General features: G+C 71.7%; 75 protein-coding genes and 12 pseudogenes. 45 read left to right on the forward strand and 42 right to left on the reverse strand.

Annotated features, from left to right (window positions below; translation table 11 throughout):
- Positions 1-355 precede the first annotated feature (355 nt).
- The 3 genes from QC029_RS11525 to QC029_RS11535 all read left to right on the forward strand — a co-directional run bounded on the left by QC029_RS11525 (position 356) and on the right by QC029_RS11535 (position 2,884).
- Positions 356-1,750, forward strand: coding sequence for an endo-1,4-beta-xylanase (locus QC029_RS11525; protein ID WP_279555490.1), 1,395 nt, complete (start codon positions 356-358; stop codon positions 1,748-1,750).
- 271 nt (positions 1,751-2,021) lie between these two features.
- The gene (locus tag QC029_RS11530; RefSeq protein WP_279555491.1) at positions 2,022-2,444 is read left to right on the forward strand and encodes a DUF4259 domain-containing protein; all 423 of its coding nucleotides are present in this window, start codon (positions 2,022-2,024) and stop codon (positions 2,442-2,444) included.
- 137 nt (positions 2,445-2,581) lie between these two features.
- Positions 2,582-2,884: a hypothetical protein gene (locus QC029_RS11535; RefSeq protein WP_279555492.1), complete on the forward strand. Its 303-nt coding sequence runs from the start codon at positions 2,582-2,584 to the stop codon at positions 2,882-2,884.
- Between the two features lie 61 nt (positions 2,885-2,945).
- Here QC029_RS11535 and QC029_RS11540 read toward each other — a convergent pair.
- Positions 2,946-3,209, reverse strand: a pseudogene (locus QC029_RS11540) (ATP-binding protein); the annotation flags it as partial.
- 120 nt (positions 3,210-3,329) lie between these two features.
- Here QC029_RS11540 and QC029_RS11545 point away from each other — a divergent pair.
- From QC029_RS11545 to QC029_RS11575, 7 genes are all read left to right on the forward strand, one after another.
- On the forward strand, positions 3,330-3,947 hold the full coding sequence (locus QC029_RS11545) for a dihydrofolate reductase family protein (protein WP_279555493.1): 618 nt from the start codon (positions 3,330-3,332) through the stop codon (positions 3,945-3,947).
- A gap of 4 nt (positions 3,948-3,951) precedes the next feature.
- Positions 3,952-4,794 (forward strand): alpha/beta fold hydrolase, encoded by an 843-nt coding sequence (locus tag QC029_RS11550; protein WP_279555494.1) that lies wholly within the window; start codon positions 3,952-3,954, stop codon positions 4,792-4,794.
- Between the two features lie 1,932 nt (positions 4,795-6,726).
- Positions 6,727-7,905: an acyl-CoA dehydrogenase family protein gene (locus QC029_RS11555; RefSeq protein ID WP_279555495.1), complete on the forward strand. Its 1,179-nt coding sequence runs from the start codon at positions 6,727-6,729 to the stop codon at positions 7,903-7,905.
- On the forward strand, positions 7,905-8,228 hold the full coding sequence (locus QC029_RS11560) for an acyl carrier protein (protein ID WP_279555496.1): 324 nt from the start codon (positions 7,905-7,907) through the stop codon (positions 8,226-8,228). The genes QC029_RS11555 and QC029_RS11560 overlap by 1 nt, the downstream gene beginning before the upstream one ends.
- Positions 8,229-8,234: 6 nt before the next feature.
- Positions 8,235-8,996: an alpha/beta fold hydrolase gene (locus tag QC029_RS11565; protein ID WP_279555497.1), complete on the forward strand. Its 762-nt coding sequence runs from the start codon at positions 8,235-8,237 to the stop codon at positions 8,994-8,996.
- Positions 8,997-9,011: 15 nt separating this feature from the next.
- Positions 9,012-9,809, forward strand: a complete 798-nt coding sequence (locus tag QC029_RS11570) for a bifunctional 2-polyprenyl-6-hydroxyphenol methylase/3-demethylubiquinol 3-O-methyltransferase UbiG (protein WP_279555498.1) — start codon at positions 9,012-9,014, stop codon at positions 9,807-9,809.
- Between the two features lie 121 nt (positions 9,810-9,930).
- A complete protein-coding gene (locus QC029_RS11575) occupies positions 9,931-11,529 on the forward strand; it encodes an amino acid adenylation domain-containing protein (protein ID WP_279555562.1) in 1,599 nt (532 codons plus the stop codon).
- Positions 11,530-11,567: 38 nt separating this feature from the next.
- Here QC029_RS11575 and QC029_RS31185 read toward each other — a convergent pair.
- From QC029_RS31185 to QC029_RS11590, 4 genes and pseudogenes are all read right to left on the reverse strand, one after another.
- Positions 11,568-12,344, reverse strand: a pseudogene (locus QC029_RS31185) (hypothetical protein); the annotation flags it as partial.
- Positions 12,345-12,426: 82 nt separating this feature from the next.
- Entirely contained in the window at positions 12,427-13,053 is a 627-nt protein-coding gene (locus QC029_RS11580) for a hypothetical protein (protein WP_279555499.1), read from the reverse strand.
- Positions 13,054-13,475: 422 nt separating this feature from the next.
- Entirely contained in the window at positions 13,476-13,910 is a 435-nt protein-coding gene (locus tag QC029_RS11585; protein WP_279555500.1) for a chromate resistance protein ChrB domain-containing protein, read from the reverse strand.
- Positions 13,907-14,401: a Chromate resistance protein ChrB gene (locus QC029_RS11590; protein WP_279555501.1), complete on the reverse strand. Its 495-nt coding sequence runs from the start codon at positions 14,399-14,401 to the stop codon at positions 13,907-13,909. Before QC029_RS11590 ends, QC029_RS11585 begins: the two co-directional genes overlap by 4 nt.
- Positions 14,402-14,609: 208 nt before the next feature.
- Between QC029_RS11590 and chrA the strand changes: the two genes are divergently transcribed.
- Complete coding sequence (chrA, locus tag QC029_RS11595; protein WP_279555502.1) at positions 14,610-16,019, forward strand: chromate efflux transporter; 1,410 nt, start codon at positions 14,610-14,612, stop codon at positions 16,017-16,019.
- Between the two features lie 59 nt (positions 16,020-16,078).
- Here the strand turns inward: chrA and QC029_RS31190 are convergent.
- A pseudogene (locus QC029_RS31190) lies at positions 16,079-17,239 on the reverse strand (DUF4158 domain-containing protein); the annotation flags it as partial.
- Between the two features lie 272 nt (positions 17,240-17,511).
- Between QC029_RS31190 and QC029_RS11610 the strand changes: the two are divergent.
- The 3 genes from QC029_RS11610 to QC029_RS11620 all read left to right on the forward strand — a co-directional run bounded on the left by QC029_RS11610 (position 17,512) and on the right by QC029_RS11620 (position 19,236).
- The gene (locus QC029_RS11610) at positions 17,512-17,997 is read left to right on the forward strand and encodes a transposase (protein WP_279555504.1); all 486 of its coding nucleotides are present in this window, start codon (positions 17,512-17,514) and stop codon (positions 17,995-17,997) included.
- On the forward strand, positions 17,994-18,197 hold the full coding sequence (locus QC029_RS11615) for a hypothetical protein (protein ID WP_279555505.1): 204 nt from the start codon (positions 17,994-17,996) through the stop codon (positions 18,195-18,197). The genes QC029_RS11610 and QC029_RS11615 overlap by 4 nt, the downstream gene beginning before the upstream one ends.
- Positions 18,198-18,312: 115 nt before the next feature.
- Positions 18,313-19,236 (forward strand): APH(6)-I family aminoglycoside O-phosphotransferase, encoded by a 924-nt coding sequence (locus QC029_RS11620; RefSeq protein WP_279555506.1) that lies wholly within the window; start codon positions 18,313-18,315, stop codon positions 19,234-19,236.
- A gap of 1,102 nt (positions 19,237-20,338) precedes the next feature.
- Here QC029_RS11620 and tatA read toward each other — a convergent pair.
- The 3 genes from tatA to QC029_RS11635 all read right to left on the reverse strand — a co-directional run bounded on the left by tatA (position 20,339) and on the right by QC029_RS11635 (position 22,692).
- A complete protein-coding gene (gene tatA, locus QC029_RS11625) occupies positions 20,339-20,581 on the reverse strand; it encodes a Sec-independent protein translocase subunit TatA (RefSeq protein ID WP_279555507.1) in 243 nt (80 codons plus the stop codon).
- Between the two features lie 55 nt (positions 20,582-20,636).
- Positions 20,637-21,215 (reverse strand): TerD family protein, encoded by a 579-nt coding sequence (locus tag QC029_RS11630; protein ID WP_279555508.1) that lies wholly within the window; start codon positions 21,213-21,215, stop codon positions 20,637-20,639.
- A gap of 901 nt (positions 21,216-22,116) precedes the next feature.
- Complete coding sequence (locus tag QC029_RS11635; RefSeq protein WP_279555509.1) at positions 22,117-22,692, reverse strand: TerD family protein; 576 nt, start codon at positions 22,690-22,692, stop codon at positions 22,117-22,119.
- A gap of 170 nt (positions 22,693-22,862) precedes the next feature.
- On the opposite strand from QC029_RS11635, the gene QC029_RS11640 reads away from it, so the two are divergent.
- A complete protein-coding gene (locus QC029_RS11640) occupies positions 22,863-23,267 on the forward strand; it encodes a BlaI/MecI/CopY family transcriptional regulator (protein WP_279555510.1) in 405 nt (134 codons plus the stop codon).
- A gap of 52 nt (positions 23,268-23,319) precedes the next feature.
- Positions 23,320-23,553, forward strand: a pseudogene (locus QC029_RS11645) (M56 family peptidase); the annotation flags it as partial.
- A gap of 68 nt (positions 23,554-23,621) precedes the next feature.
- Here the strand turns inward: QC029_RS11645 and QC029_RS11650 are convergent.
- From QC029_RS11650 to QC029_RS11665, 4 genes are all read right to left on the reverse strand, one after another.
- Positions 23,622-23,882 (reverse strand): GlsB/YeaQ/YmgE family stress response membrane protein, encoded by a 261-nt coding sequence (locus QC029_RS11650; protein WP_279555511.1) that lies wholly within the window; start codon positions 23,880-23,882, stop codon positions 23,622-23,624.
- Positions 23,883-23,963: 81 nt separating this feature from the next.
- Complete coding sequence (locus QC029_RS11655) at positions 23,964-24,419, reverse strand: tellurite resistance TerB family protein (RefSeq protein WP_279555512.1); 456 nt, start codon at positions 24,417-24,419, stop codon at positions 23,964-23,966.
- Between the two features lie 90 nt (positions 24,420-24,509).
- On the reverse strand, positions 24,510-25,529 hold the full coding sequence (locus tag QC029_RS11660) for a sporulation protein (RefSeq protein ID WP_279555513.1): 1,020 nt from the start codon (positions 25,527-25,529) through the stop codon (positions 24,510-24,512).
- Between the two features lie 83 nt (positions 25,530-25,612).
- Positions 25,613-25,834, reverse strand: a complete 222-nt coding sequence (locus QC029_RS11665) for a hypothetical protein (protein WP_279555514.1) — start codon at positions 25,832-25,834, stop codon at positions 25,613-25,615.
- A gap of 1,443 nt (positions 25,835-27,277) precedes the next feature.
- Between QC029_RS11665 and QC029_RS11670 the strand changes: the two genes are divergently transcribed.
- The 3 genes from QC029_RS11670 (at position 27,278) to QC029_RS11680 (ending at position 31,175) form a co-directional block, all read left to right on the forward strand.
- Entirely contained in the window at positions 27,278-27,424 is a 147-nt protein-coding gene (locus QC029_RS11670; RefSeq protein ID WP_279555515.1) for a hypothetical protein, read from the forward strand.
- Between the two features lie 1,394 nt (positions 27,425-28,818).
- Positions 28,819-30,165: a hemolysin family protein gene (locus QC029_RS11675; protein ID WP_279555516.1), complete on the forward strand. Its 1,347-nt coding sequence runs from the start codon at positions 28,819-28,821 to the stop codon at positions 30,163-30,165.
- A complete protein-coding gene (locus QC029_RS11680) occupies positions 30,162-31,175 on the forward strand; it encodes a hemolysin family protein (protein ID WP_279555517.1) in 1,014 nt (337 codons plus the stop codon). The genes QC029_RS11675 and QC029_RS11680 overlap by 4 nt, the downstream gene beginning before the upstream one ends.
- Positions 31,176-31,936: 761 nt before the next feature.
- On the opposite strand, the gene QC029_RS11685 is transcribed toward QC029_RS11680, so the two are convergent.
- Positions 31,937-32,152 (reverse strand): hypothetical protein, encoded by a 216-nt coding sequence (locus QC029_RS11685; RefSeq protein ID WP_279555518.1) that lies wholly within the window; start codon positions 32,150-32,152, stop codon positions 31,937-31,939.
- Between the two features lie 204 nt (positions 32,153-32,356).
- Here QC029_RS11685 and QC029_RS11690 point away from each other — a divergent pair, with 204 nt between their 5' ends.
- A complete protein-coding gene (locus QC029_RS11690; protein WP_279555564.1) occupies positions 32,357-32,779 on the forward strand; it encodes an Hsp20/alpha crystallin family protein in 423 nt (140 codons plus the stop codon).
- 272 nt (positions 32,780-33,051) lie between these two features.
- Here QC029_RS11690 and QC029_RS11695 read toward each other — a convergent pair whose 3' ends face one another.
- Complete coding sequence (locus tag QC029_RS11695; RefSeq protein ID WP_279555519.1) at positions 33,052-33,390, reverse strand: hypothetical protein; 339 nt, start codon at positions 33,388-33,390, stop codon at positions 33,052-33,054.
- A gap of 272 nt (positions 33,391-33,662) precedes the next feature.
- Here QC029_RS11695 and QC029_RS11700 point away from each other — a divergent pair, with 272 nt between their 5' ends.
- Complete coding sequence (locus QC029_RS11700; protein ID WP_279555520.1) at positions 33,663-34,142, forward strand: pyridoxamine 5'-phosphate oxidase family protein; 480 nt, start codon at positions 33,663-33,665, stop codon at positions 34,140-34,142.
- 781 nt (positions 34,143-34,923) lie between these two features.
- Here QC029_RS11700 and QC029_RS11705 read toward each other — a convergent pair.
- On the reverse strand, positions 34,924-35,472 hold the full coding sequence (locus QC029_RS11705) for an RICIN domain-containing protein (protein WP_279555521.1): 549 nt from the start codon (positions 35,470-35,472) through the stop codon (positions 34,924-34,926).
- A gap of 518 nt (positions 35,473-35,990) precedes the next feature.
- Between QC029_RS11705 and QC029_RS31090 the strand changes: the two are divergent.
- From QC029_RS31090 to QC029_RS11730, 5 genes and pseudogenes are all read left to right on the forward strand, one after another.
- A pseudogene (locus QC029_RS31090) lies at positions 35,991-36,259 on the forward strand (transposase family protein); the annotation flags it as partial.
- A 428-nt stretch (positions 36,260-36,687) separates the two neighbouring features.
- Entirely contained in the window at positions 36,688-37,053 is a 366-nt protein-coding gene (locus QC029_RS11715; RefSeq protein WP_279555523.1) for a hypothetical protein, read from the forward strand.
- A gap of 214 nt (positions 37,054-37,267) precedes the next feature.
- Positions 37,268-38,008 carry a class I SAM-dependent methyltransferase gene (locus tag QC029_RS11720; RefSeq protein ID WP_279555524.1) on the forward strand — a complete coding sequence of 247 codons (741 nt, stop codon included), beginning with the start codon at positions 37,268-37,270 and terminating at the stop codon, positions 38,006-38,008.
- Between the two features lie 55 nt (positions 38,009-38,063).
- Entirely contained in the window at positions 38,064-38,966 is a 903-nt protein-coding gene (locus QC029_RS11725; RefSeq protein WP_279555525.1) for an aminoglycoside phosphotransferase family protein, read from the forward strand.
- 101 nt (positions 38,967-39,067) lie between these two features.
- A pseudogene (locus QC029_RS11730) lies at positions 39,068-39,235 on the forward strand (LuxR C-terminal-related transcriptional regulator); the annotation flags it as partial.
- A 277-nt stretch (positions 39,236-39,512) separates the two neighbouring features.
- On the opposite strand, the gene QC029_RS11735 reads toward QC029_RS11730, so the two are convergent.
- From QC029_RS11735 to QC029_RS11755, 5 genes are all read right to left on the reverse strand, one after another.
- Positions 39,513-41,822: a beta-L-arabinofuranosidase domain-containing protein gene (locus QC029_RS11735; RefSeq protein WP_279555526.1), complete on the reverse strand. Its 2,310-nt coding sequence runs from the start codon at positions 41,820-41,822 to the stop codon at positions 39,513-39,515.
- Between the two features lie 430 nt (positions 41,823-42,252).
- Positions 42,253-42,408: a hypothetical protein gene (locus QC029_RS11740; protein ID WP_279555527.1), complete on the reverse strand. Its 156-nt coding sequence runs from the start codon at positions 42,406-42,408 to the stop codon at positions 42,253-42,255.
- 800 nt (positions 42,409-43,208) lie between these two features.
- Positions 43,209-43,508 (reverse strand): hypothetical protein, encoded by a 300-nt coding sequence (locus QC029_RS11745; RefSeq protein WP_279555528.1) that lies wholly within the window; start codon positions 43,506-43,508, stop codon positions 43,209-43,211.
- Positions 43,509-43,815: 307 nt separating this feature from the next.
- Entirely contained in the window at positions 43,816-44,211 is a 396-nt protein-coding gene (locus QC029_RS11750; protein WP_279555529.1) for a nuclear transport factor 2 family protein, read from the reverse strand.
- A 430-nt stretch (positions 44,212-44,641) separates the two neighbouring features.
- Positions 44,642-45,277: a VanZ family protein gene (locus tag QC029_RS11755; RefSeq protein ID WP_279555530.1), complete on the reverse strand. Its 636-nt coding sequence runs from the start codon at positions 45,275-45,277 to the stop codon at positions 44,642-44,644.
- 157 nt (positions 45,278-45,434) lie between these two features.
- Between QC029_RS11755 and QC029_RS11760 the strand changes: the two genes are divergently transcribed.
- Positions 45,435-46,616 carry a sensor histidine kinase gene (locus tag QC029_RS11760; RefSeq protein ID WP_279555531.1) on the forward strand — a complete coding sequence of 394 codons (1,182 nt, stop codon included), beginning with the start codon at positions 45,435-45,437 and terminating at the stop codon, positions 46,614-46,616.
- On the forward strand, positions 46,613-47,263 hold the full coding sequence (locus tag QC029_RS11765; protein ID WP_279555532.1) for a response regulator transcription factor: 651 nt from the start codon (positions 46,613-46,615) through the stop codon (positions 47,261-47,263). The genes QC029_RS11760 and QC029_RS11765 overlap by 4 nt, the downstream gene beginning before the upstream one ends.
- Before the next feature lie 786 nt (positions 47,264-48,049).
- On the opposite strand, the gene QC029_RS11770 is transcribed toward QC029_RS11765, so the two are convergent.
- Positions 48,050-48,793, reverse strand: a complete 744-nt coding sequence (locus QC029_RS11770; RefSeq protein ID WP_279555533.1) for an SDR family oxidoreductase — start codon at positions 48,791-48,793, stop codon at positions 48,050-48,052.
- An 88-nt stretch (positions 48,794-48,881) separates the two neighbouring features.
- Here QC029_RS11770 and QC029_RS11775 point away from each other — a divergent pair, with 88 nt between their 5' ends.
- Complete coding sequence (locus QC029_RS11775; protein WP_279555534.1) at positions 48,882-49,355, forward strand: Rrf2 family transcriptional regulator; 474 nt, start codon at positions 48,882-48,884, stop codon at positions 49,353-49,355.
- Between the two features lie 863 nt (positions 49,356-50,218).
- Here QC029_RS11775 and QC029_RS11780 read toward each other — a convergent pair.
- From QC029_RS11780 to QC029_RS11795, 3 genes are all read right to left on the reverse strand, one after another.
- Positions 50,219-52,351 (reverse strand): choice-of-anchor L domain-containing protein, encoded by a 2,133-nt coding sequence (locus QC029_RS11780; RefSeq protein WP_279555535.1) that lies wholly within the window; start codon positions 52,349-52,351, stop codon positions 50,219-50,221.
- A gap of 1,500 nt (positions 52,352-53,851) precedes the next feature.
- Positions 53,852-54,328, reverse strand: a complete 477-nt coding sequence (locus tag QC029_RS11790; RefSeq protein WP_279555536.1) for a hypothetical protein — start codon at positions 54,326-54,328, stop codon at positions 53,852-53,854.
- A 206-nt stretch (positions 54,329-54,534) separates the two neighbouring features.
- The gene (locus QC029_RS11795; RefSeq protein ID WP_279555537.1) at positions 54,535-55,215 is read right to left on the reverse strand and encodes an NAD(P)H oxidoreductase; all 681 of its coding nucleotides are present in this window, start codon (positions 55,213-55,215) and stop codon (positions 54,535-54,537) included.
- Between the two features lie 104 nt (positions 55,216-55,319).
- Here QC029_RS11795 and QC029_RS11800 point away from each other — a divergent pair, with 104 nt between their 5' ends.
- Both QC029_RS11800 and QC029_RS11805 read left to right on the forward strand, forming a co-directional pair.
- The gene (locus tag QC029_RS11800; protein ID WP_336621580.1) at positions 55,320-56,258 is read left to right on the forward strand and encodes an AraC family transcriptional regulator; all 939 of its coding nucleotides are present in this window, start codon (positions 55,320-55,322) and stop codon (positions 56,256-56,258) included.
- A gap of 223 nt (positions 56,259-56,481) precedes the next feature.
- Complete coding sequence (locus QC029_RS11805; protein WP_279555539.1) at positions 56,482-57,471, forward strand: RICIN domain-containing protein; 990 nt, start codon at positions 56,482-56,484, stop codon at positions 57,469-57,471.
- Positions 57,472-57,559: 88 nt separating this feature from the next.
- Here QC029_RS11805 and QC029_RS11810 read toward each other — a convergent pair whose 3' ends face one another.
- Both QC029_RS11810 and QC029_RS11815 read right to left on the reverse strand, forming a co-directional pair.
- The gene (locus QC029_RS11810) at positions 57,560-58,705 is read right to left on the reverse strand and encodes a LuxR C-terminal-related transcriptional regulator (protein ID WP_279555540.1); all 1,146 of its coding nucleotides are present in this window, start codon (positions 58,703-58,705) and stop codon (positions 57,560-57,562) included.
- 195 nt (positions 58,706-58,900) lie between these two features.
- Positions 58,901-59,536 carry a helix-turn-helix domain-containing protein gene (locus QC029_RS11815; protein WP_279555541.1) on the reverse strand — a complete coding sequence of 212 codons (636 nt, stop codon included), beginning with the start codon at positions 59,534-59,536 and terminating at the stop codon, positions 58,901-58,903.
- Between the two features lie 96 nt (positions 59,537-59,632).
- Between QC029_RS11815 and QC029_RS11820 the strand changes: the two genes are divergently transcribed.
- Positions 59,633-61,087 (forward strand): MFS transporter, encoded by a 1,455-nt coding sequence (locus QC029_RS11820; protein ID WP_279555542.1) that lies wholly within the window; start codon positions 59,633-59,635, stop codon positions 61,085-61,087.
- A 506-nt stretch (positions 61,088-61,593) separates the two neighbouring features.
- Here the strand turns inward: QC029_RS11820 and QC029_RS11825 are convergent.
- Both QC029_RS11825 and QC029_RS11830 read right to left on the reverse strand, forming a co-directional pair.
- Positions 61,594-63,213, reverse strand: coding sequence for a DHA2 family efflux MFS transporter permease subunit (locus QC029_RS11825; protein WP_279555543.1), 1,620 nt, complete (start codon positions 63,211-63,213; stop codon positions 61,594-61,596).
- A gap of 136 nt (positions 63,214-63,349) precedes the next feature.
- The gene (locus QC029_RS11830) at positions 63,350-64,354 is read right to left on the reverse strand and encodes an NAD(P)/FAD-dependent oxidoreductase (RefSeq protein WP_279555544.1); all 1,005 of its coding nucleotides are present in this window, start codon (positions 64,352-64,354) and stop codon (positions 63,350-63,352) included.
- 90 nt (positions 64,355-64,444) lie between these two features.
- Here QC029_RS11830 and QC029_RS11835 point away from each other — a divergent pair, with 90 nt between their 5' ends.
- The 3 genes and pseudogenes from QC029_RS11835 to QC029_RS11845 all read left to right on the forward strand — a co-directional run.
- Complete coding sequence (locus tag QC029_RS11835) at positions 64,445-65,059, forward strand: XRE family transcriptional regulator (RefSeq protein ID WP_279555545.1); 615 nt, start codon at positions 64,445-64,447, stop codon at positions 65,057-65,059.
- 131 nt (positions 65,060-65,190) lie between these two features.
- On the forward strand, positions 65,191-66,054 hold the full coding sequence (locus QC029_RS11840) for a trans-aconitate 2-methyltransferase (RefSeq protein ID WP_279555546.1): 864 nt from the start codon (positions 65,191-65,193) through the stop codon (positions 66,052-66,054).
- Between the two features lie 217 nt (positions 66,055-66,271).
- Positions 66,272-66,439 (forward strand): annotated as a pseudogene (locus tag QC029_RS11845) (IS481 family transposase); the annotation flags it as partial.
- 136 nt (positions 66,440-66,575) lie between these two features.
- Here QC029_RS11845 and QC029_RS11850 read toward each other — a convergent pair.
- From QC029_RS11850 to QC029_RS11865, 4 genes and pseudogenes are all read right to left on the reverse strand, one after another.
- Complete coding sequence (locus QC029_RS11850) at positions 66,576-67,031, reverse strand: hypothetical protein (protein ID WP_279555547.1); 456 nt, start codon at positions 67,029-67,031, stop codon at positions 66,576-66,578.
- A 475-nt stretch (positions 67,032-67,506) separates the two neighbouring features.
- Positions 67,507-67,611: pseudogene (locus QC029_RS11855) on the reverse strand (IS5/IS1182 family transposase); the annotation flags it as partial.
- Positions 67,612-67,750: 139 nt separating this feature from the next.
- Positions 67,751-69,886: an ATP-binding domain-containing protein gene (locus tag QC029_RS11860; protein WP_279555548.1), complete on the reverse strand. Its 2,136-nt coding sequence runs from the start codon at positions 69,884-69,886 to the stop codon at positions 67,751-67,753.
- Positions 69,887-69,918: 32 nt separating this feature from the next.
- Complete coding sequence (locus tag QC029_RS11865; RefSeq protein ID WP_279555549.1) at positions 69,919-70,569, reverse strand: TetR/AcrR family transcriptional regulator; 651 nt, start codon at positions 70,567-70,569, stop codon at positions 69,919-69,921.
- A gap of 275 nt (positions 70,570-70,844) precedes the next feature.
- Between QC029_RS11865 and QC029_RS11870 the strand changes: the two genes are divergently transcribed.
- The 3 genes from QC029_RS11870 to QC029_RS11880 all read left to right on the forward strand — a co-directional run bounded on the left by QC029_RS11870 (position 70,845) and on the right by QC029_RS11880 (position 72,375).
- The gene (locus QC029_RS11870; protein ID WP_279555550.1) at positions 70,845-71,228 is read left to right on the forward strand and encodes a hypothetical protein; all 384 of its coding nucleotides are present in this window, start codon (positions 70,845-70,847) and stop codon (positions 71,226-71,228) included.
- 497 nt (positions 71,229-71,725) lie between these two features.
- Positions 71,726-71,965 carry a hypothetical protein gene (locus QC029_RS11875; RefSeq protein ID WP_279555565.1) on the forward strand — a complete coding sequence of 80 codons (240 nt, stop codon included), beginning with the start codon at positions 71,726-71,728 and terminating at the stop codon, positions 71,963-71,965.
- Positions 71,875-72,375: a hypothetical protein gene (locus QC029_RS11880; protein ID WP_279555566.1), complete on the forward strand. Its 501-nt coding sequence runs from the start codon at positions 71,875-71,877 to the stop codon at positions 72,373-72,375. The genes QC029_RS11875 and QC029_RS11880 overlap by 91 nt, the downstream gene beginning before the upstream one ends.
- 384 nt (positions 72,376-72,759) lie before the next feature.
- On the opposite strand, the gene QC029_RS11885 is transcribed toward QC029_RS11880, so the two are convergent.
- Positions 72,760-76,554, reverse strand: coding sequence for a CHAT domain-containing protein (locus QC029_RS11885; RefSeq protein WP_279555551.1), 3,795 nt, complete (start codon positions 76,552-76,554; stop codon positions 72,760-72,762).
- 136 nt (positions 76,555-76,690) lie between these two features.
- Here QC029_RS11885 and QC029_RS11890 point away from each other — a divergent pair, with 136 nt between their 5' ends.
- Together QC029_RS11890 and QC029_RS11895 are read left to right on the forward strand one after the other, a co-directional pair.
- On the forward strand, positions 76,691-77,095 hold the full coding sequence (locus QC029_RS11890) for a hypothetical protein (RefSeq protein ID WP_279555552.1): 405 nt from the start codon (positions 76,691-76,693) through the stop codon (positions 77,093-77,095).
- A complete protein-coding gene (locus QC029_RS11895; RefSeq protein WP_279555553.1) occupies positions 77,092-78,009 on the forward strand; it encodes a hypothetical protein in 918 nt (305 codons plus the stop codon). The genes QC029_RS11890 and QC029_RS11895 overlap by 4 nt, the downstream gene beginning before the upstream one ends.
- On the opposite strand, the gene QC029_RS11900 is transcribed toward QC029_RS11895, so the two are convergent.
- The 3 genes and pseudogenes from QC029_RS11900 to QC029_RS11905 all read right to left on the reverse strand — a co-directional run bounded on the left by QC029_RS11900 (position 77,992) and on the right by QC029_RS11905 (position 80,226).
- Positions 77,992-79,149: a tetratricopeptide repeat protein gene (locus QC029_RS11900; protein WP_279555554.1), complete on the reverse strand. Its 1,158-nt coding sequence runs from the start codon at positions 79,147-79,149 to the stop codon at positions 77,992-77,994. The two genes, QC029_RS11895 and QC029_RS11900, sit on opposite strands and share 18 nt — an antisense overlap.
- Positions 79,150-79,439: 290 nt before the next feature.
- Positions 79,440-79,547 (reverse strand): annotated as a pseudogene (locus tag QC029_RS31095) (IS5/IS1182 family transposase); the annotation flags it as partial.
- 166 nt (positions 79,548-79,713) lie between these two features.
- Positions 79,714-80,226 (reverse strand): tetratricopeptide repeat protein, encoded by a 513-nt coding sequence (locus QC029_RS11905; protein ID WP_279555555.1) that lies wholly within the window; start codon positions 80,224-80,226, stop codon positions 79,714-79,716.
- A 560-nt stretch (positions 80,227-80,786) separates the two neighbouring features.
- Here QC029_RS11905 and QC029_RS11910 point away from each other — a divergent pair.
- The 3 genes and pseudogenes from QC029_RS11910 to QC029_RS11920 form a co-directional block, all read left to right on the forward strand.
- Positions 80,787-80,966: pseudogene (locus QC029_RS11910) on the forward strand (hypothetical protein); the annotation flags it as partial.
- A gap of 2 nt (positions 80,967-80,968) precedes the next feature.
- The gene (locus QC029_RS11915) at positions 80,969-82,381 is read left to right on the forward strand and encodes an MFS transporter (protein ID WP_279555556.1); all 1,413 of its coding nucleotides are present in this window, start codon (positions 80,969-80,971) and stop codon (positions 82,379-82,381) included.
- Positions 82,378-83,601, forward strand: coding sequence for an FAD-dependent monooxygenase (locus tag QC029_RS11920; protein WP_279555557.1), 1,224 nt, complete (start codon positions 82,378-82,380; stop codon positions 83,599-83,601). The genes QC029_RS11915 and QC029_RS11920 overlap by 4 nt, the downstream gene beginning before the upstream one ends.
- A gap of 127 nt (positions 83,602-83,728) precedes the next feature.
- On the opposite strand, the gene QC029_RS11925 is transcribed toward QC029_RS11920, so the two are convergent.
- The 3 genes and pseudogenes from QC029_RS11925 to QC029_RS11935 form a co-directional block, all read right to left on the reverse strand.
- Positions 83,729-84,421 carry a response regulator transcription factor gene (locus tag QC029_RS11925; protein WP_279555558.1) on the reverse strand — a complete coding sequence of 231 codons (693 nt, stop codon included), beginning with the start codon at positions 84,419-84,421 and terminating at the stop codon, positions 83,729-83,731.
- On the reverse strand, positions 84,418-85,761 hold the full coding sequence (locus QC029_RS11930; RefSeq protein WP_279555559.1) for a sensor histidine kinase: 1,344 nt from the start codon (positions 85,759-85,761) through the stop codon (positions 84,418-84,420). Before QC029_RS11930 ends, QC029_RS11925 begins: the two co-directional genes overlap by 4 nt.
- Before the next feature lie 7 nt (positions 85,762-85,768).
- Positions 85,769-86,103: pseudogene (locus tag QC029_RS11935) on the reverse strand (MMPL family transporter); the annotation flags it as partial.
- A gap of 65 nt (positions 86,104-86,168) precedes the next feature.
- Here QC029_RS11935 and QC029_RS11940 point away from each other — a divergent pair.
- Positions 86,169-86,977, forward strand: a pseudogene (locus QC029_RS11940) (IS5 family transposase).
- A gap of 9 nt (positions 86,978-86,986) precedes the next feature.
- Here QC029_RS11940 and QC029_RS11945 read toward each other — a convergent pair.
- Positions 86,987-87,757, reverse strand: a complete 771-nt coding sequence (locus QC029_RS11945) for a calcium-binding protein (RefSeq protein WP_279555560.1) — start codon at positions 87,755-87,757, stop codon at positions 86,987-86,989.
- Positions 87,758-88,861: 1,104 nt separating this feature from the next.
- Here QC029_RS11945 and QC029_RS11955 point away from each other — a divergent pair.
- Positions 88,862-89,467 (forward strand): lytic polysaccharide monooxygenase, encoded by a 606-nt coding sequence (locus QC029_RS11955; RefSeq protein ID WP_279555567.1) that lies wholly within the window; start codon positions 88,862-88,864, stop codon positions 89,465-89,467.
- Between the two features lie 299 nt (positions 89,468-89,766).
- Here QC029_RS11955 and QC029_RS11960 read toward each other — a convergent pair whose 3' ends face one another.
- On the reverse strand, positions 89,767-90,108 hold the full coding sequence (locus QC029_RS11960; RefSeq protein WP_279555561.1) for a hypothetical protein: 342 nt from the start codon (positions 90,106-90,108) through the stop codon (positions 89,767-89,769).
- Positions 90,109-91,074: the final 966 nt, after the last annotated feature.

A 91,074-nucleotide genomic window follows, 5' to 3' on the forward strand; every position in this document is an offset into this window, starting at 1 on the left:
CCCGGGGGGGGGGGGGGGGGGGGGGGCACCAGCCCGGCTCGGTCCGGCTGCCTCGGCCGCAGCGGCTCGCCGCAGCCGCCCGGCGCCCTCCGCGCCGGGCGGCGCGGCCTGTCCGGACCGGGCCGGTGTCCCGACCGCTGCGCTGCTCCATCCAGCTTCTCCGCGACCCGTACCACGCGCGCCCGCGGCGGCCGGGATGCCGGGGGAGGAGCCGGATGGAGCCCACCCGGGCCTCGGCCTCAGCAGGTGACACGTCCCGTCCGCGGAGAGGAACCGGGAGGGGGCCGGATCGGTCCGCTGTCCCGCCGCCACGGCAACACACGAAACCCGGACGTTTCCGAATCGGAGGAGAACCATGTTCCGCCACCGCCCGATCCGAGGACGCCGCACGACCGGCCTCCTCGCCACAGCGTTGGTGACCCTGTCGGTCGGCTTGACCGCGGTCGCGCCCGCTCACCCGGCCTACGCCGACACCGCCACCCTGGGCGAACTGGCCGGGGCCGAGGGCCGTTACTTCGGCTCCGCCACGGACAACCCCGAGCTGTCCGACACCCAGTACACGCAGATCCTGGGCAGCGAGTTCAGCCAGATCACCGTCGGCAACACCATGAAGTGGCAGTACACCGAGCCCTCCCAGGGCCGGTTCGACTACACCGCCGCCGAGGAGATAGTCGACCTGGCCGAGTCCAACGGCCAGTCGGTGCGCGGACACACCCTGGTGTGGCACAACCAACTGCCGAGCTGGGTCAACGACGTGCCGGCCGGCCAACTCCTCGGGGTCATGCGCAACCACGTCACCCATGAAGTCGACCACTTCAAGGGCCGGCTGATCCACTGGGACGTGGTCAACGAGGCGTTCGAGGAGGACGGCAGCCGCCGGCAGTCGGTCTTCCAGCAGAAGATCGGCGACAGTTACATCGCCGAGGCCTTCAAGGCCGCCCGCGCCGCCGACCCGGACGCCGAGCTCTACTACAACGACTACAACATCGAAGGCATCGGCCCCAAGAGCGATGCCGTCTACGAGATGGTGAAGTCCTTCAAGGCCCAGGGCATCCCCATCGACGGCGTCGGCATGCAGGCCCACCTGATCGCCGGCCAGGTCCCGGCAAGCCTCCAGCAGAACATCCGGCGCTTCGCCGACCTGGGCGTCGACGTCGCCCTCACCGAACTCGACATCCGCATGACCCTGCCGCGCACCGCCGCCAAGGACGCCCAGCAGGCGACCGACTACGGCACCGTGGTCGAGGCGTGCCTGGCGGTCTCCCGGTGCGTCGGCATCACCCTCTGGGACTACACCGACAAGTACTCCTGGGTCCCCTCCGTCTTCCCCGGCCAGGGCGCCGCCCTGCCATGGGACGAGAACTTCGCCAAGAAGCCCGCCTACCATGCCATCGCCGCCGCGCTCAACGGCGGCAGCCCCGCCCCCGGCGGCAGCTGCACCGCTGTCCACCGCGTCACCAGCCGGTGGCAGGGGGGCTTCACCGCCGAGATCACCGTCAGGAACAATCACACCGCGCCGATCGCCGGCTGGACCGTCACCTGGACGCTGCCCAGCGGCCAGTCCATCAGCCACGTGTGGAACGGAAACCTCACCGTCGACGGGCGGGGCGTCACCGTCCGCAACGCCAGCTACAACGGCACTCTCAGCAGCAACGGCAGCACCACCTTCGGCCTCCAGGGCGGAGGCACGGCCGACACCCCGGCGGACCTGACCTGTACCCCTGGTCGGCCATCCAGGACTTCGGCGTAGTGGGCTGACGTCCGTCTGCCGACGGCTCGCCGTGTCGGGAGGAGCCGGTGAGGCGGGCGGACCCCCACGGCCGGACCCGTACTCCGGTCCTCGGCTCACCGCGGACGCGTCCGCGCCCACCCGCGCCCCAAACGGACGTCACCCCGCCCGGCGGCGGCCCGGCCCCCTCGCCCCGCTCGGCCGCCGGATGGATCCTCCGCCGCCCCGAGACCGATGTCGGTGGTCACTGGAATACTGCCTCCGCCCGGGACAGCGATACCAGGAGCCGTGCATGGGAACGTGGGGGACCGGTCCGTTCGACAGCGACCTCGCCGCGGACTTCGTCGGTGAACTCGAAGGACTCGCCCCTCAGCAGGTCGTCGACGTGCTCGAGCGGGCCTTCCGGCGGGTCACGGGCTCCGCAGCGCGCGTGGACGGCGGAGACGGCACCGAAGCGGTGGCCGCAGCCGCGCTCGTGGCCAGTACCATCCCGGGCAGCCGGATCGCGATCGATCCTGAGGACGGCCCGAGGGAACCGCTGCCCGAGCTGCCCGCATCGCTCCGCACGTCGGCCGGGCGGGCACTGCATCGGGTGCTCCAGGACGCCTCGCAGTCGGCGGCGGGCCGGGTGGACGAGGCCGACGCCGAACAGTGGCGCCAGGAAGTGCAACGGATCATGCGGGACCTCGGAACAAGCGCCGGCCACCGACGGTGACCGCATCACGGAAAGTGAGCGGGAATCCGGGAATCGACGGCACCCTGACCCTCGCAGCGCCTCCCGCCCGTTCGGCCGTCCGGCAGTCGCCGGCTTCGAGGTGATCGGGGGAGGGCCGGTCCGGGGGGAGGGACGGCGTGACGGCGATCGGAGGGCTGCGTCCGGAGAGGGCGGCTCGGCTCGAGGCGCTCGTCGAGGAGTGCCGGCCGCTGTCGGCGGATGACGACGGGATGGCTGCGGTGCAGCGTCTGCTGAGCGAGCGCCGAATCGAGTTGCTTGATGCGGTGGTTGTCACGCGCGAGCTGCTTGGGGCGGGCCCCACGGCGCTTGGTGCGGCGAAGACGATCGTACTGGCGAGCCCGGGCAGGGGGCGTGAGCTGAGGGTGCACGATCAGTTCATGGCCGATCCGGAGCACGAGGGCGGTCCCGACGAGCAGTGAGGCCGCTTCGCCGACCGGGGCGGCGGGCCCGGGGGCGGGATCCGCGGAGGTCAACCGGCCTGGCGGGCTCCTTGGCCCGGGTCCGGGCGGAGGCGAGGCGGCAGGAGTCGGTGCCGGTCTCGGCGATCGTGCCGTTGAAGACCAGACGGTCGATGACGGCCGCGCGGAGACGGGGGTCGGTGAACGTCCCGGTCCAGCCGGGGAAGGACTCGTTGGAGGCGACGGCCACGCTGTTCCTCTCCTCGCGCTCGGTCCGGGTCCGGAAGAGGAGTTCGGCGCCGCGGCGGTCCGGTTCCGTGCGGCCGAGCTCATCGACGCGGAGCAGGCCGTCGAGCCCGCCTCCCGTCCGTGACCGCACGCGACCGGCCTCGGCGATCCCGGAGCGCCGGGCCCCCGCTTGACGCGCGGGCGATGAGTTCGGACGGGAGATCGGGTCTGCCTTGGTATGACTCGTATCATCGCTGACATCTCGGCCTCCCTGGACGGTTTCGTCACCGGACCCGACCCCGGCCCGGACAACGGACTGGGGACCGGTGGCGAAGCCCTCCACACCTGGGCGTTCTCCGACGACCCCGACGACCGCCGGATCCTGCGCGAGGCGACCGCCCGCTCGGGCGCCGTCGTTCTCGGCCGCCGGCTGTTCGACGTGGTCGACGGGCCGAAGGGCTGGGACGACACGTCCGGCTACGGCGCCGGCGAGGTCGGCAAGCCCGCGCTCGTGGTGGTGACGAGCTCACCGCCGGAGTCGGTGCGGCTCACCGGCCTCGACTGGACGTTTGTCACCACCGGTCTGCCCGACGCCGTCGACGCCGCGCGCGAGCGCGCGCAGGCGGCGTCGTCGGACCGCGGCGAGGACCTCGACGTCGTCCTCATGGGCGGCGGCGCCACGATCGCCTCGGCGCTGGACGCCGGGCTGGTGGATGCGCTGACGCTGCACCTGGCGCCCGTCGTGCTGGGCGCGGGGACGCCGCTGTTCACCGGCGGAACGCGGCACACGCTGGCGCAGCGGAGCGTGACCGCGACATCGAACGCGACGCACCTGACCTACGACGTCCTCCGGTGATCCGATGACCACCGTCAACGTTCACGGGATCAGCTTGGGCGTCGAGTCGTTCGGTGACGACGACGCCCCACTCGTCCTGCTCGCGGGCGGGACCACGATGCTCTCCTGGCCCGACGCGCTCTGCGAGCGCCTTGCCGCCGGCGGACGCCGCGCGGTGCGCTACGACCTGCGCGACAGCGGGGAGTCGACGACGGCGGACCCGGAGGCGCCCGCCTACACCCTGCGCGACCTCGCCGCCGACGCGGCCGCCCTCGCCGACGCGCTCGGCGGCGGGCCCGCGCACCTGGCGGGGATCGGTGTCGGCGGGATGGTCGCCCAGGTGGCCGCACTCGACCACCCGAGCGCGTTCTCGGCGCTCACCTTGGTCGGCACCCGCGCTGTCGCGCCCGGGCCGACCGACGATGACCTCCCCGACCACGACCGGGCGGCGATGAGCCGGCTGTTCGCCCTTCCGATGCCCGACTGGGCCGACCGCGAGGCGGTGGCGGGGTTCGCCGCCGACAGCGCGGCGATCCTCGGCGACGACCCCGTCGCCGCGCGTGCGATCGCCGCGCGCGTCTGGGACCGCACGCCCGGCACCGCGCCCCCGGTCCAGATGTCCAACCAGATGGGCATGGTGTTCTCCAGGCTCGACTGCGGACCCCGCTGGCGCGAGCGCCTGCCCGGGATCGAGGTCCCCACGCTCGTCGTCCACGGTCGCCACGACCGGTTCTTCCCCGTCGGCAACGGGGAGGCGATCGCACGCGAGGTTCCCGGGGCGCGGCTGCTCGTCCTCGAGGCGGCCGCCACCGCGCTCCCCGACGCGGCGGTCGGCGAGGTCGCCGAGGCGATGCTCGCGCTCGGGTAGGGGACCGCGCGGGGTGCGGCGTCCGGCGTCCACCCGGTCCCTTCGGCTGGTCGGCCCGACGCGGAGCGGGTGGAGCCGACCGGGGAGCAGCCTCCACCGGGGAGACCCGGCCCGCGGCCGGTTCAGGCGTGCACTGGCGGAGGGGGTCCGGGAGACGCCCGGGGGCTCGGCGATCCCGGCCCCTCCGCGCCGCCGCAGCAGGCGACGCCGTCGTCCTCATGCCGGCCTGACCGGACTCCGGCTCTGCCCGGACTGCTTCACCGGCACCCCGTCCCGCCCCACTCCCGCCTCGGCGCGGGAGTGGGGATGCCGCCGGACACGGTGCGGGGACAGCGGGCGCCCACACCTTCGGAGCAGCCCCGGCCCTCTTTCAGCGGCGCTGTGCTCCTTTCAGCCGTTCGATCCGGGTACCGAAAGTGGCGGCCTGACGGCCGAGGCCGCGCCGGTCGGGCGCCGGAGGTGGTCGGAACGGGAAGTCGCCGAGGAGGATTTCGGCCGGCTCGCCCGGAGGCAGGGGACGGGACGGGAGGCGGCAGCCGTGGTCGTGGACGAGGGTCGGGCACTGAGGGTGGAGCGCTCGCCGCATCGCCGACTACGCGGCCCCTACCGGACTGTTCGGTTTGGCAGGCGGGTCTGCCCCGAGGCTGACCGCGCCGCTGTCGAACGCGGCCGTCGGCGTCCTGATCACGTCCGGGCCCAGACCGCGTGGGGACACCTCCAGCACGGCGGAGCCGGAGGTGGAGGCGCTGAGCGGCGCAACCTGTCGTGCGGGCCTCACCGTCACCCGCGCGCGCTGAAGCTTCTGGTCCCGTGCGGCGGTGGCCAGGGCTCGGAGCTCGGCGTTGCCCACAGTGAGCTGCCGACGCACCCTGGCGGCGGTTCAGTCGGCGACGTACACGCAGCGTGGACGGCGAACAGCGGCATCCGTTCGCCAGGGCGAGCGCGCGTCCTGGGTGCCTATCATGCTGGACCCCGACCAGCAGACACGGTCGTCATGAGAGGGCTGCGTCGTTGACCGTGCCCCGAATCTCCAGACAGCCGTCGCCTCCCTGCTCGTACAGGACGAGACCGAGCGCACCGGGGCACCGGCCGCCCACTGACATGCGGTCCGTTTGGCATGGCCAGACGCTGAAGCGTGAGCCCATGGCACCCACGAAGGGGCCGTACCGGCCCGCTCGAAGAGCGCTCCTCGCAGCCGGCGCACCAGCCATGGCATTCCCGTGCATCTGCCGTCGCTTTCACGGCAGCCCTCCATAACGGCCCTGTTCCGCATCTGTCCGCCCCACCTGAGGGCTTCCTCGGCAGTGACGTCGAGGGCCACGGACCCGGTTTCGGCGATGTGCTGCTGGTTGACGCACACGCTCCCGGCGACGGCACAGCGCGGCAACTCGGTTCGTCGGCAACCGTACGACCGCCTGGACGGACGAGGGCCGTAGGCATGCTGCCGCTCGCGGTCCGGGACTGCAAGACGGTCGGCTCTGTCTTGCATTCGGTGACGGCGGATCGTGAGCATGGGGTAGCTCTGCCTCGCGAAGGGTGCGGTCGGTGCTCTGACCTCGATGCTCCGAAGTGGATGGCGATGCATCGGAGTCGCTGAGTCCGTCGCGCCGAACTCCCGTGGACAGACACCGAGCCGATCGGTCGGCCTCCGGAGAGCGACCGCCGTGGCGCGCGGAACTGTGAGTTCATGATCGATGTCCTGCCTGTCGCCGCCGTTACTGCCCGTCACTACCGGATGTGAGACAGAGCCGACCGTCTTGCAGTTCCGGCGGGCTTGGGAGGGTGGGCTTCGGAGGCCGGGCAGCGGGGTAGCGAGACAGTGCACAGCCAACCGCCGACCTGCACGTCGTTGATCGACTGGCCGAGTGCGGCGCGGTGTTCGCGTGCGGCGGAGTCCCACCACGTCACGTCGAGCGAGGGGAGGCAACACACATGGACTTCGGTTGGTCACGTGAAGAGCGCCTGCTCGCCGAGGAGCTTGTCGAGGAGATCGCATCGTGGCAGCTGTCACCGGGCGAGCGCGGCAGGTCCTTCACCGCCGCTGAGTGGTCGCTGTGCGGGAAGGCGGGATTGCTGGGCTGGGCCATGCCGACCGAGTACGGCGGCCGGGGTATGGGCGCGCTGAGCACAGCGAACGCCTTCGAGACCATGGGGTTCGCCTGTTCCGATACGGGTCTGGCGTTCAGCGCCGCAGCGCACCTGTTGGCCTGCGGCATGCCCATCGCGGAGTTCGGCAGCCCCGAGATGAAGGAGACCTGTCTGCCGCGGCTCAGCTCGGGGCAGTGGGTCGGAGCCAATGGCGTCACCGAGGAACAGGCGGGATCCGATGTGTTCTCGCTCAGTACCACCGCCGAACGCTGCGATGACGGATATGTGCTCAATGGGCGCAAATCGTTCGTGAGCAACGGTCCTGCCGCCGACGTGTTCGTCATCTATGCCCGCACGGATCCTTCATTGGGAGCTTTGGGTATCTCGGCGTTCGTCGTCCCCAAAGGCACGCACGGCCTGATCGTCGGGCCGCCCCAGGAAAAGGTCGGGCTGCACAGCTGCCCCGCCGGGTACGTCGATCTGGTCGAGTGCCGGGTGGGCCGGGAGAACCTCCTCGGGCCGGAGGGCGCTGGCATGTCGATATTCAAGCGAACCATGCAATGGGAACGCTCCTGTCTCACCGCGATCTACCTCGGGACCGCCAAGCGCCTTCTCTCGCTCACTTCCGACCACTGTGCCGCCCGGAAGCAGTTCGACAGGCCGCTCGCCCAGCACCAAGCCGTCGCCCACACGCTCGCCCGGCTGCACGTGCGGCTGGAAGCCGGCAGGCTTCTCGTCTACCGAGCCTGTTGGCTCCTGGACCAGGGCGACAAGTCGCTGACGCCGGCGTCGATGGCGAAAGTGTCGGTGAGCCAGCTGGCACTGGACGTGAGCACGACGGCCACACACCTCTTCGGAAGCCTCGGAATCTGGGGGAACAGCCCGCTCGGCCACAGCGTCGTCGACGCCCTTCCGGCCTCGCTCTTCTCAGGCAGCACCGAGATGCAGTACGACATCATTTCCTCCGAACTGGGGATCACGCAGGCCGAACCCATCCGCATCGACCACGATCGGGCTTTCTGATGACCGACACGAGCCGGCCGGAAGGCGATGGGGCGAGCTCCTGTGACCGTGAGATCCGTCTGCTCATACGGGAATATATCGCGACCCTGGTGACGGCCGCGGATGGAGAGCTGGAAATCACGGACAGCTCCCCGATTCTGGAATGGGGACTACTGAACTCTCTCACCGTGACCCGTCTGATTGCCTTCCTCGAACGGACCTTCCACATCAAGGTGAGCGCGGCGGACGTCAATGGTGGAAACTTCCGGACAGTTCACCACATCGCTGATCTCGTGCGACGCTGCCGAGATGCGGATGCGGCGCCGGACGACACCAGGTTGTGAGAAATCATGGAAAATCTGACCTTGGAAAACGGTCCCGTCGAATACTTCCGGGTGCCGGGCGGTTCATCCCTCAGCCCGATGGTCATGCTCCACGAGGGGCTGGGAAGCGCTGTTTCGTGGGGCGCGTTCCCGCGAAGGCTCGCCCGGCTCACCGGCCGGGATGTGGTGTCCTACTCCCGATACGGCTACGGCGGCTCGGGCCCGTGTGCCGTACCGCGGAGCAAGGCGTTCCTTCACGACGAGGCGATGCGGGTTCTGCCGGAACTGATCGACCGGCTCCGGCTAGTTCGACCTGTCCTGGTCGGCCACTGCGATGGGGCCTCGATCGGCATCATCCACGCCGGCAGCGGGCGGGCGGACCTGTCCGGGCTCATCCTGCTGGCACCGCATTCCTTCATCGATTCAGCCACCCGCACCAGGCTGATGGCGCTGCGGCAGAGCTTCGCCGACGGTGAGCTGGCTTCGCGACTCGCGCTCTACCACCCCGATCCGGCCGGAGTCTTCCGCCCCTGGAGCGACATCTGGACCTCGGAGGCGTTCCAGGATTTCGACATCTCCGCGTATGCCGAGCGCATCGACTGTCCCGTCCTCGTCATGCAGGGTGTGGAGGACCAGGCCGGCACAATGGCGCAACTGGACCTCCTGCAAGCCAGGGTTCCATCGCCTGTGACGCGTATAGATCTGGAGGCTTGCGGCCATGACCCCCACCTGGAAATGCCGGATGCCGTGGAAGGGTACATCGCGAAGTTCCTGCTGGGGATGCAGTGAAAAAGGTGTGATCTCATGAATGCGGCACGCACGCCTTCCCCCGGCGGGAATGGTTACGCCGACTACTTCCCCGGCGGTGACCAATCGGAGGCATGCCGACTACGGGCGCTCTCGGCCGGATACGACCCGGCCAGCCGAGCTGTCCTGCAACCCCTCGTCCTGCAGGCGCGTAGGATCCTCGACCTGGGAAGCGGGCCGGGGCATCTCGTCAGATGGATCGCCGACGTCACCTCAGGCAAGGGGAGCGTCCACGCTGTAGATCTCGACATATCTGCCATCACACCCGGCGCGGGCCTCACTGCACAGCAAGCGGACATCACCGCGCCGGATTTCGATCCAGGGCGATTCGACATCGTCCACGCGCGATTCACTCTCGGACACATCCCGGCTCGCGAGGACGTGCTGCGCCGCATGTACTCCTGGACACGGCCCGGCGGATGGATCGTCGTCAGCGATTTCGCCGAGTTGGGAACGCCCGCCCCCACTTCCGCCTATGAGCAAGTCCTCGTCGGACTGTGCCGCACCATGGCACATATCGCCGGTTCGGACATGAACTTCGGCAGGCGTCACGCCGCGTCGCTCGCCTCGCTGGGACTCAGGAACATCGGACTCAGGGCGGACACACCAGCATTCCGCGCCAAGACACCGCTGGCCGACTTCTGGTCCGCCACCATCTCCAAGGTGCAACCGCAGATCCAGGAACACGCCGCTGTCTCCGCAGCCACCATCAAGGACGCGCTCAGCGAGCTGAATGACCCCGACCGGCTGGAACTATCGCTCCCCATGATCACCTCATGGGGGCAGAGACAGTGACGCCTGGACCGTTCGCGATGAGCGGCTGCATGAGCGGAGGCCCGACATCACTTCGGAAAGCAACGACCGCATCCTCCCGGACGACGCCGGGGGCGGCCCGCCTCAGACCCTGCACGGTGCCCTGTCAGCGGCAGCCCGGCGGCACGGGGACCGACCCGCCATCATCGACGGAGACCGCGTCGTTTCGTACGCGGAACTCGACATCTGGTCCAGCCGCATCGCGAACCTGCTGTGCGAGCAGGGCGTCATCCCCGGCGACCGCGTGGCGCTGTTCCTGGACAAGTCCGCCGCGGCCGTCGCGGGAATCTACGGAATCCTCAAGACCGGTGCCTCCTACGTGCCCTTGGACGTGCGTGCGCCCCTGTCACGGCTATGCGGTGTCGCCGCCGATTGTGAAATCGCAGCGCTGCTGAGCACCGCCGATCGACACAGGACCTGGCGGGATCTGGTCACCGCGCACTCCGGTGTCCGCGCGATCGTCGCTCTCGATGGCGAATCCCCGACTGACACCCTTGGCGCGGTCCGATGTCTCGACGCCCTTGACCTGGCGGCCCGGCCTGACACCCCGCCACCGGTGTTCGCGAACTCCGATGCCCTCTCATACATCCTCTACACCTCGGGCTCGACCGGCCGACCCAAGGGAGTCATGCACACTCACCGCAGTGCGCTGGCCTTCGTCGACTGGGCCGTTCGGGCGTTCGAGATCACCGAGCGGGACCGGCTTTCGAGCCACGCCCCACTGCACTTCGACTTGTCGGTCTTCGACCTGTACGCCGCAGTCCGCACCGCGGCCGCCGTCGTCCTGATCGCGCCCTGGGCGACGGCCTTTCCTGTCGAGGTCGCCCGCATCATCGCCACCGCAGAGATCACGGTGTGGTACTCGGTCCCCACGGCGTTGCATCAGATCGTCCGCAACGGGAACATCGATCAGGGTGCCTTTCCGCGCCTACGCACCGTGCTGTTCGCGGGAGAGGTCTTCCCGACACCGCGGCTTCGCCAGGTGATGAACCTGATGCCGAACACCCGTTTTGCCAACCTCTACGGTCCCACCGAGACCAACGTCTGCACGTGGTACGCCGTTCCCGAACTGCCGCAGGACAAGACCGAACCGATCCCGATCGGTCGCCCCATCGACGGAGTCACCGCGGACGTGATCGGTCCCGACGGCCACCCGGTCGGCTGCGGCGAGCCCGGCGAACTGCTGGTCTCCGGGCCCACAGTGATGCGCGGGTACTGGGGGGATCGTGACCGGACGGAGCGATCGCTCATCCACGCCGTCCACCACGCGGCGGAACTCGCCTACCGCACCGGCGACATCGTGCGAACGACACCGGAAGGCGACTTCGAATTCCTGGGTCGGCGCGACCAGCAGGTCAAGAGCCGCGGCTACCGCATCGAACTCGGCGAGATCGAGGCAGCCCTCTGCACCGCGGAATCCGTCGTCGAATGCGCCGTACTCGCCGTCCCGGACGAAGAGATCACCAATCGCCTCGTCGCCTTCGTCGTCGCAGTTGGCCCACGCGACCCGGCGGCGCTGCGTCAGCACTGCTCCGACCAGTTGCCGCAGTACATGATTCCCGATTTCGAGTTCATCGACAGACTACCGCGTGGTAGCACCGGAAAGATCGACCGACAGATGCTCGCCGACGAGCTGTCGAGCCGGACGGACGCCCCGGCTGCTCCTGTCACGCCGACCAGCCAGTCCCCATCGCCCAGTTGAGGGCCGGGCCGTACGTTCGGTGCCTCCGGGGTGCCCCGGTGGCGGGCGACGGCGAACACCGCCGCGGCCTCCACGTCGGCGGTCAGGACGCCGAGGTCGCCGTAGCGGGTGACCTCGGCGGCGGTCTCCCGGTAGGGCGCATCCCTGGTCCAACCGGTCCCGCACCGCACGGCCATGCCCGGGGCGCGCAGAGTGCGGGCAAGGTGCTCGGTCAGGGACCGGGATGGCCTGGCACGGGTTCCGGGAGGCAGACAATGGTGGGAGACGCCTTCCTCGCGCAGCGCGCTGTCGCACACCACCACTTCGCCGGCGTGAAGGTCCGCGCGGAGCGAGGCGGCAGTGCCCACCGTGATGACGCGACGCGCCCCGAGCGCGACGAGCTGTTCTATCACCGGAGCGGGTGCGGGGGCACCGAGGTCGAAGTTCCGGTAGACGCCGAGCGTTCGGCCCTCGTGCTCCGGGACGCGGAGGTCCCCACGGACCCAGTCGAGCCTCCGGGTCCGGTAGCGGGAGGCGAGGTGTTCCATTGTGTGCCGCCGGCAGACCAGAACGATGCCGTTCGGGTCTGCCGGCGTCGTGGCCGGTTCGCGCTGCCGGACGTATGCGGCGTGCTCTCCCGGATCGGTCACCGTCGCCAGCGCGTGCCGGCCCGGGTGCAGCGGGAAGGCGCCGTTCACGCCCGGTCTCCCGCGCGGCGAGCGCCGCCGCGAGCTCCTGCTCGGCGCCGGGATGGACGTGGTTGACGATGGCCACGGCAGCACGAGGTCGTCCATGTGCCGAAGGTGCCGGTCGCAGTCCAGGCCGCGCTTGTCCATCAGGTGCTTTTCACGGTACGCCCGCGCCGGGTGGGCGTTGAGAGTCGCGCGCCGACCAGTGCGCCGGGTGCGCGCCCTGGGGCTATGGGCAGGTCTCTTCGTACTTGACGGTCCTGAGAGTGACGGGTTCGCCGTCGAACGCGGCGCCGGCGGCCGGGGTCTGGGTGCAGACCTTCCAGTTCGCGCCGTTGAGGACGATGCGGTCCTGCCCGGACGCGTCGGTGGTCTGAATCGACGCGTTGGACGGGAGGGTGTCGAAGGCGGCCCGCACGGACTTCCCGACGAGGTTCGGCATCTTCCCGTCGTCGGCGGGCTTGGCCGACTCGGCGCCGGCGTCGCTGGCGGGGCAGTCCTCTTCCAGCTTCACGGTGCCGAAGTCGATCTTTCCGGTGACGGGGTGCTCGCCCGGGGCGGGCGTCTGGAAGCAGACCTTCCATCCGCGGTCGGAGATCTGCATGCGGCCACGGCCGGTGGCGTCGTGGGAGGTGAGGTTGTAGAACCCGGCTTCCTGCGCGGTGTCCTGAGCGGTCTGCAGGCCCTTCCCGGCGAGGTCGGGCAGCTCGGCGGTCTTCGGGGCCTCGCCGGTGGGCGGGGTGGTGGGCACGCTCACGGACGGGGTGGGGGCGCCCGTGTCGGTCCTGGTCGGCTCGCAGGCGGTCAGCGGCAGAAGGACAGCGGCGGCAGCGGCAGCGGCGGTACGGGCACGCATGAAGGGTGGCTCCTGGTGTGACTTGCTGGCGGACACGGGCAGCCTGCCGCACGGGCAGCACCCGGCGTCGCTGTGTGACGGGATCGTGACAGGAGCTTGGGGATGGGTGCGCCCCGCCCGGGCTGCTGCCGGGCGGATTCCCCGGCGGCGATGCCGCGGGATATCTCTTCGTGCTCGCTGCCGGTCAAATGCCGTTCTGATCGCTGCTGCGGGGCGGGGTGAGGCGGACCCACCGCTCTGGTACAGGAACCGGCGAGTGTTTTGCATCGGCGCCCTGAGCGCCCGCCCGATCAAGCTGAACGACTGCCCCCGCGCCGGCGTCTCCAGATCTCATCCTGCTGAGCTGGAGAGAACCCGTTGGGGTTGGGGGCGGGCTGTCCGGCGAGGGAAGACTGTGGGCGCCCCGCCGCCTTGTCCGGTTCTCAGGCGGGTTCGCGGCCCAGGGAGGTGGCGCGCCGGTAGTACTCGTAGAGGCCGTCGAAGATGTGGTTGGCGACGGTCATGGTGTGGGTGTCGTCGCCGGTCATGGACAGGCCACGCAGGACGACGTCGAGGCCGGGGGCTTCGGGGGCGTCGAAGCGTTCGTCGTCGATGTCGGCTTCGTGGACGATGTCCGCGATGCGTCGCAGAGCGGGGTCGTCGGTCAGGTGGTGGACGCGCAGGATGCTCTCGAAGCTGCAGTCGCCGTGGTGGTGTCCGAGTGCGGCGCCGCGCATGTCGAAGGGGGTGGCGTCGGCGGGGACGTGGGTGGGGTCGGTGACGAACACGAACTCGGCGTCGGGGTCGACGAAGCGGCGGATCAGCCAGGCGCAGGCGGCGCGGTCGATGTGGATGCCAGTGCGGGTGGCCCACTTCATGGGGTGCTCCCTTTCGTGGTGTTGGCGGGGTGCAGGGCGTTGACGGCTTGTTCCGCCGCCTGCCGGTCGGGTGGGGGGAAGTAGTCGCGGCGCTGGATACGTCGCAGTTCGGCGCGCAGCCTGGTCAGCGCGCGCCGCCGTTCGGCGTCGTCCCCCTCGCGGGCGGCTTCGGCCTCGGTGTGCACCTGCTGGTACTCGGCGGCGCGGGCCTGTGCCATGGCGTCGATGAGCTGCTGTTCGTCGCCGGCGGTGGACGGGTGGGCGATCCACACGGTGGCGGTGCCCCCGGAGTCGGTGACCTCCTCGGCGATCCATTCCAGCTGCTCACGGGTGCGGGCGTCGGCGGGAAGCGCGATGAGGCCGTCGCTGATCTGCGCGACGCCCAGGCGCTTGAGCTTGCGCCACACGGTGATACGCGGGGTGGAAGGTTCCCGGGGCAGGCGGTAGGAGAGCAGCACCCACTGCCGCTGCTCGGTGTCCGGGCCGCTCACGCGAGGAGGCCAGGGGCTTTGGGCGCGTCCGGCGGCTGCAATGAGCTGTTCATGCCCATCCCTCGAGATTCACCTTCCTTCGACCCGAAGTCCAATGTAACCATGGTTACATGGTAGTGGGCGGGGTGGGTGACGCGGTCGCGTACGCCCAGGCCGTCCGGACCCCGGCCGTCTCGTGCGGCTTGATCAGGACGGAAAGGGAGTGCCGGTGACCGCCACCGACCAGCCACCCAGCCCCCGGGCCCGAGCCGACCGCGGCGGCGTCGGTGGGGACGTGATCTCGCTGCGGCAGGCGACCCGCGCCTGGTTCGCCATCTCCTGGCAGACCTTCGGCGGCCCCGCCGGTCAGATAGCCGTGATGCAGCGGGCCCTGGTCGAGGACAAACGCTGGATTGGCCAGCAGCGGTTCAACCATGCCCTGAGCTACTGCATGCTCCTGCCCGGCCCGGAAGCCCAGCAGCTCGCGATCTACACCGGCTGGCTCCTCAACGGCACCCGCGGCGGGCTGATCGCCGGCACCCTGTTCGTCCTGCCCGGCGTCCTCGCCCTGCTCGCCCTGTCCGCCCTCTACGTCGCCTTCGGCTCGACCGCCGCCGTCACCGGCGTGTTCGCCGGCCTGGCCCCCGCGGTGGTCGCCATCGTCGCCCAGGCCGTTACCCGGGTCGCCCAGCGCTCCCTGACCCACCCGCTACTCATCGCTCTGGCGGCGGCATCATTCGCGGCCCTGGCCCTGTTCTCGGTGCCGTTCCCCGCGATCATCGCTGCCGCTGCCCTCGCCGGCTGGCTCATTGGCCGGTACAAGCCCGACGCCCTCAAACCCGCAGGCGGACACGAGGCCGACAGCGGACCCGCTCCGCTGATCCCTGACGACGCGCTCCACCACGAGCAGCCCAGCCGCCGCCGCACCTGGCGCTTCCTCGCGATCGGCCTGCTCCTGTGGGCTGTCCCCGTGGCCGTAGTCGCCCTCCTGACAGGCGTCGGGAGCGTGTTCACCACGCAGGGTGCGTTCTTCTCCGGCACTGCGCTGGTCACCTTCGGCGGCGCCTATGCAGTCCTGGCCTACGTCGCCCAGCAGGCCGTGCAGACCTACGGCTGGCTCACTCCGAAGGAGATGGTCAGTGGCCTGGCCCTGGCCGAGACCACCCCGGGGCCGCTGATCATGGTGGTGCAGTTCGTCGCGTTCCTCGGCGCCTACCGCGACCCCGGCACCCTCGACCCCTGGGCCGCGGCCCTGCTCGGCGCCCTGCTCACCACCTGGGTCACCTTCGTGCCCTGCTTCCTGTTCATCTTCCTCGGCGCCCCCTACATCGAGCGCCTGCGCGGCAACCGCCGCATCTCCGCCGCTCTGACCGGCATCACCGCGGCGGTCGTCGGCGTCATCGCCAACCTCGCCCTTTACTTCGCCGAACACGCCCTCTTCACAGACGTGGACGAGAAGGCTTTCGGGCCGGTGACCCTCGCCCTGCCGGACCTGGCCACGCTGCGCCCCGCCGCCCTCGCGATCACCGTGATCGCGGCGCTGCTGATTTTCAAAATCCGGTGGAGCGTCCTGCGCACCCTCGGTATCTGCGCCGTCCTCGGATTGAGCGCCGTCCTGGCCGGGCTCCCCGGTATCTGAGCCGCCGACCGGGGAAGCGCGGTCTCGGCTCTCGCGAGGCAGGGGGTCCGCTGCCGTCCCTTCCGCCGCGCCGGTGCCGGCAGGCCGCGGACCCCGGCCAGGACCCGCTTGCCGGCGCTCGCCGCGTCCAGCGCCTTCGACTCGCCCAGCAGCGACAGGACCGGACGCACCGTCGCGTACCGGTTCGCGAGCGCGGCTTGTATCGCGACCTCGGTCGAGCCCTCGTCCTCGGGCACCAGCAAGACCACCGTGGCCGCGGCCGTCATCACGGCCGCGCGCGGGGCGACTTCCTCGAGCGCAGCCCACAGCGCGGCCACGTCCGGGTCCGCGCCCTGCTCCTCGACCAGCTCCAGCTCCTCGACCAGCACCTCCGCCGCCCGTGCGAGTGTGCGCGACGCCTTCTCCGACTGCGGCAGCGTCGGCAGCCGCTCCTTCTCCGTCTTCCGCTTCGCCGTGCCCAGGAAGCCGCCATCCGGTTCGGCGGGACCTGCGACATCTCCAGCCGCCCCAGCCGGAACGAACCGATCTCGTCCACCCGCTCCAGCGCGCGGGCGAACGCCGTACCCGTCGTCCGCGCCGGCGGCCGGTGCAGCCGCTCCAGCTCCGAGAACCGCGAGTCCTCCGGTGCCTTCAGCCGTCTTCAGCCTCGCCATCAGGTCCCCGGCAGCGCGGGGTCCGCTCGCCGCGCGGCCCCGCGACCGTGGCGTGCAGCCGCTTCTCCGCGACCTTCCGCGCCTGCGACACCGGCCGGGCCGGCGCCGACACCCCGGGCAGCAGCATCCGGTGACGGCACAGCCAGCCCACCGCCTGGGTGAACAGCGCCGCCGGCCCCTCGGCGTGCGTCCAAGCCCGGCCGTGCAGGGGCGTGCGGAACCGTCGCGACCACTCCGCGTCCTCGTACTCGTGGTGCTCGTACGCCGTCTTCGGCCGTCCGATGTACCGCTTGACCGCCGACGCATCTTCGATGCCGAGCTGCGCGCCAGGTGCTCGACTACCGGCCACGGCACCGCGAGCGGGTCCTCCAGGAACAGGCCGACGTACCGGACCGCGCACATCTGGAGCGCGAGGCCGAGCCGGTGGTGCGAGGAGCGGCGCAGCGCGATCAGGTCGCGGTCGACACCGTCCGGGAAGAAGAATCGCTCCAGCTCGGGCCTCGTCGGTTCCTCGCCGAGCGTCCCGTACACCTCGGCCTGCTCATCGGTCAGAAACTCCACCGGCACGAGACGGACCGCGGCCAGCCCCGGAGCGGGTCCGGGGGCATTTCACCGAACCCCAGCGGAGCCCCCGACCGGTGTGCTGGTCGACCGTGATCGTTCTCGGCGCCGACCGCTGTACCGGTGTTCCCCGAGGCCGATGTAGAAGCGGATGGGGTCGATGACCCTGGCCACTGCCGGTGCCACAACCACCTCAACAGGACCAGCTCCATCGCGTCGGCCGGATGCCGGGCTGCGGAGATGTCCTTCGCCGGTGTCAGGGGAGGTTCGGCGATGCCGTGGTGGTGTCGTCCGGGGTGATGGTCAGCCCGTACCGGTCAACGCTCGGCCGGCCGGCCGCTTCCCATGACCGGTGGGCGGCCCCCACCTCGTTCCACGGTCGGCGCTTCGGCCAGTTGCACCGCCGCCTGCTCGCCGAGCTGCACGCGGCCGACGAGCCGGACTGGTCCAGGACTTGCGTGGATGCGTCCCACATCCGCGCGAAAAAGGGGAGCGAGGCCACCGGCCCGTCGCCGGTCGACCGCGGAAAGACGGGCAGTGAGCACCATCTGGTCTGCGACGGTAAGGGCACCCCGTTCGAGACCATCACCACCGCGGCCAACGTCAACGACGTCACCCAGACCCTGGCCCCGGTCGACGGCATCCCGCCCGTCGCCGGCAAGCGGGGCCGACCTCGCCGTCGGCCGCCGCCCTGCTCGGCGACAAGGGGTACGACAGCAACCCCAACCGCCGTGAGCTGCGCAAGCGTCGCATCCTGCCGGTGATTTCCCGCAAGGGTGCCTTGAGCATCAAGGGCCTGGGCAAACTCCGCTACGTCGTCGAGCAGCCCTCCTCACTGCACCACTTCAAACGCCTTGCCGTCCGCTGGGGAAGACGTCTCGACCTGCATGAGGCCCTCGTCTCCCTCGCCGGTGGCCTCCTCTGCCGGAGACGCCTCAAGAAAGCCAACCGTGATCATGCGTGAGCGACAGCGGGAGATGGCTGGCGAGGGCCGACGGCGGTATGGCCGTCCGCTGTGCTCCGGTAGGTTGCGGCGGGAAACGCGACTCCCGTTGAAGGACAGTTGAAGGGCACACGATTTGAGCACGCTGGAAGCGGTCGAGGTGCCACAGTCCCTGTCGGTGTCGTACGCCGGCCGCTTCGGCGAGGCAGGAAGAACCTGGATCGCCGGACTGCCCGCCCTCGCCGCTGAATTCCTGGACCGCTGGGAGCTGAGACGGGACGGCGCGGTCGGAGCCGGGGAAGCCTCGCTGGTGCTGCCGGTGCTGCGTAAGCACGGCACGCGCGCGGTCCTCAAACTGCAGATGCCCAGAGAGGAGACCACCGCCGCACTCATCGGACTGCGTACCTGGAACGGCGACGGGATGGTGCGGCTGCTCGACCACGATCCCGAAAGCAGCACCATGCTGCTGGAGCGGCTGGACGCTGCCCGCACGCTGTCCTCGATCGAGGACGACGACGTTGCGATGGGCATCCTTGCCGAGCTTCAGGCCCGGCTGGTCCGCGTCCCCGCACCGCAGGGACTGCGCAGCCTCAGCGACATCGCCACTGAGATGCTGGAGAAGGTTCCCAAGGCGGTCGCGGCTCTGGCCGATCCGGCAGACCGGCAACTCCTGCGCGGCTGGGCGTCGGCGGTGGCCGAGCTGGTCGGCGAGCCCGGAGACCGGATGCTGCACTGGGATCTGCACTACGACAACGTTCTCGCCGCGCAGCGTGAGCCATGGCTCGCCATCGATCCCGAGCCGCTGGCCGGGGACCCCGGCTTCGACCTCTGGCCCGCCCTGGACAGCAGGTGGGACGACGTCGTCGCGAAGAACGACGCCCTGCGCGTAGTGCGGCGCCGCTTCGACCTGCTCACCGAGGTCCTCGGCCTGGACCGCGCACGCGCGACCGGTTGGACGCTCGGGCGGTTGCTGCAGAACGCGCTATGGGACATCGACGACGGCGAGACCTCTCTGGCCCCGTCCTCCGTCGTGATCGCGAAGTCGCTGCTCAACCGGTGACCCTGCCCCCGTTGGAAGATGATGATCCGCTGCCGGGTATTCATCCCTGCCGAACGGCCGGATCCTCACACCTGCCAGACGCGACCGGAAAAGCTCAGCAAGATCGTGTTAAGGGTCCCAAGAGGGCATTCTCGGCGCGGGGCGGGTCCTCACCGAAATGGCTCAAGGGCCATGTGGTCTTGCTGGCCGCAGTGGGCATGTATCGGCGAAATCCTGGCGGCTCGTGGGCCTTCTGTCGCCGCGTGTTCCGCCGCTTTCCGCTCGGTAAGAATCGGCTGTTCCGGTTCGTGCTCCTCGAAGGGCTCGGGATGAGGCGTGCTGTCCAAGAGACGAAGCTCGTCACTGTCTGGGATCAGCGTGACGGCGAGATGGCCGTCAGTGCGAGGGTCGCGGTATTCGTGCCTTTCGGAGGTGGAACCGGGACTGGGAAGGGCTGGCGTCTTTGAGTCGGTCCATTGCTCATCACCGAGTGCTGCTTGCCATGCCTCACCGGTTTTGCGCAGGTTGCGTCGAAGACGACGTGCCGCTCCAGTCGCTACCGGCACCTCAGCGCGCCAGGGGTTTCCCTTCGAAGGGGCATGGCGAAGACAGTGGTCCTCGATCGCGGCGCCAAGCTGCCGCGGTGCGCCCGGTAGGACGTCGATGATCTTCTCCAGGCGGCGTTCGGTCCCCGCCTTCGCTCCGCGGCTCGCTGTGTCGACCTCGCCCGTCCGTGACAGGACGGTCACCGGAAGCCCCGGCATCCGTACGTAGGCCAATGACCATGCTGCGGCCAGGCCCGCCAGTGCGGTCGCAGCCGGCGCCGTACCGATCATCCGGCGCTGTACCTGCGATCCTGCTCCTCTTGCCGTGCCGAGACCCTCTCAGGCTCGTGACCGAGGACTGCGAGTCTGCCCGGAGGGCAACCGGAGAACCCGGCTGACGGACCGGGAACCAGATGGCGGACATGGCCCATCCGGTGATCCGGAAGGGTTTCCGCGTGTACCGCGGCCGACTCTCTTCGAGAGTTTTCCGTGCGTTATGAAGTGACTGTCCCGGCTGCGGCTCGAAGCGGTCCACCGGCATCCTTGTCTGCGGAACCACAGGCTTCCAACAGAGCCGTTCAGTGCGAAATCCTGCCTGTGGGGCCGTTGCCGATTCCGTCGGAGGAAGTAGCGCCGTCTGCGGAATTGATGATGCGGGGGCCTGACGCGCTTGGAGGGTGATCGGACTTCATCGCTTTGACTTCACTTTTGAGGATGCGGGCCGACTTGCCCGCGGAACGAGCTAGCTCGGGAAGTTTCTTAGCACCGAATATGACGATAACGACGATGATGAGGATGGCTGTCTCGCCGATTCCGAGCATCGTGACCCTTTCCGGGGGATTTGTGCGAGGCAGGAGCCGTTCACGGTCCCGCCTGTTACAGGTGGGGGGTGATCGACGGCATCAGGTCCTGGAAGGTGCGGCCGTTGGCCGCGGTGCCCAGGGCGGTCATCTGCCAGCCGCTGCCCTGGCGGTGGACCTTGGCCATGATCTGCGCGGTGTACTGGCCGCCGCCGGTGAGGGTGTAGCGCGCCAGTTCCTGGCCGTTGGTCTCGTCCACCAGCCGGCAGAAGGCGTTCTGCACCTCGGCGAAGGTCTGGCCGGTGAAGGAGTTCACCGTGAAGACGATCTGGTCGATGTGGACCGGGACCCGCTGGAGGTCCACCAGGATCGCCTCGTCGTCACCGCCCTGCCCGGCGCCGCCGACGAGGTTGTCGCCGGTGTGCCGCACGGAGCCGTCGTCGCTCACCAGGTGGCGGAAGAAGACGACGTCCACGGGCTGCTGTCCGGCGAAGAGCACGGCCGAGGCGTCCAGGTCGATCTCCTGGGTGCGCCGGCCGAACAGACCGCGGCGGGGAGCCGCCTGCCAGCCGAGTCCCATCCGCACCGCGGTCAGGGCGCCCCCGTCGGACTTCTGCAGGTTGATCGCCTGTCCCTTGGACAAGTTGACCGTCACGTGTCGCCTCTTCTCGGTGGGTGTGGCACGGATGGGTTGTGCACTCGGTGCGGGGTGGCGCGGGCCGCCGACCCCCGGGCCGGTGTGGCCGGGACCGGTGGGGCCCGGGTCGGGGCGCGCCGTCGGTGAAAGCTCCGCCGGTTCCGGAACGGGGGCGGGGTGCGGCTGCCGGAGCCGGTCGTGGAGGAGGGGGTGGATACCGCGTGTCAGGAGGGCCCTGCCGCCGGGATCCGCGAAGCCGCCATGGTTCGGCTTCTGGGCCCGGGCGGTTTCCGACGATGAGGAGCGGTGGTGGGCGGCGGTGGACAGAAGGCAGGCGACGCCGACCACTATCGAGACCAGGGCGACGACCACGGCGGTGCGTCCTGCCCCCATCAGCGCGTCCGCGAGGGCTTCGCGGGGGCTGCCGAGGCTTGCGCCGTAGCCGAGAGCGAGGAGGAGCGCGGCCGCGATCGAGGAGAGGGCCGGTGTGAGGACGACCACTGCCGTCAGGAAATCGTGTCCGCCGGTCGGCGTTGTGCTCCCGGTGGGCGCCTTCCGGGATTCCGCCCCGACGGTTCCGCACCCTTCGAGGTGCGCCTGGTACTCGACGGCGGCTGCCGCCGCGCTGGTGTGCCTCTCCTCCATGGCCTGGTCACGCAGGTGGCGTGTGGTGAGACCTCCTGTGGCCTGGTGTACCGCGCGACGGATGCCCGCGCTGCGCAGGACCTGGTGCACGAGTTGCTCGAACGCGGGTTCGCTCTCTGTCCGTAGGTGCGCCGGCGGGATCATGGACGGTTCCTCGGCGGAGTGGTCCGGCGCTGTGGTACGGCTTCCGGGCCGGAGCTCACGGCGCCTCTCGCGGGGTGTGTTCGGCGGCTTGTTGCCCGGACAGGGCCTGTTTCCGGAATCCGACGCGACCTCAGACGCTCACCCCGAAGTCCTGCGCGATGCCGCGCAGGCCGGAGGCGTAGCCCTGGCCGATGGCGCGGAACTTCCACTCCGCGCCGTGGCGGTACAGCTCGCCGAAGACCATGGCGGTCTCGGTGGAGGCGTCCTCGCTCAGGTCGTAGCGGGCCAGCTCGGTGCCGCCTGCCTGGTTGACCACGCGGATGTAGGCGTTGCGGACCTGGCCGAAGCTCTGCCCACGGGTCTCGGCGTCGTGGATGGAGACGGGGAAGACGATCCTGTGGATGTCGGCGGGAACGGCGGCGAGGTTCACCTTGACGATCTCGTCGTCGCCCTCGCCCTCGCCGGTGAGGTTGTCGCCGGTGTGCTCCACCGAGCCGTCGGGGCTGGTGAGGTTGTTGTAGAAGACGAAGTGCCGGTCGGAGGCGACCTTCCCCGAGGAGTCGCAGAGCAGGGCGCTGGCGTCCAGGTCATAGTCGGCGCCAGTGGTGGTGCGCACGTCCCAGCCCAGGCCGACGAGGACCGCCTTCAGGCCCGGTGCCTCCTTGCTGAGTGAGACGTTGCCGCCCTTGGACAGGGACACTCCCACGCTTTCCTCCTGTTTGCCGCATCGGTTCGCCGGGCTGTCCGCCGACGGCTGCCATTGTAAATCTACAATAGTGTAGAAGAAGCGTGAGTGTCGATCGGGTTGCCGTCCGCTTACGATGTACGGCCGGCCCGGGCGATGCGACGGGGCCGGGGCTGGAGGGAGACGGCAGGGTGGAGCAGGAGGAGACCGGGCAGCCGCGGCGGCCCCGTGCGCGCCGCCGCGGTCAGGGGGAGCTGGAGGTGCAGGTGCTCTCGGCGTTGTGTGAGGCGCCGGGGCCGGTGGACACCGCCTGGGTGCGTGAGCGTCTCGGTGGCGATCTGGCGTACACCACGGTGATCACCATTTTGACTCGGTTGCTGGCCAAGGGTGCGGTGGTGCGGGAGAGGGTGGGGCGTTCCTTCGTGTGGTCGCCGACGGCGGACGAGGCGGGGCTGGCGGCGCTGCGCATGCGGCGGGTCCTGGACGGGGAGAGTGACCGTCAGGCGGTGCTGGCGAGTTTCGTGACCTCGTTGCCGCCGGGGGACGAGCGGCTGCTGCGGGAGTTGCTGGAGCGGGCCGAGGAGCCGGAGGACTGACGCGGTCCTCGCGGCCTGTGCGCGGACGTTGTGGACGCGCCGCCGGGCGGAGCGGGCGCTGTTCGCGCACGAGCGGGCGCATCTGGCCGGCCGGCACCACCGGTTCCTGCTGACGGTGCAGTTGGCGGCGCGGGCGAATCCCTTCCTGCGGCCGTTGCGGACCGCGGTGTCCTGCACGGCAGGGCTGGCGGCCTGGACGGCCGCGGCGGGGACCACCGTCTCGGCGCTGTCCTCGGCGAACTCGGCCGTCACCCTGTTCCTCGTCCCGAAGGCGGCCACCCCGCTGTGGAAGCGTCGCGGGCGCCCGGGGTGGTCACTGCTCGCTTCGGGCAGTCGCCCCGGGGGCAGGCGGGTTCAGCGGCCCTTGAGACGCTCGACGGCTGCGACGCCGCCGGCGGCCAGGGCGATCTGGATGGCGAGTTCGATCCAGTCGACGCCGCTGGTCTCCGCCACCCCGAGCCCCGCGGCGATGGCGGTGCCGACCAGGGCGGCGAGGATGCCGACTCCGATGGTCAGCAGGACACCCGTGTGCTGACGGCCCGGCAGGGCCAGTCGCCCCAGGACGCCGATGACGATGCCGATCGCGATTGCGCTGATGAGGCCGGAGATCTCCATGCCGTTCCTTCCGTGGTGCGGTTCGCTGTGCGTGTGCCTGCTCCCGGCGTGCCCGATGTGCGCGGGGCGGCGGCAGGCTGCTTACAGGTCGAACTCGTGGGGCGGCAGATCGAGGGCGTAACAGGCTTCGCGGACCACGGTCCGCTCGGTGGCGTCGAAGTCGCCGTCGGCGCCGCCGATGACGATGCCGATCTGGATCACCGCGCGGGCCTCGGCGGGCTTCTTCCTGGCCTTGGCGACCTCCTGCATCACGCTCACCCTGCCCAGTTCGAAGTCGGCGGTCAGCGTGTTCAGGTGGGCGTCGAAGCGGCGCTGGAGGTCCTCCGCGGGAAAGTTCCGCAGGACCTCGTTGTTGGTGATCAGATGGGTGACGCGCCGGCGCTCGGCCGGGTCGATCGTGCCGTCCGCCGCCGCGACGAGCGCGCACATCGCCATGGAGGCGTCTCGGAAGGCGCCGCTTTTGAGGTCGTTCCTCTTCGCCTCCAGCTGGGCCTGCATCGTCTGGGCGGATTCCTTGATGCGATCCCACAGGGCCACGGCAACTCCATACGTCGTTCGGGTCCGGGCCGCGCGGATGCGACCCGGACCCAGAGTATCTTCTACACATATGTAGAAGCAAAGGGTGTCCTACGCGTCCTCGTCGCCCTCGTCCTCGAAGGCGTCGCCGATCTCGTCGACGACCTCGGCGGCCACGAGTCCGCCGGCCACGCCGACGGCCAGCCCGGCCGCGCCCGCGGCGACGGCCGTTCCCATGCCGGGGCCGGAGCGGTGGCCGTCGTGGTGCTCGCTGTGGTGGTGGCCGTAGTCGTCCTTGCGGGCGTACCCCTCGCCGTAGGGGCCGGGCTGCCCGTAGGGGGCCGGGGCGGCGAGGTGGCCGCGGTGGGCGGCCAGTTGGCGGATCCAGGCATCGACGACGGCGCTCCAGTCGCGGTGCGCCGCGCCCTCGTGGCTGACGGCATGGCGGTTGAGGGCGTCGTGGCCGCCGGAGAAGAAGCCGCCGGGCTTGTCGGCCTCCAGCACCACCTCCATCCCGCCGGGGCCGGCCAGGAAGGTCACCTCCAGTTCCCGCATGGCGTGCGCGTACTGCGGGGCGGGGGTGAGCTCGATCTCCTGGTAGAAGGGGAGGGTCTGGCCGGTGCCGCCGATGTGCCCGTACTCCAGGTCGGCCGACTTGAAGCCGAAGCCGAGCTGCCCGAGTGCCTCCAAGATCGCCTCCTGCACCGGCAGCGGGCCGATCGTCAGGGGGTCCAGGTCGCCCTTGTCCCTCGCGCCGGCCACCGCCAGTTCGGTGCGTACCCCCAGGACGATGCCCAGGGGCTGGCCGTGCAGCTCGGTGACGGGCGTCTCCCACGGCAGCGCCACGGTGAACGGAACCGCGCGCTGTTCGCCTTCGGTCAGGCGGAAGCCGCCGGCGACGGTGAAGCGCTCGAAGGCGACAGCTCCCTCCGACTCGCCTCCTTCGTGCTCGGCTTCGACGCGGGCGACCAGTTCCAGGGTGATGTGGTCGATGTCGAAGTCGGCGCTGCCTCCTTGGAGGTGGACCTGACCGGTAAGGCTGCCGCCGGGCAGGAAGGGGCCGGGATCGAGGACCGTGTCGACCGTGGGCCCGCCCATGCCGAGCGAGCCGAGCAGCCGTTTGAACACCATGGTGGCGTTCTCCTTCGCGTGTGCGTGTGCATGAGTACGCGGCGGACGAGGATCCCCTCGCCCGGTGCCGCGCGGTTGTGGAGTTACTTCGCCGCGGTGTCCAGCGCGGCCAGGGCCTGGGCCCAGCGGACGTACTTCAGGCCGGCCAGGTCGGCCACGGTCTTCACGCCGAACGCCTGGTCCAGCAGCTCGCCGTCGCGGTCGGAGACGCCCTTCAGGGCGGAGACGGGTGCGCTCATGATCTCCGGCAGGGCCTTGTCCGCCCATGCCTTGTCCAGCACCTTGTCCAGGTCGATCGAAGCCACGTGTGCCCTCCCAGGCTGACGATGCGCGGATGGGGTGGCAGGGCCGGCCGCTCCGCGGCGCGCAGTGGCCGAGTCCGCGTCCGGTTGCTCGCTCCGGCTGCTCGACCGCTCTTCGCGGACGGAGTGTCGCCCGTCACGCCGTATCTCTCGGGCGAGACGTGTACGCCTGCCAGTGGCCGGGAATATCCGTGGCCACTCCCTCGTCTTCTCTACAAGACTGTAGAAGTATAGGGGGTGCGGAACCCCGCTCGGTACACATTCGCGCAGCCGGTCGGGGGAAGTCCGAAAACAGTCCTTCGAGGGCCCCTCGCCCTTGCGGGCAAGGGGCCCTGCGCCGTCTTCGCGGCGGCGCGGGGAGACCTTCGACAGGTGCACCGGGCTCACCGGAGCCTCCGGGGAGACGCAAGGAGTGCCCCCGCCGTGGGTGAACCTCCTCATGCCGGCCGTGCCGCGCTCCTGCCCGGATCGAGTGAGGGAGGGGTGGCATGGCGGCCGAGGCCCTGCTGCCTCCGCGTGCCCTGGCGTGCGCGCTCTTCGATGCAGCCGAGTTCTCCCTGGCCATCGTCGCGCGGGAGGTCGGAGCGGGCGGGGCCCGGTAGGGGAGCGCGGTGTGGTCTCGCCGACACGCTCCCGCAGCGCCGGCGCAGGGAGTGCGCCATGGCCGTGGTCATCGGCGAGTACGGCGGCGCCGCCGCGAGGGTCGTCGTCGAGGTCGGCTGTGAGTGAGATCTTCTGGAGACCCTGGCCTGATCCCCGCCCCCGCCGCCGATGACGGCCGCGCTTCTCGGAAGAGGCCGACGCCGTCGTCCGCCTCGACCGGCCGGAACGCACCGTCACTCGTTTGGGCTGCGGCTGCTTCCGTATGCCGGCCATCGGCTCGGGACGCTGTGCCGGGCTGTCTGCGCCTCAAGGAGGGTGCCCTCGGCGTCGTCGACCGCCACAAGCTCTTCTCCCGTGCCACCTCGCACGCGGTGACCCGCGTTGGGGCCGTGGTGTGTCCCCTTTGGCAGTGCCCTGGCCATGATGCGCGAACAGCACCCACCTGGCCGCTGTCACCGGCGAGCGGGATGTCGCCCTCGGTTTCGTCGCCGTGGGGGATGCCCTGCCGAACTCGTCGGCTCCACGCCCTGGCGGGTGCACAGGTCAGAAGCGCCTGTGCAGGCCAGAGTCTGTTCCGCCCGGCGCGACGCGATGGCGTAGGCCGGCCGTCAAAGCACAAGCCCCGAGTGTGAAGGGGGCGCGGTGCCGGAGCCAGGGGAGCGCGGCGTTGTGCGGCCGGCTCCGCCGCACAGCTCGGCAGCCGATCGGCCGGCACGGCACGCTCGACCATGAGGAAGCCCGTTTGAGGAAGGGCTTCCCGGGCCACTGGAGAGAGCAGGGCGCTCCGTGCGCCTCGCGCCGCCGGTGCCGGCGTGTCAGGAATGTCTTCACCCGGGAGATCCGATGAAATGGCTTGTGTGGTTGCTGCTGATCGCCGTTGTGCTGGCAGTCCTGGGGTTGGTGGTCAAGGCGCTGAAGTGGATGCTGATCATCGCTGCTGTGGTCTTCGTTGCGGGCCTGGTCACCGGATGGGTGAAACAGCGTAAATGACAGACCGCAGACGCGGGCTTGACAGGACGCTGCTTACGCGCTTGGGATACCGGATCTGAAGCCGAGGTGCAGGTCGCGTGAATTTTCCTGCCTCGGCATTTTTCTGCAGTCATTACGAATTCGCGGCGATTCACTGACCGCTTCCTTGCGGCGCGCTGACTCGGTTCCGGCCCCCAGGGGCGCGCCCGCCGGCGGAGCCGGAGTCGCCTCCCGCGCGCCGACGGCCAGGCTCCGGATGAGGTGGTGGGTCGGCGGCGCCGTGGTGAAGCCGGAGGATCGTTACGAGCCACCAAACCGACCCTCCCTTCTACAGATGTGTAGAGTATGGGTGGTCGGCGTGACCGGTTGCCTGCCGGAGAGGAGGTGCCGACATCTCCGCGGAACAGTCGGACGGCTCTCGTCCCGCGTGCTTCCGGGCACCGGTGGGCGGGAGTCGTGTTCCCCGCGCTTGTCCGCTTCGGCAGAGGGCCTGGCCGTGAGAAGCAGGGCGGAGGTAGGGCATGGGATGGGGGCTGCTGCTCTTGGTGGCGGTTGCGCTCGGAGTGCTCGGGTGGACGGTGCACACACTGAGCTGGCTGCTGGTCGTAGCGGCAGTACTCCTGGCCGTCGGGCTGGTGAACGGCTGGGAGAAGTGGAGGGCATGAGGCTCTCACCCGGTGCCTCCGTGACCTGCGGTCGGGACTGTGGGGGTGCACGAACGGCAGCAGGACCGCGCTCCGGACCCGTGGCCGGACCCGGGTGCCGACCGGAATTCACCCCTCCACGAGCTCTCACCCCTGAGTGCGAGCGGCCGCAGCCATGATCACCACGAGCCGGAGACGCGGCACCCGCCGCGTGGTCAGTACCCAGACGGGGAGGGGAAGCGGTGCACCGCCCGGCATCCTGAGTGGCAGACCGACGAAACGAGCGCTCAGATCACCGGCATGTCTCTTCGCACCCGCCGTCGGTGCTGAACACCGTCCTCGGCCCTCATGCCAGTGCCCCGGGACACGAGGACCCTCAGCCGAGGTGTCGGCTGCCTCGTCGACGCCTGCTTTCTCCCTCAAGAGCGGTTCGCTTTACTCATTCGGCTTCAGGAGCTTTCACGGCAACGAGGGTCCGCGGAGATTCTCCCGGAAGAGCGAGACACCGCCGACGGAGTCCACGATGCCCAGAGGAACAGGAAGGATGCGGGAGTAGGTCCTTTGGACGGTCTGTGATGCGAGCCGTGCGGCGCGACGGGCGACCGGGCTCGCCGGCGGGGCGTGCCCATTACCACCTGCACGTCGGCCGCGGAGCACGGCCGTATCGTCTTGCGCACAAGTTCACCGAATTGAGGAGTCCTTCTTGCCAGCCCCTTCGCAGGGTCAGGTCAGCCATACCCGATCCACCGCCCACCCCGGGGGTGGTGAGCGGTGACCGCCTGGCTCGGTCTGCTTGCCGTCCTCGTGCTCACCTTCGGCACCGGGTACTTCGTTGCCCAGGAGTTCGCCTACGTCGCCGCCGACCGGCTCGCGCTGGAACGGGAGGCCGCCGCGGGTGACAGACGTGCTGCCCGCGCGGTGAAGGTGCTGGGCCGGCTGTCGTTCATGCTCTCCGGAGCCCAACTGGGCATCACCGTCACCGGCCTGGTCGTCGGCTTCCTTGCGGAACCGGCGCTCGCCGAGCTGCTGCGTCCGGTACTGACGGGCGTCGGGGTGCCGGAGGCCGCCGTGGGAGGGGTGGCGCTGACGGTCGCGTTCATCCTGGCCACCGCCCTGCAGATGGTCATCGGCGAACTGGCGCCCAAGAACCTGGCCCTGGCCGTTCCGGACCGGCTGGCCAAGGCTCTGGCTTCCTCCACCCTGCTCTACCTGAAGGTGACCGGTCCGCTGATCCGCGTCTTCGACAACGCCGCGAACAAGCTGCTGCGACGGGTCGGAATCGAGCCGGTGGAGGAACTCCACCACGGCGCAACGCTGGAAGAGGTCGGGCACCTCATCGAGGCCGCGCACGAACAGGGCCACCTGCCGCGGCACACGGCCGACCTCGTCGACCACGCCCTGGAGTTCGGCGACCGCAACACCGGCACGGTCATGGTGCCCCGAGTGGAGACCACCTTCGTCGCGGCGAACGCCCCGGCGACCGAGGTCATCGAGCTGATCGCGGCCCACGGCCACTCCACCTACCCCGTGCTCGGCGACCGCCCCGACGATGTCGTGGGCGTCGTCGGCGTGCGTGAACTCATGCGGCGTGACGCGGCCTCCATCGCGACGGCGACCGCCGGGGAACTGGCCCGTCCCGCCCTGCTGCTGCCCGAGACCCAGCCGCTGCCGGACGCGGTCGACCGGATGCGCGAGCGGGACGAGGAGTTCGCCGTCGTCCTGGACGAGCACGGCGGCCTCGCCGGAATCATCACCTTCGAGGACATCGCCGAGGAACTGGTCGGCGAGATCGCCGACGAGACCGACCGCCTGGCCGAGACAGCGGTGCCTGACGGCGACGGCTGGTGGGTCGACGCCGGCCGTCGGCTGGACGAGGTCGCCGAGGCCACCGGCATCCATCTGCCCGAGGACGAGGACTACGAGACGGTCGCCGGCCTGGTCATCGACCGCCTCGGCCGCTTCCCCACCGTCGGCGACCGCGTCACCCTCGCCCTGTCCACGCAGGACGGGCACGCGGCCATCGAGGTGCTCTCCCTGGACCGGCATGTACCCAAACGCGTACGACTGGCCTGCACCACCACCGACACCGACCGCGCCGGCCGGGAGAAGAACGCATGAGCCTGTGGACTGCCGCGCTGGTCACGGTCCTGCTGCTCGTGGCCAGCGGATTCTTCGTCGCCGCCGAGTTCGCCCTCGTCGCGGCCAAGCACCACCGTATGGAGCGCCACGCGGAGCAGGGCCGCAGAGGAGCGAAGTCGGCGCTCGCCGGGATGCGGGAGCTGTCCCTGATGCTCGCCGGTGCCCAGCTGGGCATCACCGTGGCCACCCTCGGCCTGGGCAGCATCTCCAAACCGGCCATCTCCCACCAGGTCGAGCCCCTGCTGGAGGCCGCCGGCCTGCCCGGTGAGCTGTCCTACGCCATCGCCTTCCTCTTCGCCATGGCGATCGTCGTCTTCCTCCACATGGTCGTCGGTGAGATGGCCCCCAAGTCCTGGGCGATCGCGCACCCGGAGCGGTCCGCGATGCTGCTCGCCCCGGCGTTCCGCGGCATCACGCTGCTCGTACGGCCGCTGCTGTGGATCCTCAACAAGATCAGCAACGGGTTGGTCAGGCTGTTCCGGGTCACCCCGCGCGAGGAGCTGGCCTCGGTCCACAACCGCGAGCAGCTCACCCACCTCATCACCGAGTCCCAGCGCCTGGGCCTGATCACCAGGAGCGAATCCGGCCTGCTGACCCGCTCGCTCACCGCGCCGCAGGAGCCGGTCGGCGCACTGATGGTCCCCGCCGACCGCGTCATCGCCGTCCCTGCCGACGCGGACGCGGACACCATCCTGGCCACCGCCTCCCGGCACGACCGCACCCGGCTGCTGGTGCTGGACGGCACCCGGGTCGTCGGCTCGGTCCACGCCCGCGACGTGCTGGTGGCCCGCAGCCGCGGCCGTGCGGCCACCGCCCGTGCCCTGGCTCGCCCGGTTCCCGAGCTGGAACCGCACGACACGGTCGCGGACGGCATCGAACTGCTCAGGCAGCGCCGCGCGACGCTGGCCGTCATCCGGGACGACCGGGGGAGCCTGTCTGGAATCGTGAGCCTGGACGACCTGATCGCCCGTCTGACCCACGCGGCGTGACCGTGCCGGTCGCCTCGCGGACGGAGCCCCGGCCGTGAGGCGACCCCGGCGCCGACACGTCTCCTGGAAGGTGCCGGGCGGGCCGGCCATCCCTCGCAGCCGGGCGCCCGTCCGTCGCCGTGCTCCGCCCCTCTGGTTCCCCGCCCGCCGCTGGCCTGCCTGAGCCGGACCGCGGTGATGGCGTGCTGGTCGACCCCGGCCACCTCGAAGGACCCCCCCGGCGACCTCGACGCGCTCCCCGGGCCACTGCTGCGGAACGTGCCCCGGCTCCGTCGGAATGAGCCCGGCGAGGGAGGTGTATCGGTCACGTCCTCAAACACCGGCCGCACGTCGCCTGCCCCTCCCCGTGCAACCGAGTCGCCCTGCTCCACAGGCCTGACCACTCCTCGATCAGGCGAGTCGGGTCGTCCTCGCGCCCGTGGCCTCGGCCTGGGCGAGCAGATCCAGCGAGGGCACCAGGACCAGCACACGTCCTGCTTGGAGTTCCCCCGTGCCGCAGGCGGCCATGGGGAGCCTTGCCGGTTCCAGCCGCCACGATCATCTGGGCCCACCACCCTCGCTCGGGAGGGGAGCGACTTTCGCCGTTCCGGCCGTCCAGCCTCCTCCCAGGGCAGGCTGCGCACCCTTCATCCGGTGTCGGCTGACGGAAGAGGTCCGGGGCGGTCGCTGTTCCGGCCGTGCCGCGGAGCGAGTGGTTGGCCGGGGAGTGTGCACGGTTCCGGCGGGGACGGCTCTCGCCGGAGCCCCGCCGGGTTCCTCGGTCATGCGGCGATGTGCCACTCCGTCTTGTGGGGTGGTGTGGTGCCTTCCTGCCCGCACCTGGTGTGACCGGTGACGACGGTCCGCAGGGCGCGGTGGCGTCCCTGCTCCAGCCACAGGTCGCGGTGGCGCGTGGAGGGGAAAAGCACATTCCATATCCCGACCCCCACCGCGAAGGCGGCGGGGATGGCGAGCAGCCACAGCATGATGCTGATCACAGCCGTACTCCCTCCGACAGGATCCTTCCTCCTTCCGCTCGACCCGTGCGCTTTCCGGCCGGGCCATCCCTGCGCCGCGGGACGGGTGCCGGAACCTTTGCGCATACAGCAGGAAACAAAATTGAGTCCCTCAGCGTCAAGTAGTGTGAACGAGGTAGTATGAGAAGTGTCCGGTCTGAGGATCGCGGGCCTTCTGTGGAGGTGATCGTGATGCGCACCGACCCCTTCCGTGAGCTGGACCGCCTGACGCAGCGGCTGCTCGGTGCCGAGGCAGCCCCCGCCGGGGTGCCCATGGACGCCTGGCGCGAGGGCGACGCCTTCTGGGTGCGCTTCGACCTGCCCGGCGTGAACCCCGACAGCATCGACCTCAGCGTCGAGCGCGACGTGCTGACGCTGAGGGCCGAACGCAGCCAGAGCGTAGGCGAGCAGGCCGAAGTCCTGGTCAACGAGCGCCCCGTCGGCACCTTCACCCGTCAGTTGTTCCTGGGCGAGGCGCTGGACACCGAGCACATCGACGCCGCCTATGACGCCGGAGTGCTGACCTTGCGGGTCCCGGCCGCCGAGCAGGTCAAACCCCGCAAGATCCCCCTGGCGACAGGAGGCGAGCGCCACCGGATCGAGCAGTGACCCCGGCGTCGGGCCGGATCTCTCCCGGCGTCCTGCGGCACCCGCCGCAGGACGCTCGTGTCTGCACCGTCCGGCGACTCGAAGAGGACCAGCGCGTCCAGGGCGCGCCCGAACACCGTCAGTACATTCCCGCGCCGCCACCTGCCGCCGACCACGCGCAGCGCGACGACCTGTCCGGCGTGGGGTCCTGAAGGGCCTTGCCGCGGGAGAACCACAGCGCCGTCCGCGATGAGCGGGCGGGCGGCTGCCGAGGGGTGCTCCTATGTGTTCGGTCAGGGGGGACAGGGGTGCGTTGTGTCGACGAGCCGGGCAGCATGGCGGGGTGGCCGACCTGCTGTGGGATGACGTGAAGTGCTTCTTCGGTCCGGAATTGATGGAGCAGCTTTGAGCTGCGCGAAGTCACTTGAACTCCCGATCGCACGGAATATGCCGCCCTCGCTGTCGAAATCCAGAAGCGCAGCAGTGTCCGGCCAGGCGAACTGCACCAGACCTTCCCAGAAGTACTCGTTCGGCTCGTGCCCGGTGGCAACTACCGCAGCATCGGCGACCAGGTCACCGGCAGTGAGCGTCAACGAGTGCTCGCCGTCAAAGTCATGCAGGGTGAGAGTCACCGCGCGATCCTCCCACGTCCAGTGCACAGGCAGCCCAACCCGTCAAACCGCTTGTCCGCTCCCGACCCCGGTGAACCTTCCTGGTCACAGCGCTAGGTGTATTGATCACGAGCGTTAACAACGCTCGTGATCAATACACCTAGCGCTGATCGGGAAACCGGCCAGGGCAGCGGGAACCTGACCGCCGGCGCGCGCGCCGGGCCGTGTCGGGGACGTGCAACCGGGTACTGCGGGACGGGCCACCGTACGACCCCCACGACACAGGAGAGCTCATGTCCGACGAGCGGAAGAAGCGCGAGAAGCTGGTCGAGCTGATGCGGGACATGCCCATCGCGATGATGACCACCTACGGATCGGAGGGGCCGCACAGCTTCCCCATGGCCCGCCAGGAGGTCGAGCCGAGCGCCGAGCTGTGGTTCATCACCTCCCGGGACACCCGCCACGTCCGTGATATCGGGGTGGACCCGCGGGTGTCGCTGACCTTCTCCTCCCGGGATTCCTGGGTGGCGATGACCGGCCGCGCGGAGATCGTCGACGACCGGGCCAAGCTCGGGGAGCTGTGGAACACCTTCGCCGAGGCGTGGTTGCCCGGCGGCCCCGACAACCCGGACGCGGTGCTCATCAGGGTCGACGTGGAGAGCGCCGAGTACTGGGACACCCCCGGCGGCAAGGTGGCCTCGCTGATCAGCTTCGCCAAGACGAAACTGACCGGTAAGACCTTCGACGCGGAGCACGGCACCGTCCGGCCGTAGCGCCAGGGAGGCGTCCACGTGTCGGCCCCCGCCACGCTCCACTTCATCCCGTGCCACGGCATGTACGTGGTGTAAATGCCGGTGTATGGGGGCCGGTCGGTGAAGGAACAAAAACCTGTGGACCGGCCCTCCGCGTGGTTCCCGGCAGGGGCAGCCCCCAGCACCCGTTCCAGGAGTTCTGCTCTCACGAACTCGTGCACGGTAGGCGGAAAGACGGCGAGTTCTCGATCGCCGATCATGGTTGTGTGGTGGGGACCGCGACGCGTGCAGCGATCATCAGCGACCGGGGGATCATCGGTTTGTCGGCCGACGTGGTCGCCGAGCTCGTAGCCGGGCCGGGTCCGCTGTGGCATGAACGGCCCCAGGCCAGGCTCACCTCCTGGCCGCGGCAGTGGGTCGTGGGCGCCGGCGCGAAGCACAAGCTGGTCCTCGTCGACCGACTCCTGACCACCCTCATGCATCTCCGCCGCGCGACCATGCGCCGGAGGGGCGCCCAGGACGCCGCGGGCATGACGAGTTCGGCCCGGTCGATGATCCTGCGGGCTGAGGCAGGGCGTGCTCACCGGGGCGTCGTCGGAGCCCGGGCCGCGTTGGACGATGACGCACCGGTGAGCACGCGGCGCTGCCGCTTGTACGGGCGGGCGTCAGGCCGTCCCGGCGCTCCGGGCAGGGGGAGCGGCCGTGGACATGAGTCACCATGGCGGAGCCGGGACCACGTGTGCGGTCCGCTGCCCGGCGTTCAGGAGCCGGGCAGCGGACCGCTATGGGGGAGAAGGCCGCGTCAGACCACGGTGGCGGTCCACCGCTGCTGGATCTGGCCGTGGCACTGCCACTGGGTGAGCTGGGTGAGGGTGGTGCCGTTGAGGGTCTGGTCCATGCACTTGCCGCTGTACTTGTTGACCAGCGTGAACTGGTTGGTGTTCTCCACCCCCACCATCGTCCAGAGCTGGTCCTCGTATCCGCTGTTGCAGCCGTAACCGGCCAGCTTGTGACCGTTCTCGACGCTGTGGTAGCCGTTGACCAGGCAGGTGCCGGATGCCTTGTTGCGCAGCTGGAACCAGTCGCCCTGTACGGGAACCACTTCCCACTGCTGGTTCCCCCCGCCGTGGTAGGGGTAGAGGGTGACCGGATTGCCGGGCGTCGGGGAACTGTAGGCCATGTCGGCCACCAGGTTGGGGTCCTTGACCGTACGCAGGACCAGGGTCTGCGAGACGGCTTGGGCGGCGGCGTCCTCGGAGGGCGCGGCGGCCGCCGGGCTCATGGCGACGCCGCTGAGCGTCAGGGCCAGTAGCGCCGTACACCCCAGAGCCGCTCCGCGTGTTGAAAGCATGGCTGTCTCCTCTCGGTGGGCCCGTTCGCCCCGATGGCGTAACGGTGCCGAACCAGGATCCAGCCTGTAATCGGCAGATCAAATAATGTGGAATTCAAACCCCCTGAACGGAGGTTTCAGTTGCAAGAAAGTGGCGAGGAGCAGCGCGGCAGGAGTCCACTCAGCGCCGTTGCGAGCCAGCGTGAAAAATAAGAGGCAGAAAGCCGCTTCCCGCGAATAGCAGGTACGTTTCTTCTGAGTCTATTCTGTGGTTCTTTCAGAGGGTTGCCGCATCTGGTATCCGAACATGGTCAGACGCCCTGCGAAGCCCCGGGGCAGAAACCCACCCCCTGCTCAGGCCCCCTAACCGGCGACAGCATCCTCTACCCATGCGGTGGACATCGGATCGTCTTCACCGAACAGACCCTTCTCCGAGCCAGGAGGGCTCTTACGGGTTGGTGCGCGATGGCGGCTGAGGCGTCGTGCCAGGCAGGTGGCATGATCCGGGTGTGGCGATCACGGTCAATCGGACGGTCCTGATGCATCAGCGTTCACGGGGATCACTCGGCGCCATCTCGCCGACCCGGTCGAGGAGTTGGCCGTGCCGTGGCAGGCCGGCCTCGAGGGCCGCCGCCACGCTGCGCGAGGCGGGGTCAGGAAGCGGGCCGCGGGAGCCCGCGCCCGCCACCAGCTGTTGTTCGTCGACCGGCTGGTGGCCACGCTCATCCATCTGCGGCACGGCCTGCCGCACTCAGTGCCGGGACTGCTGTTCAGTGTGGACCGTTCCACCACCACCGGGGCCGTCGGCTACACCGGCAGCCTCAATCTGCTGTACGAGTACATCGACCAGAGCCGCGTCGAAGGCGGCCGCAGCCCCAGCCTCCCGCGTCGGCTGAGCCGAGTCCCGTTGAGCGGACCCACCGGTCTCACTGAGACCCACCGGCAGTTCGTCGACGACCTCGCCGCCTGCCTGCCTCCGAGGTGACCGATCTGACCAGGTGAGTCCGTGCGGCGCCGCGCTCCTCGAACTCCGGGGTCATGTTCCCTGTAGTGGTGTAACTGAGCACCCGGGGCTGCCGGGCAGGCAGGCGGTACTGTCCGGAAAGAAGCTGTTCCTGCTCTCGGTGGAGCGATAGCGGGGCGGGGGCGCGAGTCCGAGGTCGTCGGCATGCCGCCCGTCCAGGCGGGCAGATCGTGGGACTGTGCGTATGAGGGCCGTGTCCATTCCGTTTGGTCATGCCTGATCCTGTGCGGCCACTGACGCCAGTGGTCCGGACCTACCTGTACTTCTGGCTCGTGATCCCGGCGGCCTTTCTCGGCCCCATCGGCGCTTCCATAGCGTGGGATGGGGACGCCTCAAACGATGACGCCGAGTTGTGGGGAATGCTTGTCGCCGCCGCGCTGACGTTGCTGCTCCTGGGGCTGCTGTTCCTCTATCGGACGTTCTGGCGGCCGGTTCGGGAAGCCCGCTGGGTCTCCGCCCCCTCCTCTTCTCCCGACGTCCCTTGGCTCGGACCGCACTACTGGCGAACTGCGGCCGGAGCGACGAATGAGACGATCGCCCGTGAGCTGCGGGTCAGCGTCCGGCCGGTGCAGCAATGACGCCGGGCCTGGTTCGCGGGCGCTACGGGCCGGCGGCCCAGTCTCGTTGCCGAGGCTGAGCGATGAGCAGTTCGCCATCTCGGAGGCGGAGCCAGGATCCTCCGGCCGCTGATGATCGCTGCACGAGACGCGCTCCCCACCACACGACCATGATCGACGATCAGCAGCTCGGTGCCTCACCGCCCACCGTGCACGAGCTCGTTAGGCTGCGACGATGAAGTCTGCGGATCGGAACCAGGCCAACGACTACGACAGCTTCGCCGAGATGTTCTCCGCGGAGTCCGACAACAGCCTCGCGAACGCATATTACGAGCGGCCGGCGATGCTGGCCCTGGCAGGGGACGTGACCGGCCGTCGGATCCTGGACGCCGGCTGCGGCTCGGGCCCGCTGTCCGCCGCACTGCACGAGCGCGGCGCCGTCGTCACCGGCATCGACTCCAGCGCCGGGATGCTGGCGCTGGCGAGACGGCGACTCGGCGACGACGTGGCCCTGCACGTGGTCGACCTGCGCGACCCGCTGCCGTTCGATGACGGCGTGTTCGACGACGTGGTCGCGTCCCTGGTCCTGCACTACCTGGAGGACTGGGGGCCGACGCTGGCCGAGTTCCGGCGGGTGCTTCGGCCCGGCGGCCGGCTGATCGCGTCGGTGAGCCACCCCTTCACGGCCTACGCGCACCGGGATCCCCGGCCCGACTACCACGCGACCACCAGCTACACCTTCGACTGGACACTCAACGGACAGTCCGTCCCGATGGAGTTCTGGCGCAGGCCGTTGCACGCGATGACCGATGCCTTCACCACCGCCGGCTTCCGTCTTTGCGTCCTCAGCGAGCCGCAGCCCGACCCGGCCGCCCGTGAGCTGTTCCCGGACGGCTTCCAGGACCTCTCGACCAGACCCAACTTCCTGTTCTTCGTCGTCGAGGCGCCGCCGTCGGCCACCGGTTCGGGCGGCTGACCGGTCGCGGATCACCAGCGGATCCTGTACCGGCGCACCGGTACTGTGGCGCCGCATGAGCGACGCCGAGATCGAGATCACCGCGGGCCTGGTCCGTGACCTGCTGCGGGAGCAGCATCCTGACCTCGCGGGGCTGGCCGTCCGCGAGGTGGCGGGTGGATGGGGCAACCAGATGTGGCGCCTTGGGGACGGGCTGGCCGTACGCATGCCGCGCACAGAAAGCGCCCCGGACCTCCTGCGCAAGGAGTGCCGGTGGCTGCCCGTCCTGGCCCCGCGCCTGCCGCTCCCGGTCCCCAACCCCGTACGGATCGGCGAACCGTCCGCGCGCTTCCCGAAGCCCTGGGCCGTCATGACGTGGGTCCCCGGCGAGCCGCTGGACCACACCTCCATCAGCCGCGGTGACCACGCGGCCGACGCACTGGCGGCCTTCCTCACCGCGCTCCACGTGGAGGCGCCCGAAGACGCGCCGGTCAGTGAGGACCGTGGCGACCACCCGAAGAAGTGCACGGACGGCTTCGACCACTTCTTCCACGCCGTCGTCCCCGACGACCTCGCCGACGAGATCCGAGCCGTCTGGGACGACGCCGTCGCGGCGCCCGAGTGGGAGGGCCCGCCGCTGTGGGTGCACGGCGACCTGCATCCTGCGAACGTCGTCGTCTCGGACGGGACGCTCTCGGGCGTGATCGACTTCGATGCCGTGTTCGCCGGCGATCCGGCGTGGGACCTCGCCGCCGCATGGGTCATCCTTCCCGCGGGCGCCACCTCACGTTTCTTCGACGCATACGCGCAGGCAGACGAGGGGACGATCCGGCGCGCCCGCGGGCTGGCCGCCCTGAAGAGCCTGTTTCTCATGCTGATGGGCCGGAACGGGGACCGGGGCCTTCCCGGCGGCAAGCCGACATGGGGACCCGCAGGCCGAGCAGCACTCGATCGTGTTCTGAGAGACGGTTCGGTGTAGGCGCGCAGCGACGATCCTCGATACTCGCTGCCGGAACCGCCGCGACGTCGCTCCCACGTCGTTCACGATGCCCTCCCCGTGAAGACGAGAAGAGGAACCGCCTAGTCGCCGAGAACCTGTCCAACCAGGCCATCGGCGACCGGCTTCACCTGACCGAAGGAACCGTCGAGTCCCACCTGGCCCACGTCTACACCAAACTCGCCGTCGACTCCCGCACCGCCGCCGTCGCCACCGCCACCGCCACCGACCTCGGCCTCATCCGCCGCTGACCCGAGTGCCCACGGACCTGAGGGAGGGGAGCGGAAGTCAAACGGTGGAGGGAAGGTCATCTGGGCCGAGCAGGCCGCGCCCTCAAGACCGCCGCCCGCGCCTCCACCGGCCCGGTGACGTGAGCTGTCCGCCGGTGAAGCCCTCATTCCGGTGGGTGATGGCGTGGCCGACCTCGCACTCGGCCGGGCGGCGCCCTCGGCCCGGGCCCGCGGCATCGTCCAGGCGCGTCCGACCCGGCAGATCCTCTCGCCCGTGTCCCGCCAGGCCGGCCGGTCGTCACCGCACGATGCGCCACCGGTTGTCGGCCGTGCCGTTGTCCGAGTCCTGGACCGCGAAGGCACCGATCGCGGTGGAGCCGTTCTCGATGGCGAGCAGCTTCCCGCTGTGCGCGTTGCGGATCGTGCAGGTGCCGTCGCCCCGGTCGTGGAGGGTCCACCGGTGGTCGGCGGTGCCGTTGTCCGACCACTGGAGGACGGTGGCGCCGTCGGCGGTGGACATGTTCTGCACGCCGAGCACCTTGCCGCTGTGGACGTTGCGGAAGCGGAAGGCGTCGCCGTCGGGGATCACCTCCCAGTCGTGGTCGGCGGTGCCGGAGTCGCTCCACTGCAGGGCGCGGCCGCCGTCGGCGGTGGACATGTCCTGGATGCCCAGCACGAGGCCGCTGGCGGCGTTGGCCAGGCGGACGGAGGCGAGGCCGCTGGTGTTCCAGTAGACGGTGTAGTTGTGGCCGTGCGCATCGTGGAAGGGACCGAGCGTGACGGTGGAGCCGTTCGCGGTGGCGGTGAAGGCGAGTGCGGTGGGGCTGGTCCGCCTGATCGAGGACGTGTCCAGGGAGGGGAGGGAGCTGAGGGCGGTGTCGCCGTAGTCGCCGGACAGGACGACCGGGCCGTGGGTGATCGCGGCGACGTCGGGGTCGTCGTTGGCCGGCCGCACGACGGTTCGCATGGGCAGGCGGACGGTGACGGTGTCGCCGGGGGCCCAGGCGCGGGTCAGGGACGCGTAGCTGCCGGGAGTGGTGGTGATGTTCTGCGCGGCGCCGTTGACGCTGACGGTGGCCCCCGTGGTCCAGCCGGGGATGCGGATGCGCATCGTCCAGGTTCCGCCGGCGTCGCCGGTGACGCGCAGGGTCGTGGTGTCGCTCGCCGGGTAGGACGTGGTCTGGGTGACGGTGATGCCGCGCCGGGCCCAGGTGAGAACCGAGGGGACGAACAGGTTCACGGTCAGTGTGGTGCCGGCGTGGAAGTAGATCGAGTCCATCAGCCGGGTGTGCATCTCCAGGCCCGTGCCCTGGCAGCACCAGAAGGTGGTGTAGTCGGTGCTCCAGGTGCCGCCGCCCCAGGCCGGGCCCACGCCGCGCCGGCCTCCGGGGTTGAGCGGGGTGAAGTAGGTGACGTGGCCGTGCGGGTCGGCCGGGTTCTGCTGGCCGATCACGTGGTTCAGCCACGCCTGCTCGTAGAAGTCGAACAGCGCGGCCCGGTCCGGGTCGAGGGCGAACAGCTCCCGGGTGAGGGTGAGCATGTTGACGGTGTTGCAGCTCTCGCACGTGTCCCGCCTCAGGTGGGCGGCGATGGCGTTCGGAGCGCGGAAGTGCTCGGCCTGGCTGTTGCCGCCGATGGCGTAGGTGTGCGCGCCGACGCAGATGTTCCAGGCGTTGGTGGCGATGTCCCGGTAGCGGGCGGTGCCGGTGGCCTTGTACTCGCGGACGGCCCCGATCCATTTCGGTACCTGGGTGTTGGCGTGCAGTCCGGCCAGCCTGTCCTGGCCCGCCGCCAGCGGGTCGAAGACCGCGGCGTGGTCGAACCGCTGGGCGACGGCGAGCCACCGTGCGTCGCCGGTCTGCTGGTGGAGGTCGGCCAGTACGGCGTTCATGCCCCCGAACTCGGTGCCCAGCACGGCCTGCATCTGCGCGGTGCCGAGCCGGCCGGTGCGCCGGTCGACCCAGCCCGCCAGGGCCAACAGCACGTCGCGGGCCTGGGTGCTGCCGATGTGCCGCCACACGTCCAGCAGCCCGGCCAGGGTCTTGTGGATGGTGTAGTACGGCACGTTCCCGTTGGACAGGGTGCGTGCCTCCAGCGCGGTGAAGTCGGATTCGGGATAGCCGCAGAGGTACCCGGCGCCGAAACCCGCGGCGCTGTTGTTGGCCTGGCACTTGGCCAGCTCCGCCACCATGTACGTCGCCTTGTCCCGGCAGACGGTGTCTCCGGTCACGGCGTACACCTGTGCCCAGGCGGTGAGGAAGTGGCCCTGGGAGTGGCTGCGGAAGGGGAAGTCCGGCGCCTCCCAGCCGCCGGTGGCGGACGCGCCGTTGGTCGGCAGGCGGTGGTTGGCGCGGAAGTTGTACAGCAGCCGGTCGACGTCGACGAATCGCAGGTAGTTCCGGGTGCGGTCCTGGTTGTCCAGCCAGCGGCTCGCGGTGAGCCGGACCTGGCCGAGGTCGAAGGGAAAGGCCAGGGCTCCGATGTCGGCCCGGACCGGGGGGACGGCCGCTCGGGCCGGGGAGCCGCCGACGAGGGGACCGGCGGCGGAGGCGGCGGCTGTGGCCCCGGCGAGCCGGAGGAGGCGTCGCCTGCTGAAGGAGGAGGACATCGTGCGCCTTTCTGCGCGGGCAAGTGGTGACCGCGGCTTGGAGCGTGCGGCTCGGGTGAGGCCCGACACGTGGTCGGGGTCCTGGCGGGCGCCGGCGGAGTGGGCGGTGCGGGTGGTGCCTCGTGCCGGAGGGCGATCGGCCCTCAGCGGTGCGCCCCGGCTCTCCCGGGGCAGGGCGAGTGCGGAGGACGCGGTGCGCGCTCCCGCCACGGGCCGGGGCCGGCCGGCGCGGCGAGGTGGACGTGCGGGCGGGAGTCGACCCGTCCGACCACCGGCATCCCGGAGCAGGCCGGGCAGGGCTTGCCGTCGACGGTGACGACGCTGCCGTCGGCGGCAAGTCCTGCCCGGCCAGTCGTCGGCGATGAAGCCTGCCACGGGGGGGCGCGGTGTCTGCCCGGTCCGTCGAGCAGAAGGGTCTCCGGAGCCCGCGTCAGACGGCACGGGCCGACGGGTCCGCGCCGCCGCTGTTGACCGGGTCGGCGGACGGGGGCGGGGTCGTGGCAGCGGCGGGTGCTCCCGCCGCTGCTCCTCCCGGCGCGGTCACCCGGCGGGCGAGGGCGAGCAGGGCGGTGAACAGGGCTCCCACCCACCGGGGCGGAGGACACCGGAACGGTGGCCCGGGAAGGCGACCGGTGGGCCGGGCTGTTGGACGTGGACGGTGCGGAGACACGCATGGACATCTCCTCGCGCGGGGGAGGGGAGCCGAACACGTGGGCGGCGTACCTGACGCCGTCCTGCCGAGCTGTTCACTGTCGGCGGCTGCCGCGGAACGCGGCGGGGAAGCATGCCGCCTAATTGTTCGTGATATCGAACGCTGTTCGCAGGATCGACGAGACCATAGTTGTCCAGGTAACGGGTCGTCAATGCGGTCGGCGACCACAATCGGCCGACGGGTCGAGGCCGCTGCCGCCGGAAGAGGCATGCGCGTTCGGCGTCAAGGCAAGCAGGAGGGGAAGGGAACTCGGTGTGCCTGAGTGTCGGCGCGCCTCCGACCGAGTTCTACGGTCCGACCGACTTCCCGAACTGCGTTCGGTGTGTCGAGCGCAGCGAGCGATCACGTCGATCTCTCAACTCCGCCTGCCCGTCGCGCCGTCGCCGCTACCCGGGACGGTTGCCGGTGGGGCGACCGGACCGCCCTGCGCGCGATCGTCTGCATGCTGCGCACGGGCGTGAGCCGGCGGGGCGTTCCCGCACGACAGGCCGGGCTGCAGCAGGGCGATGGCCTGGCGGCGCCTGCAGGACCGGACCGAGGCCGGCCTGTGACCTCAACAGGAGCCGAGCCGGAACCAGAACTCGCCGGCATCTTCGTCCCGGACCACCACGGTCCACCTCCGGAGCAGTAGGCAGACGCTGTCCGCATGCCCGTCGGGGCGGGGACGACGGCGCTCAGGGGAAGGGCCGGGCCGTGGGGGACGCGGCGGAGTCGTGTACCAGTTCAGCCGGCTGGAGGAGGAAGCCGTACGTCGCCAGGCACCCCTGGAGGCGGACGAAGTAGGACCGCTCGGAGCACCGGAAGACCTCCCGGCGCCGCACCTTCCGCAGGCGCCCCTGGAAGGTGCTCGCCATCCGCGCGAGAGCCTCCGCCGCCTCCTCCGGGCCGCTCTCCCACTCCGCGACGGTCTGCGCGTCCCGGTCCGCCTCCGCGACGCCGTCGACGGGAACGGCCAGCACGATCCATCGGGGCATCCCGCGATCACCTCCCCCTCGTCCGGCACCTCCCACCGCGACGCGCGCGGATCAGTGGCAGGCGGCCGGCGTCTGACCGTCCGAGGTTCTGGAACGGCGAGCGACGACCTACCCCCCTTGCCGGCCCGGCCGGCGACGCGGCCGCAGCAGGTGAGCCCGGGCCCGCTTTCGTGAGCGGAGCCCCCGGTGGACGGGCGCCCTGTCCCAGGGCGCCGAGCCCGGCTTGCCAGTAGTCCGGACCGGCGTACAGGTCCGGACCGCGGTGCCCCGGCTCCTCGTGGTCGCTCCGAGCCGGGGGGTCGGGACGTCAGGACCAGAACTCGTCGAGCACGTCGAGGTCCTCGACGCACTCGTCCAGGTCGGTGATCTTGTCGCCGACGATGCGGAAGACGATTCCGCCCATCACGTCGAGGCTCTTGCCGCCGCGCTCGCCGGTCATGCGGTGGTGGGAGATCACGTGTCCGCGGCCGTCGACCGACAGGTGGCGCAGTTCCACCCGGAACGTGCCGTCGGTCTCCTCGGCCAGACGCCGGTACACCTCCAGGATGGCGTCCTGCCCCTTGAAGTCGCCGGACAGCGGGTTGTTCCCGGGGACGTGATGTGTGGCGTCTCCCGCCAGGAGCTCGCGCATGGTGTCCATGTCCTGCCGGCTGAACGCCTCGTAGCCCCTGCGGACCAGTGCGGCGTGCGGGTGCTCGGCCATGATCGATTCCACTCCTCGTTCGCCGAGTCTTGTGACCTGATATGTTCCATTCTCCCTCTGCGGCCGCGTTCCGCGAAGGCCGTGGCGGCAGCGGGCGGAAATTCCCTTCCGCCGGCCGGAGGGGCCGTGACGCCCGGCCGGAGCGCGGCACGTACGGGCGCTGCCCGGACTCGTCCAGCGGCAGGACGGGGGCGTCCTCGTGCAGGCCGTGGGTGACGGTGGTCCTCACCCACTGGCCGGCCGGCGGTTCCCGGCCGGCCTTGGAGCGTTTGGCCGGCTGCACGGCCCAGGTGCCGGAGGGGGCGGCCATGACCCGGTCGGCGGTGGCGGCCGCGTTCGCGAGGTGCGGCCGGGCCGGGACGGCGGGCGGTCGAGCCGCCCTCCTCCGTGTGAAGCGGGTCGGTATGAGACGGCGCGGGCGCGGGCGGGGTCAGGGACGGTCGACGGGGGCAGCGATCCGGGCCGACCGGGGTCCTGCGACGGTCGCCGTACGCCGGCGGTCGTTCCGCAGCGCCGCGGAGCGGGGCAGCGAGGCCGCGAGGAGGGGGTCGCGCAGGGCCGGTGCGCGCAGGGCGAGGGCGAGCAGGGCGTAGCCGACGAGTCCGCCGAGCGTGTTGGCGAGGAGGTCGTTGACGTCCACGGAACGGCCGTTGTTCAAGACGATGTACGACAGCAGCTGGGTGGCTTCCACGGACAGGCTGACCGCCGCCGTCATCAGGGTCGCCCGCGACGGTGAGTCGGCGCGCCGGAACAGCAGCGGCAGCAGGAACCCGGCCGGCACCATCATGATGACGTTGGGAACGATGGTGATGTCCGCGGTGAGCAGCGGGATGAAGTTGATCTGGCCGATCCAGGGGGCCTGGTTGGCGTACTCGCCCCACGTCACGTTCAGCGGGAAGACCGTCAGGGACAGCACGGCGGCGGCGTAGACGGCAGCGGTCAGCTGCAGCAGGGCGTGGCGCCTGTTCCACATACCGCGCCGCACCCGGACGGCGAGCCAGGCTGCGAACAGGATGAGCAGGGGGCCGAGAACAGGCGCGGAGTCCACCTGGAAACGGATGTCCATCGGGGGTGATCCTTCGGTCGGGGCCAACGGTGCTGACGTCGTCCAGCTTCCTTCCGGGACAGGACCCGGCGGATCTCCCGAAGGGCCGATTCCCCGGCGGGCGGCTACGACTTTCGGCAGAGGGGACCCGGCGGCGAGCGCGGCTAGGGTGCTCACCATGCTCAGATCACCGCGCGCCGCGGCTGCCGGCCGGCTCATCGGCAGCACCCTGCTGCTCTGCGTCCTCGGGGCGGCCCTGCTCATCGACATCGACACCGGCGCCCTCGGACATCAGGGCGCCGGGACGCTGCTGTTCCTGTCGACGGCCGCGGCGGCGACCGGTGCCTTCCCGGCCGTGGGGATCAGGCTGCCCCCCGCGGTGCTGGCGTGGACGGCGTGCGGCGTGGCCCTGGTGTCGCTGGCCTGCTCGGTCGGACTGCGCGCGGCCGCGGGCAGCGGCTCCGACCTGGATCAGGCCTCCGACACCTACACCCTGTTCGAGCCGGCCGCCCTGATGGTGCTGCTGCACGTGACGGCGCGGCGTGGTTCCCCGGCCGGCACCGCCGTCGCCCTGCCGCTGCTCATGACCGCCCTCATCCTGCGTCCGCTGGTGGTCGAGGTGGACGAGGCCAGCAGCATCGTCGCGCTCATCCTGACCCTGGTGGCCGGCGGCGCCCTGGCCTCCGGCCTCACCGTCCGCCTGGTCGCCGCCTCCCGCCGGCAGCGCGAGGAGCAGATCAGGCTCGAACAGCGCCTCGGCTTCGCCCGCGACCTGCACGACTTCGTCGCCCACCACATATCGGGCATCGTGGTCCAGGCGCAGGGCGCCCGTGCCGTCGCGGCCGGAGATCCCCGGGCAGTGGGCGACGCCCTCGAGCTGATCGAGACCACCGGAGCGGAGGCGCTGACCGCCATGCGCAAGATGGTCGGCGCCCTGCGCGAGGACACCGTCCCGAACACACGGGCGCGGGGCACGGACGGCGTCCGCGCCCTCGTCGCCGACTGCCGGCTGCCCGGGGCCCGGGTCCACTTCACCGGGACCGGCCCGGCCGACAGCCTCCCCGCGGACGCCGCCCACCTCGTGGAACGCGTGGTCATGGAGGCACTGACGAACATCCGCAAACACGCCCGCGACTGCACCACCGCACGGGTGCACCTGGACGTCTCCCGCCGCCGGGTGACCGCGCGGATCACCAACGACGGACACCACCGCCCGCCCGACGGCACCGGCTACGGACTGCGCGGCCTGCGCGAGGTCACCGACGCCGCCGGGGGCACCCTGACCGCGGGACCCGGCCCCGGGACCGGCTGGCAGGTCGGACTCGAGCTTCCTCTCCCGCTGAGGCAGGTGCGCCGGTGACCATCCGTGTCCTTCTCGCGGACGACCAGGCGATCGTCCGCACCGGCATGGCCATGATCCTGGCGGCCGAGGACGGCATCGAGGTCGTCGCCCAGGCCGCCGACGGAGTCGCCGCGATCCAGCAGACCGACCGGCACCGCCCCGACGTCGTCCTCATGGACATCCGCATGCCGCGGCTGAACGGCATCGAGGCGCTGAGACACCTGCACCGCCCCGGGGCCGCGCACACCCCGAAGGTCGTCATGGTGACGACCTTCGACGACGACGAATACGTCCACCAGGCCCTGCACAACGGCGCCTGCGGCTTCCTCCTCAAGGACGCGGGGCCTCGCCTGCTGGCCGAAGCCGTCCGCTCCGCCGCCTCCGGCGAGGCCCTGATCAGCCCCTCCATCACCGTCCGCCTGCTCCAGCAGTTCGCCCGTCCCGCCGCAACCGCCGCCCCGGCCCGTCCCTCGCCCCTGACCCGGCGCGAGGCCGAGGTCGCCGTCCTCGTCTCCCGCGGGCACACCAACACCGAGATCGCCGCCGCCCTGCACATCAGCGCGGGCACGGTGAAGACCCATCTCACCAACATCCAGAGCAGACTCGGCGTCCGCAACAGGGTCGAGATAGCGGCCTGGGTCTGGGAGTCGGGCCTCGCCCGCTGACCGGACGGCGAGGAGCGGCCCGGCGCCGGGCCGAGCAGGCCATGGGTGCGGTGAAGCCCGGCCGACCTCCCCGCAGGCCGTGTCACGGCATCACCGGTGCCGCCGGGGCGGCCCACGTGGTCCTCACCGCTTGTCCCGGCGCTCCGAGCCGGGACCGGGGGAGGCCCGGCATCAGCTCCCTGCCGGGTCGGCGCACAGCCGGCGTCGAGGTGACGGGGTGTGTGTCCCCGGAAGACCCGCTGTCGCGCGGCGCCCTGGCCCACCTGGGACTGTCGCTGCCGTTTCCCAGCACCGTCGCCCGAGGGCCGTGCGGTGGCGCAGACGGAGCTCCAGCAGCGCCACGCCGTGCCGTCCGGTCCCCGCCCGCCTCGTACACGGCTTGCGGCTGCTCGTGACCCGGTCCGGAAGACCGGCATCGGCGGCGAAGGCGCGCAGGTGTCCATCCACGGCGACCTGCGTCAGAGGACTCACGACCGCTCCCGCCCAAGGCCCCTCCACCGACCTCGTGGGCATCGTCACGCGTCGTAGCCCGGCCGAGCGGTGGGGTCGCTCGCACGGTAAAGGGCGTGTCCCGGGGTGCGACAAAGGGCGTCGGCTCCTCCACCCGGCCGGGCCGCCCCCGCCGGGTGGAGGAACGGGCGGCGGTCCCGGCCGGCCGGCCGCCGCCGTCTCCACTGCCGCTACGAACGCATCACCGGCCACTTCCCGGCCTTCGACGGCATCGCCCGCACCCTCGTCTGCACCGCCGACCCGCCGACCCGCCGACCCGCCGAACGAGAAGACCTGTCAGCGCTGCTGCGCGAGCCACTCGTCGAAGGTGGTCGGGGCGATGCGGGCGTTCTCGCCGGGCAGCAGCACGTTTCCGGCCATCTCCGGGCCGAACAGCGACGACCACGTCGGCACCAGCCGTACCGAGCGTCCACGGGCCTGGTACGTGCGCCGGGCCATGTCCACCAGGTCCTGCGGCTCGGGGCCGGCGACATCGGGGTACCGCCCCTTCGGGTCGCCCAGCGCGATCTCGGCGAGCACGGCCGCGACGTCCTCCGGGGCGATCGGCTGGACCAACAGCGGTGCGAGCGGGGCGACGCCGTCCTGCTCGACCCAGCTCGTCACCATCGCGGCGAAGTCGTGGAACTGGGTCGCGGGAACGATGGTCCACGGCACCGGGCCCTCGGAGACCAGGCCCTCCTGCGCCCGCTTGCCCGCGTAGTGGGCGTTGCCATCGACACGGTGCACCCCGGCGATCGACAGCAGCACGTGGTGGCGCACGCCCGCACGCTTGCCGGCCGCCAGAAGGTTCCGCGTGGTGCTGCTGAAGTAGGCCACCACCTCGTCCCGGTCGGTCGCCGTGCAGTTGGTGGTGTCGATGACCGCCTCGACACCTGCCAGGGCCTCGTCGAGCCCGGCACCGGTGGTCAGGTCCACGCCGAGCGAGCGGCTGATCCGCACGACCTCGTGTCCGTCCTTCTCCAGGGCGGCGGCGGTGAGACCCCCGATGTTCCCGGTCGCACCGGCGACAGCGATCCGCATGATGCTCTCCTCGTTCGGTTATCCGGCTGGCGTGGCGAACAGTACCACGATAATAAAGACCCTCTATGTCCATGATAGGATCAGAGGTGTGAAGCTGCCAGCGAGTACCGAATGGGTCCTGCACTGCGCCACGACACTGGCGCAGCTGGAGCCGGGCACGAGCGTCTCGGCCGTGCAGCTCGCGCAGTACTTCAACCTGCCGGCCCCTTACCTCGTCAAGCAGTTGAAGATGCTCGTCAAGGCCGGCCTGTTCGCCGCGTCCACCGGGCCGCGCGGAGGCTTCCGGCTGGCCCGCCCGGCGCACGAGATCACGTTGCTCCAGCTCGTCGAGGCCCTGGACGGCACGTCCCGGCCCTACGAGTGCCGGGAGATCCGGCAGCAGGGGCGCGGCGCACTCCCCGCCGAGGAGTGCCGCACCCCCTGCGTCCTCGCCCGGAAGATGGACGACGCGCACGACGCCTGGCGCCGCTCCCTGGCCGGGACCACCCTGGCCGACATCGTGGACTCCCTGCCCGACTCCGCCCCCTCCCGCACCCGGTCCCGGCTGGCGGGGACCGCCTGACGCCGGGCCCGTCGTGGCCGAGACCCGCGGGCGTTCGATGACTTGTAGCTGAGCCGGGTCCCTTGTGGCATGAACGGCACCAGGCCGGGCTTGCCTCCGGGCCGCGGAACCGGGCGGTGGGCGCCAGCCCGCCACCTCGAATGCCGCGAGCACCTGAGCCACACGGTCCAAGCCGTCGCCGGCGGCCTCCCCTCCCATCAGCGGACCGCGGATCCGGCGTCGGCACGGCAGAGGCGGAACCGAGTTCCGCCGACGCGCCTCGACGCCTCACCGCCAACCGTGCATGGGCTCGTGGTGACCCGGAGGATGCCGCCGAACGTCCGGGACCGTGCGACAGGAGCCGGTCACACCGGTCCGGGACCGTAGATCGTCCGGCTCCGTCTCACCTTCGATGGTGGCGGATCGTGAGCACCGGCCGGATCCTCTGCCCTACAGAGGATCCGGCCGGTGCTCCGACCTCGATGCTTCGAAGCGGATGGCGGCGCATCGGAGTCGCTGAGTCTGCCGCGCCAGACCCTCACGGGCAGACGCCGAGCTGATCGGTCGGCTCCCAGGGAAGGACCGCTGTGGTGCGCGGATCCACGGGTTCATGCTGGAAATGGCCTGTCCGTCGCCGCCGTTGCTGTCCGCCACCACCGAAGGTGAGACGGAGCCGCTCGTTCGACGGACCCCGCGAGGTGCCGATGCGGTGGCTGCTGTACCAGCCGTCCGGGCGGGAGGGCCGTCCGCCGGCGGCGGTGCGGCTCGTCACCGCTCGGGGCGGGGTCGTGCTCCTCCTCCGGTGTGCGCTCGCGGCCCGTACGACGTGACCGGGGTGTGCCGTCGTCCGTGACGGCACACCCCGGCCCGTTCCGTGCGGTCGGTCAGCTGTGGATCACGATGGACCCCTGGCTGATGGCGGTCGTCGCCGCGGTGCCGTCCGCGGCGCCCGGCTGGTTGTCGAACACGACGGTGCCGCTGTCGGCGTCCCAGACCTTGATCCGGTAGGTGTCGTCACCGCCGCTCTTGCCGGCGTCCACCACGGAGACCAGGAACCTGTAGCCGCCCTCGCCGTTGACCGTTCCGGTCCCCTTGTAGATCGCCTTGCTCCCGCTCACGACCAGCCAGTCGTACGACGTGGAGTGGAAGTTCAGGCTTCCGGCCTTGAACTGGAACTCGGTCTGCCCGTTGGGAGTGGTGGCGCCCTTCTGGTACTTCGAGACGAACCCGAACCGTCCGGGGCCACTCACCGAGGGATCGGCGGGGTAGGAGCCCTCGGGGACGTCGATCCAGCCGCCGCCGGTGACGAAGCCGGCCGACGGGTCGTAGACGACCACGTAGTTCGGCGAGCACTTCTCGTCGGATGCGCCGTCGTCGTCGGTCACCGTGAGGCAGATCGTGTAGATGCCGGCCGCCGTGTAGGTGTGGGAGCCGCCGACCTGGCCGGCGGCGGCCGTGGGCTCGCTCGTGGAGCCGTCCCCCCAGTCGATGGAGGCGGTGTGGGTGTCGTTGGCGCCGGGGTCGGTGTAGTCGGCGTCCAGGGACAGGGGAGTGCCGACCGCCACCGGGTCCACCGCGGTGGAGACCTCACCGATCGCCGGCGCCACGTTCGTCACCGTCAGGTCGGCGTCGTTGGACACCGGCGCGTTGACGCCGTCGTCGGTGGTGAGCGTCAGCCGGTACTCGCCGTCGTCGGTGCAGGTGACGGTGGTCTCCAGGGCCGAGTCGTCCTCGAAGGAGCAGACCGCTCCGGCGTCCACCCCGCTGACCGGCTCGTAGGTCCACTCGTGGGTGAGCGGATCGCCGTTGACGTCACTCGCGGTCGCGCCGAGGGCGACCGCGGAGCCCTCGGCTCCGGAGTAGGGCCCGCCGGGGTCGTTCACCGGCGGCGTGTTCTTCCAGGTGGCCTTGGCCGACGCGAAGGGTTCGCCGGCGTCGCACGTCCCGCTCCCGTTAACGTCGTAGCAGGCGCTGATCGAGTCGACTCCGACCGTCGTACCGGTGTAAGTGAAGGTCGCCTGGCCCGCGGCGTCGGTGGTGTCCGAGCCCGGGACGGCGTGCGCGCCCGAGGTCTGGAAGAGAATCGGCGCGCCGGAGACCGCCGGCGGCTCCGCACCGATCTCGGTGAGCGTCGCGGTGACGGTGTGGTCCGTACCGGTTTCCAGCGTCGTCTCGACCGGGGTGAGGTCGAGCTGGTACGGCTTGGGCTGCGCACCCGACTTGCACTGGGTCTCCGGGTCGGGCACGAATCCCACGCGCAGGTTGTCGACGAACGTCGCCGAGTCGAGGACGCGGTCGCCCTGGTCGAAGACGGACAGGTAGAGCGTGTGGGCGCCCGGGGTGACCTGTTTCGCGGCGGACAGCAGCGGGGTGGCCCCGTCGTAGGTGGTGCCTGCCGCGTTCTCCGCGCTGAAACCGCCGAGGCCGACCGCGTTGACGCTCACCACGTCGTTGTCGGCGTCGTAGGCGAAGTTGTTCGGCGCGCTGATTTCACTGCCCGACGTGGTCCAGTTGCTGTTGTCCAGCTCCGCGATGAAGGCGTCGTTGAAGGCGCTGCCCACCCACTCCGGGTATTCCTCGCTGTAGAACTGGAAGTCGAAGCTCAGGCAGTTCGCCGTCTCGGGAACCTGCAGGTCGACCGTGAAGACCGACACGTCGAGATCCGTGTCGCCCCGGACGTTTCCGCCGGACAGGTCGGTCGTCTTGCTCCCTTCCGTGTTCGGGTCGTCGGCCGAGGCGGCGTCACCGCTGGTCAGAATGGTGAAAGTGGAGCCGTTGGTCGGGAAGTTCGACAACGGCGAATTTCCGACACCGTTGGCCACGGCGCCGGCCAGATGATCGAATCCGGCACCGACGACCTCCGCTCCCGGCCCGGCCAGGGCCGAGGCCATGGCGTTCGCGTTCGAGTCGTTGCCGATGGCCGCGGCGGCCGGCGAGGCCATCAGCAGCGTCGACGTTCCGGTGAGGGCCAGAACGCCGGCACCGGCCACCAGGCCGCGTGCCCATCCCCGCTTCACGGCATGCGGAAGCGATTTTCTCGACATGATCCCCCCAGCTGTCTCCAGGGGGTCGGAATGCGTTACGCGAAAGCGCCCCACCCCTGTGAGCGAGAAACCGGCCCCCTGGAACTCGCTTGACACCGAGGGAAGCTAGCACGCCCCCGATCGAGCGGACAGAGGAGCGACACCGGCAGGTGTCGCATCGGAATCGGGAAACACATCTCCCCGCGGTTGCGCGCCGATTGACATTTCCCTCGCGCTCCCCCTTCACGGCTGTGAGAGAAGAAAACGCGCGAACTCCGGTGGCTCCTGTGAGACAAGTCGCCTTCCGCGTCGGTTATCGAGATCGGACTCGTGGTGCCGTGGGGGACCGGCGGTCCTTGATCCCTGCGGTAATGCCGGTGGGATGCGGTGTCCACGAGGCGGCGGCCTGACCGCCGAACGGCAGCGGTTCCGGGAACGGTTGCGACCGGAGGCGGCCGAACGGTTCGCCCGGGGCGGGACGGACGCGGCGATCGCCGGGGAGCCGCGGGTCGGCGTCCGGCCGGTGCGGGCCCGCCGCCTCCGCGTGGCGGGGACGATGTGTCCCCCGGTCCGCCACCGACCGAGCGGGCTCCGGGCGCCGGGGCTCACGGCCGGGCCGCCCGTACCGGTGCGGAGCCGCCGTGCCGACCCGGTGGTTGCTGTGGCTGCCGTTCCACGCGGACCCGCGGTTCCGGCATCCCGCGGCCTCGTTTGCGACCGCGTTCCGCAGATGGCCGAGGAAGCCGAGGAAGCCGAGGAAGCCGAGAAGGGAAGCCTTCTCGTCGGCGCCGGTCCGTGGGGGCCGGCGTCCCGCGCCCGCGGTACGGCCTTCCGCGTGCGGTCGGGCGGCATCGTGTTTCCCGGTTCGTGGGGCGTGTCGTACGGCCGGGGCTCATTCGGCGGTCCGCCGGAGGGCTCGGTGGCCCGGCGCCGGGGGCGTCCGCGCCCGGGACCGGTCACTGCCCGGGGCCGAGGCCCGGTTCGGCGGTGATCTCGGCGGGGCCGGGCGGCGGGCGCCGGGACCCTGGCTCCAGGACCAGGGCGCGGTGGAACCGCGGTCGACGATCAGCAGCGGGCGGCCGGGCCGCAGGGCCCGCGCGGCCGTCTGGAGCATCCCACCGGCATACTGCGGCGGACGGCCGACCGAGGGCTGCGCGGCGTGGGCCGCGGCCTCCGCCGCCATGCCGTGGTGCGCCGGGAAGCAGGGCAGCGGGCCGTCGGCCTCACCGATCAGCGGACCGGTGGCCCACGGCGAGAGGTCGTCCCGGTCCGCAGCCGGGCCGGGGCACCGCTTTGGCAGCGCGGCCAGCCACCGCGCGACCCGCGCGGGCGGCGGATGCCCGGGGGCGGCACCGGCGGAGCGGCCGCACGGGATGTCGAAGCCCGGCGTTCAGCGGCGCCGTCGGCCGGGCGGTCGTCCCTCCCGGACGGCGAGGTCGCGACTCAGGCGCGCAGGCTGCCGCACGCCGCCGACCGCACCGTTCCGTGTGGTGGTCAGTCCCAGGCGTTGAAGAGCACGCCGCCCAGCGTGGTGATGCCGTAGCAGCGCACCTGGCGCCACTCGGCGCGGGAGAGTACCGAGGTGTCCACCTCGCAGAGCGGCGTGGCGAGCTGCTCACCGGTCAGGACCGCGAACCCGGCGACGGCGAAGGGGTGCGCCCATGCCGGTGGGGTGAGGAACCGGTCCGTGTACCAGGTGCGGCGCTCCCGGGCGAACGCGATCCAGGGGTGGTGGGCGTGGCACAGAACGGTGCTCTGCGCCGCACCGTGCACCACTGACGCGGTGTGGAACGTCAGGGGGTAGGTCTGTTCCTCCACCTCGCCCACGCGGCCGCGGGCGGCGCGGGCGGCCGCGTACAGGGCGGTGCGGAACGCCCGCCGGTCCGTCTGCGGCAGCGGCCCGTCCTCGGGGGAGGAGAAGCCGGTGGCGCCCCGCGGCAGGACGAACGCCGTGCCCTTGTCGCCGGTCATGGACGTCATGGTGCCGCAGGGAACGCGCTGCGGGCGCCGCCCGGCCCTCCGGGCAGCGGCCCCGCCTCCGCCCCCGCCGCCCGCACCTCCCGCGCCGGCCCGGGCCAGGTTCCCCGAGCAGGTCTCTCCCCGCAGGCGGGAGGTCCCCCGCGCCGATGGAGGAGGCCGGGCCGGCGCGGTTCGCGGAGTTGGTCGGTCCCCGGCGGTCAGGGCGCCACGAGTTCCTCGGCGGCGAACTTCTCCACGAACTCCCGTGCGCGACGGTCGAGAGCCGCGTACTGCGCCTCCCGCTCGGCGCCCGCGACCGCGTCGCCGACCAGGAGGTTGCCCTCGGCGTCGACGCTCTGCGGGCGCTCCTCCGCGTCGGTGAGCAGGCCGACGGTGGAGCGGGAGAAGCCGCAGTAGTAGGCGATGCCTTCGCTCAGATTGGTCTCGAGGACGGTCTGCATTCCCTCCACGATGGGGTCGTCGGCAGTGGCGCCGGCCAGGCCCAGCCACAGTATGCGCTTGCCGGCGAGGCGGGGCCTGCTGCGGCCGTAGGCGAACCCGTAGTTCCACACGCGGTCGATCCAGCCCTTGAGGATGGCGGGCACGCTCTGCCAGTACACCGGGAAGACGGCGACGACGACATCGGCGTCGAGGATGCGCCGCATGTGGGCGTGCACTTCGTCCGAGTACCTCTTCTCCCTGTCGCCCCAGTCCGGCTGGTCCGCCACGTTCATCCGCGGGTCGAACCCCTCGGCGTGCAGGTCGAGCAGGTCGACGCGGTATCCGGCGGCTTCGAGCCGGGCGGCGGCACGGCGGGCCGTGTGCGCGGTGAGGGAATCGGCGCGGTGGTGTGCGACGACGACGAGGGCTGTCCTGGCACGGCTGTCGTGCTGCGTCACGGTGTCTCCCGGCTGGTGTCGGCTGGTTCGGTGAATCCAGTACAGCCGCAGCGGTGTAGATGATCCATGGGAGAAACGCTCCGGAACATAGGAGATCGTCTACGATCTCTTCCGTGGATCCTTTGAGTTCGCTGCTGAACGGCATCCGGGCCGAGGGTTCGGTCGTCAGCCACGCCGTACTGACGGTGCCCTGGGTCATCCGCTTCGCCGACGACGCGCCGCTCACCATGATCAGCGTGCTGCGCGGCGGGGGCACCCTGCTGCTGCCCGACGGAACCCGACGAGCGGTCGGTGCGGGCGACACGGCCATCGTGCGCGGCCCCGCGCCGTTCCACCTCGCGGACCGTCCCGCCACCATCCACAGCTCCCACGCCGCGTACGAGATCGCCTGCTTCACCACGAACCCCGAGTGCACCGCCCAGGAACTCGGCGGTATCCACTGGGGCACCGACCGGGAGGAGGCGACCGCGCTGATCGTGGGCGCCTACCGCGCCTCGGGCCACCGCCACGAGCGGCTCCTGCGCAGCCTGCCGCCCGTCCTGGTGGTCGAGGAGGACGCCGAGGTCTGCGCCTGGCTGGAGACGGCCGCCGCCGACGCCGCCCACCGCTCGGCCGGTTCGCAGGCGCTGATGGACCGGCTCCTCGACTGGGCCCTGGTGTGCACGCTGCGCAGCTGGTTCGACAAGGTGGGCGCGGATGCGCCCAGTTGGTACCGGGGCCTCGCCGATCCGGTCCTCGCCCCCGCCCTGCAGTCCTTCCACGACCGGCCCGCCGAAGCCTGGACGGTGGCGTCCCTGGCCGCTCGAGCCGGCGTCTCCCGGTCGCTGTTCGCCAAGCGCTTCACCAAGCTGATGGGCCGTCCGCCCCTCGCCTACCTCACCGAGTGCCGCATGGACGAGGCCGAGACGCTCCTGTCCGACACCGACCTCGGCATCGCCCAGATCGCCAGGTCCGTCGGCTATGCCGACGCTTTCGGATTCAGCGCCGCGTTCAAACGCCACAAGGGCTTGAGCCCCAGCGCGTTCCGCGCCGCGGCGGCCTGAGTCCCGGTCCGGCGATCCCGGGCGCCCCCCGGGCGGCGGCCCCGTCGCCCTGCGGCGGGTGACCCCCCAGCTTCCTGGGATGGTGGCGCCCCCGCCCGCCGCCTAGATTCGGCGGCCGGTCCCGGACCATCAGGGGGAACCACGGGACCTCGCGGACGAGCGGCACCCGGTCACCGCGTGCCGGGTTTCGTCGCGCCCCAGTGAATCCGAGGAGAGACCACCCATGCGCTTCCGTCCGACCGGCCGCGGCCTGCTCGCCATGGTCGTCCTGGCCACCGTCCTCCTGCCCGCCACCGCGGCGAACGCCGCACCCGCCGACCCCGTCCCGGCCGAATCCGTTCCGTCCGCGGCGGCACCCGCCGCCGACCTGCAGGGCGACGGCCTGATCGCGCTGCGCGTGGGCGGGCTGTTCGCCGAGGACCTGGAGGAGGACTCCAACACCGGGGACGGCGACGAGGTGCGGGTCCTCGTCAACGACACCCGCGTCTGGCCCGTGAACGACGGCGCCTACGACATCGGCCGGCCGAGAACCTGCGTCAGGTTCGTGGAGCCGTGGGTCGAGGGCAACGGAAGCTGCGGCGACCGGACCGAGAAGGGCGGCGGGCACCTGGTGATGTTCTTCCAGGTGGGGGAGCGGGTCACGGTCAAGATAGAGGAGGACGACCTGGTCGGGGACGACGACCTCGGCAGTGCCACGGTCACGGTGGACGGCACCCGTCAGTCCTTCACGGCCTCCCGCAGGGACGGACAGTGGCCGGACACCGTGTCGTACAGCGTGAGCGCCCAGCTCGTGCCCGTCACCCAGCAGACGGTCTACAACTGGAACAGCGGCAGGTGCCTGGAGATCAAGGAGTCCTCCGACGCCAACGGCGCCGCCGCCCTGCTGTGGAGCTGCGTCGGCCAGGACGGCGCCAGGTGGAACTTCCAGCGCGCGGGCAACTCGGGCGAGGTGCTGATCCGGCGGGCCGGCAACGGGAAGTGCCTGGAGATCGCGAACTCCAAGGACGACAACGGCGTCATCGCCCAGCAGTGGGACTGCGTCGGCCAGGACGGCATCCGCTGGAAGGTCGTCTCGGTGAACTCCGAGGCCTACTACATCGTCAACGAGAGCGGGAAGTGCCTGGAGGTGCAGAACTCCTCCGTGAACGACGGTGCCAGGATCCAGCAGTGGAGCTGCGTCGGCCAGCCCGGCGCCCTGTGGGGCCGGTACTGACGTCCCGCGCCCGGCGGACCGGGCCGCCCGCCCCGCCGGGCGGGCGGCCCACCGGCGCGCCCGGTCCGGTGCCCTGGGGCGGGACCCGTCAGCCGGAAGCGCCGGAGGGAGTGTCGGACGGCGCCGGGGAATCCCCGAAACCCCCGGCCCCGTGGCGGAGGGCCGGCAGATAGTGCCGGGCGAAGAGCTTCGCCACCAGGTCGCGGCGGCTGCGCACCCCCGTCTTGTCGAAGACCGCCTTCAGATGGTCCTGGACGGTGTGCGGCGAGAGGCCGGCACGGCGGCCGATGTCCGCGGTGGAGTGGCCGCGCAGGACGAGTTCGGTCACCGCGCGTTCCCGGGGGGTGAGCCCGTAGGCGGTGATCAGGAAGGAGGTGCGCTCGCTCGGCCGGGCCGGCTCGACCGCCACGGCGATCCGGACCGGGGACCGGTCCCCGAGGCACCAGGCGTGCAGCCGCACCGGGCCGCGGGTGCGGGTGTGCGCCCAGGAGGTGAGGGAACCGGCGGCGACCGGTGTGCGGACGGCGGCGGCGACGGCGTAGACAGCCGGCGGCAGACCGTCGCGTGCGGCTCCGCCGTCCGGGCCGCCGAGCTCCTCGAACCACAGCGCGACGGCGGGCGTCAGGTGCAGCACCCGGTAGTCGTCACCGAGCAGGATCAGGCCCGGAGCGGTCGCCGGCGGCTCCTCCCGGGCCCGCTGCGTCAGGTGCAGGCGGCGCAGCGCGTCACCGAGCGGCTGCGCGAGTGCTCCCGCCACCGCGATGTCGGCGTCGCCGAAGGCGGGGGCGTCCCGGCCGCGGCCGAGGACGAGGGCGCCCCAGGAGCCGTGCCGGTCCCGGAGCAGCACCCGTAACTCGTCGCGGTATCCCAGCGGACGGACGATGTCGCGGTAGCGCGGGCTGTGCTCCAGCCGGTCTCCGGCCTCCCGGCTGAGCAGCCCGACGGGTACCGGCCGCCGGGCCAGGTCGGGCAGCAGGTTGACGTCCCCCTCGCGGTACTCGATGTCCAGCATCCGCGGCATCAGCCGCTCGGGAACGGCGTCGCGGTAGTTGCCGCCGGTGTTCATCAGCGTCGCCGGATCGACGGTGACGCCGGCCCAGACGTCGAACCGCAGCACCGGAGCCACCGCCCTCACGACGCCGTCGAAGAAGTCCTCCACGTTCTGCGCGGCCGCCGCCGCCCGCACCGCCGCTTCCCGGACCCGTCCGACCCGTCCCCCGCTGTGTCGGTCCACGGTGGCAGGCTAACCGCTCCGGGACGAGCCGGTCCACGCGGTTCCAGCCGGTGTCCGGCGGCCGTCCCGCCGCGGCCCCGGGCGACGGCCGTGCGCGTCCGGAGCGCGGCCGTAACCGAGACCGAAGGGACTGTTCCGGGGTCCGCCGGCGTCTTCGCAGGACCGCGTTCCGAAACGACCGGTAGGTGCTGCGGCTCACGGCGTTGCTGACGGCGGGTCTGGGGCGGTCGGCGGGGCGGGATCGGCCGTGGACGGCCCGGTGCGGACAACGGCCTGGTCCCCTCGCGGACCGAACAGGTGCAGGATCTCCACGCTGCTCGTGTCCGCAGGGCCGAACCAGTGGGGCTCGGTGGTGTCGAACTCGGCCACTTCGCCGGGCCGCAGCGTGAAGTCCCGCTCCCCGAGGATGAGGCGTAGCCGACCGGCGAGGACGTAGAGCCATTCGTAGCCCTCGTGGGTGACCGGTTCCGGCCGGCGGGGTGCCAGTACCTGCTTGAAGACCTGCACCCGGCCCGGGTACTGCGTCAGGGGCACGAGGACGCTGCCGCGCCCCCTGTGCACGGGCCGGAGGTGCACCCGGGGGTCACCGCTGGCCGGCGCCGCCACCAGTTGGTCGAGTGCGACGCGGTGCGCCCGCGCCAGCGGGATGAGCAGGTCCAGGGTCGGGCGCCGCTTGCCCGATTCCACCCGGGACAGTGTGCTGACGGAGATCCCGGTCGTGGCTGCGAGTGCCTCGAGCGTGAGGTCCCGTTCCCGGCGCAGCCTGCGCAACCGGGGCCCGATGCCGCCGAGAATCCGCTCCAGCTCCGCGTCCTCTGATGCTGTGTTCACGGACCCAGTTTTGCAGTGTTCGCAAAATCGATGGGCTGTGGCCGTCGTCCGGCCCGACCCTTGCCGGGCAGTGTTCCCGGACGTGAGAGGTGGACCTTGACCGCGACGACTCACCCTGTTCGACCCACGCTGAGTGCGCGCAGGCGCTGGACGGTACTGGCCGTCTGCTGCCTGAGCATGTTCCTGGTGGGCCTGGACACCACCATCGTCAATGTGGGCCTGCCGGCCATCGGGCGCGGCCTGGACGTCGATACGCGCGGTCTCGAATGGATCGTGGACGCCTACACCCTCGTCCTGGCCAGTCTCCTGATCTCCTCCGGCGCACTGGCGGATCGCTTCGGACGCCGCCGGGTGTTCCAGTGCGGGCTGGCCGTGTTCGGCGCGGCCTCGCTGGTCTGCGCGCTCGCCCCGTCGGCGGGCGTACTCGTCGCGGCCCGCGCCCTGCAGGGCGTCGGCGCCTCGATGCTCAGCCCGGTGGCGCTCGCGATCGTGGTGAACGCGATGCCGGACCCGAAGGAGCGGGCGCAGGCCATCGGCATCTGGGCGTCGGTGTTCGGGCTGAGCATGGCCGCCGGTCCCCTCACGGGCGGCGCGCTGCTCGAGGGGCTCGGCTGGCGGGCGCTGTTCTGGATCAATGCACCGGTCATCGCGGCCGCTCTGCTGCTCAGCGCGGTGTTCGTGCCGGAGTCCCGGGCACAGCGGGCCCGGCGGCTCGACCTGCCCGGCCAGGTCCTGCTGACCATGGTCCTCGCGGTCGCGGTCGGCGTCCTGATCGAAGGGCCGCACATCGGCTGGACGTCGCCCGCGGCACTGGCGGGATACGCATGGGCTGCCGTGGCGACGGCCGGATTCGTGTGGGTCGAGTTCCGCCGGCGTGAGCCGCTGGTGGATCCGCGGCTCTTCGGACGCCCGGTCTTCAGCGGTGCCGTCGTGGGCGCGGTGGCGGTCTTCGTCGCCCTGAACACGACGCTACTGCTGAACACCTTCTACCTGCAGCACGCCCGTGAATGGACGCCGCTGGCCGCCGGCGTGGCGACCTTGCCCCTGGCCGTCGGAGCGACCGTCTGCGCCCCCTGGTCCGGTCGCATGGTCGGCCGCACGGGACCGCGGCTGCCGCTGCTCCTCGCCGGCGGCTTCATCACGGCCGGCGGGCTCTGCCTGGTCCGGCTCACCCCGCACACGAGCGTGCTCCTGCTTCTGACCGCGTACTCGCTCATCGGCATCGGGTTCGGCTTCGCCAACGCCCCGATCACCAACACCGCGGTCAACGGACTGCCGCCCGCCCGTGCCGGCGTGGCCGGGGCGATCACCTCCACCGCACGGCAACTTGGCTCCGCCGTCGGCATCGCTCTCGCCGGCGGTCTGGTCACGGCCACCGACCCGACGGGGCTCGCACTCGCGTCCCGCCCGGGCTGGATCCTGGTCGCCGCCTGTGGCGTACTGCTCCTCCTCGTCGCCCGCGTGTCACGGCCGAAGGGGGCCGCCGCGGGCCCCGCCTCCCGCAGGCGCGGTGAGCTGCGCGCCTCACTGCAACGCACCGTTGTCCGCTGAAGGGCGCCGCCGTCTCATGGCCTCCTATGGCCGGATGCACTGGCCACAGGCGTTGCCGACACGAAGTGCGGAACTCCGCGGCGTGCGCGGCATGTGTTTGAGCGCGTGGGGCGAGGTTCGGGTGGGAAGCCCGTTGCGCCTACTGGTTCCTGTCCGCTGCGGTACCGGAAGCGCGCGCGTCGTCCCTGTCGAGGCCGCGCGCCTGGTCGATGAGGCCGGTGGATCCGGCCTCCGGCAGGACGCCGGCCCGCCGGCCCGGAAATCGATGCTTGCGAAGTCGTATCCGAAGACGGCCTCATCGAGGTCGCCGAGGTCGTCCGCGGTCGGCTCGATGGTGCTCATGAGCGCTGCTCCCGTACGTGATCGGGGGTACCGGGTTGCGCTCGGGGCGCTGTGCGGCCGTCGGGCACACCGTGAGGTCGCGATGTGCCCGACGGCCGTCTGCCGTGCGGGCGGTGTCGTGCTCCGTCCGCGTCGTGCCCCGTCCGCACGGAGTTCCCCCGAGGTCAGCGAGCGGCGACGCTCCCCGCGACCCCGGCCTCCGGGGCCGCCCCGGCGCCGGGCTGGAGGGGTGCGGTGTTCTCCGGGCCGCGCAGGGCGACGTGGAGGAGCAGTGCGGCCATGACGGCGACGCCGATCCACATGGCCTGCTGCCAGCCGTCGACGAAGGACTGCTGTGCGGCGTGGATCAGGCCCCGGGAGTGGCTGCCGGCGGTGGGTGCGACCTCGATGGCGTTGGCGACGCCCTCGCGGGCGGTGTCCGCGGCCCCGTCGGGGATGCGCATGCCCTCGAGCCTGCCGTCGACGGCACTGCGGTAGCCGTTCGCCAGGAGCGCGCCGAGCGTGGCGACACCGAGAGCGGTGCCGAACTCGCGGGTGACGTCGTTGAGCGCGGAGGCGACGCCCTGCCTGGCGCGGGGCAGTGAGCTGGTGATGGCCTCGGTGGAGGGCGTCATCGACAGACCCATGCCGGTGCCCATGGCGAGCATGCCGGCCAGGATGGACGGGTAGCCGCCGTCGACGGACACGAACAGCGCCATCAGCGCCAGACCGAGGGTGGCCAGGGCGACGCCCACGGTCATGGTGGAGCGGGCGCCGACCTTGGCGGCCATCCTCGGGGCCAGGCCGGAGGCCGCCATCATCATGACGGCCATCGGCATCATCGCCGCCGTGGACAGCAGCCCCGACCAGCCCAGCACCGCCTGGAAGAACGGGAAGAGGACGACGGCGATGCCGGCCTGGACGCCGAAGACGACCAGCAGGGTGATCGAACCGGAGGCCAGGCCGCGCTCGCGGAAGAGGCGTACGTCCAACAGAAAAGCGTCGCGGCGGCGCAGTTCCCAGGCCACGAAGGTGATGACGGCGACGACGCCGACGGCCAGGCTGATCAGGGTGACGGGGGCGGTCCAGCCGCGCTCGGGGCCTTCCTGCAGGACGAAGATGAGGCCGATCACGGCGATGGCGGAGACCAGCGCACCGATGGTGTCGAAGGAACGGGTGGAGCGTTCGCGGGAGTTGGGCACCGACTTCAGAGCCATCGCCAGCGCGACGGCGACCAGGACCACGGGCAGCGCGAACAGCCAGCGCCAGTCGGCGACGTCGACCAGCAGGGCGGAGAGGAACATGCCCAGGACGCCGCCGCCTCCGGCGACACCGGTCCACACGCCGATCGCCTTGCCGCGCTCCTCCTCGGGGAAGGTGGAGGTGATGACGGCGAGAGTGATCGGCATGATCATCGCGGCGCCGATACCGGCGGCCACGCGCGCGGCGATCATCACTCCGGCCGACGGAGCGAGTCCCGCGACGACGCCGGCGGCGCCGAAGACGATCAGTCCGGTGATCAGCACGGGCTTGCGGCCCAGACGGTCGCCGATCGCGCCGAGCGGCAGCAGCAGCGCGGCCAGGGCGAGGGCGTAGACATTGATGATCCACAGAACGGTGGTCTGCGAGGCGCCGAACTCGACGGCCATGTGGGTCTGGGCGACGTTCAGCCCGGACACCGATGCGATGACGGCCATCAACGCGATCGAGACGGTGATCAGGATCGCGCGCAGCCGACGCGCATCCGGCGTTCCCGCGCCGCCGGCCGACGCGGCCGCCGGCTGGGGGGACTGGTTGGCACTCATGGTTTCCTTCCCGAAGGGGCATGCGGAACCAGCGCCGGGACGGGACCGGTCGCCAGGTCGGTGAGACAGGGGCTCGCTCACCGCGCGGACCGCTGGACGGCGGTCCGCGCGGCTCTTCAGCAGCGGGGCTTACACGTCAGCCGGTGGCCTTCCGCGCGGCGGCGAGCGCGGCGTCGGTGTCCGCGGCGGCCGGCACGGCGTTGATGTGGGAGCCGGCCAGGGCGCCGGCCGCAGCGGAGGCGCCGACCTGGGCGGTGAGGTCGGTGGCGTTGCCGGCCACCCACACGCCGGGGACCCCGGTGGCGCCGGCCATGGCGGAGGCGATCCGACGGCCCATGTTGTCGGGCAGGTCTTCCACCGGCAGCCTCAGGCCCTCCAAGCCCTCGGTACGGGCCCGCATCCGTGTGGCCACGGCCAGGATCCGCCGCCCCACGAACGTGCCGTCGGTCAGGCGGACGCCTGCGAGGGCGCCCTGCTCGGTGACGACCTCCCTGACGTCGGTCTCGATGACGCGGATGGCGCGGGCGGCGAAGCGGGCGCGGGTCCCGGAGTCCAGGCCGGTGCCGCGAGTGAAGTAGACGAGGTCATCCGTCAGCTGGCGGAACAGCCAGGCGTGGTGGACGGAGGCGGGGCCGGTGGCGAGGATGCCGATGGGCTCGTCGCGCACCTCGTAGCCGTGGCAGTAGGGGCAGGGCACCACGCTGTGGCCCCAGTGCTCGGCCAGGCCGGGCACCTCGGGCAGCACGTCGCGCAGGCCGGTGGCCACCAGCACCCGGCGCGCCGTCAGCGTGCGGCCGTCGGTCAGGGTGACGGTGAACCGCGGATCACCCTCCGCCGAGGGGGCGGCGGGTCCGGCCGTGGCCACTTCCCCGAGGACGATTCGGCCGCCGTACTCACGGACCTGCCGGCGTCCGCGCCTGAGGATCTCGGGCGGCGAGGTACCGTCCAGGACGATGAAGCCGTGCACGGCGGCGGCGGGGGCGTTGCGCGGGGTGCCGCTGTCGATCACGACGACCGAGCGGCGCGAGCGGGCCGGCACCAGCGCGCCGTTCAGCCCCGCGGCGCCGCCGCCGATCACCACCGCGTCCACGGTCTCGGTGGGCAGTGCGTCGCTCTCGTAGCGGGAAGTCCGCGCAGACATGTCGCGCCCTTTCGTCGTACCCGGCCCCGTGCTGGGCCGTCTGTGCCCGACGCTAAACCCGCGTTGCATCGAGGGCATACCATGTTGCCTATGACGCAAGAAGACGGGCAGCTGGACAGCCTCGTACGCAAACGGATCCGCGCGCTGCGCGTCGCACAGGGCTGGTCGCTGGAGGAGCTGGCCGGGCGCGCCAACCTCAGCCAGTCCTCACTGAGCCGTATCGAGAACGGTCGGCGCCGCCTCGCCCTGGACCAGCTGGTCACCCTCGCCCGCGCACTGGACACCACCTTGGACCAGCTCGTGGAGAACGCCGCCGACGACGTCGTCATCAGCCCGATGATCGACGGCGCGCACGGCCTGATGCGCTGGCCCGTAAAGGGCGATCCCGGTATGAGCGTAATGCGCCAGCGGATGACCGACCCGCCGCCCGACAACCCGGCCCGCATGCGCGCCCACCCCGGCCGCGAATGGCTGGTGGTGCTGTCCGGCACCGCCGTCCTCATGCTCGGCCACCGGCGCTTTCGCATCGAAACCAACCAGGCCGCGGAGTTCCCCACGATGATGCCGCACGCCATCGGCGCCGAGGGCGGGCCCTGCGAGATCATGGGCATCTTCGACCGCGACGCCCGCCGCGGCCACCAGAAGGACGCCGGCGCCGACGGCTCCGAAGCCGACCGCGGAGGCACCCGGGGCCCCCGCGAATAGCGGGCCGCGGCCACGCCGGAGGCCCACGGCGCGGTGGGTGGTATTGCGCGGCGGGCAGCACATCAAGCCACTCTCTTGCGCATCCCGCAAGTACTCGTGCGGCAGGAGCATGGTCGGCTTACGGTGACGCCATGGCCCAAACGCATCAGCACACCCCCCGCCACGGCGACAACGGTCACCACCCCGACCACGGCGGTCAGGCGGAGATCCTCGATCTGGACGCCGAGGTGCTCGCCGAGCACACAGCGTCCATCACCGCCTGGCTGCCGCTGAAGAGCGAGCCGCGCCGGATCGTGGATCTGGGCTGCGGCACCGGCGCGGGGACCTTCGCGCTCCTCGACCGCTTCCCCGACGCGCACGTCACCGCCGTCGACACCTCGGCCGGGCACCTCCGACTCCTGCGCGAGAAGGCATGCGCCCGCGGCGTCGAGGAGCGCGTACGGACCGTGCAGGCCGACCTCGACACCAACCACTGGCCCGACCTCGGCACGCCGGATCTGGTGTGGGCCTCGGCCTCGATGCACCACATGGCCAACCCCGACCGCACCCTGCGGAGGGTACGCGAACTGCTCGCCCCCGGCGGCCTGTTCGCCGTCGTCGAGCTCGCGGGATTCCCCCGCTTCCTGCCCGCCCACGCCCCGGAGAACCGGCCCGGCCTCGAAGAGCGCGCACATGCCGCGGCCGACAGCTTCCACGCCGAGCACGTTCCGCACCGCGGCGCCGACTGGGGCCCGATGCTGACAGCCGCCGGCTTCACCGTCGAGGACGAGCGCACCATCACCATCGGCATCGAAGGTGAGCGCAGCGAAGCGATCGGCCGCTACGCCTACGGCAGCCTGCAGCGCATCCGCGGCGTCGCCGCACCCGCCCTCGGCCCCGAGGACCTCGCCGCACTCGACGAGCTCCTGGACACCGACAGCCCGAACGGCCTGTTGCGCCGCGAGGATCTCGCCGTACGCACCGAGCGCACCGTCTGGGCCGCCCGCCGCGCCTGACACCCGGCGCAGCCCACGGTTGCCTGCCGAGCCAGCCCCGGCACCCAATCGCCCGCCCCATACACAACCACCGCCCGCGCAGGGCCACGCGCTCCGCTGGCTGAGCAACCCCACGCCCGCGCACGTCCGCAACCACGTCCGCGCACGCCCGCACAGCGCCATCGCCGCGACCCCACAGCGCGGCGGAGGGGAAAGGAGCATTCAGGACCGCACCGCAGATCGCACCCCGCTCGACGAGCGGGCACACGCGCGCCCCTGTTCCGGCAATGCCGAACGCACCGATGCCCTGGTCGGCCTCCCGCACACCTACAACCACCACCGGTGCCGTACCGCGCTCGACGGGCAGCCGCCCATCGGTCGCGCCAGCAACCCCGCGGGTCGGCACACCGAGCGGTCCAGGCCGACGCCCACCTATACGCCCCCGTCCTCACCGCATGATCGACGCGAGGCCGAACCACAGCTCGACCCGCCTGCTCACGGCCTTCCGCAACACGCTCCGGTCCGGTCCGGGTCCCAGGCGGTCAGGACGACCTCGGCCACACGTAGAGGCTGCCGCTGACTGACACATCGGACGTCCCGCCCCCGTCCATGTGCTCGATCACAGCCATGGCGACAGCGCCCCGGTCGGTGACGGAGCACAGCGCCGCGCCTTCGGCGAAGCCCCGTTCCTCACGCTCCTCGGTCTCGAAGAGCGCAAGGGCGCCGAAGCCGGTCTCGGCTGCGGCCTCGCACGACTCGAACGACTTCGGCATGCCGGCCCGGAGGAGCCCCACGCGGGTGCCGGGCAGCGCCCGCAGCATGTGGTCACCTATGCCGGTGCACGTGTCGGGCCAGTACAGAAGCTCGGCCCCACCGGGGTCCCTGACCGCGCCGCCGTCCTCCGGCTCTGCCCGGCTCCGCCCGTCGTCGAGGTCCACGAGCTGCTGCTCGTGCTGCCCGCAGGGCGCGGGCGCGAGCCCCCACATCGCCTTCTGCACCTGCGCGTACCCCGCGGGTGCTCGGAAGTCCACCTCCGGCGAGGCCGACGCGGTCGGACCCCGGTCGGTGACGAAGTCGCCTCCGGTGACGGGGCCGGGCTCGGCGGAGTGGAGAGGGCGGGCTGAGGGCTGTCGGCAACCGGAAGCGGGGCAGGCGCCGCGACGGGATCGGGGTCTCCGCTGACGACCACGGTCACCGCGATGCCGACCAGCGGAATCGCGATCCCGCCCACCCACCAGGTCCACCGGGGAGGCTCCGTACGCGGGGGGAAGGGGAGGGCTCGGCGGCGGTGGTGGCGTACTCGGTGCTTCGGGCTCCGGATGTACGCATGTCCCCCTCCGCGCGCTCGTCTTGACGGCCCGCCACAGCGTAACGATCGCCCCGCGGCCGGGGCGCCGGACTTTCCCGAACCGGGGGCCGCGGCAACCCGGCCGCACGAGCACACGGGATCACCTCACGCATGGCCGGCGTCGGCAGTCGGACCGAGGCGGCGCCGGCCGTCCCGTGGAAGACGCGGGCCCGCCCGTCACAGCGCGTGGCCACGGCCCGGAAGTGCTTCGGGCGGTTGATCGTGCGCTCGGCGGTGGACGGGGTGCGGGGCCCGTCTCACCGCCTCAGCCCGGGCGGGCTGACGGCCCCGCCCGGCGCTCGCGCCCTGGCCGGGATCGGCCTGCCTCCGTCCCCATGGCCTCACCAGGCCGTCGTTTTCCGGCCGTGCTCAAGGACCGGCCGACAGGCGGACGTCGGAAGTCTCGGGTGTGCTCGGTGTTCGGGAGGCCGGGGGTTCGGTGTGCTGTGGCTCCGGGGGCCGGAGCGCGAGCGGCAGGGGGAGGGAGTGCACGACGTGGAGGCGGGAGACCGCCCGGGTGAGCGCTACGTACAGGCGGTTCATGCCGCGGGGCTCGGCCTGGACGATGGCCGAGGGCTCGACCACCACGACATGGTCGTACTCCAGCCCCTTGGCGGTGGAGGCCGGCACCACGGTGAGGCGGGCTCCAGGGGTGTCCGGTCCGGACGCCGGGAGCCCGGCCGCGATGAGAGCGCGACGGAGTTCCTGCGCTTCGGTGTCGGCTGCGATGACGCCGATGGAGCCCGCGTGCTCCATCGCTGTGTTCACCGCCGCGACCGTCGCGGCGGTCGTGTCGTGGGTCGCCTCGATGCCCGCCACTCCGTCGCGGCGCAGGGACCGGGCGGGCGGTACGTCCGCGTCGAGGTGCTCCAGGAGGCGGTTGGCGAGTTCGGCGACGGCGCCGGGGACGCGGAATCCTGTGGTGAGCGGGGTGACGACGGCGTCCGGCTTCCCCAGGTGGGAGAGGAACTGCGGCCAGTCGCGCGCGGCCCAGGGGGTGGTGCCCTGGGCGAGGTCCCCGAGGACGGTGACCGACCCGAAAGATGAACGGCGGGCGACGGCGCGGCACTGCATGGGGGACAGGTCCTGCGCTTCGTCGATCACCACATGCCCGTAACCGGCGGGGCGCTCGGTCAGACCGGCGAGTTCGTCGAGGAGTACGAGATCGGCCGCCGACCAGCGCGCCGATCTGTGGGAGCGCGGTGGCCTGGGCCACAGGAGGGCCTTCTGCTCGTCCGCGTCGAGGACGCCTTCGGCCGTGGCGGCCAGGGTGTCCGGATGGGTGAGCAGGCCGGCGAGGGTCTCCTCGGGGTGCACGGTGGGCCAGAGGGCGTTGAGCAGGGCGGTGACCGGGCGGGCCCGGGAGATCCTCTGTACCCAGGTGTCGGTGCGGGGGCCGGCGCGGCGCTCGGCCTGCTGCTGAACGGCGCGGACGATGCGGGTGCGGACGCGTTCGCGCCCCACGGCATAAGGGGGCTCCTCGGTGCGCACGTCGCGGACGATCCGCTGCAGTTCGTCGGCGGGCACACGCCAGCGGTAGGAACCGTCCGGCAGGACGAGCGACTGCGTCGCCTCCGCGCTCACCCGCGCATAGAGCGCGCGGCGCAGGACCTCCGCCATGCGGGCGTCGTGCTTGACGACCGCCGCGGCGTCGCTGTCCTGCGCCGTGACCGGGTGGCGGGCGATCTCGTCCTCGAGGGTGGACTGCCGCACGCCGGTCTCGCCGAGCGCAGGCAGGACTTGGGAGATGTAGGAGAGGAAAGCGCGGTTGGGGCCGAGGATCAGCATCCCGCCGCGCCGGACACGTTGCGGATAGGTGTAGAGGAGGTAGGCGGCGCGGTGCAGTCCGACCGCGGTCTTGCCCGTGCCCGGGGCGCCCTGGACGCAGAGGGACGTGGCGAGGTCCTCACGTACGAGGTCGTCCTGCTCGGGCCGGATGGTGGCGGCGATGTCGCGCATGGGGCCGATGCGGGGGCGCTCGATCTCATCGGCGACGATGCTGCTTTCCCGCGCCTCGCCCTCGCCGAGGTGCTCGTCCTCCAGGCCGGTCAGGTCGGCCGAGTCACCACGGCCGGCAGGCGACCAGCCGAAGCGGCGCCGGACGGCGACGCCGTGGGGGTTGCGGGCGCTCGCCTGGTAGAAGGCGCGCGCCACCGGCGCGCGCCAGTCGACCACCAGCGGTGGGGCGGACGGATCGTGGGCGATGCGCACGCGCCCGATGTGGTACTCCTGCCCGGCGTGGTCGCCGGCGGCCCGGGGGTCCTCGGCGAAGTCGAGGCGCCCGAAGAACAGCGGGCCCTCGGGCAGTTCCCGGAGTTCCTTGGCCTGGCTGCGCAACCGGTAGCCGAGCACTTCGGCGTCGGCGCCGGATGCGGAGGCGTCCTCCCCGACGGCCACTTGTTCCCGCGCGCCGTCGACCATGGCCTTCAGCGCTGCTCGGCACGAGTCGTGGTGGGCGCGTTCCCGGGCCAGGGCGTCACTGAGTGCGGAGTCGGAGCGTGGCATCCCCCAACAATAAAGCAACCGGGTAACATTTTTTACCCGGTTGCTTTCGAAGGCCGGGCAAGGTGCGGCAGTCCGGCCTCGAGTTGCGCGAACGCCGACCGGGCCACTGCCACGGCCTCGGGGTAGAACGCGTCCGCGCTGCGACCGACGGTCATGTGGCGCCAGTTCTCCTGCGCGAGGACGCGCTGGACGGCAACGATCTGCCCGGCGGCCAGACGCGCCCGGACGACACCGCCGGCTTCACTGCCGAGGACATCGGCCAGGGCGGCCTCGTTCCGTTCCACATGAGCGTGCAGGCGCGCCACCAGCGACGGCGTCCCGTACAGCAGCCGGTGGAAGGCGAGCACCTCGGCCTCATCGTTCAGGCCGGTCACCGGGTCACGCCGGGCGAGCCCGTCCAGGAAGTGGCGTCGCAGCGCCTCCAGCGGAGAGCACCCGGCCGGGCGGTGTGCGACCACCCTGCCGGCCTCCCCCTCGTGGTCGGCCAGCCGGTGCAGGACCAGGTCCTCCTTGGTGGGGAAGTACCGGAAGAGCGTCGGCTTGGAGATGTCGACGGCTGCCGCGACATCAGCGACGGTCACCTGCTCATAGCCCTTCTCCAGGAAGAGCCCGATGGCCGTATCCGACAACCGCTGGTACATCTGCCGCTTCTTGCGCTCGCGCAGCCCGCCCACGTCGTCCATGCCTGGAAGCGTACGCAGCGACCAGCCGTGCGTTAGCCACGCCTTCCCGGCCCCGCCGCCCCCTCAGCCCTCCCGGCCCTGAACCCCCTCTCCCCACCGGCGCCCCGACGGCCGGCCCCCGTCACCCCTGACCCGCCGCCCTCCCACCGCCCCGCGGCGGGAGGCGGAAGATCGAAGCTGAGGCCCAGCGCGCCGGCTGGTGCCGCATCAGGCTGTGTTCGTCCCGGCCTTGCCGGTCGAGTGCCAGGGGCGCATGGGACGCGTAGCCTCGCGGGGTGCACCCCCTTCCGAGCTTTGAGAATCCCCCCGCGCTGCCTCACCAGGCGGTGGCCGAGACGCTGGAGCGGGCTCTGCGCGACCGCTCGGCGGAAGGCGCGGCGGCCTGCGCCCTGGTCGGGAGCGCGCTGAACGACGACGACGGTGAGTTCGTCGAGCACTGGTGCGTGCAGGTCGGGACACGGGCCGCGCCGGGCAGTCCGCTGCCAGGACTGGCCGGCCTGTGCCTCGGCCACCTTGCCCGGCGCTTCGGACGTCTCGGCGGTGAGGCCCTCGCACTGGCGCAGTCGCTGGCCGCACGCGCGGAGGCGGACCCGTCGGACGTGGACGGCAGGGCCCTCGACGGCCATGACGATGTCCGGAGCTTTCTGCGGCTGCGGTGAGGCCACCTGCCACGCGGCCGGTCGGGCGGCCTGTGGCTTCGGTCCCCTCCCGCGGCCTGCCGGCCGGCCCGGCAGTCGTCTTCGGCGCCACCGCCCGGCATCCGGTCGCCGATGCCGGCACCACCGCGTTCAGCCGGCTCTCGGCGGTGTTCCTCCTCGTCCTCGCGGTGCTGCCGCTGCTCGGCCCGACGGCGCTCGGTCACCTGGCAGGCGACACGCCGACGGGCACGTCACCACGGGCGACGCCGACCCGAAGCCCGCACCCGGCTGCGCCGGGCGGTCGACGGCGTCCGCACCGATCACGACCGGCTGCGCGGCCTGCCGGCCCGCAAGGGCATCGCCGATCCGCGGTGGATGGCCCTGCACGGGTCCCTGCCCACCGACCCGCCGCCCGGCCGACGACCTCCTGACCGAACCCCCACACCCCCGGGGACGGCACCACCGGACGCACCGCCTGCCACTTCCACACCCGCACCAGGACCGGACGGGCCCGCCGACTGCGCCGCGCCGCCCCCGGGGCATGGGTGGAGCTGTCCGCCGGCGACGCCGAACGGCTCGGTGTGGCAGAGGGCGACCTGGTGCGCGTGGAGCCCCCCGGGGAGCCATGGAAGCCCCGGCGCGGATCGGCCGCGGTCGCGACGGGGTCGTGTTCGCGCCCTTCCACTACGGCTACTGGGACCAGCCCGGCACCGACGGCGCCGCACCTGACGGGCACCCGCGCGCGGCGAACGAGCTGACGATCACCGAATGGGACCCGGTGTCCAAGCAGCCGCTGTTCAAAGTGGGCGCGGTCCGGGTCACCAGGATCTCCGGCGCCACCGGCCCCTCGCCCACTCCCACCACCACGGCCTCCGCGCCGGCGGACCCGGACGGGATCCCCGCGACCGCCGGTGGCCCGGACGCCGAGGTCGTGGAGCAGGTGAACGCCGCCGCACCCGTTCCACGGCAGCCTTCCGCACGGCCGAGGACCGTACCGGGCGTGCGCCTCGGAGGCACCTCGCCTCGGGCCCGGAGTTCCGAGTCCACGCAGGACCGGGAGGGGGCGGTGGGGAGTGGTCCTTGCACGTGTGGGTCACGGCAGCACACCCGCGCCGCGCCTCACCATCACGCCCCCGATCGCCGGCGATGCGCACCTGGTGCGGCGTAGGGCGCTGGGAGAGCCGGTGGTCGTGCCGGCTGCGAGCCCCGCCCGGTGTGTGGAAGCCGCAGCGCAATGGCGCTGCGGGCCGTGCCGCCGAATCGCCGCGGCATCCGGCCGGTGACCGCCGTGACCGGCCCGCCGCGCTCCCGGCCGGTCCGGCCGGCAGTGCCATCGCCGCTCGGCGGGCGTCCCCTCGTACGCGTGGCGCCGACCACGCGTGGCGCCGACCACGCGTGGCGCCGGCCCGGGGCTTCCGCCTCGGTGGGCTCCGGGGCCGGCAGGCGCACGACCTGGGCGTGCGGGGAACGTATGGGCGGAGACCGGGCGTCGCCCGCCCGACGGGCCGGGCGCGGGGTCGTCACCCGTCGCCCGCCCCGCGCGGGACCGGGCTCAGGCGCCGGTGTGGAGGTAGGCCGCCCAGCGGGTCGGGGAGGCCCGGTAGGCGTCGCGAACGGCTCGGACGGCGGTGTTCAGTGCCTCGGCGGAGGCGGCGGTGTCCGGGGGCCGGGTGCCCCGCGCCGTGAGGGCCGCGTAGACCTCGCCGGCCATCCCGGGGGTGTCCGGCGCCCGCCAGAGGGTGCCGATCACAGAGCGGAAGCCCGCCAGTTGGAAGGCCGCCGCCAGGTGCATCGGTTCGTCCGGGAGGCCGGGGTGCGGCTCGGCCGTACTGCACGCGGACAGGAACGCCAGGGCGCCGTGGTCCAGCTCGGTTTCCTGGATCTGCGCGGCGGTCAGCGTCTCGCCCGAGAACAGGTGCAGGCCGCCGCCGCGCAGGATCGCCATCGCCGCGTCATTGTCCCCGTGGCAGGCGAAGTGGACCACGGCGTGCTCGCGCAGGGCCTCCTCGACCGCCGCCAGATCGGCCTCCTCGTCGATCAGCGCCCGGGACCCGGGAATCGCGGCGAGGACGACCGCCACCTCCTTCTCCGCTTGCGGCAACGGCGGCAGGTGGGGGGTCCGCCGCGCCGCCACGACCAGGGCGCCCGTGCTCCGTGCGGTGGCGGGCGCCGGGCGCGGGGCGTCCCTCAGGGAGTGGGCCAGTGCCGCGAGCGTCGGGGTGTAGGAGGAGATCACCCGATCGATGACGGTGGGCGGCGGGTCCACGGGGCCGTGCGGGCCCGTCCGGATGTGGTGGCCGGCGGCGTGCAGCGGCAGGCGCACCACGGGGCCGACCGGACACCACCACAGCCTCGGTCTCGGGGCGCCGGGGCGGGCGGTGTCGGGCAGCCTCGACAGCACAGGGCCGGCGACCTCGTCCCACAGCCACTCCAGGACGGCGTGCAGTTCCGACTGGGCCTTCGCCCGCCGGTCGTGGTCGACCCTCACGTCGGTGGCGTCGCGCACGGCCGCCTCCATGAGCGCGCTTTGCCGCTCCACCGCGCCCCGGGTCAGGCCCGGCAGCGGGATGTGCACGATGTCCCGCCCGGGGTCGGCCGGAACGAGCAGGGCGTCGCCGCGGTCCCGGTGCGCCAGGACGAGGACGACGGGTGAGCCGGCGATCCGGCGGCGCAGGTCGGCCAGGGCCGGTGGTCGCACCGCCTCCGCGAACTCGGGTGTGCCGGCGAAGCGTTCGAGGATGGCCTCGCGTTCGGCGGCGAGCCTGCGGGTCCCGGCGGCCGCGCGGGAACGCGGGTCGTACGACGTCTCGCTCTTCGTCACCACGCGGCCGGAGGCCCGCCGCACCTGGGACTTGACCTCCACCGCGGTGATGTTGGCGAAGAAGTCCGCCTCGGCCAGGCCCGCGTCGATCTCCTCCAGCCGCCGTGCGGCCCCGGGGTCGACCGTGCGCAGCAGCGCGCGCAGCCGCCAGCCTGTCATGGCCTGCGCGTAGAGGATGGCGCGGCCCTGCTCCAGCAGCTCCACCGCGCGTTCGGGCCGACCGCTGTCGATCGCGGCGACCGCCGCCTGCGCGGCCAGTCCGGGCGCCTGCCGGGCGGTGCCCTTGCGGACCGGTCCGGACAGGGAACGCCGGGCGATGCGGGGGATCTCCGCCAGGACGTCCTCCAGCGCTTGCAGCGCGAGGTGCGGGTCGCCGTCGGCCAGGGCGAGCCGCGCGCGCTTCTTCTGCGCCTCCTGCCTCTCCCGGGTCGGCAACCCGTCGTCCGCGACGGCGACCTCCCACGCGGCCAGTGCCTCGGCGCGGAGGGCGGCGGCCTCCGGTTCCTCCTCGGTCAGGTCGTACAGGGCGGTGCAGGGACGGGCGAGCAGTATGTGGCGTTCGGTGCGGAACACATCGTGCGCGGGAGTGAGCCGCACGGCCTCCCGGGCCAGGGCGACGGCCTCGACGAGACTGCGGCGGTCCCCGGTCTCCCGGTGGCGAAGGTGCAGCACCTGGCTGATGGAACTGAGGAACCGGGCGTGGTCCGGGTGGTCGTCGGGCAGCATGGCCCGGCCCGTCCGGTAGAGCCGCTCGGCCTCGTCCAGCCGCGCGACGGCCCCCTCGCCCTCGCCCTTCCACCGCAGCACGGACGTGGCGAGGTTGAAGAGCAGCTCGTGCTTGTTCGGGTGGTCCGCGGGCAGCGCGTCCGCCGCCGCGCGGGCCACGGCGACGGCCTCCTCGCCCAGTGCGACGTCGTCCGACGCCTCCGCCAGCTGATTGAGTACACCGGCCAGGGTCGACATGCGGAACGGACGGAAGGGTGCGTCCCCGGGCGTCAGTTCCAGGGCGCGCCGTTGCAGGTCCACCGACTCCGGCAGCAGTGTCTCGTCCACCAGTACGTTGGCCGCGTCGATCAGGAGTGCCGCCAGCCCGTCCAGCCGCGAGGGCGTGTCCGGCTCGTCCGGGGGGAGTTCGGCCGCCGCCCGCCGGACGAACCCCACCGCCTCCTCGGCGAGGGCCTCGTCGGGCACGGGCGAGGCGGTGGCCGCCAGCCGCACGGTCGACCGGGCGAGGGCCGCCAGGGCCCGTCCGGCCAGGCGGTGTCCGGGCGGCGCGGCGTCCACCGCCCGGACGGCCCGGGCTCGGGCCCGCTCCAGCGACGCGTCCGGTCCGCCGCTCTCCCAGTACAGGACCTCCATCTCGGCGGCCAGCACCAGTGCGCCCGGCCGGTCCTCGTCGTCCGCCGGTACCGCGTCGAGGAGGGCTTGCGCGGCCTGCCGGCGGTCCGCCGGCGCGGCTGAGGGGTCGTCGGCGGTGCGCCACCACGCGAACAGTCGCGCCGGGTCGGTGCGGGCGGCCCGGCCGCCGCCCCCGTCCAGCAGGGCGTCGACGGCCGCGTCGCCCAGCAGCGGCCGGGCCCGCCGCTGGATGTCGGCCAGCCACCGCCGGTGCTCCGGGGCCCGGCGGTCCCGCGCGTCCGTGGCGCGGTCCAGGTCGCGGGCCGCCGCCACCGCGTCGGCGAGGGCCGTCTGCGGCCCGCCGGCCTCGTACCACCTGACGAGGGTGGCGACCAGCTCCCGCTGGGGGTGCAGGTGCACGGGGGTCAGCCGGGCCGCCGCCTCCGCCGCCCGGCGCAGGTCCCCCACCGCCCGCTCCAGCCCGGACGGGTCGGCGTCGGGGTCGTACAGGGCGGCGGCGCAGCGTGCTTTCAGCAGCAGCCGGTCGGCCAGGTGCGGATCGTCGGGCACGACCCGCCGGGCGGTCCGCTCGGCCGCCTCGGCGGCACACCGCTCGCCCTCCTGGAGGTACGAGCGGTGGGCGCCCAGCTCGCCGACGGCCAGCATCAGCCGGGCGCGGTCGGTGAACAGCGCGGCCCTCTCCCGCGCCGACGCGGCACCGTCCCGCAGCAGACGCGTCTGGAGATCCAGCACGGTGTCGAGCGCGGAGAAGTCCCGGGCCTCTTCGAACCGCTCCGTCAGGAACAGGAGTTGGTCGATCAGGGCCGCGCCGAGGGTGACCGGCTCCGCCTCGCCCGTGGCGCGGCGCCGCGCCCCCCGGCGCGCCCACCTTCCGCGCCGGCCCCCCTGCCCCACCCGGGCGTGCAGGGTCTCGGGCAGTGGCGGCAGGCCCGGTGGTACGGCGTCCAGCGTGCCCGCGAGGTGCAGCGCGGCACGGTACTCGGGCAGGCCGGCCACGCCGGGCAGGTGCAGATAGCGGTACCAGCGCACCAGCACCAGCCGAGCGGTGGTGACCGGGTCGGCGCCGGGCGCCGGGGGCAGCTCGGCGGGAGGCAGCGGCGGCAGGTCCCTGCTGTCGCCGGTGCGCGCGTACCGCGCCAGATCCGGACCGAGTACCGCGTCGTCCACGACACCACCCCCACCTCCCACAACGTCCGCAGGGCCCCTCCGGTTCCGCGCCGTCCCGGGCCGACCACCGTCCGTGACGGGTAGGTTGGTGCCGACCGGCGTGACCGTACGGGCCGGAGGGGAGTGGAGGCGCGTGATGGACGAGGTTGCGGAGCGGCTGGCGCGACTGTGTGCCCAGGCCGGCGACGACGGACTGCGCGAGCGGGCCGAGCGCTTCGGGGCGGGCGCGGAACTGGACCGGCTGTGCCAGGCGGTGCGGTCCGGCGTACACGGCCCCTCGGTCGCCGCCGATCTGGACGCGCTGGACGACGCGTTCGCCCGCCACGGCATCGACGGACTCACGCTCGGGGACCGCGGTTTCGAGCCGCTGCGGGGCGGTCGGTCGCACCCCGTGGTGACCGTGTGGGCCTGTCCGGCGGGTGTTGCCTGTTCCCGGCTGGAGCCCCAGGAACAGCAGGGCGGGCGCGGTCGTGGGCGGGCCGAACCGCCGCGCTGCGGACTGGCGCAAGCGCCCCTGGTGTCGAGGAAGTTCCGGCTGTGAGCACCGTTCTGACCGAACTGGGCAAGCAGTTGGCGGGCCGCTGGGCCGCCCTGCTGCTCCTGCCCGGCGCCTTCTACGTGTGCGCCGGGACGGTGGCCGTCCTGCTCGGCCACTCCCACGCGCTCGACCCCGGGGCGCTGACCGCCTGGCTGGACCAGGTGGCGGTCACCCCGGCCAGCGGCCGGTTCGGCACGGTGCTGATCGCCGCGGCGGCGTTCACCGCTGTCGCCGCCGCGGCGGGTCTGGCCGCCTCGGCCACCGCCCAGGCGGTGGAGTGGGTCTGGTGGTCCTCGGGCGAGGAGCCGGTGCTGCGCCGGCTCGCCGCCCGCCGGGCGCGGCGCTGGGAGCGGGCCGAGCAGGAGGTGGAGGCCGCGCTGCGGGCGTTCACCGCCTCCGGCGCGGCTCCGCGCGAGGCCGCGCGGCTGCGGGCGGCGATCCTCCGGAGGGACGCGATATGCCCCGAGCCGGCCGCACGGCCGACGTGGATCGGCGACCGCCTGTACGCGGTCGACCAGCGGGTGCACGACAGCTACCACCTCGATCTGACGGCCGCGTGGCCGAGACTGTGGCTGATGATCCCGGACGGTGCCCGCGCCGAACTCGCCGCGGCACGGGCGGGCTGCGCCGCTGCCGCCCGCCTCGCCGCGTGGGGCCTGCTGTATCTGCCGCTCGCCGTGCTGTGGTGGCCGGCGGCCGTACTCGCCGCCGGGATCCTGCTGACCGCCCGCCACCGCGCGCGCGGAGCCGTCGGCGCGCAGGCGGACCTGATCGAGGCCGCGGTCGACCTGTACGGCCGGGAGATGGTGCTCCTCCTGGGCGTCGACTGTCCGGGACGCCTCACCCGCACCGCGGGCGACGAGGCGAACACCCTGCTGCGCAAGGACCGTACGGACCGCTCACGCCTCGAAGGGTGACGGGGCGGGACGGCGGTCGAGGCCGATGACCGTGGACACGATGACGTGCGGCGCCTGAGCGAACACCACCGAGAAGCCGTCCCGGCGGCCGGTGAGCCGGCGGCGCGGGCCGGGTGCGCCCCGCACGGACACGGGAGTGTGGGCGGTGGAGCGCAGCAGGCGGTCGTGGCGGGCCCGGTCGCGTGCGGACATCCGCCGGCGGTCGACCGTCAGCGACGGCGGGTCGCTGAGCCGCGGCCAGTGTTCGTGGTGGACGAAGACCCGTACCCGCAGGCGTCCCTGGCCCAGCGCGTGCTCCGCCTCGCGCAGGTGCTCGCCGAGCGCCCCGACGGCGTCGGCGACGCGGTCGGAGGTCTCCCGCAGGTCGAGGCCGGGGTCGTAGGGGGCCTGCCGGTTCCGAGGCCCGACCACCCGGCATCCGATCCCCAGGTCGTCGTCGTTCAACTCGTTGCCGTCGGCGAGGTCCGTCCGGCCGCCGCGGTGGGCGCCCAGCGTCAGGTCGGCGCCGTACCGGCTCGCGGTCATCGCCACGGGGAAGAGTCCCGTGTAGCGCAGCAGGCGGGCGCAGCCGAGGAGCACCGCCGAGACCGACCGGCCCGTGGCGGTGTCCATGAGCCGGGCCGCCTCCCGCTGCCGGCCGATTCGGTCCAGCACGTGGGCGTAGTCCCGGCGGACCGCGCGGGTGCCCGCGTCGTCGGGTCCGAAGGTCTCCTCGCAGGCGGCGAGCAGCCCCGGGTACTCCCGGGCGGCGGCGGCCAGGTCGCCCCGCCGGACCAGCACGACGAGCGCGTTGTTGGCCGCGTTCAGGGTCAGCGGGTGAGCGGGGCCGAACAGCGCGGTGCGACCGTTGCGCACGGTGCCCAGCAGGCCCAGAGCCTCGTCCCAGCGGCCCTGGTCCCGCAGGACCAGGGCGAGGTTGTTGAGGCAGACGAGGGAGAACGGGTGGGTACCGCCGTACCGCCGGGCCAGTCCCTCGAACGCGAGGTGGTACTGCTCCTCCGCCTCGGTGAGCCGACCGGCGTGGTGCAGCGCTCCCGCGAGGTCGTGCCGGGCGACGGCGGTTTGCAGCGCGAGCGCACCGTGCTGTGCCTCGAGACGCCCGACACGCTCCCACAGATCGGTCACCGGACCCCTGGACACCGGCCGCTCCTCCTCCCCCCGGCCTGCGGGACGACGCGGCCGCGGATCCCCGGACGCGTTTCCCCGGCCGGAAGCACGCCACCCCACCCGGGATGGTTCCCGGTGCGCCACCGTTCCATCCGTACGGGCGGAGCGCTGAGGCGGGGCGCATCGGGGTTTCTCCACCCCCGCCCTCCCATCCCCGTCCCCGACGAATTCGCCCCTCTTCGCGCAGTTCCCCGCGCCCCTTGAAGGGCCTTTCGTTCCTGTCGGGGCGTTTGGTGCGGAGTTCGGGTGCCGCGCCGGTCGGGGGTGGCTTCGCCGGCGAGGCGGCGGGGCACCGGGTCGGTCATGGCGAGGCGGACCATGGCTTCGGAGCGGTGCGGGAGGGCTTCGTCGTCGCGGGCCGGGCGGCGGTGGTGGTGCATCAGCGTCCGGGGCGAGGAGGAAGCTTCCGTCCTCACAGCCGCACTCATCGCGGCGGAAAGCCGGTCCTCCGTCGAGTACTGCCGTGTGCGTGCCGGTCGCGGCCACGTCCACCGGCCGAGGCCCTCCTGCGCCGGCCCCGTGCGGGGTGGATGCCTCCTATTCGGGGCGGCCGTCGGCGAGCCACTGGGCGAGGCCGCGCAGTCCGACCGCCCACCGCCCCAGGTCGGTGACCTCGGCGTGCCCGGTGACGACGGTGAGCAACTCGGCCACCGCCTCGTCCGGCCGCCGGGCGTCGTTGAGTGTCAGAGCACGGAAGACGCGTACGGAGTCCGAGCCGGGGAACTCCCTGCGGGCGCGGTCGAGCACCGCCAGCGACTCGTCCAACTCGCCCAGCCACCTCAGGGTGCTGGCGTACTGGCACAGGCACCGGCGCAGGACGTCACCGTCGAGGCCGAGGGCGAGCGCCCGCTCGTAGTAGCCGCGGGCGGTCTCCTCCTGGCCCGCGGTGTCGTAGGCGCCCCCCACCTCGTATGTGAGGACCGGGTGACCAGGGTGTTCGGCAAGCAGCGCCTGGAAGTAGGCGATCGTCGGCGCCATGTTCGCCCGGTCGCGCTGGTCGTAGCCGCGCTGGATCGCCTCGGCCAGTTCGGGCGTCACGTCGGTCGTCACTGCTGCGCCCCCCATGCGTACGACGGGTCCGAAGACCGGCTCACCATAGCGCGGCCCCGTCCGCGGGCGCCCGCCTGTGGGCCGGCACGGCACCGGCGGCGCCGGCGTCCGTGCTCGGCGGGGGCACGTTCCCCGGCAGATGCGGATACCCGCTTCGTCGAGGGCGGGCTGCCGTCAGCTACCGATCGTGACGAACGACGCCCCGGTTTCCCGCGTCCGCGAGTCCATTCCACGCCGGCCGCTTGCATCCGCTCCGGCGCCTCCCCGGGCGCCGAGGCGGCCATCGCCGGACTCTCGTTCCGCAGGCGGTCCGCCGCTCGTCCGCAGGCGGCGGGACAGTCCGGCTGCGGCTCAGGCCACCGTCCTCCCGGTCAAGCCCCGCCCCGGGCCGGGGCGGCCTGTGGTGCGCAGGCACCAGAACGGACGAGGGCCTGGTCCGGTCGCACCAGGCCAGGACGGCCGCGGGGAACGATGCCCGCCAGGGCGCCGGAGGGAAGTGTGGGAGGCGCGCGAAACCTCGCGCGTTCCTCTCGTCCAGTGGTGTCTGGAGTGATCAGCGGATGGCGACTTGTCTCTACCGAATCGGACGGTGGGCCTTCCGGCGGCGCCGGCTCGTGGGTGGTCTGCGGCCGGGTGTCCCGGTGCCGGCTGGAGCCGCCATGGCACCGGCCGGGGAGGGGGAGAACCTCCCCGTGCCCGGTACCGGGTCGCAGAAGGCGTTCGACCTGCCGGGCGAGCGCCGATGAAAACGACGCCCGTGTCCGAAGCCGTGGTCTCCCCGGTCCGCCTCGGGTGGCTGCCGATCGGTGCTCTCGGCATCCTGGCGCTCGCCCTCGGCGCCCTGCAGTCAGTGGTGGAGCCCGCGCTCCCGATGCTGCAACGCGAGCTGGGGGTCAGTCCCGCCGAAGGGGCTCTGATCGGCAACGCGTTACTCGTCACCGGCGCTGTCATCGCCCCCGTCGCGGGCAAACTCGGCGACCGCTACGGCGGGAAGCGGGTGCTGGTCCGGCTGATGGCCGTGGTCTCGGCCGGTGGTCTGATGGCCGCTCTGGCGCCGAACCTGCCGGTGTTGCTGCTCGGTCAGGTACTGCAGGGCGTCATGGTGGGTGCGCTGCCCCTCTCCTTCATCCTGGTGCGCAAACACCTCACGGCAGGAGAGTCACAGGCAGCGATCGGGCTGGTCGTCGCGCTGTTCACGGGCGGCAGCATGGTGGGCGTGCTGTTGGCCGGCCCGATCGCGGAAGGACTGTCCTGGCAGTGGATGTTCGCGCTGCCGACGATCGCGATCATTGCGACGACGTCGGTCGTGGCTCGGCTGGTGCCGCACGATCCGCCGATCCGGTCGGACGGCGGGATCGACTGGCCCGGCACGGTTCTGCTGAGCGGCATGCTGCTCGCGTTCATGCTCGGGCTCGTGATGGTGACGGGGGGCGACGGCGTGCCGCCACTCGCAGTTGGTGCCATCGCGGTGGTCGTGGCCGCCCTCGCGACCGGGTGGGTCGTCGTCGAGCGCCGGGCGGCCTCGCCGATGGTCGACCTACGGATGCTGGCGAAGCCCGCGATGTGGAACGCGTGTGTGCTCACCCTCATCATCACCGCCGGTTCCGGAATGGTCCTCTTCCTCCTCCCGCAGTTGTTCGCGGTGTCGGCCGACGGGTACGGCTTCGGAGCCGACACCACCGACATCGGACTGTTCCTGCTGCCCGGCGCCGTCGCCGGGGCGGTGAGCGATTCGGTCGGCGGGGTCGCGGCGCGGCGCTTCGGCCCGCGTGCCGTGGTCCTCGTGGGCGCCGTCGTCACGGCGTCCACGATGATCGCCCTGGCGTCGCTGCACACCGCGGAGTGGCAGCTCGTCCTCGCGAAAGTGCTGACCGCGTTCGCCGCGGGCGTCGGTACCACGGCGCTGCTTGCCGGCACCGCCACCACCGTCGAGGCCAAGGACGTCGGCATCGCCACCGGCCTGCTCGTGGTCACTCGCGTGATCGGCGTCGCCCTGGGCGTCCAGGTCGCCGGCGCGATCCTCGATGCCGGGGCCGAGCCGGTGACGGGCCGGCCGACTGAATCGGCCTTCGTCACGGGGTTCGCCGTTGCCGGCCTCGTCGCCGCGCTGCCACTGCTCGTTGTCCGTTTCACGAGAAGAGGAGTTCGGGCATGACGCCGACCGGCCTGTCGACGAACGTGAGCGCCACCGCGAAGCGCAAAGTCCTGATCTCCGGGGCCGGTGTCTCCGGACCCGCGCTGGCGTACTGGCTGCACCGGTCCGGATGCGCGGTCACAGTGGTGGAGAAGGCGGGCGCGCTGCGCGACGGTGGTTACCCGATCGACGTCCGCGGTACCGCGACGGAGGTGGTCCGGCGGATGGGGATACTGCCGCAATTGCAGGACGCGCAGGTCGGCTCGCGTCGCTGCACCTTCCTCAACGCCGACGGCAGCGAAGCGGCCTCGCTCACCCCGCGTGCCGTTGCAGGCGGTGTCGAGGGGCAGGATCTCGAGGTGCGCCGCGGGGACCTGGCCGCGATCCTCCACGCGGTGGTCCGCGACGACGTGGAATTCCTGTTCGACGACTCCATCGACACCCTCGACCAGTCCGGACAAGGCGTCGACGTCGCCTTCCGCGGTGGGCAACGGCGCACGTTCGACCTGGTGGTCGGCGCCGACGGTGTGCACTCCCACACCCGGGGGTCCCTGTTCGGCCCCGAAGAGCGGTTCCACCGCTATCTCGGCCACTGCTTCGCCATATTCACCATGCCGAACGCCTTCGGACTCTCCCGCGAGGTCATGGTGTGGAACACACCGGGGAGAGCCGCGGCTCTCTACGCCGTCGGGGACGATGAGGATCTGCACGCCTTCCTGACCTTCCACCGGCCGGAACCGCCGGTCGACGCCCTCCGGGACCCTGACGCCCAGCGGGACCTGGTCGCCGCGGCCTTCGCGGGCGCGGGATGGGAGGTCCCCGGCATGGTCGACGCCATGCGCGACGCGGACGACCTGTTCTTCGACACGGCCGGTCAGATCCGCATGCCCCGCTGGTCCAGCGGCCGCGTCGCGCTCGTCGGCGACGCGGCGTACGCACCCTCGTTCCTCACCGGACAGGGCACAAGCCTCGCACTGGTGGGTGCCTACATGCTCGCCAACGCCCTGGCCGTGAACCGGGACCACACCGCGGCCTTCGCCGCGTACGAACGCGACACGCGCGGGTTCACAGCCGTGAACCAGGCGCTGGCCGACAACGGCGCGGCCACGCTCCTCCCCACCACGGCGCGGGCCCTGGAGCAACGCAACGCCATGCTGCGCGGCCTCGTCACCATGCCCTCCGCGACGGCGCGACCGGCCCACTCGGCCCTTGCGCTGCCCGGATTCGCCCCGCTGCTGTGACCCAGCACGTCAGCCGGGCCCCTCCGTTGCCGCTGGTCAACGGCGTGGGTGCGGGAGGCGTCCCGGGACGGCGCGGGGGCCGGGACGGTCTTGGCGGACCGTCCCGCGAGGGGTTCTCGGCGCCGGACTACGACAGGCGGTCGGCGCCGCCGTCGGGGGCGGCCTGGGCCAGGCCCGTCCGGTAGGCGATGACGACGAGTTGCGCCCGGTCGCGGGCCTCCAGCTTCGTCATGGCGCGCTGTACGTGGGCGCGGACGGTGAAGGGGCTGAGGAACATCCGCTCGGCGATTTCCCGGTTGGACAGGCCGGTCGCGACCAGAGCCACCATCTCGCGTTCACGCGGGGTGAGCGCGGCGAGCTGCTCGGAGCGGCGCGGCGGAACCGCCTCCGGTGTGGCCAGGAAACGGGCGACCAGGGAGCGGGTGGCGGCGGGGGACAGAAGGGTTTCGCCGCCGGCGACGGTGCGCACGGCGTCCGCCAGGTCCTCGGCCCCGATGCCCTTGCCGATGAAGCCGCCGGCCCCCGCACGCAGCGCCTGAGCGACGTACTCGTCGGTCTCGTACGTGGTGAGGATCAGTATGCGGGTGGCGCGCAGTTCCGGGTCCGCGCAGATCTCCGATGTGGCGGCGAGACCGTCCACCTCGGGCATGCGGATGTCCATGACGACCACGTCCGGGCGCAGCTCCCGGGTGAGCCTGACCGCCTCCCTGCCGTCGCCGGCCTCGCCGACCACGGTGATGTCGTCGGCGCTGTCGAGGAGCATCCGGAAGGCACCGCGCAGCAGGGCCTGGTCGTCGGCGAGGAGCACCCTGAGCGTCACGGCGTGTCCCCGGCCTCTCCGTCGCCTGTCCGTCCGTCGCCCGTCCGTCCGTCGCCTGTCGCTCCGTCGGTCATCCGTCCTCCCTCGGTGGTTGTTGCTCCGTCGGTGTTCCGTTTCGTGCTCCTGACGGGCGGGAGGGGCAGCCGGGCGGAGACGAGGAAGCCGCCCTCCGGGTGCCTGCCCGCGAAGAGGTGTCCCCCGACCGCGGTGGCGCGTTCGCGCATCCCGATCAGACCGTAACCGGGCGGACGGTCCGCCGCTGTGGACCCACTCGGTCCCGTGGACGAGGCCGGCGCCGTACGGGAGTCCCTGCCCCCGTCGGCGACGGTGATGGTCACGCGATCGCGGTCCCAGACGAGGCGCACCCGAGCGTTACCGGTACCGGCGTGTTTGGTCACGTTGGTCAGGGCCTCCTGGATGATGCGGTAGGCGGTGAGGTCCACTCCGGGCGGCAGCGGCCTGGCCGTGCCCTCGTGGTGCACCGACACCTCCAGACCCGCGCGGCGGAAGGACTCGAGGAGCGCGGGAAGCCGGGACAGCCCGGGCGCCGGTTCGGCGGGCGTGGCCGCGTCCCCGGACTGACGCAGCAGGCCGACCGTGGCCCGCAGTTCGTCGAGCGCGTCGGCGGTGGTCTCCACGAGTTCCCCGAGGCTCTTGCGGGTCTGCTCCGGGCGGGCGTCGAAGAGGTGGGCGGCGACCGTGGCCTGGGCGTTGGCCAGGGTGATCTGGTGGGCCACGAGGTCGTGCAGTTCCCGGGCGATGCGCACCCGTTCCTCGGCCACTCTCCGGCGCGCCTCGCCGTCCCTGCTCTCCTCGGCCCGCCGGGCCCGCTCCTCCACGGCTGCCAGGTAGGCCCGCCGGTTGCGCACCGAGTGACCGAGTACGCCGGCCACCAGCGGGGAGACCGCCACCACTCCCATCCTGCTCGCGTCCTTCCACGAGAAGTCCCCGAACGAGGGGATGGAGGCGGCCAGCGCCGCGGAAGCGAGCAACACCGCGCTCGCCGCGCGCCGTTCGGTGCGCGCGGCGAGCGCGTGGGAGTAGGCGCTCACCACGGCGGGGGCCACGATGAGCGGGGTGAGGAGGAGGCCCAGGGGCGGCACCAGCACGCCGACCGCGGTCGTGGCCGCCAGGGCGGCCAGGGGCGCCCGGTGCCGCATGGGCAGCGCGGCACAGGACACCACGGCGATGACGTAGGCGGCGGCAGGCGGTGCCGACAGCGTGTCGTCGACCTGCATCACCCCGCCGAGCAGGCAGAACGCGAACGCCGTCGCCGTGACCACTGCCTCTCGCCACCACGCGCCGCGTGGTCGCGGGCCACCGCCACCCGGGTTCGTCATGGCCGGCTCAGTCCCGGCCGACGGGAAGCCGCCGCACCGCTGCGCCGGGCCCGGTCGCGGAGGCCGGGACACGCCTGCTCAGCGCCTCATCCTCGATGTCGGCATTCGGCAGCACACGGTCCAGGATACGAGGCGGCCACCGGGCCCGGTGGCCGAGCAGTGCCAGGACCGCGGGTGCGATCGCCGTCCGGCCATGAGGGCGTGGAAGGCGGCGGCCAGACCGACGCCCACCGCCCGGGCCGACGCCCATCGTCCGGCCGGTCGGGCTGTGTTCGTCCCGGTGAATCCGGCGAACACGCTGATCGTGACGACCGCCGCCGCAGCCACCACACGTCCGCTGTGGTGCGGGGCGCCCGGAGGTGGGGTTTACAGGCCGTCTCATTTGGTGTGGTCGATAGTCTGCGGGTGTGACGATCGTGGAACGACTGGTGCCGGACGAGCCGTGGGAACTGTTCCAGCGAGTGGTGCCACCCGCCCCGACCCGGCCGCAGGGCAGCGGCCGCCGCCGGCACGGCGACCGCGAGGTCCTGGCGGCGATCATCTTCGTGGCCACCTCCGGCTGCACCTGGCAGCAACTGCCGTCGGCGTCCTTCGGCCCGTCCGGGGCCACGGCCCACCGGCGGTTCGCCGAGTGGACCCGGGCCCGGGTGTGGGCCGGGCTCCACCGCCTGGCCCTGGACGAACTCGGCGCCCGCGACGAGCTGGACTGGACCCGCTGCGCGATCGACTCGGTGACCATGCGGGCCCTGAAAAAGGGGAGCTGACCGGCCCGAACCGAAGTGGATCGAGGCGCGTACGATTCGAAGATCCACCTGATCACCGACCGGTCCGGTCCGCCCCTCCCGGTGGGCATCTTCGGAGCCGACACCCACGACAGCCAGGCCCTCGTCCCGCTGGTGAAGGGCATCCCGCCGATCAGCTCCCGTCGCGGACCGAGGCGCCGCAGGCCCGCCAGGCCGCACGACGACAAGGGCCACGACCACGCCCACCTGCGACGATGGCTCCGCAGCAGGGGCATCACCCCTTGCGCATCGCCCGCAAGGGCGTCGACTCCTCCGAGCGGCTGGGACCGCACCGCTGGAGAATCGAGCGAACCTTCGCCTGGCTCGCCGGCCGCCGCCGACTCCACCGCCACTACGAACGCACAGCCGGCCACTTCCCCGTCTTCGCCGGCATCGCCTGCACCCTCATCTGCTACCGCCGACTCGCCGAATGAGATGACCTGTTACGGGAGGACGATGTTGCGGCCGGGTCCGCCTTCGAGGGTGTCCTTTCCGGTGCCACCGCAGACGAGGTCGTCGCCGCCTTCGCCGTGCAGCGTGTCGTTGCCGGGGCCGCCGAGGATGATGTCGCGGCCGTCCCCGCCCATGACGTGGTCGTCGCCGGGGCCGGCGTACACGAGGTCGTCGCCGCCGTACGCCTCGATCATGTCGTCGCCCCGGCCGCCCCACATCCGCTGGTTGCTGCTGTCACCCATCAGGTGGTCCATGCCGTCGCCGCCGTACAGGGCTGCGGGTCCCATGACCATGTCGTTCCCCGCGTCGCCCCGCACCGTGCGTGCGGTGTGGGCGTGCAGTTCGTCGTCGCCGGGGCCGCCGCTGACGGTGCCGATTCCGGGGGTGAAGGCGGCGATCGTGTCGTCGCCGTCGCCGAGGAAGACGTCGATCCTGTCGGGCCGGGAGCTGTCGGCGGGCAGTTCGCAGACGACGGAGGTGGTGTCCTCGGCTCTGGAGTACGCACAGTGGTCGCCCGGTTCGAGCGGGACCACGTCGCTGAAGCCGATCCGCCGGATCCCGTCGCTGGTGTACATGGAGAATATGTTGAGGTTGTTGGCCTGCCCTGCAGCGGCGGTGAAGACGATCGACTGAGTTGTCCAGTCGGCTCCGACGCGGGCCTTCGCCTCGGAGGCGGTGGCGGCGGCTGCCGGGCCGACGGCGAGGCCGGCGGTTAACAGGGTCACGGCGACCGCGCTGACGGCGGCTCGGTTTCGGTTCATGAGACCTCATCTCGGTGGAGTGACGGTGGACCGACCTGCTTGGCGTGGTGCTGCCGGGGACCGGGCGGCCCCGGTCGTAAGGGCAGTCTCCCCTGCTGGTCCGGATTCACGAGACCACGGATTGACGCGGCGTCATGATAAGCCGATGTCCCCCCGGATGTGCCGGGTGTGATGGTTGGGTTTCTTGGCCACACATGTTCCCGGTGTGGCCGTGGCGGGGTTCGCTGGCTCGATCCTGGCTCAGCGAAGGCGAGTTGGCCGGCGCAGTCGATGGTTGGGGTTGCCGGGGGAGCGGGAGGCGGTTGCCCAGGTGCGAGCGGGGGAGCCATCACCAGTGGGGAACCGGCGACGGCCGAGCCGCAGCCCATGCCGCCCGCTCACCGCGGGGCAGCCCCGTCCGGAACGGCCGTGTCAGCAGACGTGGAACGGGCCCGGGTGTGATCAGCCGGGCCTTTTCTCCGTGGCCTGGCCGGCGGTCCAGGGAGGTGTTCCGGCACCTGGTTCGCGAGCGTCCTGGGGCCGCGGCGGCGGCCCAGGTGCGTTGGAGCGTACCGAGACCGATCTGCGTTGCCGGCGGTTTTCCTCGCTACGGCATCCATGCCCCACTGCCGTCGGTTCGGATCCGAGGAGTACGCACGTTCCCGCTGCGTGCCGTCGGCCGCGTTCCCCACCCGATGCGCCATACAGTCACAGCTCCTACCAGGCAACCTGCCCGGCGAGGCCGACTCGGGTGTACGGAAGAGCACCATCGGGACCCGGGATCTCGCGTGTTGTGGAACCGGACAGCCCTCACGGCGGAACCAGGTCCCGTTGCCATGCCGCGAACGCCTCTCCCCGGCATCGCCCCGCACGCCGGTCCGGGCCACATCCTCGCTTCCCGGTCCCGGGAATGGTTCTGACTCCCGACTCACGGCAGATTCCCTGCTCGTCGCCCCCCTGTAACCAACTTCGTTTGTGTCATTGACATTTCACTCAGAAGACGTACTGTTGGGAGCGCTCCCATGGTGCTTCGCAACTGGAAGGAGTTCCCCCCACATGCGCAAGCAGAGCCCATTAACCGGGCGTCCCCGGTCGGCCCTCCGCAGGCCTCTCCAGACGCTCGTCATGCTGTTCGCCGTGGTCGTCGGCGCACTGACCTGGTCGGCCCCCGCTCAGGCTCACGGCACCATCGTCAACCCCGCCTCCCGCGCGTACCAGTGCTGGAAGACGTGGGGCAGCAACCACACGAGCCCGGCCATGCAGACCGAAGACCCCATGTGTTATCAGGCGTTCCAGGCCAACCCTGACACCATGTGGAACTGGATGAGCGCGCTCCGCGACGGCCTCGGTGGTCAGTTCCAGGCGCGGACCCCCGACGGGACGCTCTGCAGCAACAACCTCTCGAGGAACGCCAGCCTGAACAGGCCCGGGGCGTGGAAGATGACCAACGTCAGCAACAACTTCACGGTCCATCTGTACGACCAGGCGTCCCACGGTGCCGACTACTTCAGGGTCTACGTGAGCAAGCAGGGCTTCAACCCCAAGACCCAGACCCTGGGCTGGGGCAACCTCGACTTCATCACGCAGACCGGCCGCTTCGCCCCGGCACAGGACATCAGGTTCAACGTCAACACCTCCGGCTACACCGGACACCACATCCTGTTCGTGATCTGGCAGGCCTCGCACCTCGACCAGGCCTACATGTGGTGCAGCGACGTGAACTTCGGCTGAGCCGGAGAGCGCCGCACACGGCACCGGCCTCTGCCGGGCGCCGGTAACCCGCCGCCAGGCCGGCCGAGCCCCGTCGGGGCAGGGACCCATTCGGGCACCCTGCCCCGACGGGGCTCCCTGCGTTCCTGGTGTGAACACGCCCGATCGCGCGGCAGCCGCACGGTACCGGCTCCCCACCGTCTTGTTGTGTGTGTGTGGGGGTGGGGGGTGGGGGAGCGCGGTTGGGTGCGGGTCGGTGGCCGGGTGGGCGGGTGTGGGTTGGGTGGTGTGGGGCGGCTGTATGGGTGTGGGGGTGTGTTTTAGGTGGCGCGGGTGGCCGTCCATCTGGTGAGGTCGCCCGCGATCTGGTGGGTGCTGGTTTCGACGCTGAGGTCGTGTTCACGGCGCTCGCTGTCACGGCGGACGATCTCGTAGCCGCCCTGGTCGAGCACGGCGACGGAGGCGAACCAGGCGGGGTCATCCTGGTCGGGCTGGATGATGACGAAGGTGTTGTTCGTGTCGTTCAGATCGTCGATCAGCATGAACAGGGCGTCCTCGGACGGGTCGTCGATGTGGTCGCCGTTCTCGCTGTCCGCGCAGTAGTACTCGGCGGCCGCGGGCCCTCCCGGTCCTGCAGGTGCTCGGTATCCGGAGGCCAGCATGGCACGGCCGTGCGGCCGGCCGGTGCGTCACAGCCACTGATGGATCGCTGCGATGTGGACGGTCGCCTCGGGCCGGGTCGCGGGTTTGTCGTGGTGGGTGGGCGCCGTCTGGTGTTGCTTGAGGCGGCTGGTCCCGTACTCGGCCGTGTGTCGGGTCTGTGGTCCTGGGGGTCGGAGGCGGGGGGCGGCCACCGGCGGCGCTCTGGCGTTTTCGGTTGCGGATCTGGTTGTTGGGTTGCGGGATCGTGTACCTGATCCCGCGCCTGCGCGGGTGGGCGTGGTTCGCGTGGGGGGGGGTGTGTCTTGTCGTGCCGTGCCCGCGGTGGGCGGTGTGGTGGTCTGCCCGGTCCGGTCCTGGGGGCCTGGATCGGACCCGGGGCCGGGGTCGGGCTGTCGCCCTGCTGTCCGGCGGTGGGCAACGGTGACGGGGGTTTCTGTCCCTGCTCGCGTGTCGGGTGGGTCTTTGTGGTGGGCCCGCCCCGCGACCGGCCAGGCCCATGATCGCCCGGCTCGGCGCGGATCCCGCCGGGGGGTTCCTTCTGTCCGGTGCCGTTCCGGCGGGCGTCGGGCATGTGTTGATGAGTCCGGCAGGCGGTGGGGTCGATGTTGAGTTGCCGGGTGATCGGCTCGGTGGCGTCCGCTCTGGCCTGCGGCGGTGTCGGCGGTCGGGTCCGTACATCCTGTCGCTGTCGGTGCCGAAGCGGTTCGTGGAGAGTCTGCCGGGGTGCGTACTCGGACGGCGGATCACGCCAGGGAGTCCCTGTCCGTGCCCGCCGTCGCGCACCGTCCACCGGCCGCCGGCGCGGTGGCCTGCGACGCACGCCCGCCGCAGGCGACGACGACTCCGGCACCGACCACTGCCTGTCAGGGAGATCTCCACGCTCCGCGCTGTGGTCGGGGGGTGTCGGTCGAGGTGTTGGTGTGGGGGTGTTGGTTTGCGGGTTCTTCTGGGTGGGTGTGGGTGGG

The organism is Streptomyces sp. DH37, from assembly GCF_029813835.1.
GTDB lineage: Bacteria > Actinomycetota > Actinomycetes > Streptomycetales > Streptomycetaceae > Streptomyces.

Excerpts from the sequence above, each read along its gene's own strand:
- QC029_RS11525 (WP_279555490.1), top strand. The coding sequence starts at position 356 with ATGTTCCGCCACCGCCCGATCCGAGGACGCCGCACGACCGGCCTCCTC.
- QC029_RS11530 (WP_279555491.1), top strand. The coding sequence starts at position 2,022 with ATGGGAACGTGGGGGACCGGTCCGTTCGACAGCGACCTCGCCGCGGAC.
- QC029_RS11545 (WP_279555493.1), top strand. The coding sequence starts at position 3,330 with ATGACTCGTATCATCGCTGACATCTCGGCCTCCCTGGACGGTTTCGTC.
- QC029_RS11550 (WP_279555494.1), top strand. The coding sequence starts at position 3,952 with ATGACCACCGTCAACGTTCACGGGATCAGCTTGGGCGTCGAGTCGTTC.
- QC029_RS11555 (WP_279555495.1), top strand. The coding sequence starts at position 6,727 with ATGGACTTCGGTTGGTCACGTGAAGAGCGCCTGCTCGCCGAGGAGCTT.
- QC029_RS11560 (WP_279555496.1), top strand. The coding sequence starts at position 7,905 with ATGACCGACACGAGCCGGCCGGAAGGCGATGGGGCGAGCTCCTGTGAC.
- QC029_RS11565 (WP_279555497.1), top strand. The coding sequence starts at position 8,235 with ATGGAAAATCTGACCTTGGAAAACGGTCCCGTCGAATACTTCCGGGTG.
- QC029_RS11570 (WP_279555498.1), top strand. The coding sequence starts at position 9,012 with ATGAATGCGGCACGCACGCCTTCCCCCGGCGGGAATGGTTACGCCGAC.
- QC029_RS11580 (WP_279555499.1), bottom strand. The coding sequence starts at position 13,053 with ATGCGTGCCCGTACCGCCGCTGCCGCTGCCGCCGCTGTCCTTCTGCCG.
- QC029_RS11585 (WP_279555500.1), bottom strand. The coding sequence starts at position 13,910 with ATGAAGTGGGCCACCCGCACTGGCATCCACATCGACCGCGCCGCCTGC.
- tatA (WP_279555507.1), bottom strand. The coding sequence starts at position 20,581 with ATGCTCGGAATCGGCGAGACAGCCATCCTCATCATCGTCGTTATCGTC.
- QC029_RS11650 (WP_279555511.1), bottom strand. The coding sequence starts at position 23,882 with ATGGAGATCTCCGGCCTCATCAGCGCAATCGCGATCGGCATCGTCATC.
- QC029_RS11660 (WP_279555513.1), bottom strand. The coding sequence starts at position 25,529 with ATGGTGTTCAAACGGCTGCTCGGCTCGCTCGGCATGGGCGGGCCCACG.
- QC029_RS11670 (WP_279555515.1), top strand. The coding sequence starts at position 27,278 with ATGAAATGGCTTGTGTGGTTGCTGCTGATCGCCGTTGTGCTGGCAGTC.
- QC029_RS11680 (WP_279555517.1), top strand. The coding sequence starts at position 30,162 with ATGAGCCTGTGGACTGCCGCGCTGGTCACGGTCCTGCTGCTCGTGGCC.
- QC029_RS11700 (WP_279555520.1), top strand. The coding sequence starts at position 33,663 with ATGTCCGACGAGCGGAAGAAGCGCGAGAAGCTGGTCGAGCTGATGCGG.
- QC029_RS11705 (WP_279555521.1), bottom strand. The coding sequence starts at position 35,472 with ATGCTTTCAACACGCGGAGCGGCTCTGGGGTGTACGGCGCTACTGGCC.
- QC029_RS11715 (WP_279555523.1), top strand. The coding sequence starts at position 36,688 with ATGCCTGATCCTGTGCGGCCACTGACGCCAGTGGTCCGGACCTACCTG.
- QC029_RS11720 (WP_279555524.1), top strand. The coding sequence starts at position 37,268 with ATGAAGTCTGCGGATCGGAACCAGGCCAACGACTACGACAGCTTCGCC.
- QC029_RS11725 (WP_279555525.1), top strand. The coding sequence starts at position 38,064 with ATGAGCGACGCCGAGATCGAGATCACCGCGGGCCTGGTCCGTGACCTG.
- QC029_RS11735 (WP_279555526.1), bottom strand. The coding sequence starts at position 41,822 with ATGTCCTCCTCCTTCAGCAGGCGACGCCTCCTCCGGCTCGCCGGGGCC.
- QC029_RS11745 (WP_279555528.1), bottom strand. The coding sequence starts at position 43,508 with ATGCCCCGATGGATCGTGCTGGCCGTTCCCGTCGACGGCGTCGCGGAG.
- QC029_RS11750 (WP_279555529.1), bottom strand. The coding sequence starts at position 44,211 with ATGGCCGAGCACCCGCACGCCGCACTGGTCCGCAGGGGCTACGAGGCG.
- QC029_RS11755 (WP_279555530.1), bottom strand. The coding sequence starts at position 45,277 with ATGGACATCCGTTTCCAGGTGGACTCCGCGCCTGTTCTCGGCCCCCTG.
- QC029_RS11760 (WP_279555531.1), top strand. The coding sequence starts at position 45,435 with ATGCTCAGATCACCGCGCGCCGCGGCTGCCGGCCGGCTCATCGGCAGC.
- QC029_RS11770 (WP_279555533.1), bottom strand. The coding sequence starts at position 48,793 with ATGCGGATCGCTGTCGCCGGTGCGACCGGGAACATCGGGGGTCTCACC.
- QC029_RS11790 (WP_279555536.1), bottom strand. The coding sequence starts at position 54,328 with ATGACCGGCGACAAGGGCACGGCGTTCGTCCTGCCGCGGGGCGCCACC.
- QC029_RS11805 (WP_279555539.1), top strand. The coding sequence starts at position 56,482 with ATGCGCTTCCGTCCGACCGGCCGCGGCCTGCTCGCCATGGTCGTCCTG.
- QC029_RS11825 (WP_279555543.1), bottom strand. The coding sequence starts at position 63,213 with ATGAGTGCCAACCAGTCCCCCCAGCCGGCGGCCGCGTCGGCCGGCGGC.
- QC029_RS11830 (WP_279555544.1), bottom strand. The coding sequence starts at position 64,354 with ATGTCTGCGCGGACTTCCCGCTACGAGAGCGACGCACTGCCCACCGAG.
- QC029_RS11835 (WP_279555545.1), top strand. The coding sequence starts at position 64,445 with ATGACGCAAGAAGACGGGCAGCTGGACAGCCTCGTACGCAAACGGATC.
- QC029_RS11840 (WP_279555546.1), top strand. The coding sequence starts at position 65,191 with ATGGCCCAAACGCATCAGCACACCCCCCGCCACGGCGACAACGGTCAC.
- QC029_RS11860 (WP_279555548.1), bottom strand. The coding sequence starts at position 69,886 with ATGCCACGCTCCGACTCCGCACTCAGTGACGCCCTGGCCCGGGAACGC.
- QC029_RS11865 (WP_279555549.1), bottom strand. The coding sequence starts at position 70,569 with ATGGACGACGTGGGCGGGCTGCGCGAGCGCAAGAAGCGGCAGATGTAC.
- QC029_RS11890 (WP_279555552.1), top strand. The coding sequence starts at position 76,691 with ATGGACGAGGTTGCGGAGCGGCTGGCGCGACTGTGTGCCCAGGCCGGC.
- QC029_RS11915 (WP_279555556.1), top strand. The coding sequence starts at position 80,969 with ATGAAAACGACGCCCGTGTCCGAAGCCGTGGTCTCCCCGGTCCGCCTC.
- QC029_RS11920 (WP_279555557.1), top strand. The coding sequence starts at position 82,378 with ATGACGCCGACCGGCCTGTCGACGAACGTGAGCGCCACCGCGAAGCGC.
- QC029_RS11930 (WP_279555559.1), bottom strand. The coding sequence starts at position 85,761 with ATGACGAACCCGGGTGGCGGTGGCCCGCGACCACGCGGCGCGTGGTGG.
- QC029_RS11945 (WP_279555560.1), bottom strand. The coding sequence starts at position 87,757 with ATGAACCGAAACCGAGCCGCCGTCAGCGCGGTCGCCGTGACCCTGTTA.
- QC029_RS11955 (WP_279555567.1), top strand. The coding sequence starts at position 88,862 with ATGCTGTTCGCCGTGGTCGTCGGCGCACTGACCTGGTCGGCCCCCGCT.
- QC029_RS11960 (WP_279555561.1), bottom strand. The coding sequence starts at position 90,108 with ATGCTGGCCTCCGGATACCGAGCACCTGCAGGACCGGGAGGGCCCGCG.